This window comes from Photobacterium sanctipauli (assembly GCF_003026495.1).
Taxonomy (GTDB): domain Bacteria; phylum Pseudomonadota; class Gammaproteobacteria; order Enterobacterales; family Vibrionaceae; genus Photobacterium; species Photobacterium sanctipauli.
Window position 1 is genome coordinate 403700 of record NZ_PYMA01000003.1, and the last position, 112545, is coordinate 516244.

Annotated in this window: 94 protein-coding genes, 2 tRNA genes and 2 pseudogenes (1 of these 98 running past the window's edge); 51 read left to right on the top strand and 47 right to left on the bottom strand. The window is 47.8% G+C overall.

Annotated elements, in window-relative coordinates:
* Positions 1-27: the final stretch of a lactonase family protein gene (locus tag C9I98_RS08005; protein WP_036820321.1), read on the top strand. The gene continues 1008 nt to the left of window position 1, outside the view; the window shows 27 of its 1035 coding nt (coding positions 1009-1035); its start codon lies off the left edge, out of view; its stop codon occupies positions 25-27.
* A 59-nt stretch (positions 28-86) separates the two neighbouring features.
* Here the strand turns inward: C9I98_RS08005 and C9I98_RS08010 are convergent.
* Together C9I98_RS08010 and C9I98_RS08015 are read right to left on the bottom strand one after the other, a co-directional pair.
* Positions 87-627: pseudogene (locus tag C9I98_RS08010) on the bottom strand (cytochrome b).
* A gap of 155 nt (positions 628-782) precedes the next feature.
* The gene (locus tag C9I98_RS08015; protein WP_036820323.1) at positions 783-1433 is read right to left on the bottom strand and encodes an HAD family hydrolase; all 651 of its coding nucleotides are present in this window, start codon (positions 1431-1433) and stop codon (positions 783-785) included.
* Positions 1434-1596: 163 nt separating this feature from the next.
* Between C9I98_RS08015 and C9I98_RS08020 the strand changes: the two genes are divergently transcribed.
* From C9I98_RS08020 to C9I98_RS08030, 3 genes are all read left to right on the top strand, one after another.
* Complete coding sequence (locus C9I98_RS08020) at positions 1597-2811, top strand: alpha/beta hydrolase (protein ID WP_051902089.1); 1215 nt, start codon at positions 1597-1599, stop codon at positions 2809-2811.
* A gap of 179 nt (positions 2812-2990) precedes the next feature.
* Positions 2991-3665, top strand: a complete 675-nt coding sequence (locus C9I98_RS08025) for a response regulator transcription factor (protein ID WP_036820325.1) — start codon at positions 2991-2993, stop codon at positions 3663-3665.
* Complete coding sequence (locus C9I98_RS08030; protein ID WP_036820328.1) at positions 3655-4914, top strand: sensor histidine kinase; 1260 nt, start codon at positions 3655-3657, stop codon at positions 4912-4914. Before C9I98_RS08025 ends, C9I98_RS08030 begins: the two co-directional genes overlap by 11 nt.
* A 349-nt stretch (positions 4915-5263) precedes the next feature.
* On the opposite strand, the gene C9I98_RS08035 is transcribed toward C9I98_RS08030, so the two are convergent.
* The 6 genes from C9I98_RS08035 to C9I98_RS08060 all read right to left on the bottom strand — a co-directional run bounded on the left by C9I98_RS08035 (position 5264) and on the right by C9I98_RS08060 (position 11245).
* Positions 5264-5737 carry a DM13 domain-containing protein gene (locus C9I98_RS08035; protein WP_036820331.1) on the bottom strand — a complete coding sequence of 158 codons (474 nt, stop codon included), beginning with the start codon at positions 5735-5737 and terminating at the stop codon, positions 5264-5266.
* Between the two features lie 86 nt (positions 5738-5823).
* Entirely contained in the window at positions 5824-6714 is an 891-nt protein-coding gene (locus tag C9I98_RS08040; RefSeq protein ID WP_036820333.1) for a LysR family transcriptional regulator, read from the bottom strand.
* A gap of 298 nt (positions 6715-7012) precedes the next feature.
* Entirely contained in the window at positions 7013-7759 is a 747-nt protein-coding gene (locus tag C9I98_RS08045) for an outer membrane protein OmpK (RefSeq protein WP_107271829.1), read from the bottom strand.
* A gap of 72 nt (positions 7760-7831) precedes the next feature.
* Positions 7832-9052: a NupC/NupG family nucleoside CNT transporter gene (locus C9I98_RS08050; protein WP_107271830.1), complete on the bottom strand. Its 1221-nt coding sequence runs from the start codon at positions 9050-9052 to the stop codon at positions 7832-7834.
* Positions 9053-9066: 14 nt separating this feature from the next.
* The gene (locus C9I98_RS08055) at positions 9067-10011 is read right to left on the bottom strand and encodes a nucleoside hydrolase (RefSeq protein WP_036815855.1); all 945 of its coding nucleotides are present in this window, start codon (positions 10009-10011) and stop codon (positions 9067-9069) included.
* A 28-nt stretch (positions 10012-10039) separates the two neighbouring features.
* Complete coding sequence (locus C9I98_RS08060; protein WP_036815853.1) at positions 10040-11245, bottom strand: PfkB family carbohydrate kinase; 1206 nt, start codon at positions 11243-11245, stop codon at positions 10040-10042.
* Positions 11246-11598: 353 nt separating this feature from the next.
* Between C9I98_RS08060 and C9I98_RS08065 the strand changes: the two genes are divergently transcribed.
* A complete protein-coding gene (locus C9I98_RS08065; RefSeq protein WP_036815851.1) occupies positions 11599-12504 on the top strand; it encodes a LysR family transcriptional regulator in 906 nt (301 codons plus the stop codon).
* A 65-nt stretch (positions 12505-12569) separates the two neighbouring features.
* Here C9I98_RS08065 and C9I98_RS08070 read toward each other — a convergent pair whose 3' ends face one another.
* The gene (locus C9I98_RS08070) at positions 12570-13379 is read right to left on the bottom strand and encodes an SDR family NAD(P)-dependent oxidoreductase (protein ID WP_036815848.1); all 810 of its coding nucleotides are present in this window, start codon (positions 13377-13379) and stop codon (positions 12570-12572) included.
* A 293-nt stretch (positions 13380-13672) separates the two neighbouring features.
* On the opposite strand from C9I98_RS08070, the gene C9I98_RS08075 reads away from it, so the two are divergent.
* Positions 13673-14245, top strand: coding sequence for a DUF2913 family protein (locus tag C9I98_RS08075; RefSeq protein ID WP_036815846.1), 573 nt, complete (start codon positions 13673-13675; stop codon positions 14243-14245).
* 145 nt (positions 14246-14390) lie between these two features.
* On the opposite strand, the gene C9I98_RS08080 is transcribed toward C9I98_RS08075, so the two are convergent.
* The 4 genes from C9I98_RS08080 to C9I98_RS08095 form a co-directional block, all read right to left on the bottom strand.
* The gene (locus C9I98_RS08080; protein WP_036815845.1) at positions 14391-15797 is read right to left on the bottom strand and encodes a histidine phosphatase family protein; all 1407 of its coding nucleotides are present in this window, start codon (positions 15795-15797) and stop codon (positions 14391-14393) included.
* Positions 15798-15901: 104 nt separating this feature from the next.
* The gene (locus C9I98_RS08085) at positions 15902-17893 is read right to left on the bottom strand and encodes an alpha-amylase family protein (RefSeq protein ID WP_036815841.1); all 1992 of its coding nucleotides are present in this window, start codon (positions 17891-17893) and stop codon (positions 15902-15904) included.
* Positions 17894-17974: 81 nt separating this feature from the next.
* A complete protein-coding gene (locus C9I98_RS08090) occupies positions 17975-19330 on the bottom strand; it encodes a PTS sugar transporter subunit IIC (protein ID WP_107271831.1) in 1356 nt (451 codons plus the stop codon).
* Positions 19331-19585: 255 nt separating this feature from the next.
* A complete protein-coding gene (locus C9I98_RS08095; RefSeq protein WP_036823275.1) occupies positions 19586-20569 on the bottom strand; it encodes a LacI family DNA-binding transcriptional regulator in 984 nt (327 codons plus the stop codon).
* A gap of 217 nt (positions 20570-20786) precedes the next feature.
* Between C9I98_RS08095 and C9I98_RS08100 the strand changes: the two genes are divergently transcribed.
* From C9I98_RS08100 to C9I98_RS08120, 5 genes are all read left to right on the top strand, one after another.
* Positions 20787-22385: an FGGY-family carbohydrate kinase gene (locus C9I98_RS08100; RefSeq protein ID WP_036823277.1), complete on the top strand. Its 1599-nt coding sequence runs from the start codon at positions 20787-20789 to the stop codon at positions 22383-22385.
* A gap of 29 nt (positions 22386-22414) precedes the next feature.
* Positions 22415-24067: a signal transduction protein gene (locus C9I98_RS08105; protein ID WP_036823279.1), complete on the top strand. Its 1653-nt coding sequence runs from the start codon at positions 22415-22417 to the stop codon at positions 24065-24067.
* A gap of 122 nt (positions 24068-24189) precedes the next feature.
* A complete protein-coding gene (locus C9I98_RS08110) occupies positions 24190-25473 on the top strand; it encodes a sugar MFS transporter (protein ID WP_051902217.1) in 1284 nt (427 codons plus the stop codon).
* A 154-nt stretch (positions 25474-25627) separates the two neighbouring features.
* Positions 25628-27616 (top strand): alpha-amylase family protein, encoded by a 1989-nt coding sequence (locus C9I98_RS08115; RefSeq protein WP_107271832.1) that lies wholly within the window; start codon positions 25628-25630, stop codon positions 27614-27616.
* Positions 27617-28044: 428 nt separating this feature from the next.
* Positions 28045-29637: a sodium:solute symporter family transporter gene (locus C9I98_RS08120; RefSeq protein ID WP_107271833.1), complete on the top strand. Its 1593-nt coding sequence runs from the start codon at positions 28045-28047 to the stop codon at positions 29635-29637.
* A gap of 65 nt (positions 29638-29702) precedes the next feature.
* Here the strand turns inward: C9I98_RS08120 and C9I98_RS08125 are convergent, their stop codons facing one another.
* The 9 genes from C9I98_RS08125 to C9I98_RS08165 form a co-directional block, all read right to left on the bottom strand.
* Positions 29703-31823: an alpha-galactosidase gene (locus tag C9I98_RS08125; protein ID WP_107271834.1), complete on the bottom strand. Its 2121-nt coding sequence runs from the start codon at positions 31821-31823 to the stop codon at positions 29703-29705.
* A 128-nt stretch (positions 31824-31951) separates the two neighbouring features.
* Positions 31952-33331 carry a melibiose:sodium transporter MelB gene (melB, locus tag C9I98_RS08130; protein ID WP_036819592.1) on the bottom strand — a complete coding sequence of 460 codons (1380 nt, stop codon included), beginning with the start codon at positions 33329-33331 and terminating at the stop codon, positions 31952-31954.
* A gap of 312 nt (positions 33332-33643) precedes the next feature.
* The gene (locus C9I98_RS08135) at positions 33644-34546 is read right to left on the bottom strand and encodes a TonB-dependent receptor (protein ID WP_036819588.1); all 903 of its coding nucleotides are present in this window, start codon (positions 34544-34546) and stop codon (positions 33644-33646) included.
* Between the two features lie 99 nt (positions 34547-34645).
* The gene (locus tag C9I98_RS08140) at positions 34646-35077 is read right to left on the bottom strand and encodes a histidine phosphatase family protein (protein ID WP_146153863.1); all 432 of its coding nucleotides are present in this window, start codon (positions 35075-35077) and stop codon (positions 34646-34648) included.
* Positions 35034-35732 (bottom strand): hypothetical protein, encoded by a 699-nt coding sequence (locus C9I98_RS08145; protein WP_036819584.1) that lies wholly within the window; start codon positions 35730-35732, stop codon positions 35034-35036. Before C9I98_RS08145 ends, C9I98_RS08140 begins: the two co-directional genes overlap by 44 nt.
* A gap of 20 nt (positions 35733-35752) precedes the next feature.
* Entirely contained in the window at positions 35753-36025 is a 273-nt protein-coding gene (locus C9I98_RS08150; protein WP_107271835.1) for a hypothetical protein, read from the bottom strand.
* 244 nt (positions 36026-36269) lie between these two features.
* Complete coding sequence (locus C9I98_RS08155) at positions 36270-36929, bottom strand: L-fuculose-phosphate aldolase (RefSeq protein WP_036822500.1); 660 nt, start codon at positions 36927-36929, stop codon at positions 36270-36272.
* Positions 36930-37005: 76 nt separating this feature from the next.
* Positions 37006-38427, bottom strand: a complete 1422-nt coding sequence (gene fucK / locus C9I98_RS08160) for an L-fuculokinase (RefSeq protein WP_036822497.1) — start codon at positions 38425-38427, stop codon at positions 37006-37008.
* 46 nt (positions 38428-38473) lie between these two features.
* Positions 38474-39169: a DeoR/GlpR family DNA-binding transcription regulator gene (locus C9I98_RS08165; RefSeq protein WP_036822495.1), complete on the bottom strand. Its 696-nt coding sequence runs from the start codon at positions 39167-39169 to the stop codon at positions 38474-38476.
* A 332-nt stretch (positions 39170-39501) separates the two neighbouring features.
* Between C9I98_RS08165 and C9I98_RS08170 the strand changes: the two genes are divergently transcribed.
* Together C9I98_RS08170 and C9I98_RS08175 are read left to right on the top strand one after the other, a co-directional pair.
* On the top strand, positions 39502-40248 hold the full coding sequence (locus tag C9I98_RS08170; RefSeq protein WP_051902191.1) for a matrixin family metalloprotease: 747 nt from the start codon (positions 39502-39504) through the stop codon (positions 40246-40248).
* 44 nt (positions 40249-40292) lie between these two features.
* Positions 40293-40691: a hypothetical protein gene (locus C9I98_RS08175; protein WP_146153864.1), complete on the top strand. Its 399-nt coding sequence runs from the start codon at positions 40293-40295 to the stop codon at positions 40689-40691.
* 85 nt (positions 40692-40776) lie between these two features.
* Here C9I98_RS08175 and C9I98_RS08180 read toward each other — a convergent pair whose 3' ends face one another.
* Both C9I98_RS08180 and C9I98_RS08185 read right to left on the bottom strand, forming a co-directional pair.
* On the bottom strand, positions 40777-42321 hold the full coding sequence (locus C9I98_RS08180; RefSeq protein WP_036822489.1) for an ABC transporter substrate-binding protein: 1545 nt from the start codon (positions 42319-42321) through the stop codon (positions 40777-40779).
* Positions 42322-42583: 262 nt separating this feature from the next.
* Positions 42584-42674, bottom strand: a tRNA-Ser gene (locus C9I98_RS08185).
* Between the two features lie 390 nt (positions 42675-43064).
* On the opposite strand from C9I98_RS08185, the gene C9I98_RS08190 reads away from it, so the two are divergent.
* Together C9I98_RS08190 and trxC are read left to right on the top strand one after the other, a co-directional pair.
* Entirely contained in the window at positions 43065-43262 is a 198-nt protein-coding gene (locus tag C9I98_RS08190) for a hypothetical protein (RefSeq protein ID WP_107271836.1), read from the top strand.
* A gap of 148 nt (positions 43263-43410) precedes the next feature.
* Positions 43411-43845: a thioredoxin TrxC gene (trxC, locus tag C9I98_RS08195; protein WP_036825999.1), complete on the top strand. Its 435-nt coding sequence runs from the start codon at positions 43411-43413 to the stop codon at positions 43843-43845.
* A 228-nt stretch (positions 43846-44073) separates the two neighbouring features.
* On the opposite strand, the gene C9I98_RS08200 is transcribed toward trxC, so the two are convergent.
* Positions 44074-44736: a PEP-CTERM sorting domain-containing protein gene (locus C9I98_RS08200; RefSeq protein ID WP_036826000.1), complete on the bottom strand. Its 663-nt coding sequence runs from the start codon at positions 44734-44736 to the stop codon at positions 44074-44076.
* 309 nt (positions 44737-45045) lie between these two features.
* Positions 45046-46662 (bottom strand): methyl-accepting chemotaxis protein, encoded by a 1617-nt coding sequence (locus tag C9I98_RS08205; RefSeq protein ID WP_036826003.1) that lies wholly within the window; start codon positions 46660-46662, stop codon positions 45046-45048.
* A gap of 255 nt (positions 46663-46917) precedes the next feature.
* Between C9I98_RS08205 and C9I98_RS08210 the strand changes: the two genes are divergently transcribed.
* The gene (locus C9I98_RS08210) at positions 46918-48753 is read left to right on the top strand and encodes a hybrid-cluster NAD(P)-dependent oxidoreductase (RefSeq protein WP_245907113.1); all 1836 of its coding nucleotides are present in this window, start codon (positions 46918-46920) and stop codon (positions 48751-48753) included.
* 54 nt (positions 48754-48807) lie between these two features.
* On the opposite strand, the gene C9I98_RS08215 is transcribed toward C9I98_RS08210, so the two are convergent.
* The 3 genes from C9I98_RS08215 to C9I98_RS08225 form a co-directional block, all read right to left on the bottom strand.
* A complete protein-coding gene (locus C9I98_RS08215) occupies positions 48808-49857 on the bottom strand; it encodes a VPLPA-CTERM sorting domain-containing protein (RefSeq protein WP_036820278.1) in 1050 nt (349 codons plus the stop codon).
* 264 nt (positions 49858-50121) lie between these two features.
* Positions 50122-50637 (bottom strand): copper resistance protein NlpE, encoded by a 516-nt coding sequence (locus tag C9I98_RS08220; RefSeq protein ID WP_036820281.1) that lies wholly within the window; start codon positions 50635-50637, stop codon positions 50122-50124.
* A gap of 155 nt (positions 50638-50792) precedes the next feature.
* A complete protein-coding gene (locus C9I98_RS08225) occupies positions 50793-52196 on the bottom strand; it encodes a tryptophanase (protein ID WP_107271838.1) in 1404 nt (467 codons plus the stop codon).
* A 1152-nt stretch (positions 52197-53348) separates the two neighbouring features.
* Here C9I98_RS08225 and C9I98_RS08230 point away from each other — a divergent pair.
* The gene (locus C9I98_RS08230; RefSeq protein ID WP_425440725.1) at positions 53349-54626 is read left to right on the top strand and encodes a peptidoglycan DD-metalloendopeptidase family protein; all 1278 of its coding nucleotides are present in this window, start codon (positions 53349-53351) and stop codon (positions 54624-54626) included.
* 110 nt (positions 54627-54736) lie between these two features.
* Here C9I98_RS08230 and C9I98_RS08235 read toward each other — a convergent pair whose 3' ends face one another.
* Both C9I98_RS08235 and C9I98_RS08240 read right to left on the bottom strand, forming a co-directional pair.
* Positions 54737-55219 carry a GreA/GreB family elongation factor gene (locus C9I98_RS08235; RefSeq protein WP_036832120.1) on the bottom strand — a complete coding sequence of 161 codons (483 nt, stop codon included), beginning with the start codon at positions 55217-55219 and terminating at the stop codon, positions 54737-54739.
* Positions 55216-55806, bottom strand: a complete 591-nt coding sequence (locus C9I98_RS08240; protein ID WP_036832122.1) for a hypothetical protein — start codon at positions 55804-55806, stop codon at positions 55216-55218. Before C9I98_RS08240 ends, C9I98_RS08235 begins: the two co-directional genes overlap by 4 nt.
* Before the next feature lie 273 nt (positions 55807-56079).
* On the opposite strand from C9I98_RS08240, the gene C9I98_RS08245 reads away from it, so the two are divergent.
* From C9I98_RS08245 to C9I98_RS08255, 3 genes are all read left to right on the top strand, one after another.
* Positions 56080-56637, top strand: a complete 558-nt coding sequence (locus C9I98_RS08245; RefSeq protein ID WP_036832124.1) for a hypothetical protein — start codon at positions 56080-56082, stop codon at positions 56635-56637.
* A 31-nt stretch (positions 56638-56668) separates the two neighbouring features.
* Positions 56669-57118: a DUF3429 domain-containing protein gene (locus C9I98_RS08250; RefSeq protein WP_036832127.1), complete on the top strand. Its 450-nt coding sequence runs from the start codon at positions 56669-56671 to the stop codon at positions 57116-57118.
* Positions 57119-57249: 131 nt separating this feature from the next.
* Positions 57250-57867 carry a PEP-CTERM sorting domain-containing protein gene (locus C9I98_RS08255; RefSeq protein ID WP_036832129.1) on the top strand — a complete coding sequence of 206 codons (618 nt, stop codon included), beginning with the start codon at positions 57250-57252 and terminating at the stop codon, positions 57865-57867.
* Between the two features lie 32 nt (positions 57868-57899).
* Here the strand turns inward: C9I98_RS08255 and C9I98_RS08260 are convergent, their stop codons facing one another.
* The 3 genes from C9I98_RS08260 to C9I98_RS08270 form a co-directional block, all read right to left on the bottom strand.
* A complete protein-coding gene (locus tag C9I98_RS08260) occupies positions 57900-58844 on the bottom strand; it encodes a LysR family transcriptional regulator (protein WP_036832132.1) in 945 nt (314 codons plus the stop codon).
* Positions 58845-58942: 98 nt separating this feature from the next.
* Entirely contained in the window at positions 58943-59689 is a 747-nt protein-coding gene (locus C9I98_RS08265) for an arylamine N-acetyltransferase family protein (RefSeq protein ID WP_036832135.1), read from the bottom strand.
* Positions 59690-59698: 9 nt separating this feature from the next.
* Positions 59699-60286 carry an FMN-dependent NADH-azoreductase gene (locus tag C9I98_RS08270; RefSeq protein ID WP_036832138.1) on the bottom strand — a complete coding sequence of 196 codons (588 nt, stop codon included), beginning with the start codon at positions 60284-60286 and terminating at the stop codon, positions 59699-59701.
* 199 nt (positions 60287-60485) lie between these two features.
* Here C9I98_RS08270 and C9I98_RS08275 point away from each other — a divergent pair, with 199 nt between their 5' ends.
* Positions 60486-60869 carry a DUF2799 domain-containing protein gene (locus tag C9I98_RS08275; RefSeq protein ID WP_051902709.1) on the top strand — a complete coding sequence of 128 codons (384 nt, stop codon included), beginning with the start codon at positions 60486-60488 and terminating at the stop codon, positions 60867-60869.
* A 336-nt stretch (positions 60870-61205) separates the two neighbouring features.
* On the opposite strand, the gene C9I98_RS08280 is transcribed toward C9I98_RS08275, so the two are convergent.
* Positions 61206-61296: transfer RNA gene (locus C9I98_RS08280), tRNA-Ser, on the bottom strand.
* A gap of 288 nt (positions 61297-61584) precedes the next feature.
* On the opposite strand from C9I98_RS08280, the gene C9I98_RS08285 reads away from it, so the two are divergent.
* The gene (locus C9I98_RS08285; protein WP_036832141.1) at positions 61585-62307 is read left to right on the top strand and encodes a YebC/PmpR family DNA-binding transcriptional regulator; all 723 of its coding nucleotides are present in this window, start codon (positions 61585-61587) and stop codon (positions 62305-62307) included.
* A gap of 67 nt (positions 62308-62374) precedes the next feature.
* On the opposite strand, the gene C9I98_RS08290 is transcribed toward C9I98_RS08285, so the two are convergent.
* Positions 62375-63145 (bottom strand): ABC transporter permease, encoded by a 771-nt coding sequence (locus C9I98_RS08290; protein ID WP_036832144.1) that lies wholly within the window; start codon positions 63143-63145, stop codon positions 62375-62377.
* Between the two features lies 1 nt (position 63146).
* Entirely contained in the window at positions 63147-63782 is a 636-nt protein-coding gene (locus tag C9I98_RS08295) for an ABC transporter ATP-binding protein (protein WP_036832146.1), read from the bottom strand.
* A 291-nt stretch (positions 63783-64073) separates the two neighbouring features.
* Here C9I98_RS08295 and C9I98_RS08300 point away from each other — a divergent pair, with 291 nt between their 5' ends.
* Positions 64074-68093 carry an AsmA family protein gene (locus C9I98_RS08300; RefSeq protein ID WP_036831447.1) on the top strand — a complete coding sequence of 1340 codons (4020 nt, stop codon included), beginning with the start codon at positions 64074-64076 and terminating at the stop codon, positions 68091-68093.
* Between the two features lie 109 nt (positions 68094-68202).
* On the opposite strand, the gene C9I98_RS08305 is transcribed toward C9I98_RS08300, so the two are convergent.
* From C9I98_RS08305 to C9I98_RS08315, 3 genes are read right to left on the bottom strand one after another with little or no spacing between them, the layout of a single operon-like run.
* Positions 68203-70866, bottom strand: coding sequence for a M14 family zinc carboxypeptidase (locus C9I98_RS08305; RefSeq protein WP_036831450.1), 2664 nt, complete (start codon positions 70864-70866; stop codon positions 68203-68205).
* A 13-nt stretch (positions 70867-70879) separates the two neighbouring features.
* Positions 70880-72328, bottom strand: a complete 1449-nt coding sequence (locus tag C9I98_RS08310; RefSeq protein ID WP_036831454.1) for an ATP-grasp domain-containing protein — start codon at positions 72326-72328, stop codon at positions 70880-70882.
* Entirely contained in the window at positions 72325-73401 is a 1077-nt protein-coding gene (locus C9I98_RS08315; RefSeq protein ID WP_036831457.1) for an ATP-grasp domain-containing protein, read from the bottom strand. The genes C9I98_RS08310 and C9I98_RS08315 overlap by 4 nt, the downstream gene beginning before the upstream one ends.
* 274 nt (positions 73402-73675) lie before the next feature.
* Here C9I98_RS08315 and C9I98_RS08320 point away from each other — a divergent pair, with 274 nt between their 5' ends.
* Both C9I98_RS08320 and C9I98_RS08325 read left to right on the top strand, forming a co-directional pair.
* On the top strand, positions 73676-74689 hold the full coding sequence (locus C9I98_RS08320) for a M20/M25/M40 family metallo-hydrolase (protein WP_245907114.1): 1014 nt from the start codon (positions 73676-73678) through the stop codon (positions 74687-74689).
* Positions 74690-75306: 617 nt separating this feature from the next.
* Positions 75307-76530: a response regulator gene (locus C9I98_RS08325; protein WP_036825520.1), complete on the top strand. Its 1224-nt coding sequence runs from the start codon at positions 75307-75309 to the stop codon at positions 76528-76530.
* A 21-nt stretch (positions 76531-76551) separates the two neighbouring features.
* Here the strand turns inward: C9I98_RS08325 and C9I98_RS08330 are convergent, their stop codons facing one another.
* Positions 76552-76956: a GNAT family N-acetyltransferase gene (locus C9I98_RS08330; RefSeq protein WP_036825523.1), complete on the bottom strand. Its 405-nt coding sequence runs from the start codon at positions 76954-76956 to the stop codon at positions 76552-76554.
* 229 nt (positions 76957-77185) lie between these two features.
* Here C9I98_RS08330 and C9I98_RS08335 point away from each other — a divergent pair, with 229 nt between their 5' ends.
* The 3 genes from C9I98_RS08335 (at position 77186) to C9I98_RS08345 (ending at position 81779) form a co-directional block, all read left to right on the top strand.
* Positions 77186-79030 (top strand): ABC transporter ATP-binding protein, encoded by a 1845-nt coding sequence (locus tag C9I98_RS08335; protein ID WP_107271840.1) that lies wholly within the window; start codon positions 77186-77188, stop codon positions 79028-79030.
* A 431-nt stretch (positions 79031-79461) separates the two neighbouring features.
* Positions 79462-81171 carry a hypothetical protein gene (locus tag C9I98_RS08340; protein ID WP_036821319.1) on the top strand — a complete coding sequence of 570 codons (1710 nt, stop codon included), beginning with the start codon at positions 79462-79464 and terminating at the stop codon, positions 81169-81171.
* 407 nt (positions 81172-81578) lie between these two features.
* Positions 81579-81779: a hypothetical protein gene (locus tag C9I98_RS08345; protein WP_036821322.1), complete on the top strand. Its 201-nt coding sequence runs from the start codon at positions 81579-81581 to the stop codon at positions 81777-81779.
* A gap of 98 nt (positions 81780-81877) precedes the next feature.
* Here the strand turns inward: C9I98_RS08345 and C9I98_RS08350 are convergent, their stop codons facing one another.
* Positions 81878-82789: a LysR substrate-binding domain-containing protein gene (locus C9I98_RS08350; RefSeq protein WP_107271841.1), complete on the bottom strand. Its 912-nt coding sequence runs from the start codon at positions 82787-82789 to the stop codon at positions 81878-81880.
* 207 nt (positions 82790-82996) lie between these two features.
* Between C9I98_RS08350 and iadA the strand changes: the two genes are divergently transcribed.
* The 5 genes from iadA (at position 82997) to C9I98_RS08370 (ending at position 87815) form a co-directional block, all read left to right on the top strand.
* Positions 82997-84133, top strand: a complete 1137-nt coding sequence (iadA, locus tag C9I98_RS08355; RefSeq protein ID WP_036823152.1) for a beta-aspartyl-peptidase — start codon at positions 82997-82999, stop codon at positions 84131-84133.
* 11 nt (positions 84134-84144) lie between these two features.
* Positions 84145-84804 carry a C4-dicarboxylate transporter DcuC gene (dcuC, locus tag C9I98_RS27005; RefSeq protein ID WP_253952064.1) on the top strand — a complete coding sequence of 220 codons (660 nt, stop codon included), beginning with the start codon at positions 84145-84147 and terminating at the stop codon, positions 84802-84804.
* Between the two features lie 83 nt (positions 84805-84887).
* Positions 84888-85607 carry a C4-dicarboxylate transporter DcuC gene (gene dcuC / locus C9I98_RS27010; RefSeq protein WP_281260935.1) on the top strand — a complete coding sequence of 240 codons (720 nt, stop codon included), beginning with the start codon at positions 84888-84890 and terminating at the stop codon, positions 85605-85607.
* 430 nt (positions 85608-86037) lie between these two features.
* A complete protein-coding gene (locus tag C9I98_RS08365; RefSeq protein WP_107271842.1) occupies positions 86038-86676 on the top strand; it encodes an RpiB/LacA/LacB family sugar-phosphate isomerase in 639 nt (212 codons plus the stop codon).
* Positions 86677-86987: 311 nt separating this feature from the next.
* On the top strand, positions 86988-87815 hold the full coding sequence (locus C9I98_RS08370; RefSeq protein WP_036818277.1) for a sugar phosphate isomerase/epimerase family protein: 828 nt from the start codon (positions 86988-86990) through the stop codon (positions 87813-87815).
* 50 nt (positions 87816-87865) lie between these two features.
* Here C9I98_RS08370 and C9I98_RS08375 read toward each other — a convergent pair whose 3' ends face one another.
* Positions 87866-88381, bottom strand: coding sequence for a YgjV family protein (locus tag C9I98_RS08375; RefSeq protein ID WP_081878862.1), 516 nt, complete (start codon positions 88379-88381; stop codon positions 87866-87868).
* A 108-nt stretch (positions 88382-88489) separates the two neighbouring features.
* On the bottom strand, positions 88490-89251 hold the full coding sequence (gene kduD / locus C9I98_RS08380; RefSeq protein ID WP_036818275.1) for a 2-dehydro-3-deoxy-D-gluconate 5-dehydrogenase KduD: 762 nt from the start codon (positions 89249-89251) through the stop codon (positions 88490-88492).
* Between the two features lie 270 nt (positions 89252-89521).
* On the opposite strand from kduD, the gene kdgR reads away from it, so the two are divergent.
* The 3 genes from kdgR to C9I98_RS08395 all read left to right on the top strand — a co-directional run bounded on the left by kdgR (position 89522) and on the right by C9I98_RS08395 (position 91960).
* Positions 89522-90304, top strand: coding sequence for a DNA-binding transcriptional regulator KdgR (gene kdgR / locus C9I98_RS08385; protein ID WP_036818272.1), 783 nt, complete (start codon positions 89522-89524; stop codon positions 90302-90304).
* An 83-nt stretch (positions 90305-90387) separates the two neighbouring features.
* A complete protein-coding gene (gene kdgK, locus C9I98_RS08390) occupies positions 90388-91314 on the top strand; it encodes a 2-dehydro-3-deoxygluconokinase (RefSeq protein ID WP_036818269.1) in 927 nt (308 codons plus the stop codon).
* Between the two features lie 22 nt (positions 91315-91336).
* A complete protein-coding gene (locus tag C9I98_RS08395) occupies positions 91337-91960 on the top strand; it encodes a bifunctional 4-hydroxy-2-oxoglutarate aldolase/2-dehydro-3-deoxy-phosphogluconate aldolase (RefSeq protein WP_036818267.1) in 624 nt (207 codons plus the stop codon).
* 103 nt (positions 91961-92063) lie between these two features.
* On the opposite strand, the gene C9I98_RS08400 is transcribed toward C9I98_RS08395, so the two are convergent.
* Together C9I98_RS08400 and C9I98_RS08405 are read right to left on the bottom strand one after the other, a co-directional pair.
* Entirely contained in the window at positions 92064-92240 is a 177-nt protein-coding gene (locus C9I98_RS08400) for a DUF3012 domain-containing protein (RefSeq protein ID WP_081878861.1), read from the bottom strand.
* A gap of 217 nt (positions 92241-92457) precedes the next feature.
* Entirely contained in the window at positions 92458-92967 is a 510-nt protein-coding gene (locus tag C9I98_RS08405) for a porin family protein (RefSeq protein ID WP_051901950.1), read from the bottom strand.
* 250 nt (positions 92968-93217) lie between these two features.
* On the opposite strand from C9I98_RS08405, the gene C9I98_RS08415 reads away from it, so the two are divergent.
* From C9I98_RS08415 to C9I98_RS08485, 14 genes are all read left to right on the top strand, one after another.
* Positions 93218-94519: an amidohydrolase gene (locus C9I98_RS08415; RefSeq protein WP_036818263.1), complete on the top strand. Its 1302-nt coding sequence runs from the start codon at positions 93218-93220 to the stop codon at positions 94517-94519.
* A 458-nt stretch (positions 94520-94977) separates the two neighbouring features.
* On the top strand, positions 94978-95148 hold the full coding sequence (locus tag C9I98_RS08420) for a XapX domain-containing protein (protein ID WP_107271843.1): 171 nt from the start codon (positions 94978-94980) through the stop codon (positions 95146-95148).
* Positions 95149-95188: 40 nt separating this feature from the next.
* On the top strand, positions 95189-95899 hold the full coding sequence (deoD, locus tag C9I98_RS08425) for a purine-nucleoside phosphorylase (protein ID WP_107271844.1): 711 nt from the start codon (positions 95189-95191) through the stop codon (positions 95897-95899).
* 419 nt (positions 95900-96318) lie between these two features.
* Complete coding sequence (locus tag C9I98_RS08430; RefSeq protein WP_036824385.1) at positions 96319-97809, top strand: lactate dehydrogenase; 1491 nt, start codon at positions 96319-96321, stop codon at positions 97807-97809.
* A 235-nt stretch (positions 97810-98044) separates the two neighbouring features.
* Positions 98045-100909, top strand: a complete 2865-nt coding sequence (locus tag C9I98_RS08435) for a hybrid sensor histidine kinase/response regulator (RefSeq protein WP_245907115.1) — start codon at positions 98045-98047, stop codon at positions 100907-100909.
* Positions 100910-101187: 278 nt separating this feature from the next.
* Positions 101188-101706: a DUF3016 domain-containing protein gene (locus C9I98_RS08445; protein WP_081878984.1), complete on the top strand. Its 519-nt coding sequence runs from the start codon at positions 101188-101190 to the stop codon at positions 101704-101706.
* Between the two features lie 501 nt (positions 101707-102207).
* A complete protein-coding gene (gene tal, locus C9I98_RS08450) occupies positions 102208-103158 on the top strand; it encodes a transaldolase (protein WP_107271845.1) in 951 nt (316 codons plus the stop codon).
* Positions 103159-103233: 75 nt separating this feature from the next.
* Positions 103234-105228: a transketolase gene (gene tkt, locus C9I98_RS08455; RefSeq protein ID WP_107271846.1), complete on the top strand. Its 1995-nt coding sequence runs from the start codon at positions 103234-103236 to the stop codon at positions 105226-105228.
* 577 nt (positions 105229-105805) lie between these two features.
* Positions 105806-106249, top strand: a complete 444-nt coding sequence (locus C9I98_RS08460) for a PTS sugar transporter subunit IIA (RefSeq protein ID WP_036822742.1) — start codon at positions 105806-105808, stop codon at positions 106247-106249.
* Positions 106250-106262: 13 nt separating this feature from the next.
* On the top strand, positions 106263-107669 hold the full coding sequence (locus tag C9I98_RS08465) for a PTS mannitol transporter subunit IIBC (RefSeq protein ID WP_107271847.1): 1407 nt from the start codon (positions 106263-106265) through the stop codon (positions 107667-107669).
* Positions 107670-107714: 45 nt separating this feature from the next.
* A complete protein-coding gene (locus C9I98_RS08470) occupies positions 107715-108986 on the top strand; it encodes a zinc-binding dehydrogenase (protein ID WP_036822745.1) in 1272 nt (423 codons plus the stop codon).
* Between the two features lie 58 nt (positions 108987-109044).
* Entirely contained in the window at positions 109045-109563 is a 519-nt protein-coding gene (locus tag C9I98_RS08475; protein ID WP_036822748.1) for an MltR family transcriptional regulator, read from the top strand.
* Between the two features lie 9 nt (positions 109564-109572).
* Positions 109573-110307, top strand: coding sequence for a nucleoside/nucleotide kinase family protein (locus tag C9I98_RS08480; protein ID WP_036822750.1), 735 nt, complete (start codon positions 109573-109575; stop codon positions 110305-110307).
* 26 nt (positions 110308-110333) lie between these two features.
* Complete coding sequence (locus C9I98_RS08485) at positions 110334-111083, top strand: phosphatase (protein ID WP_036822753.1); 750 nt, start codon at positions 110334-110336, stop codon at positions 111081-111083.
* A gap of 60 nt (positions 111084-111143) precedes the next feature.
* Here C9I98_RS08485 and C9I98_RS08490 read toward each other — a convergent pair whose 3' ends face one another.
* Complete coding sequence (locus C9I98_RS08490; RefSeq protein ID WP_107271848.1) at positions 111144-111848, bottom strand: hypothetical protein; 705 nt, start codon at positions 111846-111848, stop codon at positions 111144-111146.
* Positions 111849-111909: 61 nt separating this feature from the next.
* On the opposite strand from C9I98_RS08490, the pseudogene C9I98_RS08495 reads away from it, so the two are divergent.
* Positions 111910-112545 (top strand): annotated as a pseudogene (locus C9I98_RS08495) (transposase); the annotation flags it as partial.

Consider the following 112545-nt stretch of genomic DNA (forward strand, 5'->3'; position numbering starts at 1 on the left):
GTGTGTTTGGTAGAAATAGCAAAGTAGCATCAGTCCAAAACAAATGATGCCTCATCAAGAGGCATCATTTAGCTATTTATTCGCTTCTAACTTCGGCCAAGCATTCTGGAAATAGTACTGTCTTTGTCTATAAATTGGTGCTTGAGTGCACCAGCAACATGTAGGACAAAAGCAACAATAATGATCTCAACAGCAAAGTGGTGAACAGTAGAGCCAAGCTCTTTTAACCAAAGCGTTTCTTCTCCGGCAGCGATTAATTGCCAGCCAAAGATATCAATACCTCGCCCACTTCCAATACTCATGGCGATCCCCGATATAGGCATGACCAGGGTTGCAACAAGCAATAAGCAATAAGCCATGAACACACTTTGCCGCAATATCTTGCCAAACAGGCATTACAGATGCGGCCTTTATCGCACCTTCTTTTAATCGCCAGAACAAACGAACAGAAGCCGCCAATAAAATCAATGTCCCAAGAGACTTATGTAGACCAATCCATTCACCCTTTTCTGGCCCCCTTGGTAAGTCGACCATGTATAAGCCAATGGCAAATACGGCTATAAATGCCAACCCAGTCAACCAATGTAAACTAATCGTCTGCCATGTAAGTGAATTCTTCTTGAGCATTTCTTTCCCCTTATATTAATTGTGGTTATAAGGGGATTATCCAATAGGCATGTGAACAAAACTACACCGATCTGTGTAAGTTTGGGTAAATTTTATTCACATTTAGCTAGAGATTATTTGTTCAAAACAGCAACATTGCACTATTGAGCCGCTTCTTACGATTGGGCTTTCAGTTCGGCAAGTACCTGATGCAAAGAAGGCACAATGGAATGGCCTAGTTGGCGTACTTCTTGGCATGGCTCCACCAAATCCGGGATCTGGTAGCTGATCATATTGGCTGCTACCGACGAGCGAACACCATTGTTGGAATCCTCAAACGCCAAACACAAAGTAGGCTCAACATTCAAGCGACTGGCTGCCAAGAGGTAGATTTCAGGATCCGGCTTACCATTGCTGACTTCACACCCTGTCGTCAGGCTATCAATGTATTGAGACAACCCAGCCAACGCTAGCTTCTTCGTTGCCACCTCTTTTGCTGTCGAAGTGGCAACCGCAACAGGCAGCCCTTGCTCTTTCAACCATTCTAGGAGCTCAACCACACCTTCTTTAACTGGAATAGGCTGATGCTGAACTACCGCGTTGTAACGGGTGCGCCATTCATTATGTAGGCGATCCAAGTCGTCCCCGTAAGCCTCACGGAAGATCCCTTCAATGCCTGCCGCGTTACGGCCAATGATAGACAGGTAGACATCTTCATGGAAAGGGAGGTTTTGTACTTCACACGCTTCTTTGAAAATGCGCATACACACACGCTCAGTATCAAGAAGCAAACCATCCATATCGAAAATAGCAGCTTGGTAGTTCATCGTTTTCCAGACTTATTGGTTGAGACGGCGCATTTTGACACAAGCCGACGACTTTTACTTGAAAAATAATGCCATCATACTGTGTCGATCTTAACCGCCTCTTAACCCAACAAATGCTAATCTTGTTGCCGTTAATTCCAACGGCGTAATTTATTTAATAAGCATGAATCCAATCAAACCGTTTTTCTCATTCAAGACAACATTATGCGGCCTAGCATTGGCTTCGGCTGCCTTGGTGGGATGCCAAAGCACCGTCGAGCACCCGATGTTCGAGCCTTCAGGCAGTACACACATCACCAATTACCAAAGCTTCAGTGATTATGTGGAGCAAACCGAGCAGCAGCTGGCTGAGCACCGGGTATTCTTAACCGACAACCACCAGCAAGAAATTAAGGCTAATCTGCCGTTTGAGGTAAAACCTAAAGCGGCCTCTTCAGACGAGCAAGGGCAACCAAGCAAAGGTATTCTACTGATCCACGGCTTGGGAGATTCGCCTTGGTCGTTTGTCGATGTGAGCCAATCGCTAGCCGATCGAGGTTTCTTGGTTAGAACCGTATTGCTTAATGGCCACGGGACACGCCCGGCCGATATGATCAATGCCGATCACGAAGATTGGCAAGCATTGGTGGACAAGCAAGTTCAGTTACTCGAACAAGAAGTTGACGAGGTTTATCTCGGTGGTTTCTCAACCGGCGGGAACCTGGCCTACCTCCATGCGGCCGACAACCAAGATATAGCCGGGTTGATGTTGTTCTCTCCGGGCTTCCAATCCAACGAGCCAATGGCATTTATGACCCCGTTGCTATCAACGGTGAAAACTTGGCTAAGGCCAAATTCGGCCAGCGGCGTCACCAACTATGCTCGCTATAGTGCGATGCCAACCAATGGTTTTGCCCAATATTACCACACCAGCAAAGCCACCATGGAAGACTTGGAACAACGCCAGTTCGACCGCCCAACCTTCATGGTGCTCACCGAACATGACAGTGTGTTGGATACCCGGCTGATCCGTGAAGTATTCCAAAACCGCTTCACCCACCCCGACAACAAGCTGATGTGGTTCGGCACCAGCCCTGAACCAGCCGAGGACAAGGTCGTCTTCGTCAATAGCCGAGTGCCTGAGCTACGGGTCAGTAATATGTCGCACATGGGGGTGTTATATGCACCCGACAACCCCTATTACGGGATCAACGGCAGTGAAATTATTTGCCGTAACGGACAAGAATCAGAAGCAGCCGAAGACCATTGCCGTGCCGGTGGCGAGGTGTGGTTTAGCGCATGGGACCACCGCGAAGCCGACAAGGTACATGCCCGGCTGACCTTCAACCCTCGCTATGATCAAATGATCACAACACTCTCTGACGTGTTCCAACTGTAGCGGCCTTTCCAAGACCAACTGCACGCAGCCATTAAGCAGACATTGCTCAGCTTGATGGTTGCAGCACCCGATGCATGACTCCCAAATCATCACAAAACAGCCTAGTCTCTTGTTATCTAATGCTAAAATCACAATCTATACCATCAGCTACCTGCCACCGCCGAGGCCCGATAACAGCCATGACGATACTGCTTGTTGAAGACGACAGAGCTCTTGCCCGCTCGATTATGGAATACCTTGAGTTGGAAGAGCTAACTTGTGACTATGCCGATAATGGCGTTGGTGCTATCGAACTGACGAAAAGCCAACATTATCAAGTGATTGTGCTGGATATAAACCTTCCCCGCCTCGATGGTTTTTCGGTATGCGAACAACTCAGAAAGTCAGGTAACGACACGCCCATTATTATGCTCACTGCCAAGGACAGGCTGGAAGACAAGCTAACAGGATTTAATGCCGGTACCGATGATTATCTGGTTAAGCCGTTTGCAATGAAGGAGTTGGTGGCGCGTATCAAGGCACTCTCAGGGCGTCGCAGCAACCAGGTCAAAAAGCTTTCCGTGGGTGAGCTGGAGCTCGATCTTAGCTCAAAGCAAGCCAAACGGGGCGAAACCACAATAGAGCTTTCCCCAACCGGGTTTAAGATTCTCGAGCTACTCATGCGAGCCAGCCCCGACGCGGTCAGCAAAGAAACCATCGTGCAAGAGATATGGGGTGACCAAGCGCTTGATAGCAACAATCTCAAGGTTCACATCCACAAGCTAAGAAAAGACATCGACTCGGCCTGCGAGCCAGCATTTATTGTCACCATCAAGTCCGTTGGCTACGCCATCAGGGAGCCCCATGCAGACTAGAACCAGTATCAAAGCCGTCTTTCTTATCACTGCGGTTGTCTCATGCTTGTTGATGTCACGTGTATTTTTCGTCTTGATGTTCGACTATTACAAGGAAGGGGCCTCCACCGTCACCTATGACATACTGAGCGATGCGGCAGAGCAAAACACCATTGGTGATCACGACGCCTACGGCCTCCACTTCCGACGCCAGTGGCAAGACTTACCGCCGGTGTTTCTGCAAGCCATCGGCAAGGCACCAGGCAAACTCAATCAAATGACCCGGCTGAAAGCAGAGCACCCGATGTTTGTCTCGCCAACCAAGCTTTATTATGTCTTGCTTGCCAATAATAAGCTGGGTGAGCCTATCTATGTCGCCAAGGCTGTGAACTGGAAAGATACCGGGGTGAGTATCGGTGACTTTTCACTGGGAATTTACGGCCGCTCGTTTTTGCTCAGTATATTGTTTGCGGCATTGTGCTCTGCCCTGCTGCTGTACGTGCTCAAGTCATTGGTTGCCCCTCTGGAGTCCTTGAAGGCGTGGGCACAGGCCATGTCCAGCACTCACCCCCAGCAAAAGCCAGCCGACATCCAATTTCGCTACAAAGAATTTTCCGACATCGCCGATGTACTGAGCGAGAGTATCGAAAAACAAAAACACAGTATCAGAAAAGAAGAAGAGTTCCTGCAATTTGCCAGCCATGAGCTACGCTCTCCGCTGGCAGTCATTCGTACCAGCACTGATCTTTTAAATAAAATGGCCGAAAAAAACAGGCTGGAGAACGCCAACCAGGTTGTAGGCAGAATCGATGATGCAGCGACAACCATGACCCGCTTGGTCGAAACCCTACTGTGGCTGAATCGTGACACTCCGCAAAATGTCGAGGTTCAAGCTGTCCAACTGGACGCGACTATCAAGCACCTCGCCGAGGAGCTGAAATACCTCCTTATCGACAGCAATGTTGTACTTCGTTGCCACACCTCACCATACAGTGCTGAACTAGCGGAGATCCCGTGCCAGATCGTGTTGAAGAATATGATCAGTAACGCCTATCAACATGCGTCAGGGGGTGTTATAGATGTAAAACAGCAAGGTTCAAGGGTGACAGTCAGCAACGAAGATCAGGCAGGCTTTAGCAGTAATAAGGGATTCGGTCTTGGCGTTAAGCTAATTGAAAAAATAGCCAATCAATATCACTGGCAAGTTAAGGTTCAGCAGTCAACGAGCCGTTATAGGGTTACGTTGGACTTTTCACCTGAATCAAAATAAACAAGGCAGCCCGAAGCTGCCTTTATGACTAATTGGGGGGTTATTGATTAGGGGCAGGGAATACTTGAAAACGCACCCTAGAAGCGGAACACAACGCGGATTGCTTCCATCCAACCCCAAAGACTAAAACCAATCACCGCAGACAGGAAAATAGCAGGGAAAATAAAATCCATACAGTCAAACTCACTATATTTTAATTGAAAGCATGGATTTATTATCTATAAAACCAATCAAAACCCAATACATACAACCAAGCAATATGCAACCTTTGTGATAGGTAACGCAAAAGCCACAAACATAAGGAACTAGTTGAATATAAAATCAGCAGTTAACGTTCTGCCCTATTGCACTACTCTCGATACTTTGCCGATGTAATGTACTGGCCAAACGTTTCGCACCATACAATCACCGTGTTGTATTGGGCGATATCAATCGAGTCATCGAGTTCCACCATAAAACGATCGAACGTTTTGATATCCCCCACTTTCGCCATCGACATTTTCAATCGGTTAAAATCGGCTTCAGTTTCAATGTACTCCGGTGACAAATAGAGCTTGTAATCCGGCCCCGGTGCCAGCTCGCCTACAAAGCTGATTGCATTTGGTGAAATAGACACTTCACCTTCTCCCCAGTGAAGAAAATCGCTGTCTTGGCGATCCTTTTCAAACGTGGCGGTAAATTGGGCTTGTTGCTGAACAGAGGTAATGGCGGCAGCCGGCGGTGCCTCTGGCGCAATCAAGATAGGCAAGGCATATATACCCAAGGCAAACCCAATCGCGACCGCGACACCGTGGCTAATTAGTAATCCCAACATCCTTTTCATCGCTTCTCCATACATCCTGTAAGTGCCTGTATCAACTATAGACAATATGACGTGAAGCGACGAAATTGGACGATGGTAGAGCGAAATTACAGCCGGTAGGCCTCGAAAGCTTCATTCAATATCTGCAGCAAGGCCTGTCGAACAGGGCCAGACGGGTGGCGTCGGGTTTGAATAACATCAACAGTCGTGATCCACCCATCCGGTTCATATTCTACGTTTAGCTCAACCAGCTGCTCGGCTTTCAAGTAACTTTCAGCCAAGCGTCGCGGTACTATCGCCCAGCCCGTGCCCTCCACAGCTAAGTCCAACAAGAGCTGATGGGTACTTGCATACCAGACTTGGGTACTAATGGCATAACTGAACCACAGCTCTTTATCGGTCGAGGAACGTTGCACCAGCTGACGATAGTTCCTTAAATCGTTATCTTGCACGGCAGGCATGGCCGCTAGCGGATGGGTGGGCGCCGCGACAGTCACAAACCGGTTATAGCCCAGCGTCGAAAATTCCGTATTTTCCTGCATGGCGCCATCGGCATAAACAATCCCGACATGGGATGTCCCTTCCACCACCCAATGGCGAATATCAAAAGTCGAGCCTGCCACAAATTCAATGTTTGCCATCGGAAACTGCTCAGCCAGCACACTGAGGCGTTTTATCAACGCGGGCTCTATTAAGCTTTCTTCTATCGCGATGACCAACTCATGCTCTTCATCCGCTTCCAGCGCAGCGACCTTCTGATCCAACCGCTGCTGCTGTAATAAAATAGAGCGAGCGATAGGCAACAAGGCACTGCCTTCAGCGGTCAGTTTGAGCATATTGCCACTGCGATCAAACAAGGTTTGGTTAAGTGAGATCTCCAAGTTAGAAATGGCTTGGCTCGCACCGGATTGGGCACGCTTGAGTTTTCTGGCTGCCGCCGAAATCGAGCCGCAATCACACACAGCGACAAACATTTTCAGTTGCTCAAAGCTGTACATACGCTTTACTTCCTCTCGTATCACACGCCATTGTAGGCATCGGGCATTGTCGCTGAAAACAGCAAAATATTGAATCAGAAAATACCCTGTCGACTTTCATTATGCGGACTGTATTTATCAGCGATTCAACAAAAACCTCGAAAAGAAAAAAGCCCGCTCTAATGAGCGGGCAAGCAATGCGAGAGTATTGCTAAAACATTCATGCTATTTATTAATTCGTGTTGTCGAGACACTATGAACCCTTGGCAATAAATCACCAAAAGAGATAAATAATCAGAATGTAAACGTGGAAATTAAATTAGAAGTTATATGCCAAGCGGTAAATAAGAATATCACCGTAGCCATCAGCACCTAGCTTATTAACAAAGTAGCGATACATTAGCATTGCAGTGAAATCCTCATTAATGTTCCAAGCAAAGTTAACTGCACCGTTTAAGCCAGTATCACCATAGTTGTTTTCGGCATATTCATCAGAGCGGAACAGTTCAATCTGGTTCCAGTTATGTAGCAAAAATGATTCACCAAATGCTTCAAATGCATACCCAGCCTGCCAGCCAATCGTACCGCCGTTCATGCCCGTGTAATCTTTAACGCCAGCGTTAAATTCATTACTGACATTGATAAACTCTACCGCAGCCCATGGTTTGAACCACCAGTTATCACCCGTCAGGCCTGTATAGCCAAAACCCATATATTGGTTAACTTCTCGGATATTTTGATCAATATGGCCGTAGACTTTACCGAATAAACTCGCACCGCTATCGCCTAGGTAAATATGCGCTTCACCATTAAAGGTTTGGCCGCGGTTACCGGTTGCTTTATCCACACCTTCGTAGTCATAGAAGCCGTATAGCTCACCCCAGTCGTAGCCTGCCCCACCTTCGACACCAATCAGAGCCTGGCGAAAGTCGTTATCATCAACAAAACCTTGGTCCCAGAATTGGTAATCAACGTGGACATTACCCCAACCATAAAGTTGTTCGGCAGAAACAGCAGACGATAGCAGGCATGACGCAATCGCTGCGCCCTTCAGCAGTTTATTCATAATTTTACCTAATTGTTTTTTTGTTTTGATTTGAAAGGTGGGTTATTTAATTTAAATAACCCACAAATTTAATTAATTTATTGAAAGGAATAGGCCCGTTAATGCCGCACTCATTAAATTAGCTAATGTCGCCGCTAAAATAACTCTCGCCCCCATTGAAGCAATAAACTTTTTCTTATTCGGTACAATCGTACCGAGTACACCAATCATTGCCGCCGGTGCCGACAAGTTGGCAAAACCTGCCAGTGCCATGGTAATAACAGCTTGGGTATGCGGGCTTAATGTTTCTTTCACTTCAGAGAAGCTCATGAAAGCGACGAATTCATTCAGTACCAGTTTCTGGCCAAGGAAATTACCGGCCGTCACCACTTCTGAAGCAGGAATACCAAGCAGCCACGCCACAGGGGCAAAAATGTAGCCGAAGATTTTCTGTAGCGTGACACCTTCCATACCAACGAGGCCAAACAGTGCGCCTAGAATACCGTTAAACATCGCAATCAGAGCAATCAGCGCCAGTAGCATCACACCGATTGATGCCGCCATTTTCAAACCATTGAATGCACCGCTGGTTGCCGCTTCAATGATATTGATTGGCTTTTCTTCATCATTGTAAATATCTAGCTCGACCTCTTCAGGCTGCTCCGTTTCAGGGAACATGATCTTTGCGAACAACAGGCCTGCAGGCGCAGACATAAAGGCAGCAGCAACCAAGTACTTAATCTCGATCCCCATGCCAGCAAAGCCAACCAATACCGAACCGGCAATCGATGCAAAGCCACCTGTCATCAGTGCAAACAGTTCAGACTTGGTCATTTTGGGCGCATAGGGCTTCATCATCACAAATACGTCTGTGTTACCGATAAAGATATTCGCCGCCGCCGCTGTCGACTCGGCCTGCGAAGTACCCAGTACCTTTTGTACACCCAAGCCAATAAAGCGTACCACTCGCTGCATAATGCCAAGGTAATACAACACCGACATCAATGAGCTAAAGAAAATAATGATTGGCAGAACGTGAACGGCAAAAATAAAGCCGGAACCAAATCGACCTAGCTCACCAAATAAGAAGTTAATCCCCTCGCTTGAGTAGCCCATTATCGAGCTTACACCTTCAGATACACCGATCAGAATAACTTGGCCGGCTGGCACGAATAGGATAAAAGCGGCAATAGAAGCCTGCAGTAAAAGCGCGATACCTGTTGTTCTAAAGTTAATCGCTTTACGGTTGCTCGATGCCAAATAGGCAATACCTAGCAGCACCGCGATCCCCGCGATGATAGTTAACGTTTGCATTTTTAATCCCTGAATTAGCCTTTAATTAATTTTTTGAACATATCGACAAAGAGGTGATCTCGCTCGATATATTTAATAACGCGAATAGGGTGGCGGCTGTGGTCAAATGACCAAGTAAAGTTATCGTTCAGCACTGGCGACGGCACGATATGGCTGGTGTACCAAGAGGCATCAAGCACATAGCCAACAGGCGCGATATCCCAAACCACCTTGCGGTTACCAAAACCAATCCAAGGGCATTTCGATGACTCAGAGCCAAGGTAATGACCAATTTCGCTGGTATTTAGCAAGTAATGTTCAAGTTCAGGTACCGATGTTGCCAAGGTGTTGGTGACACCCATGCATGGGAACAAGGTTAATGCCACACCAGAATCCAGCAACACACGGCTTGCAGCAATATCCTGCAGCATGTTGTATTCATAGGTGTTTTCCCAATCGAAAGCGTGACCACCAAGCCAAAGCACATGAATTTTTTCCACCAGCGATGGTTCAATCATCAGGGCGCTGGCAATATTCGTCGGCGCACCAATCGCGATAACCTGCAAAGTCCCTTCGCAGTTTTTCGCACGCTCGATGAGATCATCAACCGCGGGGGTACGCTCAGGGGTTGCCAAGTCTTTTAAGTAAGCCGTTGCACCACGAAATACCGCAGGCTTCGACGCCACATGCACCTTATCAATCACGCGGAAGATTTCATCGTAGCTGAGATCCATCCCCACTTTGGCCTCTTTCACCGCTTCATGGGTATCATTAAACATTGAATTGGTAAAAGGCGCGGCATAGACAGCCTGCAGATCAATGCGTTCATGGTTCAACATCGCCCATGCAATGGCATACTGATCATCGATCTCATTGAATGTATCGCTGTCAATGACAACAGGGACACGCCCGGTATCGGGCACATCAAGTAATGCAGCGCGCTGGGTAAGCGTTAGGCTTGGAAAAGTAGGCTTCGTCATTGTCTTATCTCTTCTGAAATCGTTATGGTTATTTCGCTAGTGCTAAGCGGGCTTGAACAAGTGCATCATCCGGCATGTTTGACGCACCCTTACGCTCAACAGCCAAAGAAGCAAAGGCCGATGCGTAGTTAATGGCATCAAATAACGGTTTACCATTGGCCAAACAGGCAGCCAAGGCGCCATTGAAGGAGTCGCCTGCACCACTGGTATCGGCAACCACGGCTTTAAAGGGTTCGAACTGGTGGAACGCTTCGCCATCAAAAACCAAACAACCTTTTGAGCCCAGTGTGATAATCACGATTTTAGGGCCCATTTCATGGATCACTTGCGCGGCTTTCTTGGCATCTTCCAGTGAATGAATAGCGACCCCGGATAGCTCTTCTGCTTCGGTTTCATTCGGGGTAATTAGATCAATCATGTTAATAATGGTTTTGACATCATCAACATAAGGCGCAGGGTTTAGCATTACCAACGCATTGGTACGGCTGGCATACTCCACTGCCATACGGGTAATCGCAAAGTTGTTTTCAAGCTGGGTAAGAAATACCTTTGCATCTTGAATGCGCACTAGATCATCTGAAATTTCGTCTTCATGAATATTTTCATTGGCACCCAAATCGATAGTGATCATATTGTCGCGCTCTGATTCCGACACCAACACCACGGCATTGCCCGTTGGTTTCTCTTCATCTTCCATCACTGTCAATGACTTAAGCTGAGTGCTCGAAAAGTAGTTTCTTGCCTTCTCACCGAACTCATCCTTACCAATTTTCACGGTAAAATGAACGGCATCGCTTACCTTAGCGGCGGCAGTCGCTTGGTTAGAGCCTTTACCACCAGCATAGAAGTTCGTCGATTTTGCATGGATAGTTTGACCGACCGTCGGAAAGCTCGACACCTCTGTGACGATATCAACATTAAATGAACCCAGAATATATACCTCTGATGTGTTCGCTTCTTTCTCAGCCGCTGCATTTGCTTGGCTATATTTATTACCTAAGTTCATCATGATTTTCTTGATACCAGTTTCTTTGAAAATATCTTTTTCAACGAGGTTAATCACTTTCGCACCACCAAAAAACAATTGAGCAATACCGCTGTCTTCAAGTGTTTTTAAATCACGACGGATCGTTCTTTCCGTTACGCTGAACTGGCGAACCAAGTCCGATGTAAACACTTTCTTCTTCTGGAGTAGCAGTATTCTTATCGCTCTAATTCTTTCTTGCTTATTCATTCATGCACCTCTTTGATGGTAGAAATCATAGCGAACACCTCCTACCGATACTTTTACCTTTCACATAGTTTACGTGCTAACCCGGACATTTTATGTCCGAACCTGAATCCTGGCTGTACGGAACATTCAATTGCTTGAATAGCAGCAGTAATATAATGTGGAATTACTATTAACTGTGATATCCATCGGCACCAAATTGACAAGCCATGCCGAATGTCCGTTCTATTTTTCTTACGACTTGGTAGATTGCTTTAACTTAGGCTTGGATATTAACCAAAAACAACGCTGCTCTATCGCCTTAATGACAATGCTCAAGCCCTTTGCATGATTGATGATTCTGGTTGGTACATTGAATGAATATCGAACACCTGAAATTGTTTGTCCGTTTGGCTTCAACTCACAACATCAGCTCTGCCGGACAAGAGCTTGGCCTATCGCCAGCGGTGGCCAGTTCGCATATCAACAAACTCGAAGAAGGGCTGGGGATCCGCTTGGTGCACCGTACCACCCGCAAAGTATCGCTCACCGAGGAAGGTCAAGCTTTTCTTCCCCACGCCGAAGAAGTGCTAGCCACCGTAGAAGCAGCCCGGGCATCCGTTGGGGCAGGCAGCGAGTCGCCAAGCGGAACCTTGCGGGTTACCGCACCAGCTTCATTTGGCCGGATGCACTTGATCCCTGCCCTGAAGGGCTTTATGGCACGCTACCCACAGCTGATGGTGGATTTTCGTTTTTCCGATTCGATTGTTGATTTAGTGGAAGGCGGGTTCGATATTGCAATCCGGAATGCGGAGCTTAAAGATTCGACGCTCATTGCCCGCAAACTCGCACCAGATAACCGGATAGTGTGCGCATCACCAGAATACCTCGCGCAATATGGCGAGCCAACGACACCCGAAACGCTCAAAGCACACCGGTGCGTTAATTTAGCCGGATTAGAGACATGGGGGTTTAAAACCCCAAGCGGAATACAGAACATCAAAACGCGAGGCTGCTTTCGCTCTGACAATGGCGATGCGGTAAGGGATGCTTGCGTGGACGGGTTAGGTATTGCACTTAGCTCGACCTGGTGCTCTTACCAACACATTAAAGATGGGTCATTGGTTCAAATATTAAAAGACTACCCGCTAGTCTCTGACACGGCTATCTGGTTGGTGTACCCCAGCTCTCGCCTGATAGCACCAAAAGTTAGGGCATTCATCGACTACTTCACCGAATACTATGGCAGCCCCCCCTACTGGGATAAGGCATTAGCGCAATAAACAATAAGAGCGCCACTCCCCTAAGAGCGGCGCTCTATCTATTTTAATGGAGCAACCAGCTCGCGCTATGAGCGCATTGCCGCCAATACACTTTCAATTTTAGCGGTAACCGCTTGGGCTTTTTGATCATCCAAGGCATCTGAGTGCGGACTGCCAAACCGGCCAATATCGTTATCAAAATACTTACCCGCGGCATCTTCAAACTCATCAGACAATGCAGCACGGCATAGGATGTCTGCCCCCACGCGCAAATCGCCACCCACCACACCAAAGGCGCTCTTCACCATTTTCGAGCCCAACAAAGAAGCCGGGTTGACCGACACCACCATTGGCCCCTTGCCATTAAGCGATGCCGCCATCGTGCGCGTCCACATGGTGATAGCCAGTTTACTCTGGGCATAGGCCGCCCCATCAGAGAGCTGAACATTACCCGCCAAGGCTTCCAAATCGACAGGGGCCTGCGCGGCCGAAGAAAGGTTCACCACACGCCCCTTATCGCCAAATAGCGGCAGCAGTGCTTTGGTTAGCAGGTACGGCGCAATAGTATTCACCGCAAAGCGAATATCCAACCCGTCTTGTGTTACTGCCGTTGGCGCACCATATACCCCCGCGTTATTGATCAATACATCAAGCTTGCCATGACGTTCAGCGACTTCCGTTACCAGGGCATCCACATCAGAAAGGCGAGACAGGTCGGCCACGTAGGTTTCGAATTTCTCAGCGCCGTAATCTTGGGCCAAATCACTCGCAACGTTTTTCAGCTTATCCGGGTTACGTCCGTGCAGTAGTACTCGGTGACCTTGTTCTGCCAGCATCTTTGCGGTTTCAAGGCCAATACCATCTGTCGCCCCAGTAAGCAGAATCGTTTTATGCATGTTGAAATCCTCACCTTTAGCCAATCAATTGGCACCGTCACTGTATGGGTTAATCATAAGTGTGGCCCAGGCAATAAACTATTGGCAAAAAGACGAAAACAGTTTCAATGGAATGTTGATAATGACAAGCCATCGCCCGCTTCATTTAAATAACGAACCAGCACTGGTCAATAAATGTGCAGTTATACCGCTGCAGGACAATTGTTTTTCTATATTTCCGTTTCTAACTATATTGTCCACCATGACTAATAGTATGATAGTGTGATTAACGAAAGTTCCAACGCGGTACCCGAATGAGCCAGTCCCAACTCCAACTCGATGTCTGTACACTCGCATTATTGCACCTTGAATTTAAAAAACTCGATAAGCCGCTTTCGCTAGCAGAAAGAAATAACCTGCTTATCCAGTTTCTCAAGCCTAAGATCAAAGCTAACCACTATCGTGCGATCAAGAAATCGACAAAGAAATGGGTGATGATGGGACGTCAGCCTGGTGCCGATCTTGAATCCGTTTTGGAGCAAGAGCAAGAACGACTGCAGGCGGTTTGCTCTACTGATATGTACCGCTTCGTTGATCTTATTGGCGAGATTGAGCAACTTCTGCGTACCAAAGTACAGTACTCCGTCGCCCGCGAAATTGACCTCAATGCGAGATACGGCAAGGTGCTCGTGACCGTTGTCGACGAGGACCTAACTGCCAGCTTTGACGATGATGGCCTGATGATTAAATCGACCCAGATCTTATTCATTGGCAACAGCGAGCACAAAGAAATCTTTTCTGCCGCTATCGAAAAAGATAACAACTTCCAATCTGTCGTCGCCTACGAAGATGACAACCACCTGCGGGTTGAGTTGTTTAGGTTGTAATTTAAAGATAAAAAATATAGCTGGCCAATAAAAGTGGGCAATTAATAACTAAAACTGCCCTAACTTATTAAACCAACTATATTGAAGTTACCGAGATATTTAATCTAATATCAATTGCCTACTCTTATCGGCATTGTCGATAAAATTAAGATCCCTTAACCGCTGTCACTCGGTCAGCTTCAACGTAAGAGCCGATAGTTTTTCTGTACTCTTCCGGCGTGTTTACCGAATCTAGGTAAGACTGGTAGTGCGCTTTCACTTCATCCCAAGCGACCATGTCTTTGCCATCAGCAAACGGGAAGCTCATGACTTGCTCGTTCACTAGCATGCGTACTTGTAGATCAGATGGGTTATCTTGGTTTTCCAATAACTGCCAAATCATGTTGCCGCCCATTGGTACTTGGCCGTACTGCATCCAGCTCTCTTCGCGGTCACGGTCGTAGCCGCGATCCTGAATTAGGCCAAGCGCAATATACAAGCCAGCCATACCGGCATCATGGCCAAAGCGAGCCTGGATATCAGACGCCGCCTTACCCTCTGCCGCCGCCGCAGTCGAGTTCAAAATGTCTTGTAGCAGTGGTTTACTCATGACCTGCTGGGCGCCCTGGTTCATTGCTGCTGGGCCAAAGTAGTAGAACTGCTCCCAGCGAATGATATCGCGAAGCCAGGTGTAAGTTTCCTTACCTTCAGCAGTGTCGACGTAACTTTCAAACGGTGCACACATCTTAGCAACATAGTCTTGCGACGCATCTTGCTGACACAGACGGTACATGGCAAAGACCAACTCACCAGCTGAAGTTTGGTTCAAACCTTCAACATACTGCTCTGCCAAGTTCATCGCACTTTGGCTTGGTCGCTCAGTGTGGTAGTCGAAGTTATCCTGACGCATACGGTACATTGGTGGACGAACGTCATCATGGTAGAAGCGCATATCTGGGTTATTCGGGTGACCACTCTGTGGATCGATCAGGAAGTTGACCTCATCGCCTTGCGCTTTAACCGTCGCTTTCGCGACTTTTTCTACACCCTCAACAAAGCCATCTTGAGTTTGCTGGGCACGCAACGCACCGGAGTTACCAACAATCACCTCCAGCTTATCTTGATCCATTGCCTCAGCAGCTCGCTCACCAATGGCAATCATTTCTTCATAGCCTAGCTGGGTGATATGCCCCGCAGTGTCTTCGCTCCAAGCGTTAACGTAACCCTGGATGTCTTGCTGGTACTGCTTACCTTTTTCGGTCAGCTGACCACGTTCTGCCACTTTGCTGAACCAATCCGCCCACACATCCACCGACTCATGGCGGCCAGTCGCATAGCGAGAACCATGACGGCCCATGATATTGGTATGAACAACGTTGTAGCCCTCAGGTGCGGCTAGCTCACTATCTAGAATACCTTGCTGGACAGGGTAAGGGGTTTGACCGTACAAGAAGAAACTCCAGTGTGCGGTATCACCTGCCCACTCTGGGTTGCCGGTGTCGACAGAAGTAGCATCACTTGCAATAGCGCCCGCAGAAAAAGTAATAGCTAAGGCCAATAGCGATTTTTTCATCTTAAACCTCGTGGTTATTTTTATTTCAATTTATTGGAAAATAATAGTTTTTAGTGTTTTAGGGCTGGCCAGATTTACCAAACCAGCCCCTATTTTGATTTAAATTAGCGGTACTGAAGCTCGACCATCTGGTGGCCTTTAATGGTTGGCACCGTGAACTCAATACGGCCATCGACAACCTCGAAAGGGATCTCCGTCAATTCAGGCACACAGGTCACACGGCTAACCGGCTTCTCCAGTTTCATCGAGAGCTTGGTGTTTGAAAGCGGGATAATATCTTCAACAATCAAGATATTTTCGCACTTAGACTCAGGGATATAGTGCAGTAAATGCACCACGGCACGCGCTGCCTCTTGCTGCTCGTTCACGGTACAAATTAACGAGCTTGGGCCGTCATGTTTCACAATGGCGTCTGGCAGCAGCATATTGATGGCGTTGTGGACCAACTTCTTCACCCAATACGGCGCGCTCTCGGTGTATTGGTTAAAGACAGGGTGAGCAAAGTAGATGGCAGAACCGTTAGCTATCACTGCAGGGTAGCCCGCTTTACGCTTATCGACAGGGGCATGCATATGCGAGCAATAGTGCTCCCATGTACGGTTAAAGTAAGGCACCTTGGTATCGCAAATCACTTCTGCATCAGCCAATGGCTCTACCTGCAGCGCGCGCTGGTACATTGCATGCTCGACACTGTTCAAGCCATGTGCCATCTCACCGGTTGGGATAATGAAATCAGGACTATACGGGGCATCGCCCACCAACTTGGCGCCGAAGAGATCTGTCGCAAAGGCACTGCCTTCAACATTCAAGCCTGAACGGTGAGAGGCAATAATACGACCGCCTTTCGCCACATAGTCTTCAAGCAATGCCGCCAACTTGCCATCAACCGGGACTTCATCTGGCAAGATCAAAAGCTTGTAATCATCAAAGCATGCTAGCGTGTCGATAATGTCGAACTGGAATCCCCCTTCGACCAATACGCGAGCGACCCCTTGCAGCACTTTGGCTTGGTCGCGGTGGTCAATCACATAGCGGAACTCTTCCGGGTTCAACACCGCAATCTCGTTGATGGCTTTCGCCCCCTCACACCAAGGTTCCTTCTTCTCAACTTGCGAATAAACATTACCGATTAGCTGATAGGTCGACGGGCATAGCGTGCCATCGGGCAACATCTGGTCGCCGATAGAACATTTACCATTCAGCGCCAACATGTGGAAGCATTCAAACTCCAATGCCGCTTGGTTTTTATAAGAATGGAAATCCCCCCAGTGGGTATGGAACTTACCCGTCATCCCAAGCACGTCTTCATGCAACGAGCGGGCATAACGAGCAATCACCGGGAAGTGATCATAGCCCCAACCACCTGTTGGCAGTGATTCCACTTCAAGGTGGTTGTAGTACTCCAGCACTTCACGGGTATCGGTGCCAATATGGCCCTGGTTATAAAACACCTCAGAGTCAGCTTGGAAACTACGGATATAGTCGGTGATGTCTTTTTTGAATTCAGCCATCATCTTGGTCGCGAAAGCCAAGCGCTGGTCGCGGTCGGTCACATCATAACCTTGCTCAAGCATATCGGTCCGACACCAATGGCATGAACACTCGTCGGTTTTCACGATATCCAGGAAGAAGCCGTCTGCCTTGAACGAAGTCAAAATATCTTTCAGGTGATCTTTTAGAAAATCACGGTAAGGCGTATTCACACAGAGATCGCGGCGGAAAGTCGCATCATACGCGCCAGCCGTTGGTTTCGCTTCGCTATCTAGGCGTAGCCACTCTGGGTGGCGCTCGGCTGTATACTGATCCCATTGAATCGTCGTATAAACCGGTACACGGATACCGCGCTTGTGCAGCTCTTCAACCTGCTCTTTAAACAGGTGCTTATTCTGCAGGTTCGGGTGAATACGCTCTGGATGCTCCTTCGAGTCATAATACAGCCAACCGTGATGGCAACGTGAAAAGCAGGTAATGGAATTAATACGCGCGGCTTCCACCATATCGGCAAATGCCACGGCATCGAAGTCTTCAGCTATTCCATCGATTTTCTCACTGGTGTGAAAATCAAGGTGAATTTGTCGAAAAGGAAGATGTGACACAGTTGTTCTCCATAAACTCTAAGTTAACTATTTGGGTTGAGCACGTATGCTCGAAATTCTTTCGTTATTGCTTAACTGGATTTAAACGCTCGCTTTTGGCTCAAGCTCTTTGCTCTCAGTTTCAGCCTCGGTAACATCATTGTTCTTAGCGCGTGCTTCCGCTTCTTTTGCCAAGCATTGCTTCTCGAACATTTTGAAAAATGGATAATAAATCAGGACATTAAGCGCGATGATAGACACACTCAGAATAATCGCCCGGTAATCACCGCCTGTTGTCAGGAAGGCGCCAATCGGAGCAGGTGTTGTCCACGGTGCCATCAGGAACATCTTGCCAACCAAGCCCAAATCAACCACGGCATATGCGACAACCGCATTGGCAACAGGAGCCAGAATCAATGGGATGAAGAACGTTGGGTTCAACAGCATTGGCAAACCGTAGTAAACCGGATCACTGATTGAGAAAATGGCAGGCACAATACCGATGCGGCCTATTGAGCGCATATGTACCGAACGGCTTCTCACCAATAGGAATGTCAGTGCCAACAAGCCACCAGTTGCACCATGCACGATGTAGAAGTCCCAGAAGGAATTGGTCACGATGAACATCATTTCTTCACCGGCCTGCATCGCATTGAGGTTTGCCGTCATATTAGTGATCAAGAATGGCGTCCATAGCTGCATCAAAATGAGCGAGCCCGGAATACCACAAAACAGCAGCAGGTGAGTGACAAAAGAGAACAGAACAATGGCGCCCATTGAGTCACTGGCTTTCACTAACGGTGCTAGCCAATCCATCAGCAGCTGCGGAATAGGTTGGCCAAAGTTGCTTTCAAACCACATCACTGCTGGGAAGATAGTGATCACTACCGCCAACATTGGAATGATCATATTGAGCGAATCGGCTACCGCACTCGGTACCTCTTTCGGTAAGCGGAAGCAGATATTGTATTTTTCCAGTAACCGGGTCAGTTCAACCGTAAAAAAGGCGATGAACATAGCGGGAATAAGGCCGCTGCCCCCCATATAGGAAATCGTCATTTGATCGCCTGAATACGGGCCGCATACCAATAAGAATGTCATTACCGAAAGCAGCGCGGCTGGCATTGGTTCGCGCTTGTAGGCCTTTGCCAATTTATAGGCAATCGTGGCAGAAACAAATAATGCAATCGAATTAAATGACATTTGGAATACACGCCACAGCGGATCAGAAACCGATTCGGTTAAATTCCACCACGCCTGGCCAATAGCAAATGTGGTATCGCGGTCAAACGGTGGGAATAGCAATATCAGCATAAAGCTACCCACGATTAGAAATGGTAAAGCGAGAATAAAACCTTCCCGTATTGCAATGATATACGGGTGTTTTTCCATTTTTTCACCATATGGCTGAATATGTGTTTCCATAAAGTGAGTAAAGCGACTTAACCACTGGTTCATGACCTCTCCATAGATTTGCTAACACGACTTAGCAAAAAGGTTACTCGAAGAATTAGAAAGGTATTGTGATCATTCTCAACATTAGAAAAAGAAATTATTTTTTTATTAATAAAGAAGATTTAGTTCACAAATAGTTATTATCGAACGTGAATTAATGAGGAGGTAATATATAGGAATTTGCAGGTAATATAGGTAAGAAAGTATTTTCAAGTATTAAAAAAGCGAGTAAAAGTAACCTCTTACTCGCTTCATGTATTAAGTTCTAACGACAATTTTGGGCGGGATAATATATTGCCTTTGCTCTATTGATTCACCCTTGATTAGCTTTTGCATAATATCCAAAGCCCGGAAAGACAAAGCGGGAATATCCTGCTGAACGGCAATCACAGGATTTTGTAGCAAGCCAAGCATGGAGTGATCATCGAAAGAACCGACAATAATGTCACTCGGAATATTCTGATAGTTTTTACGCAGAAACTCCATCGCTCCTTCCAAAATCGGCAGTGAAATCGTCACCAAGCCAGACGGAATCCCCCCCTGCTGCTTACACAAGGCTTCCATCAAGCGGTAGCCCGTTGCCCGCTCGGTTTTTCCGTCAATTAAAATCGCACTGTCGTCAATTTTGAACACAGACTTGAAACCACGTACACGCGCCTGAACCGTTGGCAAGTAGCTATCCGAGCCCAAAATATATAACTCAGACGACAGCTTGGCGAGCTCGGCAGCCAGCAATCGGCCACCTTCGTCATTGTCTGTCGCAACAACAGGGCGATCAGTGGTATAGAAGTCTCGGTCGAGGAAGACAATGGGTGTTTTTTGTTTTTTCTTGCCGAGTACTTTTTGCCTTTCGGCCGAAGGCGGCGTTACAAACAGACCATCGACGTCGCGGCTAAGCAAATTTTGTACAACCTGCTCTTCCACTTCTTCGTCATCGGCAGTGCAGGCAGTGATCAGCTGATAGCCAACCTCTCGACAGTCTCGCTCCAGCTTCTCAGCTAAGGCAGAAAAGAATGGGTTCGTCAGACTAGGGACAACTAAGCCAAGGGTTTGCGTTTTTTTCAATTTTAAGCTGCGCGCAGTTTGGTTTAGCACATAACCGTACTCATCAATGATGGCTTTTACCTTGTTTTTGGTCTTCTCACTAATGCGGTATTTTTCATCTTGCCCGTTTATCACTAGGCGGACAGTGGTGACAGATACCCCTGCAAGCTTTGCAATTTCATCAACTGTTTTTGCCATACTGCCTTCTAATTCTCTCTTTTAACTGGTGTTTTAGGTACCAACGTAACCTCTGGATGGAAAGCATCTTAGCGACTTATCTCTATCCGCGTCTAGCAGATTACCAAATATTTGACCTTAATCAGCATTTTTTACAATTCCTACCAGATCAATATTGCAGACTCTACAATGATCGTGATAGCTTTTGCTAAGTCGTGTTAGCAAATAGGTCTTAGCAATGGAAAATTTATACATCGGCGTTGATGTTGGTTCAGGCAGTGCTCGTGCAGGGCTCTTCGACGCAAAAGGAAAGAAACTGGCGCAAAGCACCAGTGCCATCTTGCAGTTCCGTCCTAAAAAAGACTTTGTTGAGCAGTCATCCGACGATATTTGGGCGCAGGTTTGTCACGTGGTGAAAACGGTTGTCCAGCTCGCCAACGTCAAACCGGATCAAGTGAAAGGCATTGGTTTTGATGCCACCTGCTCGCTGGTTGCGCTTGATGCAGAAGATCAACCTGTCTCGGTATCACCGACAGGGGATCCTCAGCAAAACATCATCATGTGGATGGATCACCGTGCGCTGGTTGAAACGAAAGAGATCAACGCAACTAACAGCAAAGTATTGGATTTTGTTGGCGGCGAAGTCAGCCCAGAGATGGAGCTACCTAAGCTGAAATGGTTGAAGCGCCATTTACCCGAACAATACCAGCAAGTTTCGCGCTTTTTTGATCTGGCCGATTTTCTGGTTTACCGCTCGTCCGGCGAAGACATCCGCAGTACTTGCACCAAAGTCTGTAAATGGACTTACCTTGCCCATGATAAGCAATGGGACGAAGCCTTGTTCAAGCAACTCGATCTAATGGATCTGCTAAATGAAGGCAAGATCGGCCAAGCCATCGTTCAACCGGGAACACCGGCAGGCAAGCTCACAACCAATGCAGCCAATGAACTGGGGCTAACCACCAACACGATTGTCGCTGTCGGGATGATTGATGCCCACGCAGGCGGCGTTGGTATTATCGGCAAGCAACCAGAATCAACCCTGGCCATTATCGGCGGTACATCCTCTTGCCATATGGCAGTCAGCAAGAAGCCGATTTATGTCAAAGGGGTTTGGGGTCCCTACTGGGATGCCATGGTGCCAGATATGTGGCTGAGCGAAGGTGGTCAATCTGCCGCAGGTGCGCTTATCGATCATGTGATCCGCACCCACGCATTCTATGGCGAGCTTATCGCGATGGCGGAAGAGCAAGGCTGCAGCGAATACGAGTTGCTCAATAACGAAGTGCTGCTTTTGGAAGCCAATGACCCTTACTTTATGGCCAACTTCCACATGCTGGGCTACCACCATGGCAACCGCTCACCACGGGCGAACCCGCACCTTAAAGGAATGGTCTGCGGGCTGACGCTTAATGCGGGGCTAACCGAATTAGCCATCCAATACATGGCAGCGATCCAGTCGGTCTCGTACGGTACTCGCCATATTATCGAAACCATGAACGAGGCCGGCCACGCTATCAAGCGCATCAACATGTGCGGCGGTGGTACCAAGAACCCACTATGGCTGCGTGAACATGCCAATGCGACAGGTTGCGAAATTGTCCTCAGCACCGAAGACGAAGCCGTGATCTTAGGCTCGGCAATGCTGGCCGCTACAGCATGCAAAGAACACGAACACTTAACCGATGCGATGGCAGCCATGTCTTCTGAAGGCAAGGTGATCCAGCCGGAGCCTCACACCAAAGCATTCCATGATGCCAAGTACCAGGTTTTCCATGCGTTGTATGAAGACCAAATACGCTACGACGCCATCATGAGCGAATTTAAAACCAAGTAAAACGAATGAATAAGTCTGGAGATAGATTAATGTCTACTTTAACTCTACAGTTACCACAATCAAAAGCACCTCAATCTTTGGCTGACAAAGAAGTCTTTGTTATTGCCAATGGCGACCTGCGCGATAGCGCCAACCAAAATTGCTGGCCAATCCAGGAAAAATTCGAAGCCAAACTAGCCAATGTGCTGGAAACACAATTCGGCTACCGTATGCGCCGCGCCCACCCGGTCAAAGCAGAGTCTGGCCACGGCTTTATCAGCAACCAGCGTGAAGGTTCAGACATCATTGCAGGTATCGACCCAACAGCCCCAATCATTGTCCTGATGACGGCATGGCAATACTCTCACCATGTCGCGCCATCATTGGTTCATCACCAAGGTCCGGTACTGTTGTTGGCTAACTTCGACGGTACGTGGCCAGGCCTTGTTGGCGCCCTTTGCATGGCAGGTACCCTAAATAGCCTAGGCAAGCCACACAGCCGACTATGGTCAGAAAATTTCGATGATGCGTTCTTCTACACCGGCCTGCAGACTTGGTTGGAGTGCGGCGAGCTGAAACACGATACCAGCTACCTGCAGGAAATCACCAAAGCTCACCCGGTAATGCAGTCGGCAGCTGGCCAACAAGGCAAGCAAGTTGGTGAGCATATTCTTAAGAACAAAGAAATCATGGGTCTATTCGATATGTTCTGTATGGGCATGATGAATGGTGTCTTCCCGCAAGAGTCTCTGACCAATATCGGTATGCCTATCGAAGCCCTGTCCCAGTCTGCCCTGCTACATGAAATGAGCTTGGTGCCACAATCGGTGAAAGAAGAATGTTTGCAGTGGTACATCGATAAGGGTATGACGTTCAACTTCGGTGAAGATGCAGCAACGGAACTGACTCGCGAGCAAGTACTAGAGCAGTGTGCCATGCTGATCGCCATGGTGAAATTTACCGACCGTTTTGGCCTTACGAGTGTTGGGGTCCAGTACCAGCAGGGCCTGAAGGATTGCTGTCCGGCTTCTGATTTTGCCGAGGGGGCTATCGGCTCCAGCGAACGCTTCCCTGTAAGCAACGACAACGGCGAGATCATCCAAGCTGGTAAGCCGATTCCGTGCATCAACGAAGTTGATATGGGTACCGCTATCCCGCAAACCATGCTTTACCGCCTGCTAGATAGCTTCAACCTGCCATCTGAAACCACGCTGCACGATATCCGTTGGGGTAGCGAGTTTGAAGGCACTTTCTACTGGGACTTCGAGATTTCTGGGTCGGTACCTTTCGAGCATATCAAAGGTGGTATCGCCGGTGCCATTGGCCATCGCCAGCCAGCCATGTACTTCCCTCTGGGGGGCTCAAGCATTGGCGGCCAATGTAAGGCCGGTCGCTTTGTTTGGGCACGCGCTCACTACGAAGGCACCGAGGTTCACATGCACATCGGTACGGGTACCGCTTTTGAATTGCCGCAAGAAGAATTCCAACGCCGCTTGGAAAGCACAACCAAAGAGTGGCCGCTTATGAACTGTGTACTTGACGGTGTAGGCCGAGATGATCTGATGGCCGGCCACCAGAGTAACCACATCTCTGTGGCGTATGTCCCAGAGCAGCATATCGATGACGTTGTTAAGGCCTTTGTTGCCCAATCACTGACTCAAAATATGCGTGTCCACGTTGCTGGCGGCATTAACTTAGACTAACTCCGCCCCAAAGCCGCCATCGCAATGATGGCGGCAATACCTTAACCGTAAATAAAGCCACCAGCTTATTTTACGGTTCACCCTTATTTATTGTTCAATTGTAATAGCTAGGGCAATTAGCCATGAAAACGCCTCAACATGCTTTTAAGCGAAGCTTTATTTTGCTGAGCTGTGTCTATTTTCTGTGGGGATTTCTAACCTCATTCAACAGCTTATTAGTGCCATATTTGCAACAGCACTTTCAGCTCAGTTATACCCAAGCAATGTTGATCCAGCTGGCGTTTTATCTGGCTCCCTTTATTGCCTGCTTACCAACCGCCTTTTTGATCCGCCGCTGGGGATATAAGCGAACCCTGATACGCGGCCTACTGGTTATTTTTTCCGGCTGCCTAATATTCGTTCCGGCAACGGAAGCATTTTCGTACGCAGCAGTACTGGTTGCGATTTTCATTACAGCACTTGGTGTTGCCTCACTGCAGGTGGTGGCCAATCCATGCGTGGTGCTGCTTGGCGATCCTAAAATGGCGGCATCCAGGCTTACCCTGTCATCCGCTATCAATTCGGCGGGCACCACACTCGCACCTTACATCGCCAGCATTGCCTTATTTAGTGTGGTGTTAAGCTCAGCCGAGGCGTCAATACAGCAACTACAGTTGCCCTACCTCGCCTGTGCCGCTGTCACCATTGTTATCGCCATTTTAATTAGCCGCGAGAACATTCCAGAGAACACACAAGCAACAGAAACTCAATCCGAAGAAGTGACAGGCTCGCTATGGGCTAACCGCCATTTTGTGCTGGGTGTTGCCACTATCTTTTGCTACGTCGGGGTCGAGGTCAGTATCGGCACTTTCATTGTCGGCTATATCTCCGATCCTGCTGTGAGTAACGCAGGGTTAGAATCTGCGGGTAAGTTGGTTGCCTTCTATTGGGCAGGGTCGATGGTCTTCAGGCTACTCGGTAGCCAGCTGTTCCGCTGGTTCAACCCTCGCCACTTGCTCATCATGAATGCCATCATCGCTATCGGGTTGCTCACTACTGCCATTATGCTACCTGGCTTTATCGGTGCAGCTGCGCTAATCGCCATCGGGGTGTGCAACTCAATAATGTATCCGGTGATCTTCTCACTTGCTCTGAAAAACCTGGGTGCCCACATTGCCAAAGCCTCGGCAATTTTGGTGATGGCCGGGATAGGCGGCGCGGCGTGGCCAATGCTGCAAGCAATCGTCGCTGATCACTCCGGGCTCCACCTGTCGTTTATTGTGCCGATGTTCGGCTATTTGATCATTACTTACTTCGGGATCTTCGGCTACAAGCCATGCCAATGGTCAATGGCAAACTTTACCTTGATCCGCAAGATCTATATGCCACTTAAATGCCAAGTTTCGGCTTTGATCCAGCGTCAATAGCCAACGTTGTGAAGAACATCAAGTCTAAGAAATTTAACCAATAGCCTAAGTAAAGAATAGGGATCTACATCATAGATTCTAGGATGTAGACGTTTACACTTAATTTGCTACGTCGAGTTAGATGATAGCAGCAAAATAATAACTGGAGCTTCTAATGGGACACCTACCTTTTCGCCAAATTCACCTTGATTTTCATACCAGCGGAAAAATTCCGGGCATCGCCTCGCAATTTGATGCCAAGGCATTCGCTGACATGCTTGAGAGTGCAAGGGTTAACTCTGTATGCTGTTTCTCTCGCTGTCACCATGGTCTCATGTACTTTAACTCCACGGTTCACCCTGAGCGTATTCATCCAAACCTCACCAACCCTAACTTGCTTGTCGAGCAGGTAAAGGAATTACATGAGCGCGGGATCCGAGCCAACATCTATACCACCATCCAATGGGATGAGTTCACCTCCAAGCAGCACCCTGAGTGGCTGATTGTCGATAGCGAAGGCAAACCGACGGCTGGACTTTATGACGCCACATTCCGCCATAGCCTATGTGTTAACAGCCCATACCGTGACTTCCTGAAAGACCACTTAGCAGACGTCTTCAACCATGTCCCTGTTGATGGCCTGTTCCTTGATATTGTTGGCCTGAATGACTGTTCTTGCCGTTGGTGTCGTGCCGACATGGAAAAACAAGGGCTGGATGCCTCTGATCCAGAGCAGCGTATCAATTTTGCCGTTGAGATGATCAACGAGTTCAAGCACGATCTAAGTGCCTTCATTCGCGAGCTGGATCCTGACTGCGAGATTTTCTACAACGCTGGCCACATTGCACCAAGCTCGCGCAGCAGCCTAGATTGCTACAACCACCTTGAAGCCGAATCGCTACCAAGTGGCGAATGGGGTTACGACCACTTCCCTGTTGTTGTCCGCTACGCCCGTACACTAGGCAAGGAACTACTTGGCATGACAGGCAAGTTCCATACTTCTTGGGCTGATTTCCACTCGTTCAAGAACCAGGCGTCACTTGAGTACGAAATCTTCCATATGCTGGCGATGAACACCAAGTGTTCGATTGGTGATCAGCTCCACCCGAATGGCCTAATTTCTCCTGAAACTTATGAGTTGATTGGCAACGTCTACTCGCAAGTTGAACAAAAAGAAGCCTGGTGTGAAGGTGCCAAGGCCATTACTGACATTGCGGTGCTCAACCCAGAAGAGTTTAACTTGGCTACCCGCTTTGATGATCAACCTGACTCGCTGCGTGGCGTCACCAAAATACTGGTCGAAGGCGGCCAGCAATTCGATATTATCGACACCCAGTCAGAGCTTGAAAGCTACAAGTTGATCATCCTGCCTGATGATCTCCCACTGGATGAAACACTGGCCAAGCGCCTAGAAAACTACTGCAACAATGGCGGTAAGATCCTAGCGTCTTACAAAGGCGGCCTGACTCCGGCCGGCGATCAATTCGCCAGCGACATCTTCGGCGTTAAGCTGATCGGCGATGCCCCATATTCGCCGGACTTCCTTAAGCCTGAAGGCTACATCGGCCAAGGCCTGCGCCAGACAGAGCATGTGATGTACCAAAAAGGACTTCAAGTTGAAGCACTTTCAGGTAGCGAGGTACTGTGTGACACCTATACACCGTACTTCAACCGTACTTGGGAGCACTTCTGCTCTCACATGCACGCACCATCAACGGGAGAAGCTGGCTACCCGGGTATCGTTAAAAACAACAACGTTATCTACTTCATGCACCCAGTGTTTGGCCAGTACATCCAGAACGCACCATATTGGGTGAAGCGCCTTGTTCTGAATGCGATTGATACCTTATTACCGCAGCCAGTACTTAAGCACACCGGCCCTAAGAGTGTTATCAGTGCCATTAACGAGCAAAGCGAACTCGACCGCGCGGTTGTTCACCTATTGCACTACATTCCTGAAAGCAAATCAGACGAAACCCTGATCATCGAAGATATTATTCCACTTCACCAACTTGGTGTTTCGGTAAATATCAACCATGACGTTAAGTCCGTACGCTTGGTACCTGAAGATAAAGAAATCGAATTTGAATATATTGATGGCAGAATCGAATTCACCGTACCGAAGCTTGAAGGCCACCAGATGGTAGAGCTTGCGTATAAATAAGCCCCCATCGAACGATTAAACCAAAAGCCTTGGAGTCACTCCAAGGCTTTTTTATTTCTAATTTACATAAATATTAACGAGTCTTTCCAACTGGCCTAAATTTGATTTTGCCCTTTCGCTATTATATTCAGCGAATATTCCTAATACGGAATTTCATTAATAATGCATTCCTCCTAAAAGCGACATCAAAAATATGTGAACAAGCTCATAACAGTAGCTCAACCTTTGCTATATGATCTTGCTAACACGAATTAGCAAATAACAAGGAAGACAGTTACAAAAAATAAGATCACACCTAATGCCATCAATAAAATCGAAGGCAAGAACTAAAAGACAATAGAAATATTTAGAACACCGCTTCAACGTCACACTGATCAACCCATCACCTTGTTAAAAAGGCTTAATTATCAAAGCTAATAGGAGCAGCTATGATAGATGTCATCAGTACACTTGATTATGCAGTGTTTGCCGGATATATCGGCTTCATTGTTATTATTGGAACCTATCTTGGAAAACAAAAAGGAGGCAGCAAAAACGCGAAAACATATTTCCTAGCCGGTAATTCACTACCATGGTGGGCAGTGGGTACCGGAATGATAGCCGCCAATATTTCAGCCGAGCAATTAATTGGCACTACAGGCTCAGGCTACGCCATGGGAATCGCCATCTCGAGTTGGGAGTGGGTCGCAATTCCAGCCATTTTGCTCGCCGCCAAATATACCGTCCCTTACTTTATCAAACACAATATCTTAACCATGCCCCAATTCTTGGAGCAACGCTATGACAGCCGAATAAGAACCCTCTTTGCTGCTTTTTGGGTCGTGGTATATGTGTTTATCAACCTCACTGCCGTTTCTTATATGGGGGCACTCGCCTTGCAATCCATTATGGGTATCCCCTTGGGCTACGGCATTGTTGGCATGATGGCAATAGCCCTACTTTATTCGTTCGTGGGTGGTTTCGCCTCAATAGCATGGACTAACTTCATTCAAGTGACCGTCTTGGTGATCGCTGGGCTGATTACCACTTGGCTTGCCATGGAGGCCGTAACGGAGCACCTTCAAACCGATTCTATTTGGCATAGTTTAGCGATAATGAAAGATACTGCGCCGGAGCATATGTCAATTGCAATTTCCGAGGACAACCCGAACTTTCAGTATATCCCCGGCGGCAGGACATTAGTTGGTGGTATGTGGGTGATCTGTATTTTTGGTTGGTGTTTTAATCAATTCATTGTTCAAAATACTCTCGCCGCCAAAAACACCCGAGAAGCACAAAAAGGATTACTTTTTGCCGCTATCTTAAAACTGTTTATGCCAATCATTTTGGTTATTCCAGGTATTGCTGCTTATATCCTGACTAAAGATACGCAATTACTCACTCCCGCCGACAAAGCGTATCCGTGGCTGATTAATAACTTCATCCCGACTGGAGTCAAGGGTATTGTATTAGCCGCACTGGCCGCTGCGATTATTTCCACTTTATCTGCTTTGCTTAATTCAGCGGCAACACTTTTTACCGTTGATATTTACCAAGCGCGGCTAAGACCTAAAGCAACAGACAAAGAATCGATGTTCGCAGCAAAGGTATTCATGCTTACTTCAGCTTGCTTGTCAGCGGCACTTGCACAGCCAATGCTGGTTGGCATGGATCAAGCTTACCAATTCATTCAAGAGTTCATCGGCTTTGTTATGCCGGGTATGCTAACAATCTTCCTGTTTGGCATCCTGTGGGTGAAAGCGACCTCTAACGGGGCGATCATTGCCTTGTTCTTATCGGTGGCTGCCAGTTTGGTGATCCGCTTAGCGCTGCCGGATCTACCGCACCTCGATCGTACCGGTATCGTATTTCTAATCTGTAGTGGCGCTATGCTGATGAGCTGTATCAAGGCACCAAACCTGACAATAAACGGGTTGGTTATCGATTTGAAAGACTCTGTTTACCGAACATCTCGGGAGTTTAATATTGGCGGGTTATTGCTGATTGGCTCATTGTTCACCATTTATTGGAAATTATGGTAAGCCAAATAAACAAAGCCAGAGCAGTTGCTCTGGCTTAGCTTTTGTTAGTGACCCTAAAGTAAAGTTTAGACAGCTGTCAATTTCACCAAGATCGCACTCTCAGGCTGAATGGCTGGCATCATCAAGCCAACTTGCTCGAGCAGCGCACCTGACGCAATGGCTTCGCCAGACATCCACTGCGGAAGCTTTTTCATGTAGATATCCGAGGAGCTATTTTCAAGCAAGGTGATTTGGTACTGCTTGCTTGGATCCAAGCAAGGGATCTGCAATGGTGCTGCAAGCGCGTACTCAGCCAGCTCAAGCTGGGTGAACATAAACACGGCTTCTTGTTTGTCCTTACCTACAACGCCCCATGCTTGAGTGCCTTGGTGGGCGGTATCACAACGGAAATGATCACCAGAGTGAAGCAATTGGCGCAATGACTTATGCAGCGCAATGTACTTCGCCATGGTCGCCTTTTCCTCATTGGTTGCCTTAACAGGATCAAGCTCAACCCCCATATGGCCAAACAAGGCGGTCATGCCACGGAAGCCATCGCTATGCTGGCGGCCGGTTGTATGGCAAAGCCCTGCGCCGATATGCGCCCCGGTAATTTCCAGCGGGAAGAAGTAGCTCGCCCCTTTTTGGATCGCTTGGCGCTCAAGCGGATCATTACAATCCGATGCCCAGAAGCGCTGGGTACGGCTTAGCACTTGATAATCAACGCGGCCACCGCCCCCCGAGCAGGTTTCAATTTCCAGCGTTGGGTGCGCGAGCTTTAGCTGATCAATCAAACGGTAAAAAGCGTCTACATGGCCATGGTAAGCCGCTTTGTTATTGTGGGTGCTCTGTACCAACTCACGGTTCATATCCCACTTGATGTAGCGGATATCATACTCACTCAATAGAGCATCCATTCGCTCAAAAAGATAATCAAAGACTTCTGGACGCTGCAAATTGAGCACGTATTGGTTACGCACTGTTACTTGGTGGTAGCCGTCAGTTTTTAGCACCCAATCAGGATGGGCGCGATAGAGGTCTGAATCAGGGTTCACCATTTCTGGCTCAAACCAAATACCAAACTCCATCCCCTTGGCTTTCACCGCATCGACAATTGCAGCCAATCCCGCCGGGTACTTCTCTGCATCAAGATACCAATCACCAAGCCCAGCCCTGTCATGGTTACGGCCCTTGAACCACCCATCATCAATGATAAATCGCTCGACACCCAGCTCTGCCGAAGCATTCACCATTTCGACAATGTATTCAGGATCGTGATCAAAATAGATGCCTTCCCAAGTATTCAAGTGAACAGGACGGGGCTTTTCCGGGTTAGCAAAGCGGATAATGTTATTGCGAACATGTTGGTGAAAGCGCTGGCTCATGCCATTAAGACCATCCGAACTAAAGCAAGCGTATAGTTTAGGCGTGGTATAACTTTCACCTGCTGCCAAGGTTACTTCACCCGGCATCAACAACTCACCAGATTGCAGGAAGCGACGGCCGTCACTCATGACCTCGGCATGAAGGCGGTGGTTGCCACTCCAACCAAGGTGAAAACCGTAAATTTCACCTTGGCTCTCACTAAAGCCAGCCTGGCCAACAACCATGCCAGGGAAACGTTCATGGGAAGTACGACCACGGCGATTTTCCTGCGTGAATACGCCTTGCTCTAAGCTCATGCGCTTAGTCTGGAACTCATGGGTCCAACGGCCGTGGAAATACATCAGCTCGCGTGCCGCAGCTGGCAGAGGCAAGGTATGGGATAATCGTTGCAGTTGGTAGTCAGACTCACCCACATTCGATAATGCTATATCGTACTCCAAGACACCCGTTGCCTTACTCAACTTAAGGATGAACTCAAGCTGCAGCTCTGCCAGTGGGTCTTTGCAAACAAAGCGGTGGCTTTCGCCATCAGAAACCAGCTCATCAAAATGAAATGCTGGTGCCCAATGCTGGCCGTTGCGACTCCCTTCCAAGCCAGGAGATGTAAACAAGCCGCCCGCCAATTCAGGGCAAAGCGATAGCACAGTATCGCTGTCTATACGCCCTTGCGGTATCGGTCGGTCTAACGTTGCCATTAAGGGGGTTAAATCATCAAGCTCAGGTAACTTTTTACCCCAGTACAAAATCTCAGGAATATGTTGGCTGGTTTTAATCACCAAACTGGTATTTTTGCTGGTTAGGTGAACAAGGTTCTCGGTCATTCCTGTGAACTCCACGTGTTATTTCTTTTCTTAATACTTACAATTACCAGCTCGGCTTATCCAAGCTGGTAATAAAATTATTGATTTCTGTTAGGTTGGCGTCATCGACAAATCACGCCATCGAATAGTTACGACATCGATGCACTGTATTTGGCTTCCATTCGGTGCTGAACAGAATCAAGCATGTCGCCATTGAGCTTGTAGTACTTGCGGTACATCAAGTAGGCCACGACACAAAGCAAAGAAGGGGCAAGGTAAAGCAGTTTCAATCCCATTACCGCTTCCGGGGTTTGGGCTTGGTTAGGTACATAGTCAATAAACGCCAGTGCCGCACCGACAAGGAAACCAGTTAGCGCACCTGAGCATTTAACAGCAAAGGTTTGTACGGAATAGCACACACTTTCACAACGCACATCCAGCGTACAATCACCATAATCCACCGTATCGGCAATCATCAAGAACAGCATTAGCCAGTAAAGCCCAGTCGAGACACCCGCCAACGCGCCAGCAAAGATAATCAAGACCTGGCTTGTCGGGGCATAGGTCGCCACAATATAAAGCACCACAGATGATGCCGCCGGAAGAAGCAGAGCTGCTGCAAACAAAGTGGAGCGACCTACGATTGAGGTCATTTTAGGGAATAGCACAATGGAAATAATGCCGAAGACCCCTGTTAATACCATGAAAGTAGAAAATAGGGTTTCATCACCCAATACATACTTGTAGAAATACAGGTGCAGGCCATTAAAGAAGCCGTTAGCAATATAGAAAACCAATGCTACCGACAACAATGCGACAAACTGATCATTCTTAAACAAGTAACTCACCGCTTCCTTGATGTTTACTTTGTTCTTATCGCTGACTTCATCTTTAACAGCTTGCTTTGTCCATAAACAGGTAATTGTGGCACTTAGAATAGCCAACACCGCACTGATTACCGCATACAGGAAGAAACCATAGGCATCATCGCCCTGACCTAACTTATTAACGGCCACAATCCCCATGCCGCTGGCAAAGTAGTAGGCCGCCGATGCAAACAAACGCGGATACGGCATCAGCTTTTCACGCTCGGTCTTATCAAGGGTGATCGTTGGGATCAAAGACCAGAACGGCGCATCCAGCATGGTGTAGGTCATCCCCCAGCCGATATAGGTCACAGCAATATAAACAAGCTGGAACGTGCCTTCAAAATGGTGGGCAGAGAATAGCGCAATGGTAAATCCTGCATTCAGCAAGTTACCCAAGAAAATCCATGGCTTGTATCTTCCCCAGCGAGTTTTGGTGTTATTAACAATATAACCGACCATAGGATCATTGACGGCATCCCATACACGGGCAACAAGGAAAACCGTACCGACAAAAATAGGCGAGACACCAACCACATCCGTGTAGTAGTAGAGCAATAAAATACTCACTACCGACATTCCAAAATCTTTACCAAAGCCACCTAAACCAAAAGACATCTTGGTCTTCCAGCTTACCTTTTCAGCTACTTGAGATGTTTCCATGTTATTCACTGCCTATATTTTTACATTATATTGTTGAGTACAAACACACGCTAACTCGACGTAGCTAGTTTATTTCAGAACCCCATCCAGACATACCTAAAATGTCTATTTTTGTGAGGCGGGAATAACGAGCTGCAAAGTAAGGTGCCGTTTTGTGAGCTATTGATGAATTTTTTAAAAAGACAATTGACAATTTCTGCCAGAAAATAAGCGAGGCTACTTTCTGTTTCTAACAAGCACTTATTATGTATGGAAGCGCATATGAGTAGCCTCTCTATATTTATACTGTTGTATCAAATTATATTTTCAGGATTAGAACGTTCTGCGAATGCTGAACTTAAAGTAGTAACGCCATTTATCTTCGTTTGACGTCCCATCCCAATCATGGCGCTCTTCCATTTGTGCGTATAAGCGGGTGCCCATGCTCCAATCTTGATTAAACTTGTAGCTGGTATCAAAGCCCGCACGATGCCTGATGTCCTCTTTAATTTGACCATTGGCATCCTCTTTCTCACGGTACAAGCCAATGCGAGCCCAAGGCTTCACGCTGAACTCTGATGACGCTTGATATTGATATTGCAAGCGAAGCTGTAGTTCATTGCGGTTGTCTTCAGCGCCTTCGCGCACGATATCAGACTTATTTTGATATTCGTTGTAGAACGACACCTTGTAGCTGTCACCCGAAGCCAGCTTGCTCGAGTATCCTAGCTCCAACTCGTGCTTCCAGTCGGTGTAGCTTTCTAGGCTTCCAGAGTTATTTTCCGAACGATCCCTATCGTTAGCCGACACTGGCGCAACAAAACCACCGAGATAAATATTGCTTTCATCACTGAGGTTATAAGTCAGCCCTGGGAAGATACGGTACTCTTTAACATCTGTCCCAGAGTTAAAGCTTTCATGACGGACACCTACCGTTGGCGCAAAAGTTAGATCACCAAAATCCCAGCGGTAGCCAATAAAGAATTCCTGTCGGTTACGGTTGCCGCCATTACTGGCTTCTTCCAACCTGGCAGCATAGCTTGAGTGACCTGAGATATTAAAAGGGGAATTAGCAAAAGGGGTAACATTGAATCCCACGTAGGGCATATTAATATCATCGCCAGAGTATTCGCTATTATAACGTTCCAGCTCCGCACCAAATTCGACATAGTCAGCCAATACAGGCGCAGATAATAATGATGATAGAACAACTATTTTTTTCGCGTTATTAATCATAATTAGTGCACTTATAAAAGTAAGGGTAAAAGGTAATAGTTCCCCTACTCAGCAACAATAAAATTGCCAAGCAGGAGGGATTTAATAAAAAAGGGTTACTTAAAAATTAGTGACAAGCTCTTCTTTCTTGGTTTCCTTTTCTTTTCCAGGTTCAGGCACTCTTTCGGGCATTACTGAGTATTCTGGCTGGGCATAGAATTCATTCACTTTATCCCACTCACACAACTCGGTATCCATACAGCCATCAATCTGGAAATTAACAATACGTTCGTTATGCAGCATTCTTACCGCGTATTTGTCATCACTGTTTTTAAACAGTTGCCACGCAATGTTTGCACCCATCGGGAAGTCTTTGTATGGCATGAAGGTTGCCATACGTTCTTCATTGGTACCCGTTGTCACCATCAAGTCCAATGCGCTTGATAGGCCAATAACGCCAGCATCGTGACCGAATGTGACATTGATGTGCGGTGCATTATTGCTGTTATCAACCGATGCCTGCGTTGATCGGCATCCCCATTTGACGCGCAAGTCCCTTCGACTCAACAGACGGGCCAAAGTTATAGTATTTATCGACTTGGTTTATCTCGAAATAGTAATCCATCAAGCTTGGATCATTGCCCGTCTCGTACCAGTTCTCGAATGGCTTACACATTCCCTGTCGCATACCTTGCGGCGCATCTTGCTGACATAATTTGAACAGCGCGGCAGTAAACTTACTAGCATCATCTTTCGATAACCCTTCAATCAATCCGCTTGAGAAGCTGATAACCGAATCAGGCACATCACTTAACATGGCTTGAATTTTTTGCTCAGCCAGCTTTGTTAGTGGTACACGTGCGCCCCAGTGGTATCCGTAGTAGTGTTGTGGATCAGCAATACTGCGGTTTAAGAGGTTATTCTGATTATCAACCGTGATCGGGTTTTGCAGCTTAGCAGCCTGAATCATGGCACCGCCTAGGAATGCACCCTCGCTTTCCAGCGTACGCTGGGCACCAGAACTTTTACTGCGGATACGGATGGTTTCACCCATCGGCACACCCAGCTCTTTACCTGATTTCACATTGACCATTTGAACCGATCGCTGGCCCAATTGACTTAACTCATCAAAGCCAATGTCTGTCGAACCACCTAGGCGATCAGAGTTCTGCTCCCACCAATCAGAGAACGCTTCTACATCCTTCATGAGCGCTTGGCCAGTGGGTGTTACCTTGCTTTTTTTGCCACTTCTTTTATTTCAGCTAAACGCGAAGGCACAAGGTTGTAATCCAAAGCATAACGAGAACCATGGCGAGTAAATAAACTCATACTCACAAAGTCATAGCCGTCAGGGCTTATTAAGTGCTCATTTGTCGTCGGGGTGGGATATGGGTTTTGCTCTCCCAGCATGTAATTCCAAGGCTTATCCGTGTCCGCAGAAACACCAGCGGAAATAGACAAAGCCAGTGTCGATACCAACAGACCCATTTTATTTTTCACGTTAAATCCCTCGTTATTGTGTAATCGTTACCACTTTAACTTGAATGCGCTTCCTTGGCTGTGATCAACCTCTAAGACCCATTGCTAGCTCCTGTTAGCAACAAATTAGCTGATTTTAGTCAAAAAAAAGCGGACGGTAAAAGCAGTTACCGTCCGCTATTTTCAGCTGTCTTAATTGACTGGATTTAGTCACTATACGTTGAAGTTAATAGCAGAAAAATGAGTCACAACCTTCTTGGAAATATTAACTTGGCCGATCTTCAGAGACTTTTAGGCCATACGTTTTAAATTTCTCTAAAACTGTCGCCATTTCACCTGTATCAAGTATTTTTGGTTGTTCCGTTATCGCCATTACCTTTAAATACAACTCAGCCAGCACTTCCACTTCATGGGCCAGCCAAAGTGCTTTTTCTAAATTCTGCTCACCCGCAATCATTCCATGGTGCTGCAGCAAGATAGCCTTGCTTTGTTTCGCCCCTTGCTGAACAAAATCCGCCAACGGTTTACTGCCAAAAGTCGCATAAGGTACGCAGGGAATTTCTGCGGCTCCAGACGCTGCAACCATATAATGGATCGCAGGGATCGGCTTATTAAGGATGGATACAGCCGTACTATTCACCGCATGGTTATGAACAACAGCGTTAATATCAGATCTTGCCTTATAGTAGGCAAGGTGAAATAACCACTCCGATGAAGGGATCTTATCGGATTCAAACTGTCCTTCATTAGTGACATAAACAATCTGCTCAGGCACTAACTTTTCGTACGGGATCCCCGATGGCGTTATCAGCATCCCTTCTTTATATCGAGCACTAACATTACCTGCAGTACCTTGATTAAGCCCGAGCTTGTTCATCTCAATACATGTATTAATGATGTCTTGAGCCAGTTGATCTCTATTCATATATCCTCAATTACAATTTAGTTTTGCCGTTCACTCATTGGCCCAGCCACCGTCGAACATGGTGGATAAAATAAGGTCAGGCACAGGCGCTAGATGGAAAAACAACGTCATAGTCTGGTTTCATGGCTGCTTGTGCTTGGTTCAACGTTCGGTAATGCCCGGCACCATAAAAGCCAAACATCGCGGCACCAATAACGGTTGCTTCAGCTTGGCTAACAACTTGTATTGGCCTGTTAATCGCATTGGCTTTTAACTGAGTCCACAACGGATTTTTCGCGCCGCCACCGACGAGCACAACTGGGGCGTCACTCAGCTCGCACACTGACGTTAAATACTCAAACTTTTGCTTAAACTCCGCAGTAAGCGACTCCAGTGCCGCGCGGTAGATCTGGCCTCGGGTGGAATGGATCGTTAGCCCTTTAATTTCCCCCTGTCCTCCCCCTTCTTTATCGGCAGTAAATACCGGAACAAACTTAACCCCCGCACAGCCGGGCTCAACCTGTTTGGCCTCATCTACCATGGTTTGATACAGGTTTCCGGATGCTTTTTCAGTTGAATAAAATTGGTTTGCCACCCATTCAATGACTGCGCTCGACAGCCACTGGATCGCCGGATTGTATAAGCCAGCAACCGCATCCAACTCAACGGTAACCCCTTGCTTAAACATGGCTTGATCAACCGTTGGCATTGCGCTTCTCGCCATCAATATTTCCCAAGTACCGGAACTTAAAAAGGCTTGTTTTTCTGCGGCTCCCGAACCAACAAGGGCAAACTGGGTATCATGGCCTGTTGAAATAACAGGTGTCTGGCTTGGCAAATTCAATAGGTTAGCAACCTCTTCCGTTATGCCCCCCACCACTTGGCCAGCATCCACCAGCGGTGGGAAGTGTTCAGCTGAAAGCCCCAAATAAGCCAATACCGAGTCACTCCACTCTCCGGTTTTCAGGTCAGTCAACATAGACGTACCCGCCATGGTACGGTCAGTCGTTAAGACTCCGGTCAAGCGATGGGTCAACATAGAAGAAATAAATACAAACTTATCCATTCCCATATATGTCGAGGGCGCATTCTCTTTAAGCCATTTGAGCTTATACAAAGTGTTAAAGCTGTAGTCGCCAATGCCATTGGCTTTGTATAGTTCAAAACGGTCTATTTCTTTGCTGACTTCCTCCATAGTTGGTATGGTTCTTGGGCATTTCCATGAAATCACCGGGTAGGTTTGTTGTTTGGTCTTATCATATGGGGCACCATCCACACCGAACGTCGTCACTGTCACAGCCACGACTTCAGTATCCTGCAGTTGCCCTACAACTTGGGTGCAGCACCTAATCAGCTTTTGCCAAATTTCATCAAAATCCCAAACATGGTTTTCCGGTGCTGAATGACAAGGGTGCGTTTCATTTTTTATATAGTGGGAAGCCACAATCTTCCCACGTTCATTAACCGCTATTGCGCGAATATTTGTCGCCCCACAATCGAGTACAATCACTACAGACATATTGGCTCCGATGGAAAAAGAAAAATGGCTTAGGTTCAAAAATAAATTAGTTGGTAACGACGACAGATATTGATTCCATATCGCAGACCTTGATTAAGCTCTTTTTATTTAGCTTGGTTTTATCCGCAATTAAAATGCAGGTGTCGGCGCTGGCGATCAGCGCTTGCTTTACCTCACAGTTATACTCATTCGAGTCCCAAACACCGATACCAGGGCCATAGCCACTGCAAGAAATCACACTGAAATCCAACGACATCGTTGATAAAGCTTGCTTGGTTAACTGGCCATAAAACGCGTTATGCTTTTTTGAATAATGGCCACCTAGGCAAATAACGTTGATGTTATTTTTATCCGCCAGTACCGCGATATTATTTTGCGAATGAGTAACCACCGTACATTTTCGATCCGGCATTGCTTGAGCCACCAGCCAGCTCGATGTACTAGCATCAAGACCAATCACGGCGCCTTCATAAAAATAGGAAAGGGCTTTATTGACCAGTGCTTGCTTTGCTTCGACATTGCTATTGGCACGGCGATTAAACGAGGTTCCGGCATCTTGATACTGCTTACTGACCGCACCGCCATGTACACGCGTTAATTCCCCTCGCTCATCTAGCTTCTTTAAATCACGCCGGATAGTTTCGACAGAAACGGTCAGTGACTGTGCCAAATCACTCGCACTCACCTGGCCAAATTTGTTGACCATATCCAATATTTCATTCGCTCTTGAAGATAAAACCATTAGCTATGTCGAGATAGCAAAAACATAACGCCAGATTAATCGAACAGGGGCAAAATACCGTGAGCAAAGTCACATCAAATTTTGCGATGCCCGTTTTCGCACAAAACCGTGGTATTCCGCACAAAAAAGCGGGCATGGATTGTGGGTTTATAACTCTTCATCCCACCCGGGATAATGTCGGCTTACTTTACACTTCTCTTGCCAGACCAAGCTAACTCATTGATCTATATCGGTGGCACAGCCCTTGCTTACCTAGTCTGAGATTTATCGAACAGTTTAGTTAAGCAGTCTGACCATTTTTATTTAATTTCAGCTCACAAAAGGAGTTAACAATGGGTAAGTGGAAATTCAAGAGCCTAATGGCGATCGGCTTGCTTGCCGGAGGTTTGAGCTCATTCAATGCCAATGCTTTTGTCCTACAAGGCAACTCATGGGGCGGTCCTGGTACCACTGTAACATGGAGCTTGATGCCAACGGGGACTCCATGTGCACTTCCACCAGTTGAACCTGTTGGGTGTACTATTACAAGCATTACCGACTTTATGCCAGTGGGGGCGGTAACCGAAATAGTCAACGCCTTCGCAGCATGGAGCGCGGTTGCAGATATTAATTTTGTTAAAATTAACGATGACGGTGCTCCTTTCAACGCACCAACATCATCAGGCGATATTCGCATCGGGGGACATGCTTTTGATGGCCCAGGAAACACCTTAGCCCACGGTTTTTTCCCACCGCCGAATGGCTTGTCTGCTGCTGGTGATATCCACTTTGATATTGCTGATACTTGGAAAATAGGCTTTGGTGGTGCAGGCTTCGACATCTTCCAAGTTATGGCTCATGAAATAGGCCATGCTATCGGGTTAGAACATACAGCTGTTCCTAACTCACTTCTCAATCCTTTTTACACTGAAGCTTTTCGTGGCCTTCAAGCTGATGATATCGCAGGGGCTCAAGCACTCTATGGCGCGAGACAGAGTGTCTTCGAGCCTGAAACTACCCTATTGATGATGCTGAGTTTTGCTATGCTTGCGTTATCACTAAGACGCAAAGAAAATAACTTACAACCGGAGCTGAGCTAATGCGCCCATGCCTGATAATACTATTGCTATTTAGTTCACAAGCGATGGCTTATTGGGCACCCAAGCCTGATTCCCAACTTGTCTGCGAGTCAGAGTTTATCGTCTACGGAAGTTATGATGCTCGCTCCAAGCCGACTGAAGTAACACCGCCAGGTATCCATTTAGCCTATATCGATGTTCAAGCAATATTGGCTGCGCCTGCTGAGCATATGAACATTAACAAGCTAGCGTTAAAAGTGCCTAGCCCCGGGGCACCAGTAAGCAGCGATATGTTGTTCTTCCAACAAGGGCAACAAGGGCTCTGGTTCTTATCCCGCACACAAGACAGTGCAGTCTACTTCACTGTTCGCCATCCAGCTCAATTTAAGGAGATGGCAATCGATGGAGCTGAGTTAAACGACTGGAAGCAGCGGCTATCTTCATTCTCATGCAAGAAATCGTAAGATGAGAGTCCCACAAGGGAATAAAGCCTCGACAGTATCTGTCGAGGCTTTATTTTTACCACTATTGGCTGTTTATACCGCTAACTTAAAGCTTGTTGTTTTCTTCTACATACAGATTGCCGAAGTAATGCAGGTTCATCGCGTTCACAATCGGCGCAATATTGATACCCGGTTTTACTGCCCATGCGATATTTTGCCAATGCAAAGGCACGAAGGCGGCATCTTCGTATAAGCGTTGCTCGATTTCTTGCAGCACCAACGCCCTTTTCTGTTCATCGAGTTCGGTGTGGGATTGATCAATCAGCCGATCGATAACTGGGTTGGAATAATGCCCACAATTATACTGCCCTTGCCCTGTTTCTTTATTGCGTGTCTTAACCAGAAAATCCGAGAAATTTTCGGTTTCTGCCCCCCAGCCAATCATCAAGATATCTGTAGCGCACGTAGCGAACTCAGGCCAATATTGCGCTTTGGGCATAGTGCGAAGATCGACCTTGATGCCAACCTTGGCGAGCATGCTCGAAACCGCCTGTGCCACTTTTGCATCGTTCACATAACGGTTGTTGGGGGCAATCATAGTGAGAGATAGTCCTTCACCAAAACCAGCTTCTTTCAGCAGTGCTTTTGACTTCTCGGGATCATAACGTAAGTCCAATTTGGGGTTATGGCCTGCGTAAGTCTGTGGCCACTGCTGCGACGCGGGGATGGCAAATCCCCTCATGATTTTTTTAGCAATCGCCTGATTGTTGATGGCATAGACTATGGCTTGCCTGACCTTTGGGTTGGCTAAAACTGGATTGGTTTGATTCATTTGCAAGGTGATGAGGCGAATACCTTCTTTGGTCAACAAATTGGCCTGCTGGCTAGCCTCAATACGTTTGAAATCCGTTGGGACAACAGGCGCAATCATATCAACATCACCAGATAATAGTGCCGCTGTTCGTGTCGCACTGTTCTTAATCGGTACGACCGTGACCTGATCAATATTGCCACCTTGATCCCAGTAACCACTGAACCGGGAGTAAGTCGTTTTAATCCCCTGCTCCCGATAGGATACGGTATATGGCCCGGTACCCGACGCATTGAGGGAGGCGTATGACTGGCCATTTTTTACAATTTTCGCCTTGGGCTGATTATTGTCATCGACACCGGAGTAAAAAGCACTGTCCATCGGGAAAATATACGCGGCAGCCTGCAGATATAGTGGGTAGGGGTGATGGGCAACCAAATCGACAGTATAGTCATCCACTAACTCCATCCCTTTGAAGGGCGCAAGTACTGCTTTGTGATCAACCGAGGTTTTGAGACGATCAAAAGTCCAAACCACATCCTTGGCAGTAAAGTGGTTCCCACTATGAAATTGCACATTCTTCCTTAGGTAAAAACGCACTGTCTTGTCGTCTACTCTCTCCCACCGCTCAGCCAAGCGGGGCTCGAAAGAAAGATCTTGGTCATACCTCACAAGCGAATCAAATACCATATGCGACATTTGAAACATACTTACCGATAGTTGCTCCTGAGGATCCAACGACACCGGATCGGAATCATAGGCAACAACCAGGTTGTTCGCCGCCGATAAATTCATTGAAACCCCGCCCAAAGCGAGTAGTAGCCATCCATTAAGCCTCATTCTTACTTCCTGTAAATTATTATGCTTATACCGAGCATTTGTAATGAATAGGTTAATGATAACGCTGTAGTTAACGTAATACCATGATTGTTATGATGATATGGGGAGTGGCGGACTCCTTCGAGGGTATTGCGGATTTACTTCGCCCTACGGGCCGTTGCTTTAAAGCGCCTTCGGCTAGCAACGTTGTCTCGCTTCGCTCGGCTGAACCCTAGATTCCGACGTAAAAAAGCCCAGCAATTCTGCTGGGCTTCTTTGAATGTGGCGGAGAGATAGGGATTTGAACCCTAGATACGCTACAAACGTATGCCGGTTTTCAAGACCGGTGCTTTCAACCACTCAGCCATCTCTCCGTAAGTGCGATGAATAATAAGGGCAAATGATTCTGCTGTAAAGGCACCAATCTACCAACCGAACAACAACCCATCACCCAGAGCAATAATCACTCTAAATACATGATTGGTATCACTTTTAATTAACAATATATCTAACTTGTAATGATGTTTATCACTGATGATTAGCCAGTCGCTAAGCAGGGTAAAAACTTTGATCTGAAACAGAAATTATTCATAGGGTGGAATCGTTCACACTACCCCTGTTTGAGCCTGTTGAAAAGTAAGATTTCATTAGATTTGCACAAATTTGGGATGTGTCACAAAGTCGATTTTATCGTCTTAACTCTGTCATAATCGTCTGATAAAGATAAGTTGATTTCGACGCAGGACTAAGTTTAGGAGGTAATTGTGTCTATCAATTCTATCGACCACAATGAGATGGCAAATGTGTCTTCTAAGTGGGATTACAAAGACGAAACCGCATCTCATGTATCAAACAACAAACGCCAGCAAGCCGAAGCTCGACGCCGCATTGAAATGCTGCGTGACATCAGAGCCAGCGGCCTAACCATTGAGGAAGCGAAAGAGCTAGGGCTCATTCACTAGAGCGGCTAAGCGCGCTAAATTTTGGACCTTTTATGGGGTGAACAACAACCGATAGATTCTTTCTATTACTACAATCTGTAATTCCTGCTTTTCTATTACTGGGGTAGTCGTTAGATTATTGCGTGAGAACAACAAATGGAACGCAACAATGACAACAATGACTACCCGCTGTCCACATTGCCAAGCAATGAACCGCATCCCTACAGAACGTGTCAATGACACTGCAACTTGCGGTGCCTGTAAAGAGCGCCTGCTCGATGGTAAGCCAATTGAGGGGACGACCAATAACTTTCTATCTTTACTGCAAGGTGATAAACCTGTTGTCGTCGACTTCTGGGCGCCGTGGTGCAACCCTTGTGTAGGCTTTGCCCCAATCTTCGAGGATGTCGCTAAAGAGCGTAGCGGCGATGTACGCTTCGTTAAAATCGATACCGAAGCCCAGCAAGCACTGGCAGCTCAATATCGCATTCGGAGTATTCCAACTGTTATGGTTTTCAAGAATGGTCAATTGGCGGATACCATCAATGGCGCATTGCCTAAAGGCCAGTTTGATCAGTGGTTAAATCAAGCCCTAGTCAAATAATCTATAATGCCAACTTGGCTTTAGTGCAAAAAATAAAACGCATCACATTAGTAATGTGTGGTGTGTTTTTATTTTGTCTGGTCAATAATAAGAGCCATACAACCAAGCATAAAATTACTGTGTAAAGTTTATCAACAACCAGCTTAGTTTCTTCTTTAACTAGTTTAAAAAGGCCGCCTATAACAACTTATAAGCGACCCTAGCTAAAAGCTGGCATAAAGTATTTGATTATGTATTGCGACTTCTACGACGATATAAGCCTAATAAACCAAGACCGAACAACGATAGCATCGTCGGCTCAGGTACAGTAGCCTGTCCGCTAGCTAGTCCAAAGTTCAACGCTTCAACATACACAGAATTCCAGTTCATGGCATAAACAAACAGGGACTCGCCTTGAGAAAGGGCAATATCAACCCCCTGGGCATAGCCATCCCCATCGACAGCATAGCTGCTTAAATTAATCCCAATAGGCTCATTGCCGATATAGGTATCACCATGGTTACCATCGTTAAATTGAATACCGCTAATAAGTACATCAAAATCAAAGGTAAACTGCAAAAACTCTATAAAAACAAAAGCATTACCTGTCGACTCACCATCAATACGGCCATTATTCCCTAGCCCACCATTAATGGGATCGATATCTTGAATAACATTATTTGCCGCAATTGGAAGCAAACCAACACTCGTTCCGCCCGCTACAGTTAGTGTCCCGCCATCAACATCAAACGTCAATTGGCTTGCAGCGTAGTCTTCACAAACACTGTGTTCATTTGATAATACGGTATCAGTACACATACCGTCATTATCATCGAATTGAATCCACCCCGCACTCGCGTTAATCGATATCGTCCCCAATATCAATGCAAATAAATAAGCGCAATATCTCATTTCATTCTCCTTAAATTAAATGAATGCTGCTTTTTATTTACATCAACGAGCCAGCACATTTAATTATTTGCAATCTGCATACCAAAATGACAACTAGTTAATACATATAGCTTTTAAAAGTCACATTAACCTTTAAAGCAATAGCCATGTAAAATATATTGACACTATAGTTATGATTTTTAGCAAATTTTTGCTTTTATCTTGTAGCCAAATTAGATAATAAGAAGAATTTAAAAGCGGAGGTTTATTCAAATAAGCAAAAGGCAAAACTGCCTTTTGCTTATAATAGATGTAAAAGAAGGGAGAAAGTTAAACCTTAAACAGCTTCAGCTGTTCGCCAAGCTCAGAAGCCGCCAGGCTCAATGACTGGCTTTCCGTTGCCAAGTGTTGAGCTGCACGGTTGATGTCATCTGTTGCCGTGTGAATGTGCGCCACGGTGTTGTTAACTTCTTCAGTTACCGTGCCCTGCTGCTCTGCAGCCGTCGCCACTTGCATGATCATGTCATTGGCTTCTGTCACCAAAGCCGCAATACGGTTAAGTTCACCTTGGACTTGTTCCGTATGGCTCACGCTGTTGTAAGTTTGCTCGGTGCTCTCAGCCATCGATTCAACCGTTTTCAAGGTACTCGTTGTCAGCTTGTCGATCGTCTCTTGGATCTCAATCGTCGACTGTTGGGTACGGCTCGCCAAGTTACGTACTTCATCAGCCACCACGGCAAAGCCTCGTCCTTGCTCACCAGCACGTGCGGCCTCAATGGCAGCATTCAAGGCCAACAAGTTGGTTTGTTCAGAAACGCCTTGGATCACTTGGGTCACATTGCCAATCTCTTCCACCCCAAGCTTCAGCTCCCCGACTCGCTCATCGGAGTGGGCAATACCCGCCGACACACTATGAATCGCACCAATAGCCTGCTGCATACGCTGGTTACTCGCATCCACCTGAGTATTGATATTGGAGGTTGACGTCGATGCGGTTTCTGCATTTTGCGCCACCTCGTTGATGGTTGCTGTCATTTCTTCCATCGCCGTTGCTAGCTGTGCCAGCTGTTGATGCTGCTCCGTGATTGATTGGGCACACTGCTCACTAGCGGCTGCAATCGTACCCGCCATCGATACTGACTGCTCAGCATTGTTACTCGCCGCCTGCAACGTATGCCTCATAGAAGCAGAAGCCGAATGCAGCGCTGTGGCAATCTTGCCAATTTCATCACGGCGATCCATCGAGAAGTCTTGGGTCAAATCACCTTGCTCCAGATTACGGACAAGGCCGGTTAGACGATCGAGTGGTCGACAAATATCGTTACTGATCAAAAGCCCCAACAACACCAACACGGCAATGACTACCGCACTCACCCCTAGTTGGAAAACAATGCTTTCGAAGAACTTTTCTTCAATATCAAGCAGGTGAACACCAGTACCAATCACCCACCCCCACGGTGCAAAATTCTCAACATACGACACCTTTTCAGAGACTTCGCCGTCCGGTGCAATCCATGCGTATGTCAAAAAGCCAGAGCCTGAGCTGCGTCCAATCGTTGTCATCTCCTGCCAGTGCGCCTTACCACTGGCATCCGTCACTGACTGCATCGACTGACCCTCTTGCTTCTGGCGCAAAGGGTGCATTACCAAAGTGTTATCCGTTGCAACCACCCAAAAGTAGTTGTTGCCCTCAAAGCGCATTACCGACAGTGCCGCTTTCGCTTCTTGCTGAGCCGTCTGCTTATCAGCTGGATACTTATCTGCATAATGCTGAACAAGGCTGATGGTTGCCTTCACCTGCTCCTGCATCGAGATTTTTCGTTCAGCAATATCGCCCTGATAAGTTTGGGTCACTTGAAAGGCCGTGTTTAAAAGCATCAGCAATGCCGCACTGGCTATCAGCAACAGTAACTTAAATTTCACCCCATAATGTCGTAATGCGTTCATCGTCCCTACTTAATACTTTAGAGTTAATTATTGTTCTCTTAATTATGGCGGCCAAATCGCTTATAAAAGTGATTAAAAACAACAATATGATTGATTCATATCAATATTTTGTAAGAAACATTAATGAAACTTATAGACATGCACTTCTACTGATTATTCAGTCACTTAGAAGCATTTTTAAGAGGCATGAAGTTCAAAAGACAATTTGGTAAAGTAATACCTCTTCACCGCTCAACTACAACCAAGGATGTTGCCGTGGCCAATTCTGTTGTTTCCCAACAATCATCACTTTCTCAAATTAATGTTTTTCCAATCAAATCCATTGGCGGATTGAGCCAATCTCAGGCTTGGGTTGAAAAACAAGGCTTAAGCTTCGATCGCCGGTTCATGGTTGCAGCCCAAGACGGTGTCATGATCACCGCCAGAAAATACCCCGAGCTCGTCAAGGTAACCGCCGCATTACAGCCAAACGGTATGGTACTGAGCTACCCGGAAAAAACGCCGCTGACGCTCAAATACAGTGAGTTTCTAATGGGTACGGAAGAAGCCACGGTTTGGGGAGACAGCTTTGAAGCCTACACCACAACCGAGCAAGCTAACGAGTGGTTTAGCGACATTGTTGGGGGTCCTGCCCAGCTGTTATTTACCGGTGAGCAGTCGAATCGCATCAGGGTGAAAATCAACCAAAATGTCAGCTTTGCTGATGGTTACCCGCTATTGGTGATCAGCGAGGCATCATTAAAAGCCTTGAATGAACGTAGCCCACAGCACCATACGATGGATCAATTCCGAACCAACTTGGTGGTATCCGGCGATGAACCGTTTATTGAAGATAGCTGGAAACGCATCCGCATCGGTGAAGTTGAGTTTGAAGCCATCAAGCCTTGTGCACGCTGTATTCTTACTACGGTGGATCCAAAAACAGGCCAATTCAACAGCCTCAAAGAGCCGCTGAACACCTTATCGAAGTTTCGCTCAGACAGCAGTGGTGATGTCTATTTCGGCCAAAACTTGGTTGCCCTCAACGAAGGCATCATTAAAGCGGGCGATCCTGTTGAAGTGCTCGAAACCAAACCCAAAGAGATTTACCCAGATAACTGCGAGCAGCCATTAACCCTAACCTGTGTCGAGCGCGAAGACGTCGCCAAAGATTTTTGCACCTTTTGGCTCGAGCCCACTAAACAGCAAAGCTTGCCTGTTTACCAGCCTGGCCAACACCTACCGTTACAACTAGAGATCAACGGCGAGTACATTGCTAGGCGTTACACCCTATCATCGAGTCCTTCGCGCCCTGGCCGATATGCGATTTCGGTTAAACGTATTGACGAGGGCCGTGTCTCTAATTGGCTACATGATCACTTCCAGGTAGGTGATAGCTTGGTGGCCGACCAGCCGGATGGGACATTCCACCTTGGTCACCATACCGACAAACTATTGCTGCTATCTGCAGGCAGTGGCGTCACCCCGATGATTTCAATGCTTCGCTACCTTGCCGATAACAACCAAATCCGCGATGTGGTGTTCTACCACCAGTGCCGCACCGAAGACGACATTCCTTATAAAACTGAGCTAACCGTACTGGAAAAACAATTCCCGAACCTCACCGTGCACATTGCACTTAGCCAACCGACCAAAAGTTGGTCTGGGCTGCGAGATCGCCTTTCTGCCAAGCACCTGAAGATCATTGATGATCTCACCGATCGCCAAGTCTTCGTGTGTGGTCCGGACGCTTTTATGACGCAAGCCAAAGACATGCTACAACAAGCTGGCGTTGCACTTTCTAACTATCACCAAGAAGCGTTTGGTATTGCTAAAAAGCAACCCAAAAAAGAGCAGGTAGTGACCGTGAGTGTCGATGGCAACCTGTTCCAAGGCAACAACAGCAAAACCCTGTTAGAGCAAGCGGAAGACGCTGGCGTGATGATAGCCAATAGCTGCCGTGCAGGCTTGTGTGGCGCATGCAAAGTGACACTGGAATCTGGCGAGGTTGAACAACCGGATGTACCTGCCCTATTACCCGGAGAGAAAGAAGCTGGAAAGGTGCTCGCGTGCTGTTGTATACCTAAGAGCGATATTGAAGTGGTGAGCTAACAAAAAAGCGGCTTATGAAATACTTTCATAAGCCGCAATAGCTCTCAGTTTTTATTAAGCTTTTTTCATTTTACGTCGTGCGATACCCAAACCAGCTAAACCGCCAAACATCACCCAAATTGAAGCTGGAGCTGATACTGGAGGGGTTGGCTCAGTAAAATCAATAGCACAATTAGAGCCGCTCACGTTCTGGAAATTGATTTTATCGGTAATTACCTGTCCACAAAACTGAACATTATTAAATACAGCTTCGTTGTCAGATGAACCAATATCCCACATTGACATACCTTGGAAAGTAACATTATTAAAGCCAAAACTGCTTGAGTCATCATCAACAAAGAACAATACGTTATTATCGCCAATATCACCATCAAGCAATAGATTACTCTGACTAGCTAGCATAGCTTGATTATTTTCAACTCGAAATACCAAGATGTCGTCGGCATCACCAACAATGGTTAAGTTAGAATTGGTAATACTGAAATCATTATCATTAGTAACAATGTCAATATAAGTCAAACCGTTGATACCATCATTACTGTAGTCCCAAATGGCATTGGATTGATTATTTACTTGCCCGTCACTGAGGTTTATTGTAGTGCCGGTAGCAGCCGCTCCAGATATTTGGGTGAAAAAGTTATCTAACTCTGTTACTAACCCTGAGTGATCAATATTGGTATGAACACCATTATTATTCGCTAAGTTCGAAAAACTTGCGGTGCCAGCAGTGGAATTAAAGCGACTATTAGAATTGCCATCATTACAGGTACCAAAGCCACTACCACAATCTATTCCCTGACTACCCACTCCAGTGTCAGCAGAGTGAACATCTGAATTACTAAAATTGAAAAAGTCATTACCAATAAGCGCTGCATCACCATCTAAAGTAATACCTTGTGATACTGTTCGGGCTGTGCCACCAGGCAGGGCAGGCAACGAGCCCGGGGGAGAGGTACTATTATTCACCCCAATCGCACCAATTTCAGAATCTGACATTAGAAACTGGTCGCCCGTAGTAATTACCATGTAGTCGATTACATCTGCGCTTGCAACAACAGGCGCAAGAAATAAAGAAGCTGCCAATACTTTTGTACATTTATTCATTGGTTTCTCTCCCTTTGCTTTGACTGAATAAAAGCAATAAAGAGGCCAACTTTATATCACATATAATATCAAACACTTAAATTAATCACACTTAGACTCCTGATAAAAGAAGGTGAATGTTGTAAAAAATCCCGACGCTAAAATGCCGATATCATAAACAGCCATGTCAAATATTCTGACACTTATAAAATGACAAAACCCCAATATTGAAAACAATATTGGGGTCTATCTAAAATGTATTTATAGGAAGTTAAATCGTCATACTTACTGCTTCTTCAACACATAGTGCTCAGCCAGATCACCAGTGATCCGGTTTCCTTCACGATCTAATCGAAACAGCTGATTTTCAGCCACAAAATACTGCACGGCTGAATCGCGGCCTCCTACCAACGCAATGGTATTGCCCGCGCTGTTCCAATTGAATGTTCCTTCTTGTTCAAACGTGCCATTTTCTTCACCTAAGTAAACTTCAGTCAGGGTGAAGGTGCCGTCGGTTTGAATATTCAGCTCCGTCCTGATCCCTTCGCAACTTGCGCATGGCAAGATCCCGGTATAAGTACCATTCCAATCCAGTGCATTGCGGGCATTGTGGGCGGTATCGGCAATAGGTTGTTCTACTACCGGCTGTTCAACCTCCGGCAACTGCTCAGGTTGCACCTCTAGCTGCGCTGCCGGTGCGGTGTCGCTCTCTGGTGCCGTTGTGGTTTCTGGCGTAGAAGATTGGTCGCACCCCGTTAAAACAACGCCAGCCAAGATTAATGTGAGTAAGGTTTTTTTCATACTTATTCCTTATCTACTTATCGAGATATCTACTGATAACAGCCTCTATCATGGCTAGCGATTGTCTGTTTTCGGTCATCGGCAAGTCAGCCCCCAGTTAAAAAACACTAACCAAAGCACTGACTTGCTAACGATTTACCCAATCTGATGAACCTTTAACTCGATACCGGTTTTAATCGCGCAGTGAAGTGGCGCAACACCGGCGGCTCATACTCAAACTCCAATCCTTTGATGGTCGATGCCCGCTTGCATACCTCTATCAAGGCATCGGCAACATAGTCCATGTGATCATTAGTATAAACCCGTCGCGGGATGGTCAGGCGCATTAGCTCCAGTGGGGTTGGCTTTTGAATGCCGGTTTCAGGGTCTCGCCCCAGTAATAGCGAGCCTATTTCTACCGCCCGCACACCCGATTCAATATAAAGCTCATTACACAAGGCATGGGCTGGGAATTGCTCTGGTGGGATATGAGGCAGTATCTTCTTGGCATCAACAAACACAGCGTGTCCGCCCGTTGGATACTGGATAGGCACCCCTCCTTCGCGTAGCCGCTCTCCCAAGTACTTCACTTGGCTAATTCGATAGTGCAAGAAGTCTTCATCGGCAGCTTCATACAGCCCTCTTGCCAACGCTTCCATGTCTCGCCCTGCCATACCACCATAAGTCACAAACCCTTCCATTGGTACGCAACGGGTACGTACCGCTTGGAACAACTCTTCATGATCACGGATACAGCACAGCCCGCCGATATTCACCATGGGATCTTTCTTGGCCGACATCGTTAAAATATCACCGTAACGATACATCTCGCGGATGATCTCAAGGATCGGCTTATCGGCATAACCCGGCTCCCGCTGCTTAATAAAGTACGCATTTTCACAGTAGCGCGCCGAGTCTATGACCACCGGAATATCATTCTGCTGAGCCAGCTCGTAGACCTGGCGCATATTTTCCATCGACACCGGCTGGCCGCCAGAGCTATTACAAGTCACAGTGGTAATAATGGCAGCGATATTGGTCGAACCATGTTGTTCAATCGCTGCGGCGAGTTTCTCGATATCAAAATTGCCTTTCCAATCATCATACGTAGTGGTGTGGAAGGCACGTTCAGTCAGCAGATTAACAGCCTTACCACCGCTCATTTCAATATGGCCCGCTGTTGTATCGAAGTGAAAATTCGATAGGAAAACCGCTTCGCTTCCCCCACGTACATTGCGCATTCGATCAATCAAGCAAGGAAAGAGGATCTGCTCGGCTCCTCGCCCTTGGTGTGCAGGGATCGTCAGGTTGTAATCAAAAAAATGCTTAACGGCATCGCACAAGTTGAAATAATTACGGCTTCCAGCGTATGACTCATCGCCCAGCATCAACCCCGCCCACTGCTTATCACTCATCGCACCGGTACCGGAATCAGTCAGCAGGTCAATATAAACGTCTTCGCTACGTAGCATAAACGGGTTATAACCCGCTTCCTCAAGGGCTTGACGGCGATCGTTCTCGTCAGTCATGCGAATGGGCTCAACCATTTTAATGCGGAAGGGTTCAGGAATGCGTTTCATTGTAATTTCCTCATAAGCAATCACTACCCGCTCTAATGAGGGCAGTTATTCATCGTCTAAACAAACAGGTTTTATGTGCTGGCTCAGTCGCCAACTTAACGGTGCTTATGCGGCAGGGAAGTCGTGGGTAAGGCGAAAATCTTGATTAAACCATGATGACAACACCAGAGTGATGTCAGGCACTACCAAGGCAGTCTTGCTCGTCATGTCATCAGTCCTTTGTCTAGGGTGAAAAAGTCTTGGTTAAAGAAAACTTGGATAAAGAAAATTCACTCGATTTTTCTAGTATAGACATAGGTAAAAATTTTAAGCCACCGGCACAATGTGGATTTGTGAATCAAATAGCTCAACAAACATCAGAATGAACTTTAATTTCAAACTCAGGTTTCAAACCAATGTATAAATTAACTTAATACATTAACCACAACAGTTAAGCCTGACCAATAAATCTATTTAAAACAAACAGATAAAAACAAATACAAAGAGGACGAAAAGCGACCATTTCGAGTCAAACTTTATACCTTTTGCAGATAAAAGCACGAAAATAACGTGATCGATGTATCAAAAATGTGTGCAAAGTAAGGCAGGAAAGTCAAATTCAGCATACATTCAGCTTCGCAGTGTGACACTGCATGCGTACTGTTTTTTACGAGGAATATCACACATGAGGTGCAGTTGTAATAATCTCGCCCGCATCAAACGCAAGTTTTGGCAGCGACTAATATACAAGTCGATTCACATCTGCAAAGACTGTGGCAAGGAATTTAAAATTTCATAAGTTTGCTTACTGCATCTTATGTAAAGTTTCATTCTATTGATGATTCTCGATAGCAAAGCCACTTTTTGTGGCTTTTTGTCTGACTCCAGACTGAATTTACCCGCCTGAAAAACGTGAGCCCGATCACCGAAATAAGCAAAAATAGCCCTCCCACCTTAAAAAAGTGTAAATCCGGAATTTTTTGACAAACAAGAAGTCCTACCTGTGGCAATATGTCTGCCGATTTGAAGCTAATGCCCACGCATTAATTATGGTCGGTATGGATACCAGGTGCTTCACTCGCCATACCCAAGACAAAGAACCCCTTTAACTGAACAATAACGACGAGTTCTTTTTGTATGTCATCGCAAAAAATGGCATCCCCAGCAAAGTGGATGTCAATCAAATTCCTAGGGCTAGCGGGCCTTTCTGTTGTCACGCTGGCTGCTATTTTAAGCTTTAATGCATCACCGATCCGCGAAGTGCCATTAAACCTAAACATTTCGTCGACACCATGGACAAATGAAGGCGCGACTGATCAAGCGACGATTACCCCTCCGCGCTTTGCCTACACCATCCAAAAAGGTGATTCGCTGAGTCAAATTTTCTCTCGGCTAAATGTTCGCTACAGCGATATTCAGCTACTAATGGAAGCCGATCTTAACCACCTAAAAATCGACACCTTGCAGCCAGGCCACCGACTTCGCTTTTGGTTAGATGGTGAAGAAACTCGCCTTGAGCGCCTTGAGTTAGAATTCAACCTAGCAGAAAAGGTGGCGTACCAACGTGTCGATGACAGCACCTTCGAAATCGAAGAGATCTCTATCCCTGGTGACTGGGCTGATACAATCGCGACGGGTGAAATCAACGGTAGCTTTTCGTTATCGGCGCAAAAAGCCGGACTAAATAGCGCCGAAATTTACGAGATCACCAACCTACTCAAAGACAAACTGAACTTTGCCCGTGATATCCGCGCCGGCGATAAGTTTGAAGTAGTTGTCTCGCGCCAATCAGTCAAAGATACCTTAACGGGCCAACACGAACTGCGTGCGATTCGAATTCACCGCCGTGGCAACCCGGTTACCGCTTATCTCCACGGAGATGGCAACTTCTATGATGCCGATGGTGAAAGCCTGCAACGTGCATTCCGCCGCTACCCTTACCCGACCAACCAGAAGTTCCGTATCAGCTCGCACTTCAATCCGAAGCGCCGCCACCCTGTCACGGGCCGTATTTCTCCACACAACGGCGTTGATTTTGCCACCCCGACTGGCACGCCTGTACTCGCCACCGGCGATGGTGTGGTTGTACAAGCCTTGAGCCACCCTTATGCGGGTAACTACATCACGATTCAACATGGATCCAACTACCGTACCCGCTACTTGCATAACAGCAAGAACCTCGTGCGTAAGGGCCAAAAAGTCTCTCGTGGTCAGCGAATTGCCCTAGCAGGAGCAACAGGCCGAGTAACAGGAGCACATATCCACTATGAATTTTTGATCCGCGGTCGGGCAGTTAATCCGATGACAGCCAATATCCCAATGGCTTCATCAGTGCCGAGTAAGGAAAAAGCACAGTTCAAGGAAACCGTCGCGTTGTACGATGAGATGATGGACGATCAGCAAAGCCTGCTATTTAGCATGAATAATGAGAATGGTGAGCCTGAAGCTTAAGTAGAAACGTAGAAACGGTAGAGGCGATACGCCTCTATTGAATGGTAAAGTGAAAGAGAGGAAAGACGTAAGTCTTCCTCTCTTTGCCGTTGTATTTTTTTAACCGGAAGCTAGTAGATAGCCTCTACATCGTAGTACACCACGTTGTTAGCAATGTGGACATCAACTTCGTCGCCCTGCTCGCGACCAATTAACGCCTCGCCAAACGGTGAATTAGGTGTCACAACCACAATCTCCTTGCCGTCGTGAACAACTTTCAGTCCGCCAGCTGCCGGACCAAAGAACACGTATTTGTCATTATCGTCGATATCAATAAGGTGAATCACACACCCGAGTTTGACTTGCGCCAAATCCGCAGGCATCGACACTTTAAGTTTCTGATAGGCAGTAATGTCTGCCCGGCATTCAGCCGCCCTCTGTGCCTGGCCGTGCGCAAGATACGCCGCCTCCAACGCTAAGGTGTCATATTGGTTTTCCGCTACATTTTGGTCATCGGTTGCGGTGTCCTGCGCCCGCTCTGTGGCATCGAGGGCGCTTTGGTACACGGTATTTAGCTCGGCAAGGATTAAATCAATCAACTGGTCTTTATTCATTCTTCCACCAGCTCATAGGTTTTACCCATTTCATCCGGTGCAATGCCGTAACCAGACTCCACAAGGTAGCCGTCCTTATAAACCTTCATGCCCTGATCATTCCACTCAACCGCAATCAGTGCCGTCTCACCGTCTTGTGAACCAAGCAATGTCAGCAGATCTTCCGTAATTGGGATCGCCTTGATTGTGCTCACCCTTTTAAATGGCATAAATCGGTCAAACATGGGTAACTCCCCATAGGTCGATTCCCACTTATCGCGTGGCACCAACCATTCATTGTACACGGCACCACTAATTGGCTCTGGGTTGCGCGCAATAATAACTTGCTCGTTCACCACGTTTTCAGTTTCGACGGTTGGTTTGCCGTCTTCATCGGCGACATAGGTTTTAAAGGCCCGACCAATTTCAACCTCATGAGGTAACCTACCCAGTGTTACTGCCTTTTTTTGATACTCAGGAGCGTCGGTAAATAACACCATTACCTGGGGAATATCCTGAAATTTTACAGGCATACTTTCAACAGCCGCACTCACCGCCGACGCCGAAAACGTCACGAGAGCTGCCACTGCCAGCAAAAGCTTCTTCATCTTAATCTCAATTAATATTTGCTAACCGCACTATGTTAATGCCTATAGCCAAAAATTGATAATAGCCGATCTACATAAAACCAAGATGTAAACGATTGGCATTGAACGGACATCACAAAATATTTTTCTTTGCCCTCCATTGCCAAGCTATTTGGGTTTGACACCCATCAAACAATGGTTAAATATTCACCACATCAATATTGGTTTATGTGCATAATGGTTGGTGTAGCCCTGCGCTGCCGTTTCCCCCTTACAATATGAGGAGGTAACACCATGTCTAATAATACGAATACCATAAAGTGGCTATTACATGGCCTCATTTTTGCACCAGTTGCCCACCTACTCATTGGCTTGCCACTCTTTTTTGCTTTATTTGCCGGCTCGGTCAGTTTCAGTGTTGGTATACTGCTACTCCTTGCCGCGTTGCTATTGCCCTTCGAGCTACTCGATTCGTTGGCACTTACCTATACCGTCACCGGCAAAATCATTGTCGGCTTAACGCTGTACCATGGTTGGCCATTGGTTATTATGAGCCTTGCGCCTGCGCTGTACTTGCTTGTACTTGCCAGCTTCAACCAATGGCTAAAAGGCACTAACTTTGCGGGCTGGGTGACATACATCGTCGAAACGACCTGGCGGTTGATCGCTTTATCTTTCGTCGTGTTCGGCATCGCCATACTGGTCGGGTTCAGCCTGAAAATAGCCGCAATACTTTCATCAATCGCATCAATTGGCTACTTAGCCAAACGCCTATATCGCTTCTACACCCCGCTATGGAGCCAAACTATACGAATGATTCAGGAAGAGAGGCAGCAATCGACTATGCTTTGAAAAAACACGATTTTTCAAAGGAGCGAAGTCCATGACGCAATCACCGGATCAAATCATGTCACGATTAGGCTATCTAGGCTTGGTCCCGTTCGTACTGACGATTATCTGTATCTGGGCTGATAAAACCCTTTTCGGACTGGAAGCTGAAAAAGTCTTTGTCGCCTACAGCGCCGTAATACTCAGCTTTTTGTCTGGTGTGTTATGGGGAAACGCCATCGACCATATCAAGCATTCACTCAGCCGCAATGCGCTCATTTTGAGTAACTTGTTCGCGCTCATCGCTTGGGGAGTGTTGCTCCACTCCCCCGAAAGCCATTTATGGTCGGTGTCGGTTTTGTTGTTCGGTTTTATTGCGATTTGGTTTGCTGAAAAGAAGGTCCGCGAGGTTGAGCATGAAAACCGACCAGCAGGCTACCAACCGCTAAGAAACCGCCTCACAGCCGCGGTTTCCCTGTTTCATGTGGCAGTTATTCTAAGCTAGGTGCTGTCGGTATTTTTTACAAAAAGCGATTTTATATGTTAACCAAGCCAACTCAACATGCTGTTTTTTAAATGCATTTAAACATTGGTATTCATTTTGCTTTTACTTCATTTCAATCACGGAGGTTTGTTATGAATATTCGCAAAAGTACTTTGATGTTGCTATGTACAACAATGATGTCCTCAACAGCACTTGCTACGCCTATGTTCACCGGATTTATTAGTGATGGCATGTTGCCTAATAATACCAGTGACCACTTTACTCTAACTAACAACTCAAATGCTGGTGAAACAATCACTAAAATTACATTCGATATTAGTTCAACGAACCTTTTTTTTGACACCTCCAATGTAGCACCTGGCAACATTGGTAACGATTTTATGACTAATGGTGCTTCTGATACCGTTGGCGAAACTTACCCAGCAACCGCAATCTCTAACGGCTCGCAGAGCGTGGATATCACTTTTTCCAACTTTGATGCCAGCGAAACATTTATCTTCGGGGCTGATTTTGATGACTTCGGTGACATTGATGGCACCCATCCAGATGTATCAGATCTCTTCGGTACGACTATGGCTATCATGTTCTCAGATGGCACAACATTACTCGGTGAGTTCATCGATACAAACTCGCAAGGTTTTGGAGCTGAATGGTCACAAGTTCCAGAGCCTAGCGCCTTATCATTGCTAGGCTTGGGACTCTTAGCTTTCGGTTACCGTAATAAAGAAAAAATGACACGTGAGATTTAAGCACAGTAAGAGTATTCCCTTAGCAGGCTCATCTAATGTGACCTTTTCAATAAGGAAGTACTCTTCACATTATTAATAATCAGCTCCCTCAGCCAGCGGTGGCTGGGGTCCAGATCAAAGTGACGATGCCACATTAGCACATAGCCACCGGGCACCACATCGACCGGGACTTCCAAGGTATGAAGGGCAAAGTTACTCACCATATGCGCAGCATATTTAGCTGGAGCGCACAAAATAAGGTCGCTTTTTTCGCACAAGCTCATTGCACTATAGAAGTCCGTCATGGTGACGGCGTTGTCCCGTTTAAGCTGCTGTAGCTGCAATACGTCATCCAATAACCATTTATCGATACCACCGAAAGTGACCTGCAAATGTCGGTACTTCAAAAAGGTGTCTAAGTTCCAATCTTCCTGAAGCAACGGGTGCCCTTCGCGTACCAAGCAAACCGGACGGTCACGGGCCAACTCTACAAACCTTAGCTCAGGTGGAATATTGTCAAAATGTATAGGAGAGCGTTCGTCCCACTCAACCCCACAGATCGCCATATCGATCTCGCAGCGCAGCAACATACCCTCGCTGTTATTGCCCCACATTTGCGCATTCACCGATACTTTCGGGGCTTGGGCCAGCAACGCAGGCATGAAATAGGGATAGGTTAAAGAATAAGCGGTTTCAACCATGTGCAGGCGAAATTCACGTTCGCTCTGACTCGGATCAAAGTGGCTGGGACGGGTAAACTGATCAAGCTGCTGCAACACTTGGCGTAACTGTGGTGCCAGTTGCTTAGCTCTGGGGGTCGCCCTTAAACCATGGGCAGTACGCTCAAACAATTGATCATCAAATGTCTCACGAAGCTTGGCCAATTGCTTACTGACGGCGGATTGGCTCAAGTGCAAGCGCGAGGCAGCAGCCGTTACGCTCTGCTCTTCTAGCAGCACTTCCAATACTCTTAGCAAGTTATAATCGAACTGAGACACGGGCTTATCGACCTTCTTTATACTTATAACAAAACGCCCACAATCGTTTGTAGGCGCTTTATTAGTTTAAGTTTTTTTGCCGAGGGATTCGATCTTTCTTACTCATCCAACCCGAACAACTCACGAAGCAACGAGGGAATTGCTTGCTCGTTGATCGCTTCTTCCCGCTTATCCGCCCCCACAGTAGTGATCAAGGCATCATCGGTTAAGGTCATTCGGCCATCCGGCTTTCGCATTGAGACGAGCGTCTTTTGGGTGAACCATGAATCCGGCGATGTTTGCACATAGTGGCTCGCGCCCGCAAAGTCCTCGCGCTGCCATGGCACATCAGCAAAGATATAGCGAGGCACCCACTTTCCTTCTTCGCCCAACATATACAAGGCTTTGATATCTTCAAAGTCATCCACTTTGTATTGGGTATCTTCACCTTCTGTCACAGCCACAGCATCAACAGGGATCGGCTCGCCGTAATCTCGTCCGTTGCCAACATCCGCCAAATACCTCGCGCCATCGATAGTCACAATCAGTGCCATATGATTACGCTTACCGGCAAACGGTTCACCCGTGTTCATTTCCGCGCCAATAAACTGCACTGTAAAGCCCAAGTCGACCAATAGATCGTGAAACAAGGCGTTAGACTCGAAACAGACACCACCACGCTGATTGTTGATGATTTTGTCGAAGACGCCTTCAGGAGATAAATCCAATGGGAGCTTGCGGCGAATGTATAAATTCTCGAACGGGACAGCTAACAAAAACTGCTTCTGTAATGTCGCCAGTGCCGCCAAGCTAGGTGTAGCGTCGCCTTCATAGCCGATACGTTCAAAAAAAGCCTGTGTGTTCATACTCACCACCTATGCTGCATCTGACAGTGACAGTTGTTCAATCTTACTGTGAATTTTATCCAAGCTACCACCGCTGTCCGGCATGTCCAAGCCAGCCGCATGGATAAAGGTCACATCAGTTAAACCCACCATAGAGAGCACCATCGCCAACTGTTGCTCAATGGCATCAACCTGACCACCGCCGCTTGCCAACACAACCACCACTTTTTTGCCGGTTAAATAGCCCTGCGGGCCTTGTTCGGTATAGTTAAATGTCACGCCTGCACGGGTGATATAGTCTATCCAGGATTTGAGGGTACTTGGGATCATGAAATTGTATACCGGCGCCCCTATCACCAAAATATCATTCGCTTTCACTTCTTCAATCAATTGGGTTGAAAGCGCTTCAGCCTCACGCGCCAAATGATTCTGCTCGCCTGCAAATCCTTGATAGGTATCTGCCCCAAAATGCGGAATAGGAAACTGCGCGACATCCCTCTCGGTTACGGCAACGGCTGGCAACTGTTTTTCTATACGGCCAACAATTTTCTCTACCAACTGGCGTGAATGCGATTCTGCCAAGCGAAGGCTGCTGTTTACCACTAAAACTTTTTTCATTTTCCTACTCACTTCAACACTAAACAATAATTGCGGATGAGTATAAAAGTTCAAGTTAACTTTAAGTCAACAGCCAATTTCAACATTTTTCATAGCGGTGATGCTCTCGCAAAAATGAGAAATTGTCTCAGTCGACATATCGCCGATCTGCTGCTTTATTTAAATGGGTATTTAATGTTTAAGATATTAAGGAGTCAAGATGAAGTTAATAACGGCTATCCTTGCCAGTATCTTTTTATTCGGCTGTTCGGCAACCGATACCCAGCTAGCCAAACAGGATCAATGGGAGCAGCTCGGCTTCAATGATGGTGCCAGAGGTAAACACCAACGCTCCGCTACCGAACTCACTTTTCTTACCGTTGTTGATCAAGACCAGGTAGAGAAATACAACAATGGCTTTGTGAGAGGCAACGCCCAGTTCTGCAATCTAGATACAGCCTATGAAAATGGCTTGTACGGCAAGAAATACCAAGGCCAATGCTTTGACTACGAGCACGAACCTGAGCTTGTGAGCGCATGGCACAAAGGTTATGAACGCTATGTGATCATGAGAGAGACGTTTGAGGTAAGCTCGTCGGATTAGTATTGCTTGCCAAGCCAATCAAAACATCACCGAATTGCGAATGCCCAAAACGACAAAACCCCAGCATTTCTGCTGGGGTTTCTAATGTGGCGGAGCTGGTTTGGTATAGCGGGATTTTTAAATCCCTATTATTACCCCGTAAAACGACGAAAGCCTCGTCATTCGACGAGGCTTTCTAAATGTGGCGGAGTGCTTCGAGGGTATTGCGGATTTACTTCGCCCTACGGGCCGTTGCTTTAAAGCGCCTTCGGCTAGCAACGTTGTCTCGCTTCGCTCGGCTGAACCCTAGATTCCGACGTAAAAAAGCCCAGCAATTCTGCTGGGCTTTTTTGAATGTGGCGGAGAGATAGGGATTTGAACCCTAGATACGCTACAAACGTATGCCGGTTTTCAAGACCGGTGCTTTCAACCACTCAGCCATCTCTCCGTAAGTGCGGCGAATAATACGGGCTTAGCGGCAGGGTGTAAAGGATAAATTTATCAATAAAAGCTGACCGTTGCTCTTTTCGCCACTGTGCTGCACATAAAACCATATGCTTCCTCCCTTATGGGTCGAAAGCGCGATTTTTTCTTACTTTATCAGTGGCAAAAACCTTGCTGACTACCACACAACAGCGGGACAAAGCGATGATTACTTCTAGCCATCATGCCTTGCTTGCTGGTAAAATCCGCCCTCAACAGATATCCCAAATATCAGCAAAGAGAGTGATTCCCCATGGGAAGAAAGTTCGAAGTACGCAAATTATCTATGGCCAAGACGCAAGGCGCCAAGATCAAGGTTTACTCAAAGTACGGTAAAGAGATCTACGTCTGTGCTAAGAATGGTAGCCCTGATCCTGAAACCAACCTTGCGCTACGTCGTTTAATCGAAAAAGCAAAAAAAGACCAGGTACCATCTCACGTTATCGAGAAAGCGATCGACAAAGCGAAAGGTGGTGGCGGTGAAGATTTTGCAACTGCGCGCTACGAAGGTTTCGGTCCAGGCAACTGCATGGTTATCGTTGACTGTCTAACAGATAACAACAACCGTACCTTCATGGATGTTCGTCAGTGTTTCGTTAAGAACAACGCGAAGATCGGTGGCCCAGGTACTGTAGCGCACATGTTCGAGCACCAAGCTGTATTCCAGTTCAAGGGCGAAGACGAAGAAGCGGTACTAGAGAACCTAATGATGGAAGATGTTGATGTAAGCGACATCGAATGCGAAGACGGTGTAATCACTGTTTACGCACCACACACTGAGTTCTTCAAAGTGAAGAATGCACTTACTGCATCAATGCCGGACGTAACGCTAGACGTTGAAGAAATCTCGTTTGTTCCTCAAACAATGACCGAGATCGCTGGCGACGACATCCCTGCATTCGAGAAATTCCTTGATGCACTAAACGACTGCGACGATGTGCAGAACGTTTACCACAACGCAGAAATGGCTGATTAATTCACCCTTTCAAGCGATTAAAAAAATCCTCCGCATGCGGAGGATTTTTTTATCAGAATAATACTTTCTACACCTTCAACTGCCCATAGCGGTCAAATGCCGAGCGGCTAGCCAAAGTCAACGCGGTAGTGACAGACAATGTGGCAGAGATAAAGATCGCCACCATGATCACCAGTTGGTATTTCACCGCCAACAGCGGTTCCGTGCCTCCCAAAATTTGCCCCGTCATCATACCCGGCAAACTAACAATACCCAGTGTCGTCATCGAAGCAAGCTGAGGCCCTAATGCGGCTTTTACCGCCGTCTGGATAAACGGTTTTTCGGGCCTTGGTGCGCCCATGGCGAGATAAAACTGGTATTCCTCTTGCCGCTCTTTCAAGCTGCTATACCACCGCTCCAATGCCAATACATTGGCCGCCAGACAATTGCCCAACAACATGCCAGCTACCGGTATCAAGTATTGCGCCTGCCACCAGGGCTCGGCCTGAATCACACCGCCCAGCATCAAGGGAAGCACAACTGCCATGGCGACCACCTGCCCGGCTAAAATCGCAGGCAATACTTTCTTGACTTGAACGCCCGCGCGGCGGCAAATACTGTAGCCAGCCACGCTCACCATGATGCTTAGCCAAAGCGAGTTTAGCCATGGGTTTTGGAACTCAAATAAGGTCTGGAGGTATAAGCCGACAACGGCCAATTGGAGGGTCATCCGCAATGCGGCAGACACCAAAGTGCGCCCTAAGCCAAGTTGCCAGCGGTGAAACAAGAACAGCGGGATCAAATACAGTAAATAGAAACCTGCCATGGCCCAGTTGCTAATCGATAACGCATTATCCATGTCACTCTCCTCCCATATCATGCTGGCAATCGGCCGCTTCAACCCATACGGGATCATGAGATACCGACACCATGGTCAGCCCCTGCTCTTTCAGCAGTGCCATCACACGATCTCGGCTGTGCGGATCAAGCGCTGAGGTCGGCTCGTCCAACAACCATAGAGGGCGGTTCATCAACAAGGCGCGGCCAATGGCCAAGCGCTGCTTTTCACCGCCAGACAATTGTTTTACCGGGTGAGAAAGCGGATGCTTCAAGTGAAGTGATGTTAATACCGCCTCGCACTGAGAAGACTCTGGCTGCGGCGAAGACACGGCTTTCATCTGCCACGGAAGTAATAAGGCGTCACCGATCGTCTCGCCGCCCATCACAGGTTGCTGCGGAAGATAGCAAAATTGCTGGCGCCACCAGCCAAGGTTATGCTCGGAAATGATCTGTTGCTGCCATTGAAACTGACCGGATTGCGACGGGCGCAACCCCGCTAAAATCTGCAATAAGCTGGATTTACCACAGCCGGACGGGCCGGAGATAACCAGATGCTGGCCTGCATCCAGTGAAAGGGCTAAGAAGTTGCTGCTATCTGACTCAAAACCAGAACTTAACGCGTTAATCGTTAATATTGAGTTTTCTTGTTGTGTCATAAGACTCTCCCATCATGGCAGAGATTGTATGCGGGTTTATTACATGACTCAAATCGTTAGAAGTCATCCCGGCAATTAACAAAATCAATATACCCAAGCTACTTCAAGATGCAGGTTCAGCGAGAATTTCTAAGCTTGTAGGCAAGGGTAACTTGGATATGTAAGTAAAGTGTAAGTTCTTATGCAACCCGTATTTTCGCACCCCTGTTCATGGTATGGTTACAGCAATAAAACAGCATTCAAAAGTCTTACGATGGCCTGCATTGGTCGTCCCATCATCCGGCAGTTAGTATGAGCCAAGAAAAAAAAACACCAACGGCAACCGCCACACATTCTCAGCCTCAGCAACCTGTTGGCAAGCACCATCGGTTACGCAAACTTGCCAAGTGGGTGGGTATTGGGCTTGCTACACCAATCGCCATTACCACCACTGTGCTCAGCTATGGCATTCAGGTTGACCTTAATCCCTATCGTGAAGACATTAGCCAATGGCTAAGCAGCAGTCTCGAGCGTGATGTCCAGATAGAAGGCGATATCGGGTTGCTCCTCTCTTTTCGCCCCGAGGTTAACTTCAATGGCGTGAACATCGCCAATATTGACGCCTTCCAATGGCAGCCAATGCTCAGTTCCGGCAAGCTCAGCGCCAAAATCGGCGTGCTACCCCTCATTAACGGCACCTTGGCCGTTGATTACCTCGAGCTAGAAGACATTCGCCTTAACCTTGGCAAAAGCCACAATGGTGAGGTGAACTGGGTTTTCGGCAGCGCCCAACCAAATGCCTCTGAAAAAACCACGCAGCCACAAGAAAGTGGCTCACCGCTGACACTGGCATTGAGCGAGCACATTACCGCGACCAACATTGCGCTGGTTTATGAAGATCAAAGCGAAGGGCTCTACTTCGATTGGTACCTCAATAACCTAACGCTAAGCCAACCTGAAGACAATTGGCAGTTTGCCGCACAAGGCTCTGTGATTGGACAAACCTACGATATACGCCTTGCAGGGGACCTCGAGCAGCTTATCAACCACCAACAAGGCAAGCTCGCCGCCAGCGGCCAATTTGCCGGTGCGGAGCTGAATATCGATGCGGAAATTGTGCCGCCAAGCCAAGGAGAGTCGGTTGCCGACGTGGCCCTTAACTGGCAGAACACCCAACCCATCGAGGCACTACTCGGGCTGGACGTAAAACATGTCGCGCCACTGAATATCACCACCCAATTGCGGGCCTCTGCCAACAGCCTATCGGTAAAAGAATTGGTGATAGACAGTCCTATCACCCAAGGCAACGGCTATCTTGATATTACCCTCGGCGAGCACAACACCATTGATGGTGAGCTAACCATTCCGCTCATTGATTTGCGCCCATGGCTTCAACCTGAGCCAATGCCGATGATGCGGGCATTTAGCTCGGCGCCACCGCAACAATCGCCGTTGCAACGCGCCTTGGATCAATGGTTGATGAAAACCACTACCCGGCTCGATCTCGCCGTGCATGAAATCAAAGGGCTGGGCACCCCGGTTGAAAACCTCTCGTTGTCAGTGACGGGTAAAGACGGTGTACTGGCCGCGCCGATGACAGCCGACATTGCCGAGGTGCCTTTCCGTGGACAGGCTGAACTCAATGCCACCTCCGGTTTATCAACATTGGATATCTCGCTCGGCGCCAAGCAATCGCCACTCGGTGAAATGGCACGTTGGTTAACCGGTATGCCTTATGCGCGAGGCAACCTCGACTATGCCGAATTGTTGGTCAACACCCAGGGTACCAAGCTCTCTGAATGGCTCAACAACAGCCAAGTTGCACTTGCCGTGGATAAGGCCATCGTGGAATGGGGCAGTGAAGCCAGCTTTAGTATCGACCAAGCGCGGCTCAGTGCCGGTATCAACCAACCGTTCCAATCAGATATCCAAGGCCAGTTAATGGGCCTACCGGCACATATTCAAGCCAGGGCCGGTACGCTGGGTGATATTTTGAATCAGCGCGACTGGCAGACAACATTGACGCTCGATAGCCCTGCTCTCAATATCAATGCGAAAGGGCTGCTCAAGCAAACCCGCTGGCAAGAAGGAAGTTGGTTCGACCTTACCATTCACGGCGACGACGCCAGCAAGCTTAGCCCTTGGCTGGGCACCCAAACCAATATTTCCGGCGCGATCAACATCGACGGCAAGTTGAACTACCAACAAGGCTGGGTAGCACTTGCCATGCCGAATTTGAACGTGATGGATAGCCAAGGTGATATCAATGTACGCTGGCGGCCAGATGCCCAGCGCCCGTTCTTACACTTGGATGCCAACTTCGCTAAATTGGACTTTACCCAATTCGGCCAGTTCATCAATGATGAGGAGCTGCCGCAGGTTGAGCAAACCGTACCTACCCAAGGGGTCAACCTTGATGTCCCGCTGCTAGGCAGCGAGATTGTTATTGCCGATGCCGATCTCAATGTGCAAGTTGATACCTTAAAATGGGCCCAGCAGCAGATAGATGACCTGACGTTCAACGGCCAGCTGCGTGACGGCAGGATGTCACCTGCGCCATTCAAAGCACGCTATATCGGCAGCGAATACTCCGGTGATCTGGCACTTGGCATCAACAATGCAGCCATCGATGCCAAGTTAAACCTTGCGGTAAGCCAACCCGATGTCGGCGCTATTTTGTCGACATTCGACATCAGCAATGATTTCGATATCCAGCTACAGCGCGCCCGTTTGGCCGTCGCCCTATCGGGCAGCACCCTACTGGAGCTGATGGAGCATACCTCGGTCAACGCCGAGCTGTTTGGTGGCCAAGCAAGTATTGCCGATAGCTACACCGGCAAAGCCATGACGGTGAAGCTGGATAACGGCCGATTCCTAACCGGGCCAGATACCGCCACGGTATTGTCGTTCCATGGCATTGCCGCAGGCCAGGCAACCCGGTTCAAGCTTGATACCCTATCATTAAAACAAGTCAATGACGGACGCGATACCCTACCGGTTAACCTTGCACTCAATATTGGCGACATGCGCTTTGATGCCCACTCGCAATTAGCGTTACCGATAGATATGCAGAACCTGGATATGGCTTTCGAAGCCTATACCCCGAATCTTGATCGCTTCGCTGCTTTCTCGGATATCGAACTGCCGCCCTATGGCCCGTTAACGCTGAAAGCCCAACTGGCATCCAACCAAGAGGGCTATCACCTGAGCGATCTGCTGATCCAAGTGAACGAGAGCCAATTAACCGGGAAGGGGAGTTACCTGCCACCACTGAAGCCTGATGCTATTCCGCACTTGTCCCTAGCCCTGCGAGCACCATTTATCCAGTTGGATGACTTCAAAGCCGGCGACTGGCAACCGTGGGAGCCAGAACAACCGCAAGAACAGGCAACAGCAAAAGAAGGCAACCTAAAGCAGGAAGCGACTACCGACGAAGCAACTACCAAAGAAGCAAGCAATAATGAACAGGTTGAGCCTGCACCACAAACGGCGTTGATCAGCCCGGAAGGGCTCGACATGCTCACGGCCAACTTCCAACTGAATGTCGGCGAGGTTCGTTCCGGCAACGATTGGCTGGGCAGCGGTGAGTTAGACTGGCATTTGAAAGACGGGATTTTCACCCTTGAGCCGCTGCACGTGAAACTGCCCGGTGGCGATATTAAGCTTGATAGCACCATCAAGGCACAGGGTGAAATGTTCGATATCCAGTTCAATGGCAATATCACCAATTTCGATTACGGGGTATTGGCCCGCCGCTTGTCGCCAGAAACCGATATGCATGGCCGCCTGAGCACCGAATTCCAGTTGACCAGCTTGGCCAACTCACCCGATACGCTGATGAATAACGCCAACGGCTTTATTGGCTTTGCGGTTTGGCCGCAGACGTTCGAGGCTGACTTGATTGACCTTTGGGCAGTGAGCCTAACCGACGCCATCTTGCCGAGCTTCACCAAGGATGATCCGTCGGTGCTCAACTGTGTTGCCGCTGGCCTCGATATCAAGCAAGGGCAAATGCAACAGCGGGATCTGATGCTGGACACCACCCGTATTCAGGTCAACGGGCAATTCGATGCAAGTTATGCCGACCGCCAGTTTGGGCTATACCTGCGCCCACAATCGAAGCGAGCACAGATCTTCAGCCTCCAAACACCGGTGGAAGTGACCGGCAAGTTTGAAGACTTCGACTTCTCGGTACCGTTATCTGCGATATTGGAAACCTCGGTCAGGTTCACCACCAGCCCGGTCATATCGCCATTGCGCTGGTTGGTTGAAAAACCGATCGCGCCAAATGGAAGCCAACAATGCGAGCTTATATGGCAAGGTAAAGCCTAGCCGGCTTATACCAACCGACATAAAGACTTGATCAGTCTTACTGGTTAACACCGCAAAAAAGAACAGCCGCAATTGCGGCTGTTCTTATCTTTGGCCCAAGCCCGCGTAATTAATCCCCTTCGCGGTAGCGTTTCTCCACTTCATCTTGTGGTTCAAACTCATCATAAATAACTGACGTCACTTCATCCGAGCTGAACTTGATAGTGGCAGGTACCGAGTAATTTGGCACATTGTCGTAGCTAAACACCGAATAGAACTTAGGCATATTGGCATTGCCGAAACGATCAAAGGTGTAATCATCCTTGCCCGCATACAGCTTCACGCCATCAAACGGCGAGCGTGGCGGGTGGAAACTATTGCGCACCACATACGTCCCCACCCAGTCACTGTTGTCCGGGTTATCCCAAGTCAATTTCACCAACCCGCCTTCAAGGGATACGTTAAGGTTCTCAGGTTTATCAAGCGGTTGCTTACGCCGTTCAATGTACTCAACCACCAGCTGCGGCGAGATCTCGCCCTCCCCAACACCGCTCTTCCACTCGACCACGGCATCTTGTTGGCGGGAAGCAGAGGTTGCCCTGATCACCAAATTTACCGGCTTGCCTTGATCATGCAAATCTTCCAAAGTCTGGCGGGCCGAGCTATCAAACATGAACGTCTGGCGCGGCGACTTAGCCAACTCCTGGCTACTGACTTCATAGCCAAGAAACTCTATTCGCTCACCGCCACGAATACTATCGAGATCCGGCGCTTCGGTATCTATCATCTCTACCGTGAATCGCATTGGCTGGGCGATCTTATGCAGGGCCTCGCACTCCAAGACAAAATACGCATCGGTGATCACGATATCCGTCTGCTCGGAAAGCGTAGGTAGGGTAAAACCGACATGGCCCAAAATCCGCCTGCCCGATGAGTCAAAACCACTGTGCAACACATTGGCAGTCATGCCTTCCGTGCTCACGGTATGACAAGCCGTGGCACCAAACGCCATTTGATAAGGGCGGCGATGGTAAATCAAATCGAGGCTGGGGCGATAATGGATACCGCCACCAAAGCGACCGTAGCCAATATCAAACTGCATCATTTGCGAATCATTACCCGGCGGCAGCGTATCCGGCCCTTGTAGCCGGAGCAGCAAGCGCCCCTTCTCGAGCTGAGCTTGGATCATTTGCTTTTCAACCGCACTGAAATGCCAACTCTTCCAAATACCTTGGGTAAGCTGATCCGAATCGATGGCATCGCCTAGCGTCTGCAACGGCACGGCCTGTTGGATCTGGTCAAAGTTGGTGATATCACTGATATCATCGGGGTTGAGGATAGAGACCGACCACTCACCGTAGTTTTCGATTTTTGCCCCTACCCGATTCATCGGATACAAGGAAAATACCGCATCCTTGATCATGGCGTCCGCAGGAAGGCGGCTCACATCATAGTCAATCACCCCATAGCAAACGCCTTTGGTTTTATTAACACCGATAAACAAGGAGTTATGGCCAAAGTGATCGGCATTGTTTGGCTTGGTAAACTCGCCAACATAGCCGATTTTCTCTACCGCGGGGAATAAGGTATAGGCAAACTCGTCTTTCTCTAACGCGGTTTTAATCCGGATTTCAGGTGCAAATGGCGACTTGATCCGGTTAACCCGATTCACTTTTCTTAAGTTATAGAAGTAACGTTTTCCCGATTTTAGCTGCTTATCGCTGTATTGATTTTGCGAGGTAATAGCGATGAGGTTATCGCGAGTACAGGGATCTTTGGGGGACTCATTACGATAGACTTGGTAATAGCAACCTTCATCTTCCGAGTTATGATCCCACACCAAGTCAACCCGGTTGGCCGATACCGCACTGACCGTAAAATTCTCCGGCCGCTTGGGCGCCAAGTCTGAATAGTTGATTGCACTGCCCAATGCATACAGCAAGGCGGGAATATTCTCATCCACGCTTTGGGACATATTAATCAAGTAGTCGGGAATGTTTCGGCTCCCCACTTCCACCACCGAAGAGAGAATACCGCGATCATAGTAATACTCACGGCCACTGCCGTGGATCAGGTTCGCTGGCGGCTTGCCACGGTGGATACCATACTGGCGCTTGGTCACCTTGTGGATCTCTCGCGCCATATTGGCACAGAGGATATTGAGATCCGTGCCTTCGATTTCCGCTTCATGGTTGAACTTGTGCGCCGGGAAAAACACATTGCCCTGCGAGTGGTAATCCAACGCGATACGGATATTATCGTGGGCTTCAACAAACTGCTTTATCGCTTGGGTTTCCGGCTCCGAGAAAGCCGCCGGGCCACCGTAAATATTCGATTGCGTGTTCGTTGAATGGCGGAAGTTAACCCCGAAGTTGCGGTTTAAATCCACCCCAAAGCTACCGTCACCATTATCACGCCGGTTCTTGCGCCAGAACGAGAAATGGTTACGCGAATACTCGAAACCATCAGGGTTCAAGCATGGCACCATATACAGGGTGTTACGGGTCAGTGCCTCGACCACATCCGGGTTGCTTGGGTAGTTATCAAGCAGGTATTGAATAAAGTTCACCGCCAACTCTATACCAATCCACTCACGGGCATGGATAGTGCCGGTATACAGCAGCGCCGGTTTCAAATCAGCATAAGCGACGTCCTGCGATACAGTGACCATCATGATCGGCCGCCCCTCATGGGTTTCGCCGATACTTTGCAACCGGATCAAATCCGGATACTTAGCCATCGCCTCGGTCAGAAAATCAATCGTATCCTGATAGGATAAATATTGTGTTTTCATCGTTATGCCTCAATTATGCTTCAACAGCCTGCATGTCATGCCAATGCTTAAGAATAGCGTCTAGCTTTTTCTGCTTGAGGTTGCGAAATTGCAGTAAACGCTCTGGCTGCTGGTTTAGCACCTGCACGGTCCCATCGGCGCCAAGGGTGTCGACCACATCATAGGCCAATGCCTTGCCGATGCCTTTCACTTCAAGAAAAAACGCGATCAACTCGTGATGGCTTAAAGAATGACTCTCAGCAACACAAGCCACCTCGGCTTCACTTGCTTCAGCCAGCTGCATGGGCAAGTCCTCTATACCGGTGTCAATCAACACTGCCTCTTTGGTCAATTCAAGATCGGAAATACCCTTATCCTGGGCAGCCAAATCCTGAGGGTGACGGATCACCGCTCTCGGATTTAAATCTTGGAAATTCCATGCTTCGCTTGGCCATTCCTCCCTTGGCTGGTAGTCGGTTTTCAGCAAGGCATATGGCGCGTCATGCGGGGCATATTCGCCGGTGTCAGTCGAATAGTCCAGCCTGCCGAAGCTAATATGGCGCAAGGTTCGTAGTAGGGACGAATCAATTTTACCCAGCTCCTCCCAGTTTTTATGGGCAAAGAACGGCTGGCGGAAATCTTGCGGCGCCAATAGCCACATCAGGTACTGGCCTATCCAATCACGGATATACGGGAAAGCGGCAAAGGCCGTGGCACATTCCAAGATGGTGTACTCGTCATCCATACTGACTGCAATATCACACGCCCAGTACTCCGCTTTGGCCGCCTTCGACGCATTAACGGCAAGCTCAAGCACCTGCTCCGGCACATTCTGGTAATCCATGCTGCCGCCCTGGCTCGTGTTGGTCAGCCACTCCCCTTCCGGAGGTCGGCGCCAAAAGGCACAAATCGGTTGGTGGCCAACAAGCATCACGCGAATGTCTGCCTTCATCGGCACGAAATCTTGGATATAGGCAGGGTAATAGCGTTTTTCAGAAAATAGCCTTAACGCCTCTTGTGCTGAGTCCACCTTGTGGACGAAATAACCGCCGTAGTTTGACGGGCCATAGGAGCGTTTGACGATTTTGGGGTAATCCGTTGCAGTTAAAAATGCCAGCGCTTCATCGACTTCATAAAAGATCCGGGTCTTGGGAATAGGCAGCTGGTACTTCTCGCAAAAATGGGTCACGTTCTCTTTCGACTTATTACTGAACTGGGTGTCAAGCGAAGGCAAGAAACGCACCTCTGGCAACTCACGGGCGATTTCGCGAAAAGTCTCATAGGCTGTCGCAGGAATATTACCGATCAGCACATCGATGTTCTTGCGCTTCACTTCATTGATGAAGCGCTGCTTATCATTGCCCCAGTGATAAATCACTTGTTCGATCTTGTCCGGCCATCCCTTGAAGTTGGAGCGATTGAAAAAGCGAAGAACATGATCAAGGTAAAGCAAGCCGATTTTAGGACGGGTAACGGTGTTCATACAGCGGTTTCCTTAGCGTGTAGTACAGGGGCAATGTTGGCGTTGTGATAACTGGCGGCGATTTCCGCCGGTAACTCGACTGGCGATGGGGTCTGGGCAATAGAGTGCGCCGCGGGTTGGGCATGGGCTTGAGTGGTTGAATGCCTCACCACCTGAGCATGTCCAGCCGCCTGATTGACGGTGCGATCAATCAAATCGACTAGGTATTCAATTTTGGTGTCATTAAAGTCGAGGCCAAACGCCTCTTGATCCGGTGTCGCAAAGGCTGGGATACCATTGACCTCAATCACCACATACTGCTGGTGTTCAATGTCATAGATAATATCGACCCCGGCCACTTCGAGACCGGTCACTTTCGCAGCCCTCAGCGCAAGATCCACCACCTCAGGCACGGGTTCACGCTTTATCACACTACCGCCACTGGTAACATTGGTCTTCCAACTGCCCGGGGCTGCTTTTCGTCCATAGCAAGCAACAAACTTGCCATCGACAATATCGACCCGGTAATCGGTAAAATCATTTTCAATTACCCGCTCCAGATAAAACTGTGGCGCCGATTGCTGAGCGATATATGGCATCAACAAGTCCAAGTCACGTTCGCTTTCGAGCTTGATGATCCCGTTACCACCCCAACCGTCTACCGGCTTGCAAATGGCTTTGCCCTGCCAAAAGCGCATATGATCCTTGAGTTGTTCGATGTTGTGCTTGTTGCACACGATATAGTCAGTGGTCGGGATCCCGTGGACCTTCAGCTTATGAGCTGTCAGGTACTTATCTTCGGTTAAAGCAAACGAGTCATAGTTGTTGATCATCGGCATCATGCTATTAAGCACCTGATACAGATACACCTGATATGGGGTTTGCTGGCCAGCGTTATACGAAAAGAACAGGTCGAGTTCGTCTAGCATGTGTCCGTTACAAAAGATGCTGCCATCGTAGGCCGACGCCTGAGCCAAGTTCAGGCCCGTGATCGCCTCTATTTCCCTCTCCTGCAACTGCGCAACCATTTTGCGCTCGATTTCCTTGCCTCCACAGTTCTCATACATCCATAAACCGACCCGGTGGTTTGCCATGTGCGACTCCTTAATTGCGAGCAGATCAAATATATGCCAATCCGGCATTGTTAATAAAAATGACACGGTAGTAATATAGTTTTACATCATAATGTTGCATATCTACTGCAACAGTGAGCTATGTGGAAAATTCTTATCAACAATGGCAGCGAAAGCGCAAAGCTGTGCAAGGAATCAAATTATGGCCTGTATTGATTTCACTGATTTAAAATCGATGATCGAAATAAACTCCTGCACCAACAATAAAAATGGAGTGGATGAATACGGTAATCTAATGAAAAGCTGGTTAGAGCCACTAGGCTTTAACACCGAAGTTTTTGAGCGAGATCAGGTTGGAAACCACCTGTTATGCCTCAGCCATTGCCAACCTGATCAACCTCGCCTGTTGCTGATGGGGCATCTCGATACAGTATTCCCTCAAGGCACATTCGAGCACTACAGCGAAGACGATAAATGGGTTTACGGGCCAGGAGCCTGTGATATGAAAGGGGGAAACTTTGTTGCCTTATCCGCACTAAGAAACGTGTTTGCCGAACAAGGTAAAATTGGCAATATTGATCTTTGGCTGGTCAGCGATGAAGAAACAGGCAGCGATGACAGCAAGTTCATCACCAAGCATTTAGCCGCCAACTATACCGCCTGCCTCGACTTCGAAGCTGCCGGTGCCGATCACGAAGTGGTTGATGGCCGTAAGGGTGTGGCCACTTACTGTATCGATTTTAGCGGCGTTGCCGCCCATGCAGGCAACAACTACCACCTAGGCAAAAATGCCAACCTTGCCGCCGCCAAGACACTCATTGCCCTCACCGAGCTGACAGATCTTAACCAAGGCACAACGATCAACGTCGGCAAAATGCATGGTGGCACCAGCACCAATACCATCTCACCCAATGCCCAACTCATGGTCGAAGCACGCTTCACCCAAACGGCTGAACAACAACGGGTATTAAAACTCATCCCTGCGCTCATCCACCAGCATGGTATCGAAGGCGTCACGGCGAAACTCAGTGGCGGCCTTCAACGTGATGTCATGACCCCAACGGCAGAACAACAGCAGTTAGTAAAACAGTTAAGCGCACTCATTGGCTACCCTCTCAAAACCGAGCAGCGTGGTGGCGTCAGCGATGCCAACGTGACATCAGGTGTCGGATTACCGACGCTTGACGGTTTTGGCCCATATGGCGATGGCGACCATACCGTGAACGAAAGGGCAAGCAAAGCCAGCTTTGAAAGACGAATCACTGAAGTCACGGCGATACTTCGCCACTTTAATCATTGTGCCGAATAAATTTGTTCGATAAGAATATAAATAATACTTTGGGATTACACGGCCAGCTTTAGCAATAGAGCTGGTTAATTAATTTCCAATAGTTTACCTGTGAAATAAATATATTAGCTATTAATAACAGTTAATTAATCAAGAGCATTAAATTTACTTTCTATAATAACAAACGAAAATCATCACTGCGCATTCGCACCTACAAATATTAATATTACTTTTACATATGATAATCATATCAATATAGGTAGTCACCGGACCGTAGCGCCACCATTCCCCAAAAGCATAACAAACACAACATCGATGAATACAATATAAAACTAACTGCATAATAAGAGATGGCTTCACTGGGTTTATTTATCGCCAAAAAGAATAATATAACCTGAAATGTACCGATACTAACCGCAAGGCTCGACATTGATATAGATTCACCCAAAGTGAATTTTCATTCATGCGATACCATTACTAAAAAACCATTTCATTTATTCCATGAACCGTAAAACAACATAATTAAAATATATGTTCTTATAACTCTATGTTTGTATATCAAAATAAAATAGCTCATAATACGCTGCTTATTTGATGGGCTCACTTAATAGATCTTTCCCCTTTAAGGTGTATAGGTAATGGAACAAAAGATATTAGTCGTTGAAGATAGCCGACCATTTCGACGTGTTATTGAAAGCGAGCTAAGAAAAGCGGGATATACCCCGGTTCTGACCGACACCATTGCGGGTGCGGAAAAGATTTTAGACGAAGGCACTGATTTCCTCTGTGCGATTCTTGACTACTGTCTGCCTGATGGGCAGGACGGTGAGATCATCGATCTTTGCTTATCTGTTGATGTAAAAGTCATTGTTTTGACGGCCTTGATGGACGAAATGACCCGTGAGCGCGTGCTGGCCAAAACGGTGATAGATTACATCCCCAAAGATAGCCCATCTTGTATTTCAAGCATCATCCCTATCTTGAAGCGCCTAGAGAATAATGGCGAGCACAAGGCACTGGTCGTCGATGATTCGATTACCGCCCGTAAATACATCCGCAGTCTGCTTGAACGCCAGTACCTTACCGTTGTCGAAGCAAAAAACGGCGAACAGGCATTAGAGGTGTTCAAAAAAGAGCGCGACATCTCCTTGGTGATCACCGACTACTCCATGCCTGAGCGTGACGGTGTGAGCTTGGTGAAAGAACTCAGAAAATCCTATCGTCCTGGGCAACTTGCTATTATCGGATTATCGGCCAGTGACGAGGCGGCCCTGACAGCAAAATTCCTAAAGGCGGGCGCCAATGACTTTTTGAAAAAACCATTCAACCAAGAAGAGTTCTATTGCCGTCTGCACAGCACGCTGAATATTCTTGATTCCGAGCGCAACCTGTATAAGTTGGCGAACGAAGATTACCTTACCCAATCTTGGAACCGCCGCTACTTCTTTGATCATCAGCTAGTGAAGAGCCATAAGGGCCCGCGCTGCCTTGCTTTGCTTGATATTGATAACTTCAAGCAACTGAATGACACCTACGGCCACCACATTGGTGATATGGTACTTATCGAGTTGGCCAATACCCTAAGAAACTACTTCCCCGACGCGCTCGTGGCCCGCTTTGGTGGCGAGGAGTTCTGTATTTTATACGGCAACTCATTCCAAATTTTCAGCCAACGCTTGGAAGTACTGCGCCGTGATATTGCCGACTCAGAATTTACGATCCTCAGCAACTTGATCAAATATACGATCAGCCTTGGTGTCGTTAACCTTGATGCCGGCATCCATGAAATGCTTAAGCGCGCCGACGCATGCCTGTACCAAGCCAAAGCAAAAGGTCGCAACTGCATGGTGTCTGAAGGGTAAGTGCTTTAAAAGACAAGAACTTTAAAGTGCCACTGACATTTTGAAGTAAGGGACATCCCCTTTGTAAAACCGCTCCCCTTGCGGTGCCATGCCAAAACGATGGTAAAAGCCCTGCGCCGACTCACGGGCGTCACACCAAAACGTCGTGACGCCGTTGGCAACCAGCTGCTCGATCACTGCCTTGATTAACGCAGTACCCATCCCCTGCCCTTGGTACTCAGGTAAGGTGGCAAACTTCCTTAGCCTTGCCGTTTGCCCATCAATGAATACCGACGCGACACAAACCAATTGATTCTCTTGGTATACCCCGTAATGCAGGCCATTGGCATCATCGGGCACTCGGCAAAAATCGATGCTCTTTTTCGGCCACAATACGTGGTGGCGAATAGGTAATGTCAGTTCCGCATCGATACGTTCAATCTTCAACACTAGATTCCTTCTGTTTAGTCGCGAGGGGAAGAAAGCAGAATTAGGCAAGAATAATCAACAATTAGCCCTTAACCAATACGGGGCATAAATGTACAATTACGCATCAATGCGTATCGCAACACAATAATCCTAATCTGGATAAGCTCTTCTTTTCCGTGCCGCAGGCCTATGCCTTTGGTGCAGGCTATTTTGCCAAAAAAACACGCAATACTGGAACCTTCATTTTATGTTCAAACGTTTTGAAAAGCTGTCTTCAGCATTTCCACCTAATGAACCGGAACAACCGCCAAAAGGGCTGTTTGCTTTCTGTCGCTATTACACCCGTGGCTTCGAGTTGCCATTGATTGCAATGTCCATTTTGAGTGCCTTGATCGCCATTGTCGAAGTATCGCTGTTCGGCTTCATGGGTAAGTTGGTCGACTGGCTGGCTGAGCACAACCCTGACACTTTCTGGGCTGAAGAAGGTGGCAACCTAATGATGATGGGCTTGCTGGTTGTCATCGTTGTGCCGGTGCTGATCACCTTACACTCGCTGATCGTCCACCAGACACTGCTTGGCAACTACCCGATGTCTATTCGCTGGATGGCGCACCGCTACCTGCTACGCCAGAGTGTTTCGTTTTACCAAGACGAATTTGCCGGTCGTATCGCCACCAAGGTGATGCAAACCGCGCTATCGGTGCGCGAGACCGTCATGAAACTGCTGGATGTACTGGTATATATCACTGTTTACTTTACGTCGATGGTGGTGATGATTGGCCAATCTGATGCACGACTCATGCTGCCTATGCTGCTGTGGTTGGCCGGCTATATCGGTATCCAACTTTACTATGTGCCTAAGCTGAAGCATGTCGCCACCGAGCAAGCCGATGCCCGCTCGATGATGACCGGCCGCATCGTCGATAGCTATACCAATATCTCTACCGTGAAACTGTTCTCGCACACCAACCGTGAAACCGAGTATGCCGAGCAGGGCATGAGCGGCTTTATGGATACCGTGTACCGCCAAATGCGCTTGGTGACCGGGTTCAATATCTCGGTTGAAGCTATCAACTACCTATTGGTCTTCGCCATTGCGGGCTTGTCTATCTGGCTTTGGTCGGCGTCAGCCATCACTGTGGGTGCCATCGCCATTGCTGTCAGCCTTGCCCTGCGTATCAACGGGATGTCGAAGTGGATCATGTGGGAAGTGGGCGGCCTGTTTGAAAATATCGGTACAGTGGTTGATGGTATGAAGACCCTTTCCCAGCCAGTGGCAATCAAGGATGCGCCAAATGCCCCAACATTGGACGTTGCCAAGGGTGGCATCGAGTTCGATAACGTCAGCTTCCACTATGGTGAAGGCAAGGGCGTGATAGAAAAGCTCAACCTCAACATCAAACCGGGTGAAAAAGTCGGCTTGGTGGGTCGCTCAGGTGCGGGTAAATCAACGCTGGTTAACCTGCTGATGCGATTCCATGATGTGGAAGCAGGCGCCATCAAGATTGACGGTCAAACCATTTCCCAGGTGAAGCAAGACTCACTTCGTGGCCAAATTGGCATGGTGACCCAAGATACTTCGCTACTGCACCGCTCAATTCGCGAGAACATCCTTTACGGCCGGCCTGATGCATCCGAGCAGGATCTGCTAAGGGCGACCAAGCAGGCACATGCCCACGAGTTTATTCAAACCTTGAGCGATCCGCACGGCAATGTCGGCTATGACGCCCAAGTGGGCGAGCGTGGTGTGAAACTGTCTGGCGGCCAACGCCAGCGTATCGCAATTTCACGTGTGCTACTAAAAGATGCCCCTATCCTGATTTTGGACGAAGCAACCTCTGCTTTGGACTCGGAGGTAGAAGCGGCAATCCAAGAAAGCCTATACCAGCTAATGGAAGGGAAAACGGTTATTGCCATTGCCCACCGCCTTTCTACCATTGCCGCTATGGATCGTCTGATTGTGCTTGATGAAGGCAAGATCGTCGAGCAAGGCTCGCATCAGCAATTGCTGGAACAAAACGGTATCTATGCCCAGCTATGGGACCACCAAACTGGCGGCTTCATTGCCAGTGAGGTAGAAGAAGAGGTGTAATTCAAGTTCCTTATAACTAGCCGTTCACCCTTAAGGCCCGCTGGAGCGGGTCTTATTTTTTATGACTCCTTACTCCCACCATCTTCATTACACAGCCTTATTCCCAAGTAACCGCAAATAAAAGCACATCATCGCAAAGTTTATTGAACAAACATCACAGAAACCATTTGTTACAATATGGCCAATATTCCATACATTAAGCCAAACTTTACCGGCAACAAAAACATTCACCAAACAAATGCATAAATTAAGTTATTACGCCTAAATTTATCACTATCAACAAAGTAAAAAACAACTCGCATTTATAAATGTCGCAAAATGACCATACACTTCAAACACTTACACCTGTAAACTCCTGCATGTAATAAGGTTATTTCTCAATACATAAGTACCCTTAGAGGTATTTCAAAAACATAAATTAAGGATAATTTGTGAAAAAAATAAATTTTCTAGCAGCATCAGTTGCACTTGTGCTTTCCGGATGTAACTCAAGCAGTACGCCTTCACCTGAAGTTGGTGACCCTACCATTACCAGTACCTTTATTGACTCACCAGTCGAAGGTATGGTGTACACCACATCGAGTGGCGAAGAAGGCGTAACGGATAGTGCGGGTGAATACACAGCTAAAGCCAGTGATACCATTACCTTCTATTTAGGTGGTAAAGAAGGTCTGAAGGTAGGTGCCGCATCAAACCGTGATGTACTAACACCTTTCGAAGCTGCTGGTAAATACAACCGTGCAGTAAACCTTGCCGTGATTCTACAGTCGCTAAACAACGAATTTGGCAGCGGTTCAAGCGAAACATTGTTTGTGCCAGAGAAGCTTCGTGATATTCAAGACCCGCAAGTTGCCGAAGCACTGGCAAACCTGAGTCTAGACAGCGACTACGAAACAGTTAAAGCTTTCCTGACTAGCGATGCAATTGGCGTCAGTGCCGACAATGTTGTCGAGGTCGATGAAGCACTTGAGCACATGGATGGTGCTTTTGGCGATATGGCGCGTGGTGGTAATAATGCTAACCCGTTTACCCAAAGCGGAAAGTTTGTCCGCTCCATCGATGTTACCCAGTACGAACTGTCTAATGACCCAATCACGTTTGTCCATGCCGACAAAATGCTGGATAACGACCTATTTGAAAAAACGCGCGGCATGAAGTTAATGAACTTCGAAACCACTAGCACCGGTGCAATCATGCTAGCAGGCTCTAACGACACAACCTTCACAGCTGGAGCCGCAGAAGATTACTTAACCTGTATCGCTGATTATGAAGGTGAATTCACACACGGTAACCCAAATTTATGCGATGGTAATCCAATCACACCAGGTACATATAGCCTAGCTAATTACCAGAACTTCGACTACAACATCCTTAACCCGTACAAAGCATCGACCGAAGATGAAGAGCTCGTTTGGGATGAGGCGCAAGAAATGAACATAGTGCCGTTTGTTGCGAAAACCGTTACAGAGCTCAACCATTACACGGCTAATGTTCTATGGGATGATGGCGAAGAAGAAAACGGTAGTTATGTAGAAGCTTGGCAGCTTAACACCACTTCTGGCTCTTACGACCCGGTTACTGGTGTGTATACCGAAATCGTCGAGAAGACTGAGCTTAATGGCGAAGATTGTGATCAAGCTAGTAACAGCTGTACCGACGGTCGTAAAACCCAACGTGTCGCCTTCTACTACGAAGTCGGCAGCGAAGACGCTGAGCGTTACGTTGACTTCAAGGGTACTTGGCATGAAAACCAGATTTGTACCGATGGTCAGCCAGCAACCATGCAGTATGTCTTCGATGATAAAGGCTTAACCACAACGGGAACCGAGTGTATAAATGGTACACCGACAGACATCGGCTCAGAATTCAATACCTATGCTGATCTCGCCAACATCGATTACTGGTGGTTCAACCAAGCAGGCCGTGAATCGAAAGCAACCCTCACCGAGCTAAACACGGTTGTTCGCTTCTGCGACGAAGATAACTACCAACCAGGTAATTCATGTGATGATGACCAATTCTTCGTCAAGTTTGAGTACCAACCAGCTGGTGCAGATTGGGATGAAGGCCTGTTAATTCGCACCAAGATGGATACTTCGGGTAACCAAGCCAGCAGCAGCATCATGCAAAAAGTGCAGTAACTATATTTATCTCTCAGCATAAAGCGCCCATGCGGGCGCTTTTTTTTACAAAAAAACAATTACTACAACAACAGGATTGTAAGCACACACTTTCAGCCATCACCCTATGTTTAAAGCCGCCTTTACAGGTAAACAAACACAGCCAAGCCGCTCGCCAGCCAAATAAAATTATTGCTAGCGCATTTGCTCTAGCATTTGTCACTGTTATTGCTTGTTTATGATTTTGATCAACAAACCAGTAACAATAACCCGTTTTAGGTGGTCACCTCAGAATAACAATGCTAAAAAATTGACTGTTTTTTATAGCCCCGCCACCGAAGCCAAATTCATGGCAGGCGTAAATAGGCGCTAAAACAAACGAAAAGAGCACTGACATGATGTCGGTGAATTGAAAAGGAGTATTTGAAATGCTTTGCCCTGATTGCAAACAGCCAATGGTTAAAACCAATACCAACGACAACCATTGTGTCGATATCAACTGTCCGCCAGAGCGCACCCACTGCCCGAAATGCGCTTCCGACAACACGCAAATTATCAGCAAAAGCATCAGCGACGCGACTGTCGCCTGTGGTGATTGCAGCGAAGAATGGATCATCTCGCGCAGCTAAGCTAGCAGCAACGCTTTAACTTTAAAGCAATGAAGCCAGCACAATGGTGCTGGCTACTTCTTCGAACGTCTTACCAAGCTATTTTATTCCCCCGTCCATTAAGCCGACGGCTTTGACTCGACGACTTGGCTTAGCCCCTGCCAGAACTGGTGTACCGACGTACGGCTCGCTTCTTTCGCGCGATAACAAACGATATCTAGCGTAATCAAAAGTTCCGGCATCTCGGGAAACGCCCTGACCAACTGCCCTTGCGCCAACTCCGATTCAATCGCGTGGCGCGGTGCCCAAGCCACCCCGTAGCCATTGACCGCCATTTTGATCAGAGACTCGGTTAATGTGGTTTCAAATACCTGATTAAGCGGGCACTGGTTCTTCTCGATCAAGGGAGCAACGACGTTATGCAAAAAGGTATGTTCAGAATAGGCCAAATAGGGGTAAGCCTGATCTGCCGCGTGTTGCTCAAGCAATGCCGGACAAACCACAGGAATGATCTCTTCCTGGCAAACCAATAACTTTTCCACCTTATCTTCAATCAAGAACGATGGCCGCATTCCCTGAGTATTGTATGCAAACAGGATATCGCTAGAGCCATCCAGCAATGCCTGAAAGTGGTTATCAATTCCCTGTACTGACGGGTTAATAGCCAAGTTAAGGTCATGAAAATGCTCGCTACCTTGCCTAAACAAAGCGGGCAATAAATTGACGGCGAACGAGTGCAGGCTAACGATACGAACCGTGTGGTCGGTTTTGAGCGATACCTGAGCAAAGTCCTCTTTGGTGACCTTGATCTGCTCAAGCAAGTTTTCGACATAGGGAACGAACTTTTCGCCTGTCTCTGTCAAGGTTATGGGGTAGGACGTACGATCGAACAAGGGCGTACCAACCCACAACTCCAACGCCTGTATCCGGCGACTAAACGCTGACTGGGTCACATGCCTAGCCTTGGCCGCTGCACCAAAGTTACCTAACTCCCTGAGGCTCATGAAGTCATCTAACCATTTGAAATCCATAAATTCTTCCTGCCATACGCCAAGCTATGATCTAAATGAATAGTTTCATTCGAAAACAGCAATAGAAATAAAAATACTCTTATAAAAATTAAGGTTACTCTGATTTTAGTGGCAGCCAGACTGGTGACAACAGGACCATCTGCCAAAGCGAATAGTTTGACTGAGCATCAAACATCGACCTTAAAACCAATAATGAAAGAGCACCCTATGTTTACCCTACTTAAAAACGCTGAGCTTTATTCCCCGTTACCTATTGGCAGGACGGATATTCTAATTTCTCACGGCAAGGTACTGGCAATCAGTCCTTCAATGCAAGTTAATGCGCTTAAAGATGTGAGTGTCATCGACTGTAGCGGCAAAATTGTTACGCCCGGGCTCATCGACCAGCACCTTCACCTTACGGGTGGCGGCGGCGAAGCCGGCTTTGCCAGCCGCACACCGCAAGTCACCTTGAGCAAGCTGATAAAGGCGGGCACCACCACCGCGGTTGGGGTACTCGGAACCGATGGCATTTCCCGCTCCCCTCGTGACTTGTATGCCAAGGCAGCGGCATTGCGCGAAGAAGGAATTAGCGCCTACATGCACACCGGATCGTATGAAGTGCCAACCAAAACCATCACGGGCTCCATCCGCGATGACCTCACTTTCATCCCGGCTATCCTTGGTGTCAAAATTGCCCTTGCCGATCATCGCTGCTCCTTCCCAACCACCGAAGAGCTTAGCCGTATCGTCTCGGATATTCGTATCGCAGGCATGCTATCAGGCAAGAAAGGGTTGCTACATATCCACATGGGTGGACTGGACAATCCGTTTGCCCAAGTGAACGAGTTGCTTGCCATGGGGCTACCTATTCACCACTTCTCGCCAACCCACGTTGCCCGCACCGAACACCTATTTAACCAAGCGATCGAGTTTGCCCGTAAAGGGGGCTATATCGATGTCACTTCCGGTGGTAGCCGCTTTACCCCGCCAGAGCAAGCCATTAAGTACGCGATGGAGTGCGGCGTCGAAGCACACCATATCACCATCAGTTCTGACGGTAACGGCAGCTTACCGAAGTTTGATGAAAGCGGTGCGCTTGTCGGCATGGCCGCTGCCGATGTCGATAGTAACTTACTGATACTGCCTAAGCTCATTGACGCGGGCATTGCCCCTGAACTGGCCATCGCCATGGCAACAGCCAATGTTGCCGACTCGCTAGGCATCAAGAAGGGCCGAATCGAAACCGGCAGCGATGCCGACCTATGTATTTTCAATGATGACTTCAGCCTCGACAGCGTGATAGCCCAGGGCAAAACCATGATGCTGCACGGCGAAATGCAGGTAACAGGAAACTTTGAGTAAGGAATACCAAAATGAGTTTGTTAATCGCCCTTATCGGGCTGGTGATCGCCGGTCGGCTGATCCTTAAAAACTACAACCCGCAAGGCGTCCTGTTTACCACAGGTATTGCCATGATGTTTCTGGCTATCTTTACCAACAACGCCAGTTTTGTCGATAAGTCCACCGGCTGGATCGGCTTCGATATTTTCGAATACATCAGCAACACCTTCAGCAACCGCGCTGGCGGACTCGGCTTGAAGATCATGCTTATTGGCGGCTTTGCCATGCTAATGTCTGTCATTGGGGCCAGCCAAGTCATGGTACGGGTGACATCCAAACCACTGATGAAGCTTAACTCGCCTTATCTTATGCTGGCGATGGCGTTTATCTTGGGTCAGTGCCTAGCGCTATTTATCTCGAGTGCCACCGGCCTTGGCCTGTTGCTTATGGCGACCCTTTATCCGGTTCTTATCCGCCTTGGTTGTAGTAAAGCAGCCGTTGCCGCCGTGTTGGCGAGTACCTGTGCCATTGAGTTCGGGCCTGGCTCGGGCAACTCAATTCTTGCGGCACAAACCGCCGGATTGGATATCACCGAGTACTTCATCAACGACCAGCTTCCGGTGATCAGTATTCTGATTGTTGTTGTGGCGGCTATCCACGCCCTTACCCAACGTTACTTCGATAAAAACTAGGCGTCGAAGCAACCAGCTCCCCCGTCGACACCCAAGTTGAAGATACCGGTTCAGAGACCCCGCTTTACTACATATTGTTACCGATGCTTCCTCTGTTCTTCATGCTGACATTCAGCAAGATGGGCGTAGGGACAATTAACGTAGGCATGGCAACCGCCATCTTGCTCAGTATCTTCATCAGTTTAAGCTGTGAGTTTTTACGCCATCGTCAAGCCAAGGCGGTTTTCGAAAAGCTGCAAGGCGTGTTCAACGACATGGGCAAAGTGTTTGCCACCGTAGTAACCCTGATTATTGCAGGCCAGACCTTTGCCATGGGGCTCAAGTCTATTGGCGCTATCGATGCCCTTCTTAACCTCGCCAGCGGTGCAGGTTTTGCCGCGAGCGTGATAGCGCTGTTCATGGCTATCCTCACCTTTACCATCTCAGCACTGATGGGCTCGGGCAATGCGGCCTTCTTCTCATTCGCGCCGATGGTGCCGCAAATTGCGGAGAAGATTGGCACCAATGTCGCCGACATGATCCTGCCAATCCAGCTATCTGCCGGATTCGGCCGAACAATTTCTCCTATTGCAGGGGTCATCATTGCTGTTGCGGGTATCTCGGGCCTGTCACCGTTTGATATTGTGCGCCGTACCCTGATCCCAATGCTCAGCGGATGGCTAATCATGCTAGCGATCACCTTCACCCGCAGTGGCCAAATCATGGAGCTACTTCCATTCCTAGCCGGTGCGGTCGTACTTGCTATTGCAGGCATGGCGGTAATGAAAAAACGTGCCAAACAAAAGCTCGGCGAGACAGCATAAACCACGGAACGATTAAGCAAAGGAGGCAGGCTAAAAGAAGTTAGCCTGCCTCCTTAAACCGGAAAGCAGCAAGGAAAAACCCCATTTAGAAACACCGTTCCGTTACGTGAACCCCCTAGAACGCTTCCAACCCCCTGCGCCATAGAGCGTTTATTTGCCCGACTTGCAATGCTAGCGTCCTTCGCCACAACGATTCCCACCCTTAACATAATCAAAATAAATAATTAAAAATCAACAAAATACAAGCAACGCTATAATAGTAACAGATAGCACTGTTGTGCTTTCCGACAAATTACAAACGTGAATCAATCCTTAGACAACAATGCTTCCCACCAAACTATCGAGAAGTTATTTTTATTTTTTTGAAAAGCCTTTTCATTTTTTAACTCTTTCATTATAATCGCTTCATCAACGACAGAGAGAGATTGTTATGAAAATCGCACTAATGATGGAAAACAGCCAAGCGCCAAAGAACGCGATGGTTGCAGCTGAACTAAACAACGTTGCAGGCGGCCTAGGTCACGACGTTTTCAATGTTGGTATGACAGATGAGAACGATCACCACCTAACGTACATTCACCTAGGTATCATGGCGAGCATTCTCCTTAACTCTAAAGCTGTAGATTTCGTCGTAACTGGTTGTGGTACTGGCCAGGGCGCACTTATGTCTAGCAACCTGCACCCAGGTGTTGTTTGTGGTTACTGCCTAGAGCCATCAGATGCATTCCTTTTCAACCAAATCAACAACGGCAATGCTATCTCTCTAGCATTCGCTAAGGGCTTCGGCTGGGCTGGTGAACTTAACATCCGCTACATCTTCGAAAAAGCCTTCACTGGTAAGCGTGGCGAAGGTTACCCAATTGAGCGTGCTGCACCTCAGCAGGCTAACGCTGCAATCCTTAACGATGTAAAAGCCGCTGTTTCTAAAAATGTAGTAGAAGGCCTACAAGCTATGGACCAAGAGCTAGTGAAAACGGCTGTTGGTAGCAAGCAATTCCAAGAGTGCTTCTTCGCAAACTGCCAAGTTGAAGAAATCAAAGAGTACGTACTGTCTTTGCTTGAAAAGTAATTCAGTCCCCACCTCTGACTTATCCATAAACCGCCTTCGGGCGGTTTATTTGATCTTCGAGCTCGCCATTACCTGCCCCTGTCTATTTGCTTCCCCCCTATAGTGCTACCTCCCCCGCTATCGCATCGTTCGATAAATATTTTTCAAATTTAATGTAAATAGATCTAGATAACGAAAAAATATTTTCATGAAGGTATGATGGCGAATAAACACCACTAATAACAACACCATTAATTATATGGTCAGATTATTGCTGGGATTGATAGGCACATTCATCAAAAAATAATAAAACCGATGTACAAGGAGGCTCCATGAAATTTGCTCTGCACGGCATGATCTCATTGCATAACAACATTATCAGTGACATCCGCTTGGCCAAGGAAACCGGTTATCAAGGGCTGGAAATTCATACCGAAAAACTTTGGCGCTACATTAATGCAGGGCTAACTAGTGAAGCCTTCAAGGCCCGCCTTGATGCCGCCGAGCTCAAGCCTACCGCCATCGATATCATCGGTTCGGTTGAAGCAGCAGATAAGGAAGCACAGCAAAAAGTGTTCAATGAGGCGAAAACCCTATGCCAGTTCGCCAACGACATCGGCTGCGATACCATCCAGCTCAACGCGTTCGAGTCACTCAATGCGCTATCGGTAGAAGACAACATCCGACTAACGGCGGCTAACATTCGTGAGATTGCTGATATTGGCCGTGATTTTGGGGTTAAGTTCCAGTATGAAGGCGCAGCCTGGACCCCCATCGCCACGCTAGACGACTACTATCGCCTGCATGATGCGGTTGGCCGTGATAACTTCGGCTTTGTGTTGGACACTTGGCACTTCTGGGCATGCCGTGGGGCGACCCCAGAGTCGATCAGCAAAATCGACCAAGCGCTGATTTATAACGTGCACCTGTCTGATGGCAAACGCCCGGATGTTGGCCAACCTTGGGTAGATGAAACCCTGCTCCGTGGTTGCTTGTTGGGAGAAGGCGATATACCGCTGCAGGAATGGGTTAGTGCCATCCAATCAACTGGCTTTGATGGGTTCTACTCGGGTGAATTCCTCAACCCGCAGCTATGGGAAGGGGATCATTATGAAACAGCCGAAACGATGCTGAAGCAAATGCGCAGCCTTGTTGGTTAAGAACAAACACAACGAATGAAAACGCGCAGCCTGCCTGCGCGTTTTGCCAGTTAGCTCGCCTCTGCCTCAACCGTCGCCTTGCTCCGATACAGGCGGTAGATAGTCGTCAGGTTCACAGAAAGCAAGGTCAGCTCGAGTAACACCCCGCCAACCGACCCGACGATAACATTATTGATAAGCCAGCAGATCGCCCCCACAACAAAGGCAAGCCGCATCTGGATCCCGCTAAGGCAAAACAGCGCGTAAGAGCCAATACACGCCCCCATGATAGGCAACAGATCAACCCAGCCTTCTGCCAACCAGTAGCCAGCGGCAAGGTTAAATGCAACGAAAATATACGCCAGCGCCTTTGATTGATACTTGATTGACAGCCCAGTACGAAAGGCCGAAAGCATCGCGCTCATTGCTGATGTCACCGCCCCCAACAGGAAGAAGTGCACCATGTGATTGACATTCAACAACACCATCATCAGCTTCAATTTTCTATCATTCTTTTGATAGAACGCCGCCACGCCCAGCGCAAAGCTCACCATGCCCAATGCTTGGGCAAAGGAAAATTCCAACATGCTAAGCCAACCTTCTGCCAGAGATTAAATGGGATTGGTATACAACGAGAAAACGGCTGCACTATATCAATAGTGCAGCCGCCGATAATTTCACATCAGAACGATGTATTAGCGAGCTAACCAGCCGCCGTCAACCGCCAAGGTGTAGCCGTTAACGTAAGAAGCCGCATCTGACGCCAGGAATACACATGGGCCAGCAAGATCCGCAGGCTCACCCCAGCGATCAGCCGGAATACGCTCTAGAATTTCTGCATTACGCTGCTCGTCTGCACGCAGCTGCGCCGTGTTATTGGTAGCCATGTAGCCCGGTGCAATAGCGTTAACGTTAATACCGTGCTTCGCCCACTCGTTCGCCATCAGACGGGTCACACCCATCACGCCACTTTTCGACGCAGTGTAAGAAGGCACGCGGATACCGCCTTGGAAAGACAGCATAGAAGCGATATTGATGATCTTGCCGCCGTTACCCTGAGAGATAAACTGCTTCGCCACAGCCTGAGACATAAAGAACACAGACTTGATGTTGATGTTCATCACGTCGTCCCAGTCTTGCTCTGAAAAATCAATCGCATCGTTACGACGGATAATACCTGCGTTGTTTACCAGAATATCGATCTTGCCGAACTTGCTTACCGCCTGATCAATGATGCCCGCAATGTCGTCGGTTTTCATCAGGTTAGCTCGAATATCAAGGAAATCACGACCAGTTGCTTTGATTTTCTCGATAGTTTCGGTTGGTTCAACAATGTTCACACCTACAATGTCACAACCTGCCTGTGCCAAACCCAGCGCCATGCCCTGACCAAGCCCAGTGTCGCAACCTGTCACGATGGCAACTTTACCCTGAAGATCAAAATTATTAAGAATCATGTCATTTCCTCGATGCCTGTTCATGGCCATTGGCCCGAACGAATTAAAGCGTTATCCCGTTAATGTGGTTGCACTATAACAACGACAAAAAGTGATATCAAGTTTTTTGAAATGGCATTTCATTTTTATAATTACTCATCACATTCCAATCAGGCGTGATGACAAATAAGACATGATTCAGAATTTTTGAAAAAGCCTTTCAGAAAAATAGATACAAACTGACGATGAACGTATAATGCGGGCAATAACAGATTTGAAAGGAGTATTGCGATGGAATCATCTAAGCAGCCAGAAGCCGTCTCGTCGGTGATGAAGGTGTTTGGGATCCTGCAGGCGCTGGGCGAACAAAAAGAAATTGGTGTGACCGAGCTTTCCCAACGCCTGATGATGTCGAAAAGTACGGTTTACCGCTTTCTACAAACCATGAAGATGCTGGGCTATGTCTCTCAAGAAGGTGAAACGGATAAATATGCTTTGACGCTAAAGCTATTTGAGCTGGGTGCTACCTCATTAGAACATGTTGATTTGGTTGATCTTTGTGATAAAGAAATGCAGCACATCTCGCAGCAAACCAATGAAGCCCTACACCTGGGTGCCTTGGACGAGAATGCGATTATCTACATTCACAAAATCGACTCAGGCTACAACCTGCGTATGCAATCTCGCATCGGCCGCCGCAATCCGCTCTATAGCACCGCTATTGGTAAAGTACTACTGGCCTACCGCAGCGAAGAGTTTGCCCACGAAGCGCTAAAAGACGTCGACTTCATCAAGCATACCGACAAGACGCTGGAAAATATCGAGCAGTTGCTAAGTGAGCTAAAAGACGTCAAAGCCCAAGCCTTTGCGGAAGATAACGAAGAGCAAGAACCAGGTCTTCGCTGCATCGCTGCGCCTATCTTCGATCGTTTCGGCAATGTAATTGCTGGCCTGTCTATCTCGCTGCCAACTATCCGTTTTGACGAAAAGCGCAAGTCTTACTACGTGGATCTGCTGCAAAATGCAAGCCGCAAGGTGTCTGAGCAACTGGGTTACCACAATTACCCTCAATAAAAAGAAACGCAATTTCATTTTTATTGACTTAGAAACGCCAATTGATAAGAATACCCTCAGTGATTTTCATGAGGGTATTTTTTATGACGTTAAAACGCGTGGCCGTAATCGGCGAATGCATGGTCGAGTTACAGCGCAAGGACGGGCACATCAAGCAAACTTTTGGTGGTGATACCCTCAATACAGCCCTGTATCTTTCCCGCCTAACCCACCAGCACGGTGTTGAAACCAGCTATGTGACTGGCTTGGGCAACGATAGCTTCAGCCAAGAAATGCGCGAAGCTTGGCAGCAGGAAAAGATCAACACTGATCTGGTCTTCCAGTTGGAAGATAAAAACCCTGGCTTATACCTTATCGAAACTGACAACACAGGCGAGCGTACTTTCCACTACTGGCGAAACGACTCGGCTGCGCGCTACTGGCTTGAGCATGTTGACAGCCAGCAGCTGACCTCACAGCTAGCCGGTTTCGACATGATTTACCTGAGTGGGATCAGCCTAGCTATCTTGCCTGATGCGGCAAGGGAGACCCTTTACCAGGTTCTTGAAACCTGCAAGCAACAAGGCAGCAAGATTGTTTTCGACAACAACTACCGCCCGCGCCTATGGGCAAATGCCGACACTGCCGCCAAGCACTACCAGCGCATTCTTTCACTGACCGACACTGCGCTGCTGACTTTCGATGACGAAATCATGCTTTACGGCGAGCACAGCGTCGAAGCATGTATCGAGCGCAGCCAGCAGTGCGGCGTACGCGAGATTATCATCAAGCGCGGCGCAGAAGACTGCCTAGTGATCGCCGATGGCAACCAAATGTCGGTTGCGGCAACCCGTGTCGACAATGTGGTTGATACCACGGCAGCTGGCGACTCCTTCAGTGCGGGCTACCTTGCCAAGCGCCTGACGGGCGGCGATCTAGAAGCGTCTGCACTCAATGCACACAAGCTAGCGGGTACGGTGATCCAATACCAAGGTGCGATCATCCCTCACAACGCTATGCCAAACCTATAAAATTCTGACTAAGGAACGCAAAATGTCTAACCTAAATGCTCGTATGGGCGAGTTGAAAGTCATTCCGGTTATCGCCATCAAAGACGCAGATAAAGCTGTTAAGCTTGCTCAGGTACTGTCTGAAAACGGCCTACCATGTGCCGAAGTGACCTTCCGCACAGAAGCTGCAGCCCAAGCTATTCGCAATATCCGCGAAGCGTTTCCAGAGATGCTAATCGGTGCTGGTACTGTACTGAATGCCGCACAGGTAGACGAAGCTATCGACGCGGGTGTTGACTTCATTGTTAGCCCAGGCTTCAACCCAACAACCGTGAAATACTGTCAGCAGCGCAACATGCCAATCATCCCGGGTGTTAACAACCCAAGCATGGTTGAGCAGGCAATGGAAATGGGCCTAGATACCCTGAAGTTCTTCCCAGCTGAGCCTTCTGGCGGCGTTAACATGCTAAAAGCTATGACGGCGGTTTACCCTGTTAGCTTCATGCCAACAGGCGGTGTTAACCCGGCTAACGTGAAAGACTACTTGGGCGTGAAATCTGTCTTCGCTTGTGGCGGTACTTGGATGGTACCGGGTAACCTTATTGACGAAGAGCGTTGGGATGAACTAGCAGAGCTAGTAAAAGGCGTGGCAGATATCGTTGCCTAACCCCGTGGTTTGAACTGGCCATGTCGAGATGTAGGCAGCGGCTAAACAAATTACAAAGCAAGAAGGAGGGCATGGCCCTCCTTCTTCTTTATCAAGCTCACCACTATTCGGTTTCTTTGCTTTTAAACAAGCAATGCTGGGTGAAATCTTTGGCTTCGTTGGCCGTCCAATCCCCTTTCGGCTTTTCCTTCATCCCTTCGCACCACTTCTCGCTACCCACCTCTTCGGTACACGCGGTAACGGCAAAACAAAAACACAACACGCTAAACAACTTTTTCATGATGGAAATTCCTGACTTTCTATTGGACGCTAGGCACGATTTCCTTCTTCGTGCACAAAGCACTCGATGTTAGCTGTTCATCAAGTGTAATACATAGGCATCACAGAAATAGATTTGCGCCGGCATGCCAAACAATTGGGTTGAATATAAGGAGCAAAAAGAGGGTGCTAATGCCGTCTATATAAACGGCATTACCTTAATCTGCAGGGTTAAAGTGTTACAGGCTAGCGCCAATTCCGAACATAATGGCGTTGTTGGTTACATCGCCCATATCGCGGTACTCGTAGCCCAATGACAAATCAATAAATGGCAGCATGGTAAAGACAACACCGGCACCACCGGTGAAGCCCCAGCCATCATCGCTGTCGCGGTTTCCCGGGGTATCGATGTCATAGTCGTAGTAGTTTGTACCGGCCTTGGCGTACACGCTACCGATGAGCAATGGAATATCGGCACGTAACGTTAGCGGGAAAGCGGTATAGTCAATATCATTGGTGACGCCATTTGCATCCACATCGGCGCTGCCTTGTACCACACCGACATTGGCTGAAATCAGATCATTGAAATGGTATGAGGCGTTGATCCCGTACTCAAAGCCGTTATCACTTTCCCCGTCATACTCTACTCGCGCCCCACCAGCATGTGCGCCAACCGAAAGCCCTAAGATATCGGCACTCACTGGCGCCGACAGCCCTAATGCCATTACAACCGCTGCTAATTTTTTCATTCTGCTTTTCCTTTGCCATGAAGGTTAACCGTGAAGGCAGCAAGCCGAAAACTACAACCCCTACTGCTCTGAATCTTTATTGGTGATCCTTTAACGGCTAGTTGAAAAAGCATAAAAAATCCAATTTTCTCATCATGTTCCGTGCCATGGCTCACCTTCAACTTATAAACCAGACATACCGCATCTGGCTTAGCGTATTCCAAACACTGGGTATATGCTTAAAACACCATGATTTACTAGGGCGCAATCTATGTGGGTACTGGTTCGACGCTTGTTTCTTTCGGCGGTTATGGTGTTGCTTTTAGGCTGCGAACAAGAGACATCGCCCTCGGCCGACATCATTTATATCAACGGTGATATTGTCACCATATCAGAGCCCGCCTTAGCGACAGCCCTTGCTATTAAGGACGGTCGAATCCAGGCTATCGGCACCCAAGATGGTGTCATGCGCCACAAAGGGGACAATACCCAAGTGATCGACCTTGACGGAAAAGCCATTGTGCCAGGGTTTATCGATCCCCACGGTGCCCTGATGGCCAATGCCGAAAAGCTCGGTTCGCTTCAAGAAGCGCAAATCGAATATGCCAAGCAAGGCTTTACTACGATTTCCGAAGGCTCTGCGACGGCAGAAGATATCGCAGCCCTGCAAGAAGCCGCGCATGATGAGCTTTTAACCCAAGATATCATCCTTATCCCGCTTTATGATGCCGCGGTTGAGTTGGTTACTGCCTCCCCTGATAGCTTTGGGGAATATAGCAACCGGCTAAAGTTTGGCGGAATTAAGCTGATCCTAGATGGTACTGCCGAAGAAGAAACGGCTTGGTTCTCGATGCCCTATATTGTTCCCATCAATCAAGAGGAAGGCTGGCGGGGTGAGCCCAACAAGCCTTATAGCCAATTCAGGCAGCGCTACAAGTCTGCCATGGAGCACGGCCTGCAAGTCTATACCCATGCCGTTGGCGATGCTGCGGTGGACGCCTTGATCCAAGTGGGCTACGACTTAAAAATCAATGCCTCCCAAGACAAGCGCCATGTGGTTGTAAAATCGCGCTTTATGCGAGTAAACCAATTAAGCCATTACGTCAAGCTCGGGTTTCTACCCAACTTTTCCACCGGACATATCTTTTTTAATGGCGATACCGATGCCTCCTTGCTTGGTACTCAACGCGCCTATTTCCAGAGCCCGGCAAAGTCCACCGTTGAGCTTGGGATCAGCTTCACCAACAATACCAGCAGCGACCACTATGGTATCCACAGCCTCAATAGTATTTGGAGTGCGGTAAGCCGCCGAACCAAAGCTGGCACCATCGCCGGTGCCGACGAACGCATCGATATTGTTGATGCCTTAAAGGCCATCACGGTTAATGCCGCCTATCAGTTTTTTGAAGAAAGCAGCAAAGGCACGCTAGAACCGGGGAAACAGGCCGACTTGGTGATCCTGTCGCACAACCCACTTGATGTTGCCCCCGGCCAGCTGCGCGATGTTGAGATATTGGAAACCATTAAAGAAGGTAAAACCATTTTCACTTTGTCGCAGCCAACTGAACAATAAATTTAGGGTGATAAACCCGAACTTCCTCCCCGTGCCAAATGCTCAATTAACCAGCAACAAGGCCATTTATCGCCAGGGGGAATTTCTCCCACCCAATGAAATCCATTACAACATCACACTTACTATTGTTGGATTACATAAATCTATCAATAAGCAAAACCTCACACCAAACCCCAACAAGCTAATGTTTTATATAATTTTTAGTTAACTTTCATTGCAGTGTAGCTCCAAAAACACCCGCTTTTCCGCAAACGATTACGCCCTCTTTTTCAACAGATTTGGTAATCAAGGTGCTATTTTTGATGAAGAGAAATCCGAAGTGTGATCAAGATCTCGAGATCCAATCCTCCCCTTGCTTACACTTTCTCCATCAAAACGGCACAGCACAAAAGCGCCATTAGAGCAGCATATAGCCGCCGAAAATATATAAACACGACATTGTACTAGAGGGTAAACACATGAATGAGATTCTGCTTGCAACATTCGCAGGATTAATTGTTGGTCTATTTTTCTCGGCCATCAAACTACCGCTTCCGGCTCCCCCTGTTCTCCCGGGGATCATGGGTATCGTAGGTGTTTACCTCGGTGGTGTTGCCTATCAGGCAATTGTTGAACGTTTTTTCTCTTAATTCTTCGTCATTAACGATAACAATATTCTAGGAGTGATCTATGGCTACCCCACACATTAACGCAGAGCGTGGTGATTTCGCAGATACCGTACTAATGCCAGGTGACCCGCTACGTGCCAAGTTCATCGCTGAAAATTACCTTGATGACGTAAAACTGGTTTGTGACGTGCGCAACATGTTCGGTTACACCGGTACTTACAAAGGTAAGCCAGTATCGGTAATGGGCCACGGTATGGGTATCCCATCGTGCTCTATCTACGTTCACGAGCTAATCAAAGATTTTGGTGTTAAAAACATCATCCGTGTTGGTAGCTGTGGCGCTGTTCATGACGACGTAAAACTGATGGACGTTATCATCGGTATGGGCGCGTCAACAGACTCTAAAGTTAACCGCATTCGCTTCAACGATCATGACTTCGCTGCAATCGCTGATTTCGGCATGCTTGAAACAGCCGTTAACGAAGCACGTGCCCAGAACGTACCAGTTCGTGTCGGTAACGTTTTCTCTGCTGATCTGTTCTACAGCCCAGAAGCAGACCTGTTCGACAAGATGGAAAAACTAGGCATGCTTGGCGTTGATATGGAAGCGGCGGGTATCTACGGTGTTGCAGCTGAGCTAGGCGCTAAAGCACTTACCATCCTGACTGTGTCTGACCACATCAAACGCGGTGAGAAACTAAGCTCTGAAGATCGCCAGAAGTCATTTGCTGAAATGATGAACGTGGCGCTAGAGACGGCTATCAAGCTGTAAGTTTTATGTGGTCAGTGCTACCCCCGATTGCACTGGCCACTTTTTCTTAACTAACTGATCATCAAATTATTTATACCCAAGTAACTTCGTGCACCGGCCAAAGTTACTTCGTTATAAGTATTGAAATAGATATTGCCGAAAAATAGGGATATTAGTACCAACAAAAAGCGGATACCGGCTGAACCTCAGCTCAATATTCTGTAAAATGTGGCGTCTTACACAATTTGAACGAATGAATAACAAATAACCATTCATTCACGCAGGAAATGCTAGTAGAAGCAAATTGTAGGCACTAATCATGTGCAGGGTTAGGGGAGCACTCCTACCCTGTACCTCCCTCCCCCCTTTAAATCTGAATTGAGAAGACAACACGGACAGCAACAGAAGTTACATTGGCCCATGGAGTTAGGTAGGCTGACATGATGAAAACACCCCATACCGACGAAAAGACACTCTTACTTCCCCAAGCAAGCCACGGCTACCAGTTCAACCACTGCAAAACCGTTAGCTGCCAACACTTTGGTTCAACCAATACCGACCACTATGTATTGCAGCGCAGTAACCCAAGTAAGCCGATTTTAGTCTGCCGTGAGTGTGGTGCTTTCCCCCCATTGATCAACAACCATGATGTTGATGCCGAAGTCACTCGCCTGAAACAACAACAAAGCAGCGGCCTACCGGCCTGCAGCAATACCGAATGCGATAATTTTGCCCTACCTGTGCTCACCCATCGCCAGCTATACCATGCCTTTGGTTACAGCGGCGATCGCCAGCGCTACCGTTGCAAGTGTTGCCAAACCACCCTTGTTGACCGGTGGTCGGGCTTCAATAGCAAAAACCAACTCCAGCAAAAGCTGTTAGCCATGCTGTTTACCGGCTATGCCGTTCGCGATATCTGCCGTCGCCTGAACATGAATCCGAAATCGTTCTATGACCAGCTTTCGCATATCGCCAGTCGCTGCCGCCGCCAGTTGGCCATGTTCGACGCCCGCTTGTTCAAGCATACGCAAGCCTTGGAACTGGCATCAGATATCAGCCCACTGCAACCTAACAATGACAACGGGGTGCTTTGGGTAGCAAGCTGTGAGGCACGAACTGGTTATGTCGTTTCGCAAGATTTGAACTATCAGCAACATGAGCAAGAGACCAGCCACGAGCACCATGATCCATTTGCAGATGGTACTCGTTATATGGCACCACCGGCGGCTAAATTAGTCGAGCCACCGCTAGCCCCGCCCCAAGGCTTGCTGGCAAAAATTGATGCCAAGTACCGCGACATGATGTCGCGCCCAAACCTTGAAGATCCACTCACCAACATGGCGCGGATTAACTATCCGGCCAAAGGGTGTTTGATCCGGCCTCAATACACGGTCTATGCCCACTACCTGCACTTGAGCCAGTTACTTCAAGACAGTGAGCAGCTGTCGATCTTCATGCCGCAAGAAACCCTATTGCGCTCGGCCTGCATATCCGTGTTTGTCGAACGCATTAAAGCCAACACAGTCCACCCTATCTATATAGAATGTGATAAAGAATGGCAGCACGGCCAGCCAGCGGGAAGAATCGACATTGTTTTGATGGGATGGTGGCGAGATCGTTGGGCATTCACCCGCCATGACAATATCAGCAAGGGGATTTGTCACCTGGGTGGTGAAAAAGACAATGAGGCCTTTTGGTTAGAACATGCCTCTCATGATGCAATCACCGCATACCAGCAACGTTTCCAAGACCAGTTCAACCAGCTGGTTAACGAGCCGCGTAGAAAACTTCGTCCAGGCGGGCTGCTACCACTGCTAGATATCTACCGGGCTTGGAACAACCTCTGCCGTCAAGATCGCAGCGGCCAGACCCCAGCACAAAAAATGGGATTGGTTACCAAGCCACTGACCCTCGAAGAGTTGTTAAGCTGATCACCACGCCAAAGCACGCACCTGATAATCAACTATATGAATATCAGGTGCGATAATCTGTGAACCGACCGTAATTCTTCGCCTCTATCTCGACAATATATTGATTATTGAACACCTTCTAGACCAAACTGATAATCAATACTTAATGACTTAGTCCTCAGCTAAGCCACCATAAAACCTAAATATAAAATTAAACAACAATACTGATGTATCGAAATGGATTTCGAGGTGTAGTTTGCTATCAATTCTTCCTAACCGAATAAAACCAATTTTACTGGGCAGTATGCTATTTATCGGCATCGTGCCTGCTTTCCTCTATAGCTGGCTTAGCAGTGACAAGCTCTCGACCGTGGCTATCGGACAAATCGCAAAAGGGCTGAGCAGCCGTACCGAGCTGGCCGCCCATAACCTCGATGATATTCTTGCCCAGCGAGTGTTGAGCATCCAGAAACTTGCGAGCTCACCGGTTTTCGAACTGGAAGCCGACAAGGCCCTGGTAAACCAAAACTTCATAGGCAGTTACCTAAATGAGCTGACCGATGTCGACGAAGGGTTCGATGAGATTTATCTTATCGAGACGGAGCAACAACAAACGGAGCTACTTGCCAGCTCAAGCAACCAATCGTTGGAGCACATTACTTCTGCGTTAAGTGACGGGGGAATTACGCTCCACTCCGAACGCGTGCATGAACTCGTCCAGGAAAATTCCTCTTTACTCTTTTCTACACCCCAACTATTCGATGACCACGCCTACCTATATATCATCACGTCGATTAGGCACGAGCACCACCATGAAGATACCAAAGAGCGTTTTTTGGTGATCAAATACCAGCTAGAGGAGCTTAACAGCCAGCTGACTTTCCTTGGCGAGCGTATTAGCAATAGCGACTACATTATGCTGATCGATGACCAAGGGGACCCAGTACTAAAAGGCCGCCACCAAGGCCAATCGTTAGTGGCTTTTTCCGACTTCAAACGCTTCTACCAGCAAACACTCACCCAACGCCCTGCGGCAGCAAATGAGTTGATGACCTATGACAACCAAGCCAAAGAAACCATGGTTGCCACCTTGTCACCGCTCACCTATGCATTGCCGGGGTTGCCACAATGGTCGCTGGTCTCCATCACGCCAAAGCACACCGTAACCGCCACTATCGAATATCTGCATAACTACTTCATGCTGGCACTGCTGGCTACCGCGGGTATCGTTCTGTTCCTTTCATGGATGCTGTCGCGCCGTATCACTGTGCCTATTGCCAAGCTATCTCGCTTCGCGGCCCAGTTTAAGTTGGGCAACTACACCCGAAACGAAAACTTCCGCGGTCCCCATGAATTCCAAGTACTGCATGACGCCCTTAACCAAGGTGCCGACAAGATTTCGTTGGATACCAAGCGGCTTAACCAAGCCCTGCAAAAAGCGGAATCTGCCGACCGTGCAAAATCTGCCTTCCTGGCAAACTTGTCCCATGAAATTCGTACCCCGATGAATGGGATGCTGGGGCTGTCGCAGCTGCTGCTTAAAACCGATTTAAACAAGGAGCAAGAACAGCACCTACGCACTTTGCTCGATTCCGGCAAACACATGATGGCCCTGCTAAATGACATTCTCGATTTCTCTAAGATCGAGCAAGGGCAGCTTAAGCTCGATCCAACCCACTTCTGCTTCACCGACTTGGTAGGCAGTATTGAGAGTACCTACTACTCACTGGCAAAAGAGAAAGGCATTGGTTTCAATATCCACTGCGAGTTTGAACAGTCCCGTTGGTTTTATGCCGATAAGGCCCGCATCCGACAAATCCTGTTCAACCTGATCAGCAATGCCATCAAATTTACCGAAAAAGGCAGTGTCGATGTCATTCTTCGCTTGGACGATATAGAAGGTAGCAATCAGCAAAAACTCACTATCGTGACCCAAGATACCGGTATTGGCATCCCGCCCGATCGCGTTGAGCTTATCTTCAACCCGTTCGCCCAAGCCGAAGCCTCTACCAGCCGTCGTTTTGGTGGTACCGGCTTAGGTCTGAGTATCGTCAACCAGCTGGCTAACTTGATGGATGGTGGCGTCACCGTCAAAAGCGAACAAGGCCAAGGCTCAACCTTTACTGTTGAGCTAGCCGTTAACGAAGGTCAGTTCACCGAAGAAGAGCAACAAGAAGTCAATTTTGACCACAGCGCTTTCGCCAACTTGAAAGTGCTGATTGTTGAAGATAACAACCTGAATGTGATGATCATCGAGACCTTCCTCAAGCACCGCGGCTTTGTTACCTCGGTAGCTGAGAATGGCGCCGAGGCCCTCGCCATGTTGGAAGACAATATCTACGACCTGATCTTGATGGATAACCACATGCCGGTCATGGATGGTATCGAGGCAACCGGGCGTATCCGCGCCCTTTCCAGCATTGCCAGCCAAACACCGATCTTTGCCTGCACTGCCGACGTCTTTGCCGAAACCCAGCAAAATATGATGAATGCAGGGGTGGACTGTGTGATCACCAAACCGCTGGATGAGCGCAAATTGCTTGATGCGCTCCAGCGCTTCAAAAGCAAAATCACCGCAATGGCTGCCCACCGAGAAAAACTAACAGTAACAACCCCGGCAGCGCCAATCAGTGTTGTGCCCCCTGTAGAGGCAAACAGCCTCGTTTTGGAAGGCGCCACACCATTACTCGACAATGAACAAGGGGACGATATGAATAGCGATGATTTCTCAGATTTCGGCCTAGATGGGATTGAATCAAGTATGACGCTGGATCCGGCAGCCTTTTCCGAAGTCGATATCAATGCCCTATTGGAAGTGATGGATCACGACCATGACATCTCAGTTCAATTCCTTCACATGTATAGTGATGAGCATGGCAATGACATTGCAAAATTAACGGAAGCTATCGACCAGCAAGACTTCGACAATGCCGTCCTGATCAGCCATTCACTGAAAGGCGCGTCAGGTAGTGTCTGTGCCTACAAGGTCCAGCAGGCGGCAACCGTGGTTGAAAAGCAATTAAAGCAAAAACAAATCCCGCCAGTAGCCGACATCGAGCAGTTGAAGAAGATGCTAGATGCCGCTTGCCAGCAAATAAAACAACAGCTGGCCTACCCGTAGAACACATATAGGCAAACGGACTTAATGATGACAGAAAGCCGCCATTGGCGGCTTTCGTTTATTTATATGCTTTTCGATTTAGAGCCACTGGGTCTTCAAGGCTATACCTTGCCTTGCCTTGCCTTGCCTTGCCTTGCCTTGCCTTGCCTACAAGATTATAAATTTTCGCTGAACCTGCACCTTGAAGCAGCATGGATTTATAACAAATGATCAGAACAAATTAGCATCTTTCCGGTCTACATAAATAGGAATGAAAATCATTAACCGCCGGAGTACCCATGTATAGAAGAATGCACAAGAGAAAATCGCTTTATACATTGCCGTTTCTACTTGCTGTTATGAGTGGTGCTAGCCTTGCGAATACTGTTATCGACAATCCCCCCGCCAAGGTGACATGGCAAGACCCAAGCAGCTACCGTGATGTCAAAACCGCCACGGGCAGCCAATCTCGCTATGAGCAAAGTGTCTTTGCCCAACTCTCAAAGCAGTTTGGCGATGAAGCCAAACGCTATTTACCAGAAGGCCACCAGCTTAATATCACCGTCACCAACCTTGATCTGGCAGGAATGGTGAGATACCGGCCGGAACTATCCCAAGAAATCCGGGTGCTCGATAGTGTGACACCGCCATCGATATCTTTCAGCTATGAGGTGAAGCAAGGAGAAACCGTCATCAAATCAGGTGAAGAGCAATTGCGGGATCTCAATTACCAAACCAGTGTCGTCGGCCTCGCTCGGGAAAAGTCACTCGCCTATGAAAAAGCAATGATTACAAGCTGGGCTAAAAAATCACTTTAACCACATATGAGCATTTGTAAGCCCCAACCAAAACAGTCACTTCAAGCATTTCGCTGCCAAGCATCCTATTGAGCCCAGCCATACCCGTTGCTTGCCGACACGCCAATCGTTCACCAGCGTTGCAAATGCAACGCTAATTGGCTGATGTATGGCAAAACGGCATGTCAGAACCGTTACAAAAGATCACAAGCAAGATCATATGCTCACACCTTTCACGCCATGTAACCACTAACTAAAACAACTCAAAGTTCAGCAATTGGCTACACCACTAAAATAACCAGACTAAAAGTGGGATCAATCCGCAGTTTACTTCGATTTTCGATTGACAAAAATTGTGAAAACGCTAATTATCGAAACATCAATTGTTCTTAAGCGATCCATATGCTCAAGCATCATGTTTTTGGTTTGAAGCAAAATGGTTAAGAGCAGGTAATAATGACTTTACTAGCTTCACATTAGGCTAGCATTGAAACAAGCCCAACATGTAAAAGGTCGATAACTATGAGCACAAAATTGGAACAACTGCGCGCGCTAACTACTGTTGTTGCTGACACGGGTGATATTGAAGCAATTAGCAAGTACAAGCCGGAAGACGCGACGACTAACCCATCGCTAATCCTAAAAGCGGCTCAAATTGCTGAATATGCACCACTTATCGATCAGTCTATTGCATACGCTAAAGCACAGAGCGACGACAAAGCACAGCAAGTACAAGACACTTGCGACATGCTAGCAGTGAACATTGGTAAGGAAATCCTAAAAGTTATCCCAGGCCGTATCTCAACAGAAGTGGATGCACGTCTTTCTTACGACACCGAAGGCAGCATCACAAAAGCTCGCCAGCTAATCAAAATGTACAACGACGCTGGTATCTCAAACGATCGTATCCTGATCAAACTGGCTTCGACTTGGGAAGGTATCCGTGCTGCTGAAGTACTAGAGAAAGAAGGCATCAACTGTAACCTGACGCTACTATTCTCATTCGCTCAGGCTCGCGCATGTGCCGAAGCGGGTGTATTCCTAATCTCGCCTTTCGTTGGTCGTATTATGGACTGGTACAAGGCGAAAGAAGGCCGTGACTTCGAAGCCGCTGAAGACCCAGGTGTTATCTCTGTAACTAGCATCTACAACTACTACAAAGAGCACGGTTACAACACCGTGGTGATGGGCGCTAGCTTCCGTAACACTGGTGAAATCCTTGAGCTTGCAGGCTGTGACCGCCTAACTATCAGCCCTCAACTTCTTCAAGACCTAGAAGAAGCACAAGGTGAAGTGGTTCAGAAGCTAACTACAGCAACTGAAATCAAAGAGCGTCCTGCGGCAATGACTCACGCTGAGTTCCTGTGGGATCACAACCAAGATGCAATGGCTGTAGAGAAGCTTGCTGAAGGTATCCGCAACTTCGCGGTTGACCAGGGCAAACTTGAAGCCATGATCGCTGAGCGTCTGTAATAATTAACTTGAATTCAGGAAGCGGCCTCTAGCCGCTTCCTTCCTTTTTGATCTAAATAAATCGTGGAAACCAATATGGAACGTAAAGTCCTCGCTAATGCAATCCGTGCCCTAAGCATGGACGGTGTACAACAAGCAAACTCTGGCCACCCTGGCGCACCTATGGGTATGGCTGATATCGCTGAAGTACTGTGGCGCAGCCACATGAACCACAACCCACAAAACCCAGAGTGGGCTGATCGCGACCGTTTCATCCTGTCTAACGGCCACGGTTCAATGCTGATTTACTCGCTATTGCACCTAACAGGCTACGAACTATCTATCGACGATCTGAAAAACTTCCGCCAACTGCACTCTAAAACACCTGGCCACCCTGAATACGGCTACGCGCCAGGTATTGAAACAACCACTGGCCCGCTAGGCCAGGGCATCACCAATGCAGTAGGTATGGCGATTGCTGAAAAAGCGATGGCTGATCAGTTCAACCGCGATGGCCACGACATCGTTGACCACTTTACTTACGCTTTCATGGGCGACGGCTGTCTGATGGAAGGTATCTCTCACGAAGCATGTTCTCTTGCAGGCACTCTGGGCCTAGGCAAGCTAGTTGCCTTCTGGGATGACAACGGCATCTCTATCGACGGTGAAGTTGAAGGTTGGTTCTCTGACGACACGCCTAAGCGTTTCGAAGCTTACGGCTGGCACGTGATCCCTGCAGTAGACGGCCACGATCCAGCAGCAATTAACGCTGCTATCGAAGCAGCGAAAGCTGAAACGGGCAAGCCAACGCTGATCTGTACCAAGACTATCATCGGTTTCGGTTCACCAAACAAAGCGGGCTCTCACGACTGTCACGGTGCACCACTAGGCGCTGAAGAAATCGCAGCAGCACGCGAGTTCCTAGGTTGGAACCACGGTCCATTCGAAATCCCTGCCGATGTAGCAGCGGAGTGGGACGCTAAAGAAGCGGGCGCAGCAAAAGAAGCTGCTTGGAACGAGAAATTCGAAGCATACGCAGCTGCTCACCCAGAGCTAGCAGCAGAATTTAAACGCCGTGTTAACGGTGAGCTGCCTGCGCAATGGGAAGAGAAAGCGAACGCTATCATCGCAGATCTGCAAGCGAACCCAGCAAACATCGCCTCTCGTAAGGCTTCTCAGAACGCACTAGAAGCATTCGGCCAGATGCTACCTGAGTTCATGGGCGGCTCTGCTGACCTGGCGCCATCTAACCTGACTATGTGGTCTGGTTCTAAGTCACTAGAAGCAAACGACTTCACCGGTAACTACATCCACTACGGTGTACGTGAGTTCGGCATGACCGCAATCATGAACGGTATCGCGCTACACGGTGGCTTCGTACCATACGGTGCAACTTTCCTCATGTTCATGGAATACGCGCGTAACGCAATGCGTATGGCGGCACTGATGAAAGTGCAGAACATCCAGGTTTACACTCACGACTCTATCGGTCTGGGTGAAGACGGCCCAACTCACCAGCCGGTTGAGCAAATGGCATCACTTCGCCTAACACCAAACATGAGCACATGGCGCCCATGTGACCAGGTTGAATCGGCAGTGGCTTGGAAACTGGCTATCGAGCGTAAAGACGGCCCAACATCGCTGATCTTCTCGCGCCAGAACCTAGCACAGCAAGCACGTACAGAAGCACAAGTTGCAGACATCGCAAAGGGTGGTTACATCCTGAAAGATTGTGACGGCAAGCCTGAGCTGATCCTGATCGCAACCGGTTCTGAAGTTGAGCTAGCAGTCGCAGCGGCTGAGCAGCTAGCTGCAGAAGGCAAGCAAGTACGCGTTGTTTCAATGCCATCGACAGATGCATTCGACAAGCAAGACGCGGCTTACCGTGAAGCAGTACTGCCATCAGACGTAACGGCACGTATCGCTGTTGAAGCGGGCATTGCTGACTTCTGGTACAAGTACGTGGGCTTCGATGGCCGCATCATCGGTATGACGACCTTCGGCGAGTCTGCACCTGCAGGCGAGCTATTCAAGATGTTCGGCTTCACGGTTGAAAACGTCGTTGAAACAGCAAAAGAGCTATTAGGTTAATACAGCACCTTCTATCTACTACCTAAGATTTAACACTAAAATGCCGGCGATAAGCCGGCATTTTTATATCTGCTCTATAAACCTTTCCAAACCTTGCCGCCACCAGCCCTTCCTTAATTTGACGAGTGAACCCGCCCACTACCCCCTCGCTCACATTATTTTCCCACGTCTAGCATTCAGGCCATTTTCATATCTGTTATTAACTTACGACTATTGGTTACCGACAAAAACAATGCGGAAAACAGCCTTTATAAGCCATTGAAACCAGAAAATCCATCAAATTCTCAGGTCGATCTACATCAAACATTTAACCCGCGCAATCAGGAAAATTAGACCTTAATCACAATCAGCAAAATAATTTAAATTTCCATTAATTTGATCAACTTCTAAATTAGTAGGTTGATTTGTAATTTAAAGAAAAAAAGAAATTAAATGACATAGCAAGAGTGTGAATAGGAGCCTAAAAGACTCATTGACACTGCCAATATATAGATCTTTATCACAAAACACCGTCAATTGATCCCGTCGTCTTATTGAATTGATAATAGCCACAACAAGCAACGGCAGGGATAAGAACATGCTATATGATTTAATCGACCACGAACTCATCGACGTTATCAATGACGGTAACTACCAGTGGCAAGAAGCAGTCCGCAAAACAACTCAGTACCTAGAACAACGCGGCTACGTTTCACCTCAATATGCAGATGCCATCATCCAATCGACAGAAGAAAATGGCCCCTACTACGTGTTATGCCCAGGGCTAGCCATGCCCCATGCCCGACCAGAAACCGGCGTGCTGAAAACCGGTCTGGGTATCCATGTTTTCCCAAATCCTGTCGACTTCGGTTCGGAACTCGGCCCAGCCAATATCCTAATTACATTAGCAGCAAAAGACTCTGACACCCACATTGAAGTCATTCAAGCCTTGAGCGAGATGCTTGTGGACGAAGAGAACATTGAAAAACTAGCCCAAGCGGCTTCCAAAGAGCAAGTGCTAGACATAATAAAAGCGTACTAAGAGGGAAAATAACGTGAAAACAAATATGCGAGCCAATGTGCAAGCCTTCGGGGGTCATTTGACCGCCATGGTCCTTCCGAATATCGGGGCCTTTATCGCCTGGGGCTTTATTACCGCACTTTTCATCCCAACAGGCTGGATGCCAAATGAAGCGTTTGGTGAACTCGTCGGACCGATGATCACCTACTTACTGCCACTGCTGATTGGTTATACCGGTGGTCAAATTATCGGTGACAAGCGCGGTGCGGTTGCCGGTGCCATTGGTACCATGGGTGTTATCGTCGGGGCGGATATCCCAATGTTTGTTGGCGCGATGATCATGGGCCCACTGAGCGCATGGGTGGTGGTGCAAATGGATAAGCGTATCCAACACCGTATCCCGTCAGGTTTCGAGATGGTGGTAAACAACTTCTCGCTGGGTATTGTCGGCATGATTTTGTGCTTGTTTGCCTACGAGATTGTTGGACCAGCCGTTACTGCTGCCAACCTATTCGTAAAATCAGGCATTGAAGCCCTCGTTGCCACAGGTTTCCTACCACTTCTGGCTATCATCAACGAACCTGCCAAGGTGCTGTTCCTAAACAACGCCATTGACCAAGGGATCTATTACCCGCTGGGCCTTCAGGCAGCGGCTGAAACCGGCAAGTCTATTTTCTTCATGGTGGCATCTAACCCAGGACCTGGTTTGGGTATGCTACTGGCCTATGCAAAATTTGGCCAAGGCCTAAGTAAGCGCTCTGCACCAAGTGCGATTATCATCCACTTCTTCGGTGGTATCCATGAGCTTTACTTCCCTTACGTGCTAATGAAGCCAATCATGATTGTGGCGATGATTGCTGGTGCCGCTACGGGTATCGCAACCTTCAACCTACTGGATGCTGGTTTGGTGGCAGGCCCAAGTCCTGGTTCAATCTTCTCTTACCTGGCACTTACGCCGAAGGGCAGCTTCATCGCAACCATTGCCGGTGTAACCTCTGCGACCGTGGTGTCTTTCCTTGTCGCCAGTGCCATCCTGAAGATGAGCAAATCAGAAGAGAAAGAGAGCGAGTTCGAACAATCCGTTTCTGACATGAAAGACATGAAAGCTGAAGGTGCTGTAAAACCAGCGGCAGCAGCGACAGAAACAAAAACAGAAACAAAAGCGATTCAATTTGTGGCCTTCGCCTGTGATGCAGGTATGGGGTCCAGCGCAATGGGCGCATCAACCTTCAAGCGCAAGCTCACCAATGCAGGCATTGATATTGAAGTGAAGAACTTCGCTATCGAGAAAGTCCCAAGTGATGCCGACATCGTTGTCACCCACGAGAGCCTAGAGAGCCGCGCAGTCAACGCCACCGGGCTACCCGTCATCACAATCAAAAACTTCCTAAACGACCCTGCTCTAGATGAGCTGATGGTAACTATCGAACAACAAGCCTAACAACGCAGTAAGGGGCGGTTCGCCGCCCCACTCAGGAGAGAAATCATGGTACAAACAACGGCAGCGGTTATCTGTGGCGAAAAAGATGTTCAACTACGAACGTTCGAATTACCGGCCATTTCAGCAGACGAGCTTCTGGTAAAAAACATTTCAAATAGCATCTGCCTATCCACTTACAAAGCAGCTTTGCTCGGTAGCAAACACAAGCGCGTGCCAGAGAATATCGACGAAGTGCCTGTGATGACAGGCCACGAATATGCAGGCGTGATTGTGGAAGTAGGTGAAAACCTCAAAGACAAATTCACCGCAGGCGACTACTTTGTCCTGCAACCTGCAATGGGACTGCCATCAGGCTACTCAGCTGGCTACAGCTACGAGACATTTGGCGGTAACGCCACTTACTCCATCATCCCAAAAATCGCCATCGACTTAGGCTGTGTCCTGCCATACCAGGGCGAGTACTTTGCGGATGCCTCATTAGCTGAGCCGATGTCTTGTATCATTGGCGCTTACCACGCCAGCTACCACACCACCCCGTATGTGTACGAGCACCAAATGGGCATCAAAGAAGGTGGCGCATTGGCACTTCTGGCCTGTGCTGGCCCGATGGGAATTGGCGCCATTGACTATGCGATTAATGGCCCGGTTAAACCCAAGCTCATTGTGGTCACCGATATCGACGAAGCCCGCCTTGAGCGAGCAGAAAGCTTGATTCCGGTCAGTGCTGCCCATGAGCAAGGCATTAAGCTCCATTATGTAAACACCGCCAAAATTGACGATCCGGTGGCCTACCTTAAGTCACTCAACGACGGCCAAGGGTTTGATGATGTGATGGTGTACGCTGCCGTATCACAGGTACTGGAGCAAGCTGACGAATTGCTTGGCAATGATGGCTGTTTGAACTTCTTTGCCGGCCCAACCGACAAGAACTTCAAAGTACCGTTCAACTTCTACAACGTGCACTACGAGTCAACCCATATTGTGGGCACTTCGGGCGGCTCGACAGGCGATATGATCGAATCACTCGACTTATCCTCTGATCACCTGATCAACCCATCATTTATGATCACCCATGTTGGCGGACTGCAAGCGGCGCCGCACACAATACTGAACCAACTGGAAATCCCTGGCGGTAAGAAATTGATTTACCCGCACATTGATCTACCGCTCACAGCTATCGATGACTTTATGTCGCTTGCCGAGCAAGACCCGTTCTTCGCCGAGTTGGATGCAATCCTAAAAGCCAACAACTACGTGTGGAACATGCAGGCTGAAAAAGCGTTACTAGAGTTTTACGACGTGAGCTTAGCGGTTTAGTTACTACGAATTTGTGTGGTAGCCTTTTCGCTGCCACATAATGGAGAGGTCACAAACGTTGTCACGTGAACAAGAATTACTGAAGAAACTGGAAGAGTGCGAAAACGCGTCTTCGTTTCTTCAGATTTCGAACAAAATAATCAACCTCAAGTTAAAAGCATTACTTCCAAAAGTCTTTGTCCAAGACAAGTTAGTGATGGAATATGCTGTGGAACCCTTATTACGGGAAGATGGCCCGTTGGAAACCACCGATGTTGTTTCCAAATTGATGTTTGCCATGGGTAAGATTTCGTTGGAAACCTATGCGGATATTGGCCTATACAACCAAACCTTAGAGTATACCCAGTCGCTTTCAGACAAAGTCTCTTACGGTGATGATGTCGTATATGACTTCATAAAAAGCCAAGCAGTGCTTTCATCACAACAAGACGGCTTTTACCTTGAGTCCATCAATAAATTAAAGTTTTCTTCGTTCGAAGCTTTTTCCCAAATGAGATACGAATCTCTGATCAAAACAGTATTGAACCTGTCATGCGAACTGTTACTGGAAAACATCGAAAAAGAAATTAAGCAATAAGGCCTCACGATGAAAGTGAATTTGAATATCAGTGGGTTCGATACCCAAGCTGAATTCCCAGATAGTGATATCAAAACCATACATAAGCCCTTGGTGGAAAAATTCACCCGCCTGTACCAAGAAACCCAACAGCGGGTAGTCATCTTCCTTAGCGCCCCTCCGGGCAGTGGCAAGTCAACCCTTGCGGCATTTTGGGAATATTTATCCGAACAAGAAGCACATTTAGAGCCTTTGCAGGTATTGCCTTTTGATGGCTTCCACTACCCCAATGAAATCCTCGATAACAACAGCATTGAGCGCAACGGCGAGATGGTTACACTTCGCAGTATTAAAGGCTCTTACGAAACCTTTAACCTAACCGAGCTCATCGACAAGCTTAAGCAGCTCAAAGTTAAGGACCCCAAGTGGCCTTACTACGATAGAAACCTGCATGATCCGGTCGACGATGCCATTGCCGTCGACCGTAACGTTGTCGTTGTTGAAGGCAACTGGTTATTGCTTGATGAACCGGTATGGCAAGGCCTGCATCACCTCGCCGACTTCACCGTCTTTATTGATACCCAACCCGAATTTTTGCAAGCGCGTTTGGTGAACCGAAAAATACGGGGCGGCACCTCACCGGAAGCGGCATTGGCGTTTTACCAAACCTCAGATGCCGTCAACGTCGAGAAAGTCCTCAACCATTCGATCAAGGCCGATCTGAATATATTTATGAACCAAGACGGATCATTTGAGATCCGCTAAACCGTCCGCCACCGCAGGAGATCATTATGGATATCGTGATTGATAGCCACACTCACACTGTTGCCAGTGGACATGCCTATAGCACGATCATAGAAAATGCACTGGCCGCCAAACACAAACAGCTCAAACTGCTTTGCACCACCGACCATGCACCTCAAATGCCCGGTGCTCCCCACTACTGGCACTTCAATAATCAAAGGATCTTGCCTCGGTTTTTGCACGGCGTAGGAATACTACGTGGCGTTGAGGCCAATACGCTAAATGTTCAAGGCGAAATAGATCTACCGGCATCAACCGACCAACACTTGGACTGGGTGATCGCCAGTTTCCACGAGCCCGTTTTCAAACCGGCAACAGAGGCTGACCACACCGAAGCCCTGCTCAACGTCATCAAAAGCAGTCGTGTCGATGTATTGGGCCACTTAGGCAACCCCAACTACCCATTTGATATAGAAAAAGTACTGCGCTGCGCCAAGGAGTTTAATGTTGCCATCGAAGTAAACAATACCTCGCTTACCGGCAAAAGCCGCAAGGGGAGCGATGTGCGCTGCAGCACCATCGTCGAGGTTGGTAAAGCGGTTGGTGTCTATTTCACCACCGGCTCTGACGCCCATTTTTGTGAAGAAATTGCCCGGCTCGATTTAGCTATCGATTTGCTCAAGCAGCATGGTGTCGACGAGGAGAAAGTGCTCACCACCTCAACCAGCCGATTCCTGAATTTCTTATTACTGCGAGGTAAACAGGAAATCCCTGAATTTGAAACGCTGTATGAGTAAATAGCTAAATTTATCTCATCCTGAAATATATTCGCAGTGTATTTTAGGGTGGGATAAAGTTTACTCTTGCCAACTGTACAAAGCGGCTCCACGATAGACCACTTCGGAACTTTCAAGTTGCAAGGTATTGCCGGAATAGTGGCCTCGCTGATAACGCTCATTGATGTGCAATAAGTTATAAATCCCGGCACCAGCCCCTAACTCCCCCATGAAAGAGCCAGACATCACGATTTGAGTATGCTCCCCCACCCAAGGGAAAAGCTTGTGGTACATACTAGCCCATTCCGCAGTCAATGAATCGGTTCCATTATAGGGGGCGTAAAATTGATGAAGATCGACACTGTTGGATTGCTGATAGCGGTCAAACAATGCCGAAACCGCTGTACCTAAAGGCTTATCGCTGGTTTGCCCTTCATAACAAAACCAATGATGGGTAAGGCCAGTTGATGACTGGCTGATTCTCGTTAACACCACACACTCGGCAGCAGGCACTGTGCTGTCATACCACTGAGTATCAAACTCGTTACTAAATTGCTTATCACTTAGGCGAGGGTCACTATCTATGGCAAGTAACCATATATAAGGACACTGCTGCTGTGTAGTGAAAATCTTATCAATATGGCGCCAAGCGAAAAGCAATGAGCTTCGTCCGTATGGAAAGAGTACACATTGCGAGTGCTTCTTCAGCACCGGAATTGCGTCATATAGGCTACAACATAAATTTTTGTATTGCTCGCTGTCTAGTGTCCCCAATTGAGGTAGCATGATCCGCACCAGCAGTTTTGGACACCGAGTTAAGTGAGTACAATCACTAACGAGGTGAATCATGACAAACAAGAAGAAACGTATTATCCATTCTCCTGAATTTAAAGCAGAAGCCCTTAAACTGGCAGAGAAAGTGGGAGTAGCTGCGGCAGCAAGGCAGCTCTCTTTACATGAATCCCAGATATACGGTTGGCGCAAAGCAGCAAAGAAAGACACCTGTACCAGCCAGCGAGAAAGAGAACTAGCCGCAGAGGTCGCTAAGCTAAAAAGGCAGTTGGCCGAGCAAGCTGAAGAGCTAGATATCGTAAAAAAGGCCGCCACCTACTTCGCGAAAAATCTAAAGTAGATTGCTACGAATTTATGCTCGAACACCTGCTGTACTTCAGTGTTACCCGTATGGCTAAGGTGTTCGGGGTATCTCGGAGTGGGTTTTATTACTGGATTAAGCATCGCTATAAGGCCTGCCAGCGGAAAGCGGTTCGCCAAGTGCTTGATACAAAGGTCAAAGAGGCTTTCGATAATAGCAAGGGCCGTGATGGCTCGAGACGCATCCAGAAAGAATTGGCAGAGAACGGTGATAACCATAATGTTAAAACCATTGCCGCCAGTATGAAGCGTCAGGATTTAATACCGAAAGCCGCACGCAAGTTTAAGTGTACAACGGACAGCAAGCATAAAATGCCTGTCGCTCCGAACC

Excerpts from the sequence above, each read along its gene's own strand:
- kdgR (WP_036818272.1), top strand. The coding sequence starts at position 89,522 with ATGGAATCATCTAAGCAGCCAGAAGCCGTCTCGTCGGTGATGAAGGTG.
- kduD (WP_036818275.1), bottom strand. The coding sequence starts at position 89,251 with ATGATTCTTAATAATTTTGATCTTCAGGGTAAAGTTGCCATCGTGACA.
- C9I98_RS08055 (WP_036815855.1), bottom strand. The coding sequence starts at position 10,011 with ATGACGAAGCCTACTTTTCCAAGCCTAACGCTTACCCAGCGCGCTGCA.
- C9I98_RS08025 (WP_036820325.1), top strand. The coding sequence starts at position 2,991 with ATGACGATACTGCTTGTTGAAGACGACAGAGCTCTTGCCCGCTCGATT.
- dcuC (WP_253952064.1), top strand. The coding sequence starts at position 84,145 with ATGAGTTTGTTAATCGCCCTTATCGGGCTGGTGATCGCCGGTCGGCTG.
- C9I98_RS08230 (WP_425440725.1), top strand. The coding sequence starts at position 53,349 with ATGTCAATCAAATTCCTAGGGCTAGCGGGCCTTTCTGTTGTCACGCTG.
- C9I98_RS08135 (WP_036819588.1), bottom strand. The coding sequence starts at position 34,546 with ATGATTAATAACGCGAAAAAAATAGTTGTTCTATCATCATTATTATCT.
- C9I98_RS08460 (WP_036822742.1), top strand. The coding sequence starts at position 105,806 with ATGCTATATGATTTAATCGACCACGAACTCATCGACGTTATCAATGAC.
- C9I98_RS08155 (WP_036822500.1), bottom strand. The coding sequence starts at position 36,929 with ATGAATAGAGATCAACTGGCTCAAGACATCATTAATACATGTATTGAG.
- C9I98_RS08035 (WP_036820331.1), bottom strand. The coding sequence starts at position 5,737 with ATGAAAAGGATGTTGGGATTACTAATTAGCCACGGTGTCGCGGTCGCG.
- iadA (WP_036823152.1), top strand. The coding sequence starts at position 82,997 with ATGTTTACCCTACTTAAAAACGCTGAGCTTTATTCCCCGTTACCTATT.
- C9I98_RS08165 (WP_036822495.1), bottom strand. The coding sequence starts at position 39,169 with ATGGTTTTATCTTCAAGAGCGAATGAAATATTGGATATGGTCAACAAA.
- C9I98_RS08395 (WP_036818267.1), top strand. The coding sequence starts at position 91,337 with ATGTCTAACCTAAATGCTCGTATGGGCGAGTTGAAAGTCATTCCGGTT.
- C9I98_RS08235 (WP_036832120.1), bottom strand. The coding sequence starts at position 55,219 with ATGAATAAAGACCAGTTGATTGATTTAATCCTTGCCGAGCTAAATACC.
- C9I98_RS08375 (WP_081878862.1), bottom strand. The coding sequence starts at position 88,381 with ATGTTGGAATTTTCCTTTGCCCAAGCATTGGGCATGGTGAGCTTTGCG.
- C9I98_RS08180 (WP_036822489.1), bottom strand. The coding sequence starts at position 42,321 with ATGAGGCTTAATGGATGGCTACTACTCGCTTTGGGCGGGGTTTCAATG.
- tal (WP_107271845.1), top strand. The coding sequence starts at position 102,208 with ATGAGCACAAAATTGGAACAACTGCGCGCGCTAACTACTGTTGTTGCT.
- C9I98_RS08050 (WP_107271830.1), bottom strand. The coding sequence starts at position 9,052 with ATGCAAACGTTAACTATCATCGCGGGGATCGCGGTGCTGCTAGGTATT.
- C9I98_RS08250 (WP_036832127.1), top strand. The coding sequence starts at position 56,669 with ATGACGCAATCACCGGATCAAATCATGTCACGATTAGGCTATCTAGGC.
- C9I98_RS08370 (WP_036818277.1), top strand. The coding sequence starts at position 86,988 with ATGAAATTTGCTCTGCACGGCATGATCTCATTGCATAACAACATTATC.
- C9I98_RS08490 (WP_107271848.1), bottom strand. The coding sequence starts at position 111,848 with ATGCTACCTCAATTGGGGACACTAGACAGCGAGCAATACAAAAATTTA.
- C9I98_RS08205 (WP_036826003.1), bottom strand. The coding sequence starts at position 46,662 with ATGAACGCATTACGACATTATGGGGTGAAATTTAAGTTACTGTTGCTG.
- C9I98_RS08175 (WP_146153864.1), top strand. The coding sequence starts at position 40,293 with ATGGCTTATTGGGCACCCAAGCCTGATTCCCAACTTGTCTGCGAGTCA.
- C9I98_RS08405 (WP_051901950.1), bottom strand. The coding sequence starts at position 92,967 with ATGAAAAAATTAGCAGCGGTTGTAATGGCATTAGGGCTGTCGGCGCCA.
- C9I98_RS08215 (WP_036820278.1), bottom strand. The coding sequence starts at position 49,857 with ATGAATAAATGTACAAAAGTATTGGCAGCTTCTTTATTTCTTGCGCCT.
- dcuC (WP_281260935.1), top strand. The coding sequence starts at position 84,888 with ATGCTTCCTCTGTTCTTCATGCTGACATTCAGCAAGATGGGCGTAGGG.
- C9I98_RS08070 (WP_036815848.1), bottom strand. The coding sequence starts at position 13,379 with ATGCATAAAACGATTCTGCTTACTGGGGCGACAGATGGTATTGGCCTT.
- C9I98_RS08110 (WP_051902217.1), top strand. The coding sequence starts at position 24,190 with ATGAAAACGCCTCAACATGCTTTTAAGCGAAGCTTTATTTTGCTGAGC.
- C9I98_RS08345 (WP_036821322.1), top strand. The coding sequence starts at position 81,579 with ATGCTTTGCCCTGATTGCAAACAGCCAATGGTTAAAACCAATACCAAC.
- C9I98_RS08240 (WP_036832122.1), bottom strand. The coding sequence starts at position 55,806 with ATGAAGAAGCTTTTGCTGGCAGTGGCAGCTCTCGTGACGTTTTCGGCG.
- C9I98_RS08315 (WP_036831457.1), bottom strand. The coding sequence starts at position 73,401 with ATGGCAAACCACCGGGTCGGTTTATGGATGTATGAGAACTGTGGAGGC.
- C9I98_RS08310 (WP_036831454.1), bottom strand. The coding sequence starts at position 72,328 with ATGAACACCGTTACCCGTCCTAAAATCGGCTTGCTTTACCTTGATCAT.
- C9I98_RS08245 (WP_036832124.1), top strand. The coding sequence starts at position 56,080 with ATGTCTAATAATACGAATACCATAAAGTGGCTATTACATGGCCTCATT.
- deoD (WP_107271844.1), top strand. The coding sequence starts at position 95,189 with ATGGCTACCCCACACATTAACGCAGAGCGTGGTGATTTCGCAGATACC.
- C9I98_RS08045 (WP_107271829.1), bottom strand. The coding sequence starts at position 7,759 with ATGAATAAACTGCTGAAGGGCGCAGCGATTGCGTCATGCCTGCTATCG.
- C9I98_RS08090 (WP_107271831.1), bottom strand. The coding sequence starts at position 19,330 with ATGAACCAGTGGTTAAGTCGCTTTACTCACTTTATGGAAACACATATT.
- C9I98_RS08145 (WP_036819584.1), bottom strand. The coding sequence starts at position 35,732 with ATGAAGGATGTAGAAGCGTTCTCTGATTGGTGGGAGCAGAACTCTGAT.
- C9I98_RS08300 (WP_036831447.1), top strand. The coding sequence starts at position 64,074 with ATGAGCCAAGAAAAAAAAACACCAACGGCAACCGCCACACATTCTCAG.
- C9I98_RS08445 (WP_081878984.1), top strand. The coding sequence starts at position 101,188 with ATGTATAGAAGAATGCACAAGAGAAAATCGCTTTATACATTGCCGTTT.
- C9I98_RS08305 (WP_036831450.1), bottom strand. The coding sequence starts at position 70,866 with ATGAAAACACAATATTTATCCTATCAGGATACGATTGATTTTCTGACC.
- C9I98_RS08480 (WP_036822750.1), top strand. The coding sequence starts at position 109,573 with ATGAAAGTGAATTTGAATATCAGTGGGTTCGATACCCAAGCTGAATTC.
- C9I98_RS08115 (WP_107271832.1), top strand. The coding sequence starts at position 25,628 with ATGGGACACCTACCTTTTCGCCAAATTCACCTTGATTTTCATACCAGC.
- C9I98_RS08100 (WP_036823277.1), top strand. The coding sequence starts at position 20,787 with ATGGAAAATTTATACATCGGCGTTGATGTTGGTTCAGGCAGTGCTCGT.
- C9I98_RS08335 (WP_107271840.1), top strand. The coding sequence starts at position 77,186 with ATGTTCAAACGTTTTGAAAAGCTGTCTTCAGCATTTCCACCTAATGAA.
- C9I98_RS08060 (WP_036815853.1), bottom strand. The coding sequence starts at position 11,245 with ATGAATAAGCAAGAAAGAATTAGAGCGATAAGAATACTGCTACTCCAG.
- C9I98_RS08065 (WP_036815851.1), top strand. The coding sequence starts at position 11,599 with ATGAATATCGAACACCTGAAATTGTTTGTCCGTTTGGCTTCAACTCAC.
- C9I98_RS08285 (WP_036832141.1), top strand. The coding sequence starts at position 61,585 with ATGGGAAGAAAGTTCGAAGTACGCAAATTATCTATGGCCAAGACGCAA.
- C9I98_RS08470 (WP_036822745.1), top strand. The coding sequence starts at position 107,715 with ATGGTACAAACAACGGCAGCGGTTATCTGTGGCGAAAAAGATGTTCAA.
- C9I98_RS08290 (WP_036832144.1), bottom strand. The coding sequence starts at position 63,145 with ATGGATAATGCGTTATCGATTAGCAACTGGGCCATGGCAGGTTTCTAT.
- fucK (WP_036822497.1), bottom strand. The coding sequence starts at position 38,427 with ATGTCTGTAGTGATTGTACTCGATTGTGGGGCGACAAATATTCGCGCA.
- C9I98_RS08415 (WP_036818263.1), top strand. The coding sequence starts at position 93,218 with ATGTGGGTACTGGTTCGACGCTTGTTTCTTTCGGCGGTTATGGTGTTG.
- C9I98_RS08220 (WP_036820281.1), bottom strand. The coding sequence starts at position 50,637 with ATGAAAAAAACCTTACTCACATTAATCTTGGCTGGCGTTGTTTTAACG.
- C9I98_RS08080 (WP_036815845.1), bottom strand. The coding sequence starts at position 15,797 with ATGAAAAAATCGCTATTGGCCTTAGCTATTACTTTTTCTGCGGGCGCT.
- C9I98_RS08255 (WP_036832129.1), top strand. The coding sequence starts at position 57,250 with ATGAATATTCGCAAAAGTACTTTGATGTTGCTATGTACAACAATGATG.
- trxC (WP_036825999.1), top strand. The coding sequence starts at position 43,411 with ATGACAACAATGACTACCCGCTGTCCACATTGCCAAGCAATGAACCGC.
- C9I98_RS08320 (WP_245907114.1), top strand. The coding sequence starts at position 73,676 with ATGAAAAGCTGGTTAGAGCCACTAGGCTTTAACACCGAAGTTTTTGAG.
- kdgK (WP_036818269.1), top strand. The coding sequence starts at position 90,388 with ATGACGTTAAAACGCGTGGCCGTAATCGGCGAATGCATGGTCGAGTTA.
- C9I98_RS08365 (WP_107271842.1), top strand. The coding sequence starts at position 86,038 with ATGAAAATCGCACTAATGATGGAAAACAGCCAAGCGCCAAAGAACGCG.
- tkt (WP_107271846.1), top strand. The coding sequence starts at position 103,234 with ATGGAACGTAAAGTCCTCGCTAATGCAATCCGTGCCCTAAGCATGGAC.
- C9I98_RS08020 (WP_051902089.1), top strand. The coding sequence starts at position 1,597 with ATGAATCCAATCAAACCGTTTTTCTCATTCAAGACAACATTATGCGGC.
- C9I98_RS08430 (WP_036824385.1), top strand. The coding sequence starts at position 96,319 with ATGATGAAAACACCCCATACCGACGAAAAGACACTCTTACTTCCCCAA.
- C9I98_RS08125 (WP_107271834.1), bottom strand. The coding sequence starts at position 31,823 with ATGACCGAGAACCTTGTTCACCTAACCAGCAAAAATACCAGTTTGGTG.
- C9I98_RS08350 (WP_107271841.1), bottom strand. The coding sequence starts at position 82,789 with ATGGATTTCAAATGGTTAGATGACTTCATGAGCCTCAGGGAGTTAGGT.
- C9I98_RS08095 (WP_036823275.1), bottom strand. The coding sequence starts at position 20,569 with ATGGCAAAAACAGTTGATGAAATTGCAAAGCTTGCAGGGGTATCTGTC.
- C9I98_RS08015 (WP_036820323.1), bottom strand. The coding sequence starts at position 1,433 with ATGAACTACCAAGCTGCTATTTTCGATATGGATGGTTTGCTTCTTGAT.
- C9I98_RS08400 (WP_081878861.1), bottom strand. The coding sequence starts at position 92,240 with ATGAAAAAGTTGTTTAGCGTGTTGTGTTTTTGTTTTGCCGTTACCGCG.
- C9I98_RS08265 (WP_036832135.1), bottom strand. The coding sequence starts at position 59,689 with ATGAACACACAGGCTTTTTTTGAACGTATCGGCTATGAAGGCGACGCT.
- C9I98_RS08200 (WP_036826000.1), bottom strand. The coding sequence starts at position 44,736 with ATGAGATATTGCGCTTATTTATTTGCATTGATATTGGGGACGATATCG.
- C9I98_RS08040 (WP_036820333.1), bottom strand. The coding sequence starts at position 6,714 with ATGTACAGCTTTGAGCAACTGAAAATGTTTGTCGCTGTGTGTGATTGC.
- C9I98_RS08105 (WP_036823279.1), top strand. The coding sequence starts at position 22,415 with ATGTCTACTTTAACTCTACAGTTACCACAATCAAAAGCACCTCAATCT.
- C9I98_RS08170 (WP_051902191.1), top strand. The coding sequence starts at position 39,502 with ATGGGTAAGTGGAAATTCAAGAGCCTAATGGCGATCGGCTTGCTTGCC.
- C9I98_RS08225 (WP_107271838.1), bottom strand. The coding sequence starts at position 52,196 with ATGAAACGCATTCCTGAACCCTTCCGCATTAAAATGGTTGAGCCCATT.
- C9I98_RS08485 (WP_036822753.1), top strand. The coding sequence starts at position 110,334 with ATGGATATCGTGATTGATAGCCACACTCACACTGTTGCCAGTGGACAT.
- C9I98_RS08295 (WP_036832146.1), bottom strand. The coding sequence starts at position 63,782 with ATGACACAACAAGAAAACTCAATATTAACGATTAACGCGTTAAGTTCT.
- C9I98_RS08030 (WP_036820328.1), top strand. The coding sequence starts at position 3,655 with ATGCAGACTAGAACCAGTATCAAAGCCGTCTTTCTTATCACTGCGGTT.
- C9I98_RS08325 (WP_036825520.1), top strand. The coding sequence starts at position 75,307 with ATGGAACAAAAGATATTAGTCGTTGAAGATAGCCGACCATTTCGACGT.
- C9I98_RS08120 (WP_107271833.1), top strand. The coding sequence starts at position 28,045 with ATGATAGATGTCATCAGTACACTTGATTATGCAGTGTTTGCCGGATAT.
- C9I98_RS08075 (WP_036815846.1), top strand. The coding sequence starts at position 13,673 with ATGAGCCAGTCCCAACTCCAACTCGATGTCTGTACACTCGCATTATTG.
- C9I98_RS08420 (WP_107271843.1), top strand. The coding sequence starts at position 94,978 with ATGAATGAGATTCTGCTTGCAACATTCGCAGGATTAATTGTTGGTCTA.
- C9I98_RS08270 (WP_036832138.1), bottom strand. The coding sequence starts at position 60,286 with ATGAAAAAAGTTTTAGTGGTAAACAGCAGCCTTCGCTTGGCAGAATCG.
- C9I98_RS08275 (WP_051902709.1), top strand. The coding sequence starts at position 60,486 with ATGAAGTTAATAACGGCTATCCTTGCCAGTATCTTTTTATTCGGCTGT.
- melB (WP_036819592.1), bottom strand. The coding sequence starts at position 33,331 with ATGGAAACATCTCAAGTAGCTGAAAAGGTAAGCTGGAAGACCAAGATG.